The organism is Micrococcaceae bacterium Sec5.1 (assembly GCA_039636795.1).
Lineage (GTDB): Bacteria > Actinomycetota > Actinomycetes > Actinomycetales > Micrococcaceae > Arthrobacter.
Map to the genome: position 1 here is coordinate 340,463 of CP143430.1, position 112,377 is coordinate 452,839.

Here is a 112,377-nt window from a genome sequence, read left to right on the forward strand (position 1 = left end):
CCCGGAAAACGTTGATGTTGCGATTATCGGTGCCGGTTTTACCGGGCTGTCAGCAGCCCTTGAATTCGCCAAGCAGGGCGCCAGCGTGGCCGTTTTCGAACGCCACACCGTTGGCTGGGGTGCTTCGGGCCGTAACGGGGGAATGGCTACGACCGGTTTGGCCATTGGCTTCAGCACGGCAGTCAAGCGCTACGGGGCTCCGCGTGCGGTTGAGATGTTCCGCGAATACAACGACGCGATCGAAACCATCGAGAAACTGGTGCACGACAACGGCATCGACTGCGACTTCAAGCGCTTCGGCAAGCTCTCCCTAGCGTTCCACAAGTCCCACTACGACGGCTTCCTGAAGTCCCAGGAACTGCTCGCCAACCTGGTCGACCACCACGTAAAGGTCATCCCCAAGTCCGAGATCCACAGCGAAATCGGCACGGACTTCTACCAGGGTGCCATGATGGATCCGCTGGGTGCCGGGCTCCACGTAGGGAAGTTCGTGCACGGCCTGGCGAAGGTGGCAATCGACAACGGCGCGGCCATCTGCGAGAACGCATCCGTCACCGAACTGAACAAGGTCTCCGGGACAGTGCACGATGTGCACACCACCCGTGGAATTACCCGGGCCAAGCAGGTCCTGGTCGCCACCAGCGGCTACACCGGCAACGTCACCCCGTGGCTGCAGCGTCGCGTGATCCCGGTGGGCAGCTTCATCATCTGCACGGAGCCTCTATCTGAAGAGGTAGTGAACCGTATCCTGCCCAACAGGCGCCAGGCCTCTGACAGCAAGATGCTGACCTACTACTTCCGGATCACGCCGGACAACAGGCTGCTGTTTGGTGGTAGGGCCCGATTCGCTTTGTCCAGCCCGGACTCGGACGTCAAGAGCGCCGAAATCCTGCACAAGGCCATGACTGAGCTCTTCCCGTACCTCTCCAAGGCCAAGGTGGACTACATCTGGGGTGGCCTGGTGGATCTCTCCATGGACCAGATGGTCCATGCCGGCCAGCATGACGGCCTCTTCTACTCCCTCTGCTACAGCGGCCATGGTGTTCAGATGGCGGCCCACATGGGTAAGCGGATGGCCCACTACATGGCTGGCGACAAGTCGGCAAATGTGTGGGAAGACCTGAAGAACCCGCCGGTGCCCGGCCACTTCGGCCCGCCATGGTTCCTGCCGTTCATTGGCGGAGCCGCGAAGATCATCGACCGTATCAAGTAGACATTCCGCTAGCCAGGCAAGGTAAAGGTTCCCATGAGTTCATCAACAACCGTCACTGGAGCGCGCCCAAAAACAGCTGAGGAAACGGCCTACAGGCGGGCAAGCGTTGCGGCGCTTCCCGGTGGTGCGTTCCTCGAAGGCCTGTGGGAGACCGCTGACAGGATCCTGGAAGTCCGGGACCCTGAAGACGGCCTGCTGCTGGGCACTGTGTGTTCTTCAACCCCGCAGGATGTCCGTCGGGCGGTTGCCCATATTCACCGCCACCTCCTGGATGATGAATGGCCTCTGCGGGAACGCCGAGAGGCCTTGGAAAGGGCCGCGGTGCTCGTGGCTGAGCAGTCGGTCCGCTTCTCGGAGATTATTGCCGCGGAGAGCAGCAAGACCATCAACGAGGCCGAGCGTGAAGTGCGCCGGTGCATCGAGACGTTGCGGCTTTCGGCGGCAGCGTCGAGTGAACTCGTGGGGGAGACTCTCGGCTTTGAGGACAGCATGGCCGGAGCCAACAAGATCGGCTGGTACAGCCGGAAACCCGTTGGCATCATCGCCGCCATCACGCCCTTCAACGATCCGCTGAACCTCGTGGCACACAAGCTGGGCCCGGCGCTGATCGGAGGCAACGGCGTCGTGCTTAAACCCTCAGGCCGCACACCGCTGACCGGGCTGGCTTTTGTCCAGCTGTTGCTTGAGGCCGGTGTTCCGACTGGTCGCATTGCCGCGATCGTGTCCGGACCGGGGGTGTCCGAAGCGATCGTGACCGACCCCCAGGTGGACCTCATCTCCTTCACCGGCGGGCCAGCGACGGCGGACCGGATTGCTGCCGCTGCTGGCGCCAAGAAGATCCTTTCGGAGCTGGGCGGCAACAACGCTACGATCGTCTGCGCCGACGCCGAACCGGCAACCGCTGCTGAGGCGATCGTCGCCGGGGCGTTCGGTGTGGCCGGCCAGAATTGCCTGTCCGTCCAGCGCGTTTACGTCCACATTTCGCTGTTCGACGAAGTCGTTGAAAAGGTACTCACGGGGACCCGCGCGATCCGCGTCGGAGCAAAGATGGACCGCAGCACCGACGTCGGTCCGCTCATCACCGAAGCGGAGGCCCGCCGGGTGGAGGCCTGGGTGGAGGAAGCCAAAGCGGCGGGCGCCACCGTTCGTGTGGGCGGTCAGCGCCACGGCGCCTTCTACCAACCAACCGTGCTCACCGATGTGCCGGCAGACGCCCGCGTCATCGTTGAAGAAGTGTTTGGCCCCGTGGTCAGCATCATGCCCTTCATCCAGATCTCTGACGCCATCCACGCGGCGAATGCCTCCGAATACGGGCTCCAGGCCGGTGTCTTCACCGAATCCATTGACCTGGCCCTGACGATCGCGGACAAGCTGCACGTGGGGGCTGTGGTCATCAACGAGACCAGCGATGTCCGGATCGACTCCATGCCCTTTGGCGGGTTCAAGAAGTCCGGCGTGGGCCGTGAAGGCGTCAAGCACGCCGTCCGCGAAATGACCGAGCCCAAGAGCACCATTATCAAACTGGCGGAGCCCGCCACCCGCTGGCAGCAGCTGACGGGCACCTCAGAACGGAACGCATCATGACTACCCACAAAATCGCGGTCATCGCCGGCGACGGTATCGGCAAGGAAGTGGTCCCCGCGGCCATCGAAACCCTGGAACGAATCGCTGAAATCCACTCCATCAACCTGAAGTTCACGCACTTCGACTGGGGATCTGACTACTACGCCCAGCACGGACGCATGATGCCGGTGGACGGCCTGGAGCAGCTGGCGCAGCATGACGCCATTTTCCTGGGTGCCGTGGGCTCCCCGGAGGTGTCCGATGCTGAATCGCTGTGGGGGTTGTTGATTCCCATCCGCCGCGAATTCCAGCAGTACATCAACCTGCGTCCGGTAAAAACGCTCGACGGCGTGAAGTCGCCGCTGGCGAACAAGGAACCGATCGATATCCTCATCGTGCGTGAAAACAACGAAGGGGAATACTCGGAGGTCGGCGGACGCATGTACCGCGGGCTGCCCCACGAAACCGCGGTCCAGGAAACCATCTTCACCCGCCTGGGAGTATCACGGGCCGCGCACTACGCCGCCTCGCTCGCGTCCTCCCGCAGGGGCCACCTCACCTCGGCCACCAAGAGCAACGGCATCATCCACACCATGCCTTTCTGGGACGAGGTCGTGGAAGAAACCACCCGCCTCTACCCTGACGTGACGCTCACCAGCGAACTGGTGGACGCCTTGGCTGCGCACCTGGTCCTCAAACCCTGGACCCTGGACGTCATTGTCGCCTCGAACCTGCTGGGCGACATCCTCTCGGACCTGGGCAGCTCCGTCACCGGCTCCATCGGTGTGGCTCCCAGCGCGAACCTGAACCCCGAAGGCGATTTCCCGTCTCTCTTTGAGCCCGTGCATGGCTCTGCTCCGGACATCGCAGGCAAGGGACTGGCCAATCCGGTGGGCCAGATGTGGTCGGGTGCGATGATGCTGCAGCACCTAGGCCACCCGGAGGCTGCTGAACACCTGCAGCTGGCCTTCGAGTCCGCACTGCGCGAGGGCCTCGGGACCCGCGACGTAGGAGGCCCTTCGTCGACGTCGGAGTTCACTGCCGCTGTTATGGCCGCGATCGATGTCATTGATGTCGTGGGCTCAATCCTGGACGGCACGGCAGCCAAGTCTGCGGGAGCACCGGCGTCGTCATGACGGTTTCCGATGAACGCAAGAGGCCTGTTGTCGCGGCACTATACCGGGAGGCTTTACCGCCCCGGTTGGAGGAGATCGAAGCCCTGGCCGAGGTCCGACTGACCAAGGCCGATGGACTGGCTGAAGCGATGGACGGTGCCGATGTCCTGTACCAGTGGCATTCGTTTTCCCCTGCCTTGCGGGAGAACTGGGACGCGGCGTCGTCTCTGAAATGGGTCCATGTAACGGCAGCGGGCGTTAGCCAGCTCCTGTTCGACCAGCTCATCCAGAGCGATGTGGTCTACACGAACTCCCGCGGAGTGCTGAGCCGTGCAATTGCCGAATTCGCGCTGGGCTTCGTCCTGGATATTGCGAAAGACTCGCAGGGCTCGTTCAAGCTTCAACAGCAGCAGCGCTGGCAGCACAGGGTCACCCGTAAGATCCAGGGCCAACGCGCTTTGGTGGTGGGCACTGGTTCCATCGGGCGGGAAATCGCGTCCCTGTTCCGTGCCGTGGGTCTGCAGGTCAGCGGTGCCGGACGAAGCAGCCGTCCAGGGGATGAATTGTTCGACCACATCCATTCTTCCCGGGACCTGGCCGGGATCGTCGGCGACGTCGACTACCTGGTGCTGGCGGCGCCACTGACCAAGGACACCAAGGGCCTTGTGGACGCTGACGTACTTTCCGCCATGAAATCCACGGCACACCTCATCAATGTGGGCCGTGGGGAGCTGGTACGGACGGACGCGCTGATGGATGCGCTGACCTCCGGATCCATTGCCGGGGCCGCACTGGACGTGGTCCATCCCGAGCCGCTGCCCGCGGGACATCCTCTGTGGAGCATGGAGAACGTCATCATCACACCCCACATGAGCGGTGACACTGAGGACTACCTCGACGATCTGGGGCAATTGTTCGTGGACAACCTGCGACGGTTCAGCCAGGGCGAACCCCTGCAGAACATCGTGGACAAAACTCTTGGGTTCGTCCCGGTCTCCTGATCCTGTTTCCTGTTTCCCGAAAGAAGAAATGCCGTGCCAAGTACCGTGAAGGCCTATGTAGCCACTTCTCCCACCTCGGACCTCGCGCCGGGCACTGTGGAACGGCGGGATCCCGGCGATTTCGATGTGCAGATTTCCATCAGGTACACCGGAATCTGCCACTCGGACATCCATGCTGCACGTGGAGACTGGGCCAGCAACTACCCCTTGGTGGTTGGCCACGAAATCGTCGGAGTGGTGGAAGCCATCGGTTCCAGAGTCACCCGGCACTCGGTGGGGGACCGCGTGGGAGTGGGCTGCTTCGTTGATTCCTGCAGGGAATGCGTCAATTGCCGTGCAGGCGAGGAGCAGTACTGCCTGCAAGGTGCAACCAGCACCTACAACTCGTTCGGCCGTGACGGTCTGCCCACTGCCGGTGGTTACAGCACAAGCATCGTGGTGGATGAGAACTACGTCCTCAGAATCCCCGACGGCATAGACCTCCAGGAGGCGGCCCCACTGCTGTGCGCGGGAATCACCATGTACGCACCGTTGCGTAACTGGAAAGCCGGGCCAGGCAAGCGCGTGGCCATCATCGGTATGGGCGGCCTGGGCCATATGGGCGTGAAGATCGCTGCGGCCTTGGGAGCCGAAGTCACGGTGCTCAGCCAATCGCTGAAGAAGCAGGAGGACGCCGTCCGGCTCGGCGCCCACAGCTACTACGCAACATCTGAACCGGCAACCTTCGAATATCTGAAGGGTCAGCTGGACCTGATCATCAACACTGTCTCCGCGGACGTCGATGTGGATGCGTACCTGTCCTTGCTTGCCTTGGATGGCACCATGGTCCTCGTGGGCCTGCCCTCAAAACCCCTGAGCCAGCGCGCGTGGTCGCTGGTGGAATTCCGACGCAACCTCAGTGGCTCAAGGATGGGCGGAATCCGGCAAACCCAGGAAATGCTGGACTTCTGTGCTGCCCACAGACTGGGGGCAGACGTGGAAGTCATTCAAGCAAGCCAGATCAACGAAGCATTCGAACGGGTGCTCGCCAGCGATGTCCGCTACCGCTTCGTCATCGACGCAAGTACATTCTGATTAAGCACACCCAACCGTCATCCCGAGTACAGCCTCATCAGTAACTCCACGATCCGGCCGCGCTTCTGCGGCGGATCCTTCGTGGACCACGCGAGGTACACAGATACTGGCGGGGCGTCGCGCACCGGACGGTAGATGATGCCCCGACGCCGATACTGGTGAGCCGTCGACCCGGCAGTCATGCCCCGCGCCGCCCCGCTGCCAATTGTCGTCAACCAATCATCCACATCGTTAATGGGCACGATGTCCGGCCGGCCCTCCGCCGGCCACAGCTCAAGAGTCGTGCTTCCCGTCCGCAGATCCATAGCGACCGGCCGCTCGGCCACCTGTGCCATGGTCACCGAACGTCGCGATGCCAGGGGATCGTCCGAGGACATGGCGCAGTACCGCTTCTCCTCGCCAATCCGGACATGCTCGACGCCGGGCGCATCCGGAAGGCGTCGAAGGATGGCCAAGTCGGTGGTTCCGTCGGCAAGGCCACCGGTAGGGGAGTTGGAGTGCACGAGTTGCAGCTCCACGCCCGGTATTGCGACCGCCCATCGGCGTTGGAACTCCATGGTGTGCTCGCCTAAAGCGGACCACGCGTAGCCCATCCGGATCTTTCCGGTACCGGACTGGGCCTCCCTCTCGAGGTCCCCCAGAAGTGAGAGGACGCGACGTGCCTTGGCGACGACGCGCTCGCCGGAGGGAGTCAGGCCAACGCTGCGGGTGGTCCGTTCCAGGAGCCGTACCCCGAGAATCTGTTCCAGCCCGGCGATGTTGCGTGAAACGGCCGCTTGGGACATTCCCAGTTCAATGGCGGCATCTGTGAACGTGCCTTCCTCGACTACAGCCAGGAGGCACCGTAATTGCCTCACCTCGACGTCCATGCGGTCCATCCTATTCATGCATCCACCGCATAAATAGCCTCGTCCATGCATTTAGCGGATACACGGCCCAGGCGCAGAATTTCAGCATGATCGATACGAGGGCAGTTGGAGTAAGGCCGTCCCGGAAGGCCGGGGGCGCGGCGACCCTCCTGGCCAGCGCACTTTCCAACCAACTTGGCGCCGCCACGGCATCCTTCGCCTTTCCGGTCATGGGACCAATAGGTGTGGTGGCGGTGCGCCAGCTCGTGGCGGCGGCTGTTCTCTTGCCGATCGTCCGGCCCCGGCTGAGGGAACTGAGCTGGCGGCAATGGTGGCCTGTCCTTCTCCTCGCCGTTTCGTTCGGCACCATGAATCTCGGCCTGTATGCGTCCATCCAACGGATCGGCCTTGGGCTTGCCGTCACCCTCGAGTTCCTTGGGCCCTTGGCCGTGGCTTTGATCAGCTCGCGACGAAAGAGCAGTGCGCTCTGCGCTGTGGTCGCTGCATTCGGCGTTCTGGCCATCACTCGGCCTGAAGCATCCATGGATCTCGTAGGGATCGGCTTGGGGCTGATCGCCGCTTGCAGTTGGGCCGCCTATATCCTCCTGAACCGGACCGTGGGCCAAAGAGTGCAGGGTATCCAGGGCACAGCAGCCGCAACAGGAGTGTCGGCGACGCTGTTCCTGCCTGTCGCCGTCGTGGTTTTCATCAGCCAACCTGTGGACGGCTTGGCTGTTCTCTGCGCTGTGGCGGCCGGAATCTTCGCCTCCGTGTTGCCTTACGTGGCCGATCTAATCGCGCTGCGACGGGTCCCCGCGAACATGTTCGGCGTGCTCATGAGCATCAACCCTGTGTTTGCTGCAGTCATCGGTGCCGTAATCCTGCATCAGGACCTGGCGGCGGGGCAGTGGGTGGGGATCGGACTGATCGTCGCGGCCAATGCCGGGGTGTTGCTGCTGCGGGAGCGCGGACAGGGCGCGGCCAGTATTAGCCCTAAGCTGGAGCCTGCCCGCTCGACCCCCGGACCTGGAGTTGGGACGGCACCAAGTGCAGCCGCGCAGGGAGATTGGGAGTTGTGAGCCGCTCCAGGATGAACTTGCCGGCCTCGACGCCGACGGCGAGATTTCCGTTGTCCACGGATGTCAGCGACAAGTGCCGGATTTTGGCCAGGTAAGTGTTGTCGTAACCCACCAGTGAGAGGTCGTCGGGCACGGAAAGTCCGAGGTCGTCTGCAGCCGAAAGCGCGCCGATGCAGGCGACGTCGTTGTACGCGAAAATGGCAGTGGGCCTCGCCGGGCCGGCGAGCAACCTGCTTGCTGTGCTGTAGGCGCTCTCTTCGCTCATGCCGCCGCCCGGCACCGCAAGAGGTTCCAGCCCGGCGTCGAGCATGCTGCGTTCGAATGAGACCCGCCGCAGCTTCCCCACTTCACCTGGCCCCTGAAGGTGCGCAATGCGCTGGTGACCCAGCGCGATGAGATGCTCGGTCGCCTGACGCGCACCGGCGTCGTCATCATTGACCACGATGTCGACGCCGGCAAGTACCGGTTCGCGGGTCCCGGCGAGGACTACGGGGATGCTTTGGGCAGCCTTCTCGATCGCGGCAGATTCGTTGGTGGTTCCCACTACCACTAGGCCATCCACTCGTTGCTCCAGGAGCGTCTCCACCGAACTCCGGCCCACCCGCTGGTCAGTGTATGAATCGGCGAGAACCGGTGAAACGCCCGCCGAATGCAGCGCCGCCGTGAGTCCCTCAAGAAGTTCCACGAACCACGGATTCCGGATGTCGTTGAGCATGACGCCGATGGTTCCGCTGCGCGGCCCGGAGAGTCGCTGGGCCAGTCGGTTGGGCCTGTAACCCAGGTTTTCCATGGCTTCCATGACGGCACGACGGCGGCTCTCACTGACGTTGGCAGAGCCCTGCAGGACGAGGGAGACCAAGGACTTGGAAACACCCGCGGCGCTTGCGACATCGCGAATCGTTGGCTTGGTTCCCGGCGCGCCGGTCGGGGATGGTGCATCAGGCATGGGGGTCTCGTTCCGGTCTGTCAGGTTCGTTCCAAGCTTAGAGGGCTTGACGCCGCCCCTTCTCAGACTCCATTATGGACCGGTCCAAGTAAATTCCAAAACATCAAAGAGGATCTCCATGAGTGCACCCAATACACGCCGTCTGATCGCCGGCATGGTCGGAGGAGGCGTTGGCGCGGACATCGGCAAGACGCACCGCTACGCCATGCGCTTGGATGACCATTTCGAGCTGCAGGCAGGAGTCTTTGGGCGGGATGCCAGCGCTTCGCGGGCGATCGCCGTCGAGCTCGGGGTTCCCGAAGACCGAAACTATGCGGACTACCCGCAAATGGCCGCGGCAGAGTCGGCGCGCGAAGACGGTGTGGACGTGGTTGTGGTGGCGACGCCCAACGACAGCCATTTCGACATCGCCAGCACCTTTCTCGAAGCGGGCATCTCGGTGGTGTGCGAGAAGCCGCTGACCAGGGATTCAGCCACAGCCGCCGCACTGGTTCGGATCGCTGCGGAAAACGAAGCCATTCTCGCCGTTCCGCACTGCTACTCGGCCTACGCCATGGTTCGCCAAGCTGCCCGCATGGTCCGCAATGGTGAACTGGGCGCCATCCGGTTTGCCGACGTCGAGCATGCCTCCGGCTGGGCGGCCACGCCCCTGGAGGAGTCTGGCCATAAGCAGGCCCTCTGGCGTACCAATCCTGACATCGCGGGGTTCCCGAGCGTCGTCGGAGACCTTGGCACTCATGCCTTCCACCTGCTTCGCTACATCACCGGGCTGGAAGCAGAGCGCCTCGCCGGGCGCCTGAAAACGCTGGTTCCAGGACGTCGGGTATTCGACCACGCCACGGTGGAGTTGGAGATGTCCGGGGGTGTCCCGGCGCGCGTTTGGGCCAGCATGGCTGCCACCGGCCACAATCACGGGCTACGCATCCGTGTTTACGGCGATAAAGGCAGCCTTGAGTGGCAGCACGAGGACCCGCATCATCTCAAAGTTCAGGACCTGGCGGGGGCTACGACCATCCTCACGCAAGGCCTCAGCACCTTGCACGACGACGCGTCCCGGCTCACGCGGGTCGGTCTTGGCCACCCGGAGGGCTTCCTTGAAGCTTTCGCCAATTTCTATTCCGACCTCGCCGAGGTCCTGCGCGCCCGTCGCGACGGCTTGGCCCTTCCCGACCGTGAGTTGTCCTTCCCCACCGGCATCGATGGTCTGATCGGCGTCCAGTTCGTGGAGGCCGTGGCCGCATCGCATCATGAGGACTCGGCTTGGAAAGTGCCGGCCTTCGCAGGGACGGCCGCCACTCTCACGGAGAAACCCGCCCTCACAGAGAAAGCAGCAGTGTGATGAAGCTCCGTTTCGCGCTCATCGGGGCCGGCTTCATTGGCTCCGTCCACGCCACAAACCTCGCCGCCCATCCCGGCATCGATTTTCGCCTCGTCTACGACGTCGACCAGCAACGCGCGCAGTCCCTGGCCGCCGCGCACGGGGCTGCTGTAGCCGCGGCCTTAGACGAAGTTTTCGATGCTTCGGCGATTGACGCCGTCTTCATCGCCTCCTCCACGGACACGCACGCCGGGCACCTCCGCCGCGCTGCCGCCGCCGGCATCGCAGTGCTCTGCGAGAAGCCGATCGACCTGGACCTCGCCCACGCCCGCGATGTCGCTTCGTTCGCGCAGGAGACTGGCGTTCCGGTGATGGTCGACTTCAATCGCCGGTTCGATCGCGATTACGCCGAGCTCAAGCGCGTGGTGGATTCAGGCCGGATCGGCAAAGTGGAGCTGATCCAGCTGACATCGCGTGGCCCCTCCATGCCTCCCTTGTCCTATATCGCCACCTCAGGCGGCCAGATGCGTGACCAGACCGTGCACTTCTTCGATCTCGCGCGCTGGCTCAGCGGTCTTGACCCGGTAGAGGTCTTCGCCACGGGTTCGGCTTTGGCGGAGCCCGGCATCGTGAAGTACGACGACGTCGACACGTCCGCGGTCACGTTGCGGCTGCCCGGAGGTGCTTTGGTGCAGATCGATTCTGTGCGCCGGACTGGATATGGATACGACGAACGCATTGAAATCATGGGCTCAACCGGGATGGTGGAGGCCCGTCGTCACAGGAACGGTGCAGTTTCCCGGTACAGCGGTGGCTCCGTAGTGGACGATGGGCTGCATCCCGGGTGGTTCGAACGGGTGCAACCGACGTATGCCGCGGCACTCGCCGCTTTCGTCTCTTCCTTGCAGGGAGGATCGGATTCCATGCCGTCGCTGGAAGATGGACTCAAGGCCCAGGCCATAGCCGAAGCTGCGGTTATCTCCCTTCGCAGCGGCCGCATGGAACCGATCAAGTACTGACCCAAGTAGGGGACAGCACATGTCGCTATGGGCAGCCGTAGCGACGTGTGCTGTCCCTCAGTTGGGTGAGAACGACGCGCGGAAGGCTGCCAACGCTGCGTCGCCCGCCTGGATGCCCTGACCACCGATTGCACTGGCCTCCATGCCAATCACTCCCGTGTACCCGGCGTCGCGCAGTGCTTTGGCGATGGCCGGGTAGTTGATCTCGCCGGTCCCTGGTTCAAAGCGGCCCGGCACGTCGGCAATCTGGATCTCGCCCGTATAAGGCTGGGCTGAGCGCACGAGCTCAATAAGGTTCCCCTCGCCGATCTGTGCGTGGTAGAGATCCAGCATCATCTTCACGTTGGGGTGGTTCACAGCTGTGACCAGCGCCAGTGTGTCCTTTGCGCGCGCCAAGGGAATGCCGGGGTGGTCCAGGATTGTGTTCAGATTTTCCAGCGCAAACACGATGCCGTGCTTTTGGCCCAGTTCAGCCAGCTGTTCCAAGGTTCGGAGGCCCGTCAACCACATCTCGCCGGTGGACCGGTGGAGCGGACGAACAGCCCGCCCGCCTTCACCGAGTTCGCCAGGATGAACCACCATGCGTTCGACGCCGAGCTCCAGTGCCGTGGGGATCAGCTTCTCAGCGGAGGCCAGAACTTCATGCGCAGTGCTGGGATCAATGACGCTGCCGCAGAAGTAGCCACTCATGGAGGAGAACTTGGCGCCGGTTGCTGCGAGGGCTGCGATGTCCCGGCCGCGGGTGTCCCAGAGCTCCACTTCGAAACCTTGATCGTGAATGCGGCGCACACGATCGATCAAAGGCAAATCGCCGTAAACCATCTCCGCGCAGACGGCCAAACGGAAGCTCATGCTCCCTGCCCTGCGGCCTGAAGCTGTGCTGTTGAATGCGTTTCGGCTGGACGAAGGTCCGCGATCGAGGACACCTCGACGGGAAGCCCCGTCTGGGCTGACTTGAAAGCGGCCAAGGCAACCGCCAGGGCGTTGCGGGCGTCCACGCCACCGGGAGCAGCGACAACGGCGGCAGGGGTTCCCGCCGTCGTGCGTTGATTGACCTTGCCGCGGCGTGCGGCGACGTCGTCCGCGAAGTGGGCCAGCTCTGCCGTGTAGGCGTCATGGAAGAGGTCGATGTTCAGGCGGGCGGTGTCTGACCCGATGCCGGCGGCTGTGTAGCTCGTGGCGTTGGTGGCCTGTGGGCTACCGGCCGTGACCATGCCGGCAGAGCCGAACACTTCGCCGCGGACGTCGTAACCGTAGAGGGCGTTGAAGTTGGCTTCCGCTACAGCAATGGCGCCGTTGCTGTACGTGACAGTGACGACCGCGGTGTCCAGCAGGCCACCGGCCTTCGCATCGGGGGCAACCAAGGCATCCGCGACTGCATGGACTTTCACGGGGACCGCCCCGGGATTCAGCCAGTTCAGGGTGTCGAAATCGTGGATGAGGGTTTCCAGGAAGATGGTGCCGGGGGCGATCCTCTCCGGGTTGCTGATGCCTGCTTCCGTGCCGGGATCGCGCGTGAGGGAGCGGAGCAGCTGCGGAACTCCGACCATGCCGTCGTCGATCAGCTTCCGGGCGGCCGAGAAATCCGTTGAGTAGCGGCGGTTGAAACCAAAACGGAGCACGACGCCGGCACTCGCCGCCGCTTCGACGGCGGAGTCGAGTTCGGCGATGCTCCGCCCGCCAGGCTTTTCGCAGAACACGTCCTTCCCGGCTTTGGCCGCAGCGGCGATCAGCTCGGAATGGAAGCGCAGGGGAGTGGCGATAAGTACTGCGTCCACGTCCGGATCGGCAAGGACGTCGGCAACATCGGTGCTGATTTTGGTAACGCCGAGGCGGCTCGCGAGGGCTTCCACGGCAGGCAGGACTGGATCAGCGATGGCTTCCAACCGTGCGTTCGGGATCCTCAGGGCGATGGATTCGGCGTGGAATGCGCCGATCCATCCGGCGCCGATCACGGCGATGCGGACAGGCCGGTCCTCGATGACCGGGTGCTGAAGGTACGTCATTGTTGTTCCTCGATTCAGGCATCTAGAACGTTCTAGTTCGACCATGCTCGCATGCTTGGACGGGTGGTGTCTAGATCGTTCTAGCTGCCTCTTGCTGTACTCCGGCTAAGCGGCATCGTTCCGGCCGGCACGTCCCTGAGGAAGATGACGCCCGAACGCCAGCCTGATGAGCGGGGTCAGCAACAGGAGCAGCAGGACGCTGCCAAAGCCAACAACGCCCGCAAGGAAAACCAGGCTGGCCATGAACAGGAGGTGGATGTCAGGCGCATCGGCAAGCGGTAGGGCGGCCGATATTGCCGATACCTGGTTGAAGGTGTTCATATGTGGCTCCTGCCGCGCGCATCAGTTGCTCGTTCCAACACCTGTTAAGTGCGCTGCGGAGGAAAAAGATGTCGCCGTTGCGGCAACACTTTCCGGGGCGCAGGATCACGACGCGCGCAGGGGCATATCCTGGGCCGGTTTCACCACAATCTTCTTGTCGTTGCCAGGGTCCAACGGGTCGTACCAGAGCGTAGTCCCCTGACCATCAACCACCGGCTCGGTGGCGTTGATCAAGAGGGATTCAGTGCAGGTCGCCGGGACGCCAGGTCCGAGTCGTGCTCGCCGCCTGACCCATCGACGAGACTGCCTCGTCAGGATATCCTGACAATATGGGTGCGCAGCGGGATCCGTGGAGTGAAGGCCTGACAATGTGGGAGCGCCTGCGCTCATGGTTCGGAGATGCCCGCGATGCTCCGCCGGGCAACCCAGAAGCCTTGGGTGCGCTCAGTGATGTCCGGCAGTTGCGGTATCTGCTGGATCAAGCGGAGCTCGCGGCTGTTCATGCGGCACGTGGCCGCGGCTCGTCGTGGGCGGAAATCGCCGCCCGATTGGGGATCGCCCGGCAATCGGCGTGGGAACGCTGGCGAGATTTTGACGATGTCGTTCCAACCGGATCCGTCCTGCCTGCCTCTGCCGCGCCGGCGTCTCGCGCGGTGGAGGCCGCTGCGGCCGCCGGGTTGGTCGGCGAGGCAGCCGGACGAGGGGGAAGGCAGTCAAACGTCACGGTACCGAATGTCGTCGGTTTGTCCCTCGAATCAGCAAGGGCCATCCTGGTGGACAGTAAACTCGTTGCGGTCGGCCCCGATCCAGACGGCCTGCCTCTGGAGGGGTTCGGTTGGCCTAGCGGCGTCGTCACCGGCCAGAGTCCGGAATCGGGGGCGAAGGTGCCCATAGGATCGCGGGTGATCCTGTGGTTGGGCAGAGGCGGCTCGGCGGGTGACCGCGAGCCGCGGCGACCGTCTCCAGGGCCCCGGAGCCTGCGGGCAATGCGGGAAGAACCGGCCGACGACGCGACAAGCTGACCATAAAAGTGCACTACGAGCAGCAGTTGGAAGGACTTTCTACCCTTGTCGTCTCCATCCAAAGGATATAGAAGTCGGCTGGTGTTTGGTGCAAGGACCTGCCAATAGCACCGAAACACGCGTGCCAGATGTCGCACCTGACGGGCTGGAGAGGGAGCGGGTTCTTTGGGTCCCCGCCTGTGGATTTACCGAGAGTTCCAGCGGAACCAGCGGACGCCTATCGTGGCGCATACGGCGACATAACCGATGCATGCCAGGAGGGAGTTGGTGTCTTGGCCGCTCCATGAGGAAGCGTTCAATGTATCGGCGAAGAGTGTCATGAGTGCGCCGACGGGTGACCAGGCTGCGATCGATTTCATCGTGTCGCCGAGGATACCGGTTCCGCCCAGGAGGCCGAGGAGGAGCAGGAGGATCATGAGTACGCGCGTGATCGCGTTGATGGCGCTGGTGGATTGGACCAATCCGACGACGGCTTGCCCGATGGAGAGGAACACTGCGGCGCCGAGGATGGCGACCGCAATGACCAGAAGGTACTGCCCCGGGTTGAGTGTCAGCGCGTAGGCGATCACACCGACGATGACGACGATGACGGAGGCGAGGAGGTTGGTGGCCACTTGGACGAGGACGCGGCTGGTCATGATCATCCAGGTTGGCGCAGGCGTGACCCGCAGCCGTTGGAGCACCCCGACATCGCGGTCATGGGCCAGCGCGAGCGTGTATCCGAACAGGCCTGAGGTGAGCAGGCCCAACGTCAGGGCCAGGCCGATGACCAGGCTGGATCCGCCGAGCCGGCTTTGGCCCTTGCCAACCGTGTTGGCAACCAGGACCACTATGGGCAGGAGGATGCTCAGGAAGAGCGATGTCTTACCGTTGAGCAGCACCAGGAAATCGGCGCGAAGCAGCGACCGGAAGGCCAGGCCAAGCGGCGGGCGCGCGGTGTTGACACCGATGTTAGTCACGGATCTCACTTCCTGTCAGTCCGATGAAGACGTCTTCCAGTGTCGGCGCTCCATGCGCGACCGAAAGCACCCTGGGGTCGTCCTTATGCTTGTTGATCAGCTCCGACGGTCTTCCCTCGGTGAGCAGTTTTCCGTGGTCGATGATCGCCACCCGGTCACAGACTGCCTGGGCCTCCTCCATCGAGTGGGTAGTGAGCAGGATGCTGTTGCCTTCCGCGCGGAGCTCCTCGATGCGTCGCCATAGTCCGCGGCGTGATTGGGGTCCAACCCGGCGGTCGGTTCGTCGAGTAAGAGCAGGAGGGGGTTATGGACGGTGGCGATAAACAGTGCGAGGCGTTGCTGTTGCCCGCCCGATAACTGTTTGAATTTTTTGCCTAGTCCGTCGGCGAGACCGACAGTGCGCAGGCTCTCGCGGACCTGCTCAGGGGAGAATTTCACACCATAGAGTCCGGCATAGAGTTTTGTAATCTCTTGAATGTTCAGTTCGGCTTGGAAACTGGATGATTGCAGTTGCACTCCAAGGAGTGCTTTGACCGCCAGGGGCTGCTGTTGGACATCGATACCGTCTACCAGCAGGGTGCCTGACGTTGGCGTAACCAGCCCCTCGATGGCGCTGAGGGTACTGGTTTTCCCTGCACCGTTCGGGCCAAGCAGGCCGAAGATCTCGCCGCGCTGAATCCGGAAGCTGACCTCGTCGACCACTGTCCGGCCACCGTAGGCGACTCTCAGTTGGTGGATATCCAGGACTGGTGCTGATCCCGGCTTGTTGGCTTCACTTGGCACGTTCCGTCCCCTCAAAACCGGAGCAACCCGGACCGTGGGCAGTTCCTCGTGTGAGTCTAGTTCGATAAGACCGGGAAAATGACTACGTTCCGCGGCCTCCTGCCTGTGAGTAACCCATGAATTTAATCGGTAACAGAACACGGTGCCGCCCGTTTGATGGTGGGAACGGACGATCCTGGCGGACCAGACAGTCTTTCGCCCTGGACAGCCACAGGGGAACTGCCAAGAATAAGCGAGCAGGTGTCATTGGCGCCTCCGCCGGGTCTCCTTTAGCCCGACTGAGCTAATCACTCGAGGCGCAGCGGCTCCGCGCTCCGATGGGTACATGAAGGATTTCTTTGGTTTCGCCGGAATACAGCGAGGGAATGTTGCCCAGAGAACGCTGATCGGGGAATGCTGAAGATTATTCCAAAAGCCCGCGTCACGTTTCCGCAGGTCAACGCACATATCCAGTGCCCAAGTCGTTGTACCGCGTAGTGTGCCGTTGCCCTTTTCGGCGCATGTCCGCGGACAACGCTGAGTTGGCAGTGATGGATGTGGTGGGTTCTGGGGCCCACCCGGGGCGCCGTCACTGCGATACCGGGCTAGTGCGGTCGGTCGTCTGAGTCGCGGCCGGCCGCACGTCTGGGCAGGACTCCTTTGAGCCGTTCGCGTCTTAGATCGTTCTATAGACTGACTGCGGGCAGAGGAGGGCCATGATGGGAAAACGTCCCACGTTGATGGATGTGGCTGAAGCGGCCGGGGTTTCCCGCGCCCTCGTTTCCATCGTGATGCGGGACGCCCCTGGAGCCTCTGAAGCCACGCGCCTCAAAGTCCAGCAAGCGGCGAACGAACTCGGCTACCGTCCCGATAGCCGTGCACGGCTTCTCCGCAGCAGCCGGACGAGGCTACTGGGCGTCAGCTTTTCCACGTCCCACCCGTTCCACGCCGAAATTGTCGATGCCGCCTACGCTGGCGCGACTTTGCGCGGCTACGATATCGCGCTGAGCGCCGTCGCCAACGGCCGCCCGGAATCGCGGGCCGTCGAATCTCTCCTGGATCTCGGCTGTGAAGCCCTGATCATGATTTCTCCAACGCTGGGGGAGGACGAGTTAGCCGGTTATGCCGCAAGGCTCCCAGTGGTCAGCCTGCTCCGCGACGACGTCGGTGAATCCCTGGACTCGGTCAGCAGCGATGACGACGCCGGTATCCGCATCGCGCTGGAATATCTCACCTCGCTGGGGCATCAGAGAATTGCCCACGTAGACGGTGGGGACGCTGTCTCGAGTCCACAGCGGCGCGAAGCATTCCGGGCAGAGATGGCTGGCCGGGGGCTCGAATCCCGGGTGATTCCCGGCGGCGCCACAGAAGAAGACGGCCTCCGGGCTGGTGGAGAGCTTCTGGAGGACCTGCCCACGGCCGTGGTTGCCTTCAACGATCGCTGCGCACTGGGCATCTGGGAGAGCTTCCGGGCAGCTGGGCTCAGGGTCCCTGAGGATGTGTCCGTCCTGGGTTACGACGATAGCCAGTTCGCCCGCCTTAGCTACGTCCAGTTGTCCTCCGTCAGCCAGGACGCCCCGCTCCTGGCGCGGGCCGCCGTCGACCGTGCCATCGATCGTCTGGAAGGCCCGACGCCGCCCGCGCACCTTGTGCGGACACCGCATCTGGTCATCCGCAACACGACAGGACCTGTAAGTCAGGAGTTATGAAGCGCCCGACGGCGGGGCGTCGGCGTCGTCGATGTCCGGACCTTCGGCAGGATCCTGGCTGTGGATGCCGGTATCGTGCGAAACCCAGCCTTCCGTTTCTCCCTCTGCAGGAGCGTCGGTGTGGTGCCGGATGATGTGTTCTGGCTTGTTGTTTGCGTTCATGACGGATACTCCCTGTCCTTGCTTGGACTGCTTCCGCGAGTGCACCCAAGTCTACGCCGGGTAGGGAGTATTGGGAGGTCAGTGGCATAGGCTGAACGCAGTAGTTCTCCGCGAAACGACTAGCTGCCATGCAGAGGTGAAGATGCCCAAGCGACCCAACCCGGCGGTGAAAATCGCCCAAGAGACCGCCCATAACGCAGTATTCGATGCCCAAGGCAACACCAAGCCGGGCGTTCACAATGTCTTGCTGCGCGCCGTCGAAATCCAGCGGCCACTTGTCCTGGCAAACCTGCGCAGAATGCAGCGCAGGCATCCAAAGGCAACGCCCGCGCAGCTTGCGGCGAAACTGGAGCGGGACTACCTGGCCGCCATCACCGGCGGGGGAGCCGCAGTGGGGGCAACCGCCGTCGTGCCTGGGATCGGAACCGCAGCTTCGCTGGGTCTCTCAGCCCTTGCGACCGTCGGGTTCCTGGAGACGACCGCGCTGTACGCATCGACGCTGGCCGAACTCCACGGCATCAGGCTGACCGACCCGGAACGCGCGCGGACAATGGTCATGGCCATCATGCTCGGCGAGGAAGGCACTTCTCTGCTGGGTGCCTTGAGTGGCCAGTCCCTGGGACGAGGCAAGGGCGTGACCAATGCCTGGGGCACCACACTCACCAAGAAGATTCCCGGCAGCGGCTTTGGCGTCATTCGGGATGCCATCCAGCGCGCGTTCCTGAAGAACCTCCTGAAGCGGCAAGGTTCCGCGTTTCTCGGACGGGCCCTGCCTTTCGGAGTGGGCGCCGTGGTGGGTGGTGCCGGCAACCTGATGATGGGTCGCGCCGTAGTTGCGACTGCCAAGGAAGCCTTTGGGCCGCTGCCGGATACGATCCCCGGCGAACTGCTCGCAGGCGCGAACACCAACGAAACCAACAACAACCTGACGCTGGAAGGCGGTAACAGTGGACCTCAACGCTGATCTGGGGGAGTCGTTCGGCTCCTGGACCATGGGCGACGACGCCTCGATGTTCCGCATCGTGAGCAGCGCCAACGTGGCCTGCGGTTTCCACGCGGGAGACCCCCTGACCATGCTGGACAGCTGCCGTGCCGCGTTCGAACTGGACGTTCGCGTCGGCGCGCATGTGGGGTACCGGGACTTGGCCGGCTTTGGACGGCGCTCGCTGGACATGACCTTCGATGAACTGTTCGGCGATGTCCTCTACCAACTCGGCGCCCTGGACGGGATGGCCCATGCAGTGGGGGCTTCCGTGGACTACGTCAAACCACACGGCGCGCTGTACAACAGGATCGTCCACGACCCCGACCAGGCCGAGGCTGTGGTTGCTGCCGTCCATGCCTACGATCCCGGACTGCCGGTGCTGGGATTGCCCGGCTCGGCGTGGCTGAAGCTGGCCGAGGAATCCGGACACCCCGTCTTCCGGGAAGCATTCGTGGACCGGGCCTACTTACCTGACGGCACACTTGTCCCGCGCTCCGAGGAAGGCGCCGTGCTGCACGATCCCGCCGCGGTAGTTGCCCAGGCTGTTCGCCTCGCGACGCGGAAAGAAGTGGTAGCCGTGGACGGAACGGTTGTCCCGGTCAGTGCCGATTCCCTGTGCATCCATGGTGATACTCCGGGCGCTGTGAACATGGCCGCGGCCGTTCGGGCAGGCTTGGAGGAGGCAGGGGTGGAGATTGAAGCGTTCGCCTAGTTTGGTCTGGAAAGCACGTTGAAGAGGAGCTCTTAATGGGTGCCGTTGTTGTTGATCCGGGCCCCTCGACCCTGGCCCTTGCACGTGACCAGGTCTTGGACAGGGCTTCCCTGCACCTTGCCAACGCGCTGCTGGGCAACCCTGACTCCGCGGGCGGCCTGGAGATACTTTTGGGTGGTCTCCGGCTTCGGTTCGTCACGGCCTCGGCACTCGCGATTACCGGCGCGGAAGGCGTGGTCAAGCTCAACGGCTCCGAGCTGCCTTTTAACAAGGCTGTTCGCGTCAGCCCAGGGGCGGTGTTGGAGTTTGGGCCGGCGCTGTTCGGGATCCGGTACTACCTGGCCGTTCAGGGTGGTATCGAACCCCAGGCAGAACCCCTTCGCGCTGGCGGCACCCTGACTTTCGGGCGCCCCCACGCCCACAATATTCCTGTCGAGAACCACGCCCCGCGTCGGGCCCTGGACCCCGAACGTCCGGTGGTCGCCCGGGTGGAACGGGGTCCGCAAGCCCAAAATTACGACGCCGGTACATGGCTTCGGCTGACAAGCGAACCATGGATCCTCTCACCGGAATCGGACCGGGTGGGTGCCCGGTTGGTGGGGCGCCCACTTGAACCAGCGGGGGTGGCGCGTGCCGCTGGGCTGCCTGGTGCGACTGTGCCGGCCACGACTCCAGCACCCCAGGCACAGGCGTTGCTGTCAGGCTCGGTCCTGCTGCCGCCGTCGGGCTTTCCTGTCATTGCGCTGGCCGGGCACCCGCCGACGAGCAAGTCCCCTGTGATCGCAGTTGTTCGGGACGAAGATCTGGACCTGCTGGGCCAAGCGCGTCCGGGACAGATGGTTCATTTGCTGGGGTGAAAAGATCACGGGCAGATTTTCTCACTGATGCTCGGTAGTGAGAAATGAATGCCGCGATTTTCTCATAAATGGCGAATCGTGAGAAAATCGACTATCGATCTTCTCAAGGAGAATCATGAGTAATGTGCTTGCCTGGCCCTCAGTCAGCTACGAAGAGCATCCTTGGGCCGCAGATGCAGAACCGGGAACCTCGAGGCGTCAACGGCTCCTGGCCCGCGGCCCCTACGAGGCTGCTATCCCGGCAGAAATTGCTCGCATCAATCCTGAGGTTGATTCCCGGACCCAGTCGCTTGTTGAGGCAGCCACTGTGGAAATGGTCCGGTTCGATGCCGAGTTGGGACAGGACTCTGCACCGTTCGCGGCCCTGCTGCTCCGAAGTGAATCGGCATCGAGTTCCCAGATCGAGAACCTTACGGCCGGTGCGCGGAAGATTGTGCTGGCGCAATTGGGTGATCGCTCGAGCCCTAACGCCGCACTGATCGCGTCCAACGTGCGTGCCATGGAGGCTGCGATTGCCTTGTCTGAAGACCTGAGCGTCGAGAATATCGGCACCATGCATCACACCCTGGCCTCCTCCGACCAAGTCATAGCTGGGGAATACCGGGACAGGCAGGTCTGGATCCGAGGCAATTCACCCCACTCAGCGGAGTTCGTGCCGCCGCATCACGGACGCGTGATGGTAGCCATGGAAGACCTGGTCGAGTTCATGCGCCGGGACGACATCCCGGCCCTGACTCAAGCCGCCTTGGCACACGCACAGTTCGAAAGCATCCACCCCTTTGCGGACGGCAACGGCCGAACGGGAAGGGCAATCGTTAGCGCCCTGCTCCGTGCCAAGGGGGTAACTGAAAAGGTAACCATCCCTGTTTCTTCAGGGCTGCTGACCAATACCCGCCTCTACTTCGACGCCCTGGGTGACTACCGTCAGGGGAACATCCTGCCCATCATTGAGCGCTTTGCCGAGTCTGCCATGCTCGCCGTGGAAAACGGCCGGTTGCTGGTGGAGGACATCCGGGCTGCACAAAAGGAGTTCCGTGAAAAGCTCGGATCTGCTCAGGAATCCGTGCTTAAAGTCCTTGAGCTGCTGCCTCGCGAACCCGCAATCACCGCCGAGATGGCAGCCGATTACGCCAGGATCTCGCAGGCAACGGCGTACAGGGCAGTGCAACGGCTGGAGGCGGCTGGCGTCCTTACTCCTGCCGGGAAAGTACGGGGCACCAGCGTCTGGCTCGCAAGGGACATCATCACAGCGTTGGACGACTTCGCCGCACGATCTGGCCGCCGCGTGCGCCCCTAACGCCCCTAGCCAAACAGCAGGTGCGCCACCGTGAAGATCGCGAGCCCGGCCAAGGCACCCACAACGGTTCCGTTGATGCGAATGTACTGGAGGTCCTTGCCCACTTGCAGTTCGATCTTCTGGGACGTTTCTTCAGCATCCCAACGCGCCACGGTGTCCGAGATGACGCCTGCAATGTCCGATCGGTAGGTGTTCACGAGGTAGCCCGCGGCGTCCCCGATCCACGCGTTGATCTTCCCGGCGAGTTCGTCGTCGTTGACAAGACGGGAACCGAAATCGCGGACAGCGCTCTTGAACCGCTGGCTGAGTTCGCTGTCCGGATCGTCGACGGCGGTGAGCAGCGCGTTCTTGACCGTTCCCCAGGTTCGGGAGGCCAGTTCCCGGACCTCCGGATCGCCAAGGATCTGGGCCTTGATGGTCTCGGCGCGCTCGATCATGGCGGGATCATGCTGTAGGTCCTGCGCCAGGTCGGTCAGGTAGGTATCGATGGATTTCCGCACCTGATGGTTCTGATCATTTTGGACCGCGCGTACGAACTTCAGGAGTTCGACGTATACCTTGTCGCTCACCAGCCCGTCCACGAACGTCGGCACCCACACCGGCGACCGGTCGGAAACCAGCCGGTTCACCGTTCTATGGTTCGCGTCCACCCAATCGGCGGCACGATCAACCAAGAGGTCCACCAACTTGTGATGATGCCCGTCCGCGAAGATCCGTTCCGCCATCCGCCCCACGGGCGGTCCCCACGGCGGGGTGAGTAGATGCTTTCTGACCAGGCCCTCGATGACTGCCTGCACGTCGTCGTCCTTCAGAACGGTGAACGCGCCGCGGATCATTGCGCCGCCTTCCTTGGCCACGCGTTCGGCCCCGCCCGGTGCGGATAGCCAACGGCCGGCCTTACGGGCAATATCAATGCTCGCCAACTTGTCCTGCACAACCTCCTGGGACAGGAAGTTGCTCTCCACGAACTCACTTAGCGATTCGCCGATTTGGTCCTTCCGGCGCGGAATGATGGCTGTGTGCGGGATCTTCAAGCCCATGGGGTACTTGAACAGTGCCGTGACCGCGAACCAGTCGGCCAAAGCGCCAACCATGCCACCCTCGGCCGCAGCCCTCACATATTCAAGCCACGGGTACTGCTTCTGGAATGCGAACGCCACCATGAACACAATGGCCATGCCTATCAACAGCGCCAGGGCCAGCCGTTTCATGCGGCGCAGTGCGGCTACCTTTTCCTCGTCTCCGGCAGAACGGCCGACGACGCCGGACCCGGGTTTAGTGGCTCCCGAGGCTGCCGCTTGGGCTGAGTGGGCGTGAGTGGTGACGTCTTCGGCTGGGATTTGTTCAGAGTTCACCTGCATTAGCCCAGCGTAGCCCCGTGCGTGCAGCCGCGTGGGCTACCGTGGCTCCATGACTAGCGACGATTTGGCCCCTCGCCGGCCCAAGGTCTACGCCCACCGCGGTGCCAGTGCCGCGTTCGCCGAGCACACCCGTGCGGCATACCTCAAGGCGATCGCGGACGGTGCCGATGGAGTTGAGTGCGATGTCCACTTGACCCGGGACCAGCACGTCGTCTTGCTGCATGATGCCAACCTGGACCGTACTTCCACCGGCACCGGACCGGTTTCGGAGAAGACGCTCGAGGAACTCCGGGCCCTGGACTTTTCCTCTTGGAAGGGCGCCCGCATACCGGATGCGTACGGCGGGATCGCTGATCAATTCCTTACGTTGCCCGAACTGCTGGACATCCTGCGTGGCGCCGGGCGCGAGATTGGTTTGGCGATCGAACTCAAGCACCCCAGCCCCTACCAACTCAATCTCGAGAACCGGGTTCTGGAAGTGCTTCTTAGTGAGGGATGGACGCCTGGGGAGTCCCGGCTGGAGAACATTCAGGTCTCCTTCATGAGCTTCGATTCCGATTCGATCCAACACCTGCTGAAGACGGTCCCAGCCCAGCACATTTGCCAGTTGGTGGACAATTTCTCGGTGCAGGAGTTGCGGCAAGAGCTGGGACTCGGGCCGATCACGGCGGGTGCTGTGGCAAATGTCATGAAGGCAACCCAGTTGGAGGCTGAACGCATCCTGGATCACGGTGAGGTAGGAATTGCCGGACCTGGTATCGATTATGTGAGGGAACACGCACGCAACGTCCAACGGTGGTTGGAATCCGGCAGGGTGTTCAGGGTCTGGACGGTGGATTCGGAGAAGGACGTAGCCCTCTGCCAGGGGCTGGGCATCCACGAGATCACCACCAACAAACCCGCGCAGGTGTTGGCCCAGCTTCAGGTCCCAACCAGGTAGCAGATGAGCGCGTTTTGGGCCCTCAAAACGCGCTCATCTGCGATCCAGTTGGGTGCAGTTTAGGGTGGCCCACCGGGCTTGTGATTGAGTTGTCTCATGTCATTCCGCTGGTCAGCCCGTGCCACCCAAACCACCTCTGCCATCGGTCTGAGCGCACTTCTCCTGGCCAGTGCCATGAAGCATTTCCGCAGCCCGGGGTTCTACTACCCGGTTGTACCTGACTACTTGTGCCGCAGGGACGAACCCGGAAGCCAGCCGAATGGGCCACTGGCTCTTATGTCCCGTGAGGAATGGGTCGCTGCCAGCGGCCTGCTCGAGGCGACTGCCGCCGTCGGCCTTCTCATCCCAGCCACCCGCAAAGTGGCTGCGGACGCTACGACAGCCATGTTTACCGTATTCCTTGCAGGGCATATTGATGCCCTCCGCCGTGCGTATGGTCCCAACGGCACGCCCGGCCAGCGGCGCGCCCACACCCTTAGGCTGCCTCTTCAGGTTCCCCTTGTCCTGTGGTCCTGGAGCCTGCGAAAGTGAGCAAAGGTCCAGCAGCTCCCTTGAAACTCAGGGAGTCGCCAGCTTTCAAGATTGCCTTGTCGCTGAGCATCGCCACAGGCCTTTACGGCGTGTCCTTTGGCGCACTTTCTGTGGCGTCGGGCTTCGATTTCTGGCAAACAATGGTGCTGAGTCTTTTGCTGTTCAGCGGGGGCTCGCAGTTCGCTTTCATCGGAGTAGTGGCTGGTGGTGGATCTGGCGTCGCAGCCATGACGGCCAGCGCTTTGCTGGGTCTGCGCAACGGCATCTACGGCATGCAAATCAACGCCATGCTGCGTCCACGTGGATGGCGGCGCTACATCTCAGCCCATGTCACCATCGATGAGTCAACGGCGACGGCGTCCGGCCAGTCGGACCCCGATGAGCAACGCCGCGGGTTTTGGACTGCCGGGATCGGAATATTCATTCTCTGGAATATCTTCACGGCCATCGGCGCCCTGGCCGGCGATGCGATGGGCGACCCCAAGCAGTGGGGCTTGGACGGGGCTGCAGTTGCTGCGTTCCTCGCTTTGCTGTGGCCAAGGCTGAAGGGGCGCGAACCCTGGGCCATTGCGGCCGCTTGCGCCCTTGCGACCATTCTCGCCGTGCCGTTCGTTCCCTCGGGAGTCCCAATTCTGGTGGCTGCGCTGGTGGCCGGTGTGATCGGCTGGTTCAGCCATGCACGCATGGATGAAGGACTGGAGCCGGACCTGGACCCCTACGAAAAGCGCGAGCACGGGCATGGACACCACCGCGGCGGGGAAAGGGGACCCGAGTGAACCTCTGGCTCTGGATCCTCATTGCCTGCGCGCTTGCGTACCTCACCAAGTTGGTTGGCTACTTTGTCCCGGCCAAGCTGCTTCAGAGCCCCAGGATCATGCACATCGCAGGCACCATGACGATTGGTTTGCTGGCGTCCCTGACCGTGGTGAATGCCCTCGCGTCAGGACAGGGTTTGGTATTGGACGCGCGCATTGGCGCACTGGCGGCGGCCGCCGTCGCTCTTTGGCTTCGCGCGCCATTCCTGGTGGTGGTTATTTCCGGTGCTGCCGCAGCGGCGCTGCTGAGGCTGCTCGGCTGGGGCTAACCGGTTTTAGGTGAGACTCGCTAGCAAGCCGGCGCAGGCGGCTTCGCAGCGGCGGCAGGCTTCCGCGCAGATCCGGCAATGTTCGTGCATCTGTGCGTGTTGTTCGCATTCCTCAGCGCACACTCCGCAGGCGGTTTGGCATGCCTTGAGGACTGCGCTCACCATGGCGGAGTTGGTTCCGGTTTGCCGCGTCAGAACGGTCCCGGTCGCAGCACAAATATCAGCGCAGTCCAGATCGGTCAGGATGCATGCGGTCAGCTGGGCCACCATATCCTCGCCCAGACAGGCGTCGGCACAGGCTGTACAGGTTTGGGCGCATTCAAAGCAGGCCGCAATGCATTCGGCCAGCTTCTCCTTGTCCAGCACACCGGTTCCCTTTGGATGAGCGTCGATCATCGCGCTGATGTGGTGGGTCATGGCCGGCTCCTGTCGGGTTCGAGTTCGACGGACGACCGGCCAACCCGGCCGCCATTCCCACCCTAGACCTGGTAGTGGCAGGCCTCCAGAGGCTGGAGCAAGGGCCGTCGACTAGACGTCGTCCGTGAGCGTCACACCGGGGATGGGTGATTGTTCCGGGAGCGGGCGGGATGGACGTTCGGTCCGGATGGCGTCTTCAATGAGCGCCACAGGACGCTTCCAGGCTTCGGAGCCGGGTTCCATGGTGTCTACGGCGCCGATCAGCATGGCAAGGAGCCGGACCATGTCCTCGATGGTGATATCGCGGCGCAGCGAACCCTGACCCTGACCGCGCTCCAAGAGCGTGGCCATGGAGCCGATGAGGCCGCCGGTTATGCCCATGAGGAGTCCGCGTCGGCCTGCGACGGCGTCAAGCAGGTTGGCGTCTTCGCTCGCCACCTGCATCACAGCGTCGATGACATTGATGAGACCCTCCGCGGCATCCATGCCTTCGAGGGATGCGTCGGCAACAGGATCCACATGCTGGCGGAGTTGGCGGGACAGGGCCGCAAGTACCAATTGTTCTTTATCGGAGAAGTTGCGGAACAGCGTTGCCGGACCCACTCCTGCCGTGGCGGCGATGGTCTGCAGGGGAACTTCGGGACCATGTTCCCGGAAGCACTGCCGGGCTGCGGTGATGATTTTGTCCACATTTCGTGCAGCGTCGGCCCTGAGGGGCTTGCGTTCAGAGGGCTGTTCCATGCTTGTCAGGGTAGCAACGGACCGGGGTTGACCCGTTGTTACGCAGGAGTAGGCCGTTATGTGACAAACCAGTACGTGAAACACTGGATTTCATGTTGCTTGCATTCTCAGTCGCCCCTTCAGGCCAGCCCGCATCCGCCACCAACGGCGGACCCACCCCCGACGCCTCCGTGCACGACGCCGTCGCGGCTGCGGTTAAGATCGTCCGGGAGTCCGGATTGCCGAACCAGACGGACTCCATGTTCACCACTATCGAAGGCGAATGGGACGAAGTCTTTGACGTCGTCAAACGGGCCACGGAGGCTGTTGGCCGCTTCGGCAGCCGCGTGTCCTTGGTGATCAAAGCGGACATCCGGCCCGGTTACAGCGGGGAGCTGACCGGCAAGGTGGAGCGTCTGGAAGAGGCAATTTCCACCACGGACTAGCTCTTTCCACTGTCAGTGACCAGTGCAAGACTGGGGGCCATGATTGAACACGTGGCTGAACCCGGTTGGATTGACGTCGAGCATTACCTGACTGACGTCGTCGTGCGTCCTGATCCTGCCCATAAGCGCGCCCTGACATCTGCAGTCGAGGCGGGCATGCCACAGATCGAAGTGGCGCCGAACGCCGGCAAGCTACTCAAGATGCTCGTGCAGCTGTCCGGAGCAAGGCACGTCCTGGAGATTGGCACCTTGGCCGGTTTCAGCAGTATTTGGATGGCCCAGGGACTTCCCGACGACGGCAGGCTGGTGACCTGCGAGTACCTTCAAAAGCATGCTGACGTCGCGCGGGCGAATGTGGATGCGGCAGGGGTGGGGCACAAGGTGGACATCAGGGTGGGTGCCGCGTTGGACACGCTTCCCACACTGGTAGGCGAGGAATCGTTCGATTTTGTGTTCATCGACGCCGACAAGGAGAACGACCCCAACTACCTTGATTGGGCCATCCGTCTTGGCCACCCGGGCACTGTAATCGTGATCGACAACGTGATCTGGGACGGCTCCATCCTGGAGCCTGCGCGGGACGAGGTAAACGCGCCGGGCATCGTCAAAGCCTTGGAAATGCTGGGCCAGGACCCGCGACTTGATGCCACCGCAATCCAAACTGTCGGCAGCAAGGGCTGGGACGGCTTCGCTATCGCCAGAGTGCGGTAGCCGATGGATTTCACGCTGCGCACGGCAACGGTTGACGACGCCGAAGCCATGACCGTCATGCATGTCCAGTCCTGGCGGGAGAGTTATGGGCATTTGCTGCCGCCGGAATTCTTCGCGAAGCAGGAAGCTGCCCTGCCGGACAGGATCGAGCGGTACAGGGCGTCGATCGCGGCAGGCCATCCGCGGATGCTGGCCCATGATCCCGACGGCGAATTGGTAGGAATTGCGGCTTCAGGACCGGGAAGGGACGAGGACAGCCCCTGCGAGGTGGAGCTGTTCATGCTGTACACCCTTCAGCGGATTCATGGCCGCGGTGTAGGTCAGGCGCTGGTGGATGCGCTCCTCGGTGACGGCCCGGCTTACCTGTGGGTCCTCGACGACAACCCGCGGGCCCAAGCCTTCTACCGCCGCAATGGTTTTGTGCCCGACGGTAAGCGACAGCTTTGCGACCCCTCGTGGTACTCACTTCCTGAACACCGGATGGTGCGGCCCGCCGTCGGGCTTCCTAGGGCACAATTGAAGCGCGTGGAAGTTTGACCGTGGCTTTGAGGCCACCGTCCGGTCCACCGGCCAATTCGAGTGTTCCGCCGTGCGTTTGAACTACCGCGGCGACGATGGAGAGTCCAAGCCCGACGCCGGCGCGTTCACCGCCCTTCTGCGCGGTCCGTTCGGTTCGCAGGAATGGTTCGATCAAGTTGGGCAGTACCGCCGGATCGATGTCATCACCGGGATTCTCGACCACCAAGAGACTGTGCCCAGGAGTGTCGAAAGTCCGGACCGATACACTTGTCCGGCCATGCACAATGGCGTTGTGCACGAGGTTGGCAACTACCCTCTCCAGGAGGGCCGCGTCCCCCCGGACAGCAGTGCGCATTAAATTGGCTTCAATGGCGACCCCTGCACGTTCGGCGGCCGGAATGAGGTCCTCCAGCGCCTGTTCCGCTACCAAAGACATATCCATGTGGCAGAGGGTGATTTGACCTGATTCCACACTGGACAGGAGCAGGAGCGACTCAACCATGTCTGAAGCCCGGGTGTTGACTTCTCCAAGCCGGCGCAGCAGTTCGGTCACGTCCGTACCCGGGTTCAGGCTACCTACCTCTGCGAGGTTGCCCATGATCGCAAGCGGGGTCCGCAGCTCGTGTGAGGCGTTGGCGGCGAAGCGGCGTTGTTGCTCGGCGTGGCGCTCTATCCGTTCCATCATTTGATCGAAAACGTCGGCAAGGCGCCGGAACTCGTCATTCCGCCCGCTCATGTGGACGCGGGCGGACATGGACCCGTTGGAAACTTGCTGCGCTACCTCGCCGATCTGCCTGAGGGGACGAAGTACCCGCCCAGCCAGGAACCAGCCCCCCACGAGGCCCGCGATGATGATGAACACCAAGCCTGCGGACGCTGGGGGAAGGAATGCGCGGATAAGGTCACCTTGGTTTGGTGCGGTATTTCCATATTCTGTTTGCAGGTTCCCCCGAGGGACGTAGCGCAATAGGAATACGTATGTGACGCTGAGCAGGAAGATACCTGTGGCCGCGGCGATGGCGGCATATGTCAGTGTCAGCTTCCATTGGGCCGACAGCCCCGGTGGGCGCCGCTTTATGAGCCCGGGGGAAGTGCTCACGTCCGAGCCATTCGGTACCCGACGCCAGGAACGGTTTCGATGAGCCAAGGCTCCCCGAGCCGCTTGCGCAATCCTGAAATTGTCACGCGGACAACGCTTGTGAAGGCATCGATGTTCTCGTCCCAAGCCTTTTCAAGGAGCTGCTCTGCACTGACAAAGCCGCCCTCCGCTTCCATGAGCACCTGAAGAACGGCAAACTGCTTCCTGGTCAGGGTTACCTCGGTTTGGTCCCGATGGACTTTTCGGCGGAACGGGTCCAAACGTACCCCAACGAACTCGAGAACCGGTGGTTTCGCAACGTTCGGGCGGCGGGCGATCGCGCGAAGGCGAACCACAAGTTCCCTCATCGCGAACGGTTTGGTCAGGTAATCGTCCGCGCCAAGTTCAAACCCGGAGACTTTGTCACCTATCCGGTTGGCCGCCGTGAGCATCAGAATCCGGGTGGTGCAGCCGGAGGCCATTATGGACCGGGCGATGTCGTCGCCCGAGGGGCCGGGGATGTCCCGATCCAAGACCGCGATGTCATAACGGTTGACCGCCAGGAGCTCCAGAGCCGCTGAACCGTCCAAGGCGATGTCGGCTGAGATGGCTTCCAAACGAAGGCCATCCCTTATCGACTCAGCCAGATATGGCTCATCTTCCACAAGGAGAACACGCATGCCTGGACTTTATCCCACCGGCAAGTGGCCTACGTCCAGGGCGTTTACGCTGCCTTAACGCCCTGCAGGCTCTCATTGTCTGTATGAAGTCTTCAGTCCCTCAACGTTTCATCCGGCGCGTCCGTAGCTTCCCATGGGTTCTGTCAGTCGTGGCACTGGCTCTGTTGCTGCTCAATCTCGGCATGTTGACGGGAGCCGCCACGATTTTCGAAAGCAGTTTTCCCCGCCAACCAATGTTGGGGCCGCAACCAACGGTAAGGCCGCAACCAACGGTGGGGCCGCCATTTGGCACCGCACCCAAAAGACCCACAGCTATATCACCCGGGGACTCTTCATCGGTCCTGGATGAACTGCGTCTACGCGATGATCACATCGACGCGTTGGACAACAACCATCCAGCGGTGAGGAATCTGAAGCCTCAGCTGAGGACAGCGGTTCAACGGGCCGCAGAAGCAGCCAAAAGTTCAGGCCAGGAACAGTTCTGGTTAACCTCTGGATGGCGTTCGGTCAGCTATCAACAGGAATTGTTGGACGCCGCTGTCAGCACGCACGGATCGCGCGAAGAAGCAGCCAAGTGGGTGAGCGCTCCGGAGAAGTCCAAGCACGTAACCGGAGAAGCCATCGATATCGGTCCCACCAACGCAGCAGATTGGGTGAACCGCCACAGCGATGCGTTGGGCCTGTGCCAGACCTACGCAAACGAAATGTGGCACTTCGAATTCAGGCCGGAAGGTACCAGCCATTGCCCGGCACCTCTTGAAAACGCTGCCGGATAGCCGGGTGGACGCCTCGAGCGGGACCACCGCACCCCCTTTCGACCTTGACCGAGGACTTACGATGACTGACCTATTTACCCCACCAACACTCTCTACCGTCGCTGTTGGTGTTCAGGCGAACGTCGCCGCTGTCCGGAGCCGATGCCGGTCAGAGCTGATGGCAGTGGTGAAGGCCGACGGGTACGGGCTGGGCGCCGAAGATGTTGCCCGGGCGGCGTTGGGCGCCGGATGCACTTGGTTGGGAACCACTGGCGTTTCAGAAGCTGCCCAATTGAGGCGGGCTGGATTCGATACCGGGATCCTTGCTTGGCTGCATCCAGCGGGAATGGACGTTGAATCGGCGGAGGCCCACAACGTGGATATCGCCATTGGCTCGCTTGAACAACTCATGCATGCCTTTCGCTGTGCCCGCGGAAACCTGAGAATCCACTTGCATGTGGACACCGGCATGACACGGGGTGGACTGCCCGCCTATGACTGGCCTGATGCCATGCACTTGGCTGCGGCCGGCCAAGCCGACAAGCTCTTCCGTGTGGTGGGCCTCATGGGGCATCTGCCCAACGCGGACTCCGCGAAGCCTGCGGCCAACGACGCCGGGCTGCGTTCCTTTGAGTCTGCTCACAGGATGGCACGGAGGGCTGGGCTCGCCGTCGACGTCCGCCATGTGGCCACCACATCGGCAACGCTCACCGATCCGAGGACGCATTATGACCTGGTTCGTATCGGTGCCGGGTTGGTAGGCATCGATCCGTCCGGTTCCACCACGTTGAGTCCCACAGTCAGCTTGACCTGCCCGGTAGTGCATACCAGGGCGGTGAAGGCGGGAACGTCTGTTGGGTACGGCGGCATCGGCCTGGCCGGGGAGTCGGGGTTCGTGAGCGTCCTGGGGATCGGTTACGCGGACGGGCTTCCCCAACACCTCGACGCCGGCGCACACGTCATGATCCACGGCCGCCGCTGCCCCATCGTGGGGCCGGTGAACATGGACCAGATCGTCGTGGAAACCGGCAACTGGCCGGCCTCCCCTGGAACCGAAGCAACCATCATTGGCGTCAACCCTGGAGAGCCCACAGTGCAGCTGTGGGCCCAATGGGGAAACACCTCACCGCACAACGTCATCACCGGATTCGGACAGCGACTCCAACGCAGCCTACTGATAAAGGAAATTGTATGAGCACCGTTCTTGTCATTGGCGGCGGAACAAGCCCCGAACATGCCGTGTCCTTGGCTTCAGCCGCTACCATCAGCGCTACATTGGCCGAAGCCGGGCACGAGGTCCGCCCGTGGACAATACTGCCCGACGGTTCATGGATCAACGCCTCACCCGCCAAATCCCATCCGTCATCCCCTTTCCAGGTACTCGGCGCAGCCGAAGGGGCGGAGGCCTTCCTCGCTGATGCAGCCTCCGGATCGGTCCCTGCCGTGGTTTATCCCACCTTGCATGGGGCCCCGGGAGAGGACGGTGCGGTGGCGGGTCTCTGCGCGCTCGCAGGGCTTCGACTGGCTGCATCGCCTCTTGCTGCCTCTGCAGCGGCGATGGACAAATGGGTCACCAAGCAGGTTGCTGCGAGCGCCGACGTCGCGACAGTACCCTTCGCGCTCTTGGGACCCGGCGCTGCAGCTTCTCCTGTAGCGCATCCTGTGGTGGTGAAACCCGCGACTGCCGGTTCGTCCCATGGAGTTGCCCTGGTTCGGGATGACCAGGAAATGAGCCGCGCTCTGGCGGAGGCCAGGGCGCATTCCGCCCGGGTCCTAGTGGAGCCACTGGTCCGGTCGCGGGAAGTTGACATCGCTCTTTTTGACGACGGGACCGGCCACCTTGTTGTCCTGCCTCCCCTGGAGATCCACACGGCGGGGCTGTTCGACACCTCCACGAAATACGACGGAACCGCCCAGTTCACCGTTCCCGCCAAGCTGTCGCCACACATCACCGAAGAACTCTGCCGTGGGGCGGAGCGGATGTATCGGGCACTGGGGTGTTGGGGCATTGCCAGGATGGACTTCTTTGTCACGGACAATGAGGTCGTTCTAAACGAAGTGAACACGGCCCCGGGAATGTCGGACCAGTCGCAAGTGCCGCAAATGGCCGCGGCCCATGGGTGGAAAATGACTCAACTACTTGACAACCTCGTAGCCGCAGCCCGCGTACCTGTCTGGCAGTCTCCCTTCCTGGAAGTTGGGCCATGACTTGGCCAGCCACTCGGGACCGAGTTCCAGTCCAGTGGGCCCGGAGGCAAACCGCCAACCGCGCGTGGCTTCTGGCGGCGCCACTCCTGGGCGCACTTATTGGCGCAGCCTTCGGAGTTTTGTGTATTTTTCTTCGGGCCGAGGGCTCTCCCACATGGGCAGCATTGGGCGATGCTGGGTGGCCGTGGGCCCTGCTTTTAGGTGCCGCAGCGCTTGCTACACGTTCGGCCTGGGCCAATGTGCTGACCGTCCTGGCGACGGGTTTGTTGGGTTTGGCCGCCTACTACGTGCTCAAAGCGGGCCTCGCCCTGGGCTACCCCTCCGGCGCATATCGCGGCTTCGACGTCTATTTTCAGCAAGCGAACGTCCTCAGGTGGTCCGCAGCTGTGGTAGCAGCAGCAGTACCCGCAGGCCTTGCTGGAGCCTGGATCAGGCGGCTGCGCTGTTAAAGCAGAGTTGGCGGGCGGCAACTCACGCTTCCGAATCGTCCCGCTGGTCCATGGCCATCAATGGCCCGTCGAGGGGTGAGCCATCCAGGGGCTCCTCCAGGAGGCTCGGCGGTTTGGGCACCCGGGCAATCAGTAGGCAGACCACGGTCAGCCAGGCGAACGCGACCGTAAACACCTCCACCCAAACCGCTCCCAAAGCTTCCATGAACAGATCTTATGGCCCAATGCTGCCAAATGGTAAGTATCCTTAGTAAGCGCTCCTGTGGAACGCGACCATGCGCTCCTCTACTAGGCTGGAGCTATGACTCAGGCAGGACGGTTTTAGTGGCCAAGCCCGGTAAATCCAGCAAAGCAAGCAAGTCCGGCCGGGCGGGAAGGTCGACGGCGGGAGTCATCGAGGTGCCCCACGGCACCCGGCCTGACGGTCCGGTAGCAGGCGTCTATTACATCGACACCGGCGACTGCGAACTGCTTCCCGATCCTGACAACAACAATGGCTGGCTCCTGAAGATCAACGGCGTGCTGAGCTCGCACATTGACCTCGCCGATCCACTGTTCCTTGACTTCGAATACATGCGCTGGATTGCTGCGCTGGTGGAATCGAGATGGCCGCGGGAGTCCAAGCCAAAGCTCCGTGCCCTGCACCTGGGTGGGGGAGCCTGTTCCATGGCCCGATACTTCAATGCGGCGTATCCGGATGCGCGGCAAGTGGTGGTGGAGCTCGATGGGAAGCTCGCCGATTACGTCCGTGGTTGGTTCGAACTCCCCAAGGCGCCGCTGCTGCGGATCCGCGTGGGTGAAGCGCGGGCAGTGACCGAGTCCCTGACCCCTGATACGCGGGACCTCATCATCCGGGACGTCTTCGCCGGAGCCTTCACCCCCCGCGCCCTCACCACCCGCGAATTCAACGCCCACGCCGACGCCGTCCTGGCTCCCGATGGCCTGTACGTGGTCAACTCGGGTGACGCTCCGGACCTGAAGAACGCCCGCGCTGACGCCGCCACCATCGCGGACACCTTCGAGCACACGATGATCATCGCGGACCCCGCCATGCTCAAGGGCCGCCGCTACGGAAATATGATCATGGCCGGCAGCCACGTGCCATTCGGCGACGACCCAACCCTGGCCCGCAAGCTCCTGGGCGGCGCCGTCCCTGCACACATCTGGAACGACGCCCAAGTGCGGGCCTTCGCCGCCGGAACGCCCGTTCGGCACGATCCGCCGGCGGCTGCACCGCTAATGGATTGACCTTTTTGTGATGCTAGAGGCCGGTCTGGCTCACTCCGAACTCAGCCTGTTCCGGCGTGAACCCCTCAAAAAGCAATTGGTCGATGAGCCCGGAGCGGGAGAATGAAGTGAACTCCAAGTAGCTCTTGGCCTTCTTAGCCGCCTGCTCGTTCCAATCAACCTTCACTCGGTCGACTGCCCACGTGGCGTCTTCTGTTGAGTATTTCTCGAACTCCAATTGTTTGATGAGGCCGGGGTACGAGAAGGCGGTGAATTGGAGGTAACTACCAGCCTTCCGTAGAGCGTTCTGCTGACTTACCGTCCCCGCGGCTGCCTTGGCGGCGGCGTCAGCAGCCGCCTTCGCAGCAGCATCTGCATCGGCCTTCGCCTTCGCGGCGGCGTCAGCCTCTGCTTTGGCGGCAGCGTCAGCGGCAGATTTGGCGGCCGCATCGGCGTCGGCCTTTGCCTTGGCTTGAGCGTCAGCCGCAGCTTTTGCCGCCGCATCAGCATCTGATTTCGCTTTAGCGGACGCGTCCGCCTCGGCCTTTGCGGAGTTATCTGCACTGGCTGCTGGAGCAGATGCGGACGCAGAAGTCTTCGACGTGGCCACGACTGGAACTGACCTGGAACTGGAGGCCGCAAGGGCAACGTTTGCAAAAATGCCTAGAAGCACGAAGACCCCGGTGACAATCAGGGCTACTTTCTTGTGCCTGTCATAGCCCTCCAGCGGAAATCCACGCTTATCGCGCGTATGGTTCGTCAGCACCAGAATCAGGTCGATGAGAGCCCAAATGCCGAGACCACCAAAAGTGAGCAATTTGAGGATTCCGGTTCCTACCTTGCCGAGGTAGAACCGATCAATGCCCCAGACGCCGACGAGGAGGGAAAGCAACCAAGTCACGAGGAAAGATTTGGCGATTTGTTGTGGCTGTCCATAACCGGGGGATGGGGGATAAGGCGCGAGATTAGGGTTTTGACTCATGATTGTCCTTCCATAGGACACGTGACCGGCGTGCAACGCAAAGCGTGCGGAGCGGGTGGGGTGAAGGGGCGCCGGGCGAGGGAAAGGCGCCCATCCCAAAAGCGGTGAGCGTTGCACCGTCATTTACGAATGACATGATCACTTCCCCCAAAGCGTCGCGGGCATCAGTAGCCCGTACACGGATGCTACACCGTGTTGGCGATGCGGAATCCAACTATTTTTAAAATTCGCATTTCTCCTGCAGGAAATGTCTGCAAACCTCCATCTCACCCAGCGCCCAAGAGCTCCTCCCGCCGCCTCTCCGTCTCCTCGCGCAGGGCCTGCACGAGGGCGGCTACCGCTGGGCGGCGCATCGAGTCGGGACGGAGGACCATCCAGTAGGGGAGCAGCTCGGCGAAGTCGGATGGCAGGAGCCGGACCAAATCTGTGTGGCGATCGGCCATGAAACACGGCAGGAATCCCACGCCCGCGCCTGCCCTCGTCGCCTCCACATGCACGAACACGTTGGTGGAGCTCAGGCCGTCGCGCATAGTTGGGACGAGCCTCCTTGGTGCGTCCAGATCATCCACCTGGAGCATGGAATCCACGAAGTAGACCAACTGATGCTGCGTCAGTTCCTCGATGGTGCCCGGCGTGCCATTGTCTGCGAGGTAGGCGCGCGAGGCGTACATTCCCAGTCGATACTCGCCCAAGCGGATTGCCTCTGCCCGATGGACCTGTGGCGTCCCAACCACTACCTCGATGTCCAAGCCCGAGCGTTGCTGAAGCGCCCGCCGCGTCACGGTGACAATCTCTACGCTGAGCCCAGGGTGCTCGCGTCTCAGCGTCGCCACGGCAGGCGCAGCTATATAGGCGCTGAAACCATCGGTTGCGGTCATGCGTACGACGCCGGTAATGGGGTCAGGTGCGCCATCGCTGGGTCCCAGCGCGCCCACCGCAGCTTCGACACGTTCAGCGACAAGGACGGCCTCTGCCCCCAACTCCGTGACTTCCCAGCCTCCGGCGGCGCGCGCCAGGACCCGGCCACCCAGGGCCTTTTCCAGCGCCGCTATCCTGCGCGAAACGGTGGTGTGGTTCAGGCCCAAGGCTTGCGCCGCCGTCGTGAATTTTCCTGAGCGTGAGACGGCGAGGAGGATGAGGAGATCGTCCGGATTGGGATTCATATCTGCAATTCTGCACACACTTGGTGCCGGATTGGTCATTGAGGAGGGCTGAATCTGCAGTAATACTCAGTGGAGCATTTCGTGTTGTGGATCACAGCACGTCAAAAGGGTCAACGAGGACACTGAGGAGATGGATATGAGCGTAGAGCAGCGCTCCACATCAAAGGCCGGGAACCAATCCGGCAAGGGCTCCGGCCTTAAGAAGATCGTCGCTGCGTCCATGGTGGGCACAGTGGTGGAGTGGTACGAGTTCTTCCTGTACGCCACCGCAGCAACGCTGGTTTTCGGCAAATACTTCTTCCCGAGCACCGGCAACGAATTGGACGGCATCATCCAGGCCTTCCTGACCTACGCGGTTGGCTTCGTAGCCCGCCCGCTCGGCGGAATCGTCTTCGGCCAGATCGGCGACAAACTGGGCCGCAAGCCCACGCTCCAGCTGACCATTGTCATCGTGGGCGTCTCGACGTTCCTCATGGGCTGCCTCCCCGGCTTCGCCGATCTCGGTTACTGGGCGCCGGCCATGCTGGTGGCGCTTCGCTTCATCCAGGGCTTCGCGTTGGGTGGCGAGTGGGGAGGTGCCGTGCTCCTGGTCGCTGAACACAGCCCCAACAAGTCGCGCGGTTTCTGGTCATCCTGGCCGCAGGCAGCAGTGCCGGTGGGCAATCTTCTGGCCACCGCAGTTCTGTTCACCATGTCCACCACACTGAGCAGCGAGGCATTCCTGGGCTGGGGCTGGCGCGTAGCATTCTGGCTCTCCGCCGTGATCGTGTTCGTCGGCTACTACATCCGCACCCACGTCACCGAGGCGCCTATCTTCCTTGAGGCCAAGGCGCAGGTGGAGGAATCGAAGGCCATCAGCTACGGCGTTGGCGAAGTCATCCGCAAATATCCCAAGGGCATCCTGCAGGCCATGGGCCTCCGCTTCGCCGAGAACATCATGTACTACCTGGTGGTCAGCTTCGCGATCGTCTACCTCAAGAGCGTCCACAAGTACGACACGTCATCGCTGCTTCTGGCATTGCTTATTGCGCACGTGATCCACTTCCTTGTCATCCCGCAGGTTGGGCGTCTTGTTGACGCCTGGGGTCGCAAGCCCGTGTACCTCGTGGGAGCCATCACGGGCGCAACTTGGCCGTTCTTCGCGTTCCCCATGTTCGACACCAAAAACGCCGTGGTCATCGTGTTGGCCGTGACCATCGGGCTGTGCCTGCACGCGTTCATGTACGCAGGACAGCCGGCAATCATGTCCGAGCTCTTCCCCACCCGTATGCGCTACTCCGGGGTCTCGCTCGGCTCACAGGTTACGTCGATCTTCGCAGGGTCACTCGCTCCGCTGCTGGCAACACAGTGGCTCAAGGACACCGGCTCGTGGCTCCCCACCGCGATCTACCTCGTCATCGCCTGCGCGATCACCGTCGTCGCCGTTGTGTCGTTGAAGGAAACCAAGGGCATCGCGCTGCAGGACGTGGACGAAGCCGACGCCGTGCGCCATGGACTGACCCCGGCTTCTACCTCGAAAGGCTAGTTCCGTGGACAACTCCTTGAACGGACGCAAAGCCCTGGTCACCGGCGGTGCGAGCGGAATCGGGGCAGCCTGCGCCCGCGCGCTCGCCGCCCGCGGGGCGAAAGTTGTAGTGGCCGACGTCGATGCCTCCGGAGCTGCGGCCCTCGCCGACGAGCTGGGCGGCACTGCCTGGACTGTGGACCTGTTGGACGTCGACGCCCTGGCCGCCCTCAGCCTTGACTGCGACATCCTGGTCAACAACGCCGGCATCCAGAAAGTAGCGCCGATCGAGGAGTTCGAACCTGCTGAATTCAGGCGGATACTCGCCCTGATGCTGGAGGCACCGTTCCTCCTTATCCGGGCCGCGCTCCCACACATGTACGCCAATGGGTTCGGCCGGATTATCAACATCTCCTCGGTTCACGGACTCCGGGCTTCGGCCTACAAGAGTGCTTACGTCTCCGCGAAGCATGGCCTCGAAGGGCTCAGCAAAGTCACTGCCTTGGAGGGCGGCGAGCACGGAGTGACGTCCAACTGCATCAACCCCGGGTACGTCCGGACGCCGCTTGTTGAGAAGCAAATTTCTGATCAGGCGCGACTCCACGGCATCCCCGAGGCAGAGGTCCTGGCCAAGGTGATGCTGACGGAATCGGCTGTGAAGCGGCTGGTGGAGGTTGAGGAAGTCGCGTCGTTGGCAGCCTGGATGGCCTCGGACGACGCCGGTATGGTCACCGGCGCGAGCTACACGATGGACGGCGGGTGGTCGGCCCGGTAGTTCTCCGCGAGATGACAGTTAATGCCAATGTTCGACGCGAACATTGGCATTAACTGTAGTTTCGGCGCGGAGATCCGGGCTAACTCTGGCCGCCGATGATTGCCTCGGCATTATCAAAGGCCCAGGTCACCAGGGGTATAAGCAGTGCCGTGAGCTCGCGGCCGCGTTCAGTCAGGCTGTAGTCCACGCGCGGCGGGATGACGGGTTGTGCATCGCGGCGTACCAGCCCGTCCCGTTCGAGCGTTTTCAGGGTTTGGGCCAGCATTTTTTCGCTGACGCCCTCAGCACGTCTGCGCAGTTCGCTCCATCGCTGATCGCCTTCGGAAAGCGAAAGCAGGATCAGCACTCCCCATTTGCTGGTTATGTGGTCCAGTACTGTCCGGCTGGGGCAGCCGGCAGGGAAGACGCCGTCAGCGACGGCGGCCGGGAGGGTACTTACTTTCATGTCAGTACCTTACCTTAAAGTGCGTACTCTCTTTCGGGAAGTTATCTGCCGAAGCGTTGGTTGTGATCGGTGACCGTCCCATTAATTTCCTTGAAAGGAACCAGTCATGAGCATCGTCATTACCGGAGCAACAGGCCAGCTGGGCCGTCACGTCATAGAGGCCCTCCTTGAACGCAATGTATCCGCTGACAGCATTGTCGCCACCGGGCGCTCCATCGAAAAGCTGTCCAATTTCGTTGCGCGCGGCGTTCGCGCCGTTGCAATGGACTACGACGACGCTGCGTCGGTCGCCCAGGCGCTTAAGGGTGCCACCAAGGTCCTTCTCATATCGGGAAGCGCCGTCGGCCAGCGGGTAGAGCAGCACCGCACAGTTATCGAGGCGGCAAAAACCGAGGGTGTGGAGCTTCTCGCCTACACCAGCATTGCCAACGCAGACACCACCCGCATGAAGCTGGCTACAGAGCACCAGGCCACGGAATCCATCCTCAAAGAGTCCGGCGTCCCCTTCGTCCTCCTTCGCAACAGCTGGTACATCGAGAACTACACCGACCAGTTGCCGGGAACCCTTGCGCAGGGCGCGCTTGCGGGCAGTGCCGGAAACGGCAAGGTTAGCGGTGCCTCCCGCGCAGACTACGCGCAAGCTGCGGCCGCGGTTCTGGTTGCGGAGCACCAGGCCGGCAAGATCTACGAGTTGGGCGGTGACGATGCATTTACCTTGGACGAGCTGGCCGCCGAAATTAGCGCTGCATCAGGCAAGTCCATCGAATACCGAGACCTCCCGGCAGACCAATACGCCGATCTCCTGACGGGCGCAGGGGTGCCGGAAGGCTTCGCGCAGATCCTGGCCGACACCGATCTGGGCATTGGCCGCGGCGATCTTTTGGTGACCACCGGTGATCTCAGGAAACTGATCGGGCGCCCGGCAACTGCCTTGTCCGTGGCCGTCCGCTCCGCTGCTGCTGCCATCTGAGCCGAGCCCCCTCACGAGCTGACAGTTAATGCCAATGTTCCGCCCGAACATTGGCATTAACTGCAGTTTCGGCGCGGGTAATCAGGCTGTCTCGTCCACGAGCTCTGCACGACGCAGGCCACCACCGCGGACCCATAGCTTGTAAGCCACGAACAGCAGGATCAGCCATGTGCCGCCGACATAGAGTGCAACGCGGGTGTCCTCGAAGACCCCGAGGATCACGATCACCATGGCCATGAACGCCATGGTCAGAATGGATGCTGCCGGCCACAAGGGTGAACCGAATTCCGACGCCGGAAGGCCCTTGCGCTTGATCTCCCGCCTCATGGCAACGTGCGAAGCAAGGATCATCACCCACACCCATACGGTGGCAAACGTGGCGATCGATGCGATCAGTACAAATACGTCCTCAGGAATAACCGCGTTCAGCACGACGCCCACAAGCAGGATTCCTCCCATCATTACCACGGTCATCCAGGGGACGCCGTGCCTGGAGATCTTGCCGAAGCTCTTCGGAGCATGGCCCTGCTGGGCAAGTCCGAACAGGATGCGGCCAGCTCCAAAAATGTCGCTGTTGATAGCGGACAGGGCCGCGGTGATGACCACGGCATTGAGGATGTGCGGCGCAGCCGGGATGCCCAGGCCGTCGAAGATCTGCACAAACGGGCTGCCGCTGCTGCCGATTTCGTTCCACGGGAAGATGCTCATCAACACGCCCAGGGTCAGGACGTAGAACAGCAGGACACGGACCGGCACGGTGTTGACTGCCTGCGGGATGACCTTTTTGGGATCGGCGGCTTCGCCAGCGGTAATGCCGATCGTTTCGATCCCACCGAAAGCAAACATCACGACGGCGAACGCGGCCAGGAGCCCTTCGAAGCCGTTCGGGAACAAACCGCCGTGGTTAACCAGGTTCCCCAACCCCGGTGCCACCCCGCCGCCGTCGCCCGTTTGGAAGCCGAAGACGACGATTGCTGCGCCTCCGACGATCATGGCGATGATGGCCACCACCTTGATCAGCGAGAACCAGAACTCCAGTTCACCGAACACCTTCACGCTCAACAGGTTCATGGCGCCCAGGAAGAGGATGATCGCGAGGACCCAGATCCAGCGGTCAACCTGTGGGAACCAGAAGCCCATGTAGATGCTGAAGGCGGTGACGTCGGCGATGGCCACGATCGCCATCTCAAACACGTAGGTCCAGCCGGTCACGAAGCCTGCGAACGGTCCAAGGTACTTGCTCGCGTATTGGCCGAATGAGCCGGAAACAGGGTGTCGGACGGCCATTTCACCTAGTGCGCGCATGACCATGAAGACGGCTGCACCGCCGATGATGTAGGCCAAAAGTACGGCGGGGCCGGCTTTCTGTATGGCGGACGCAGAACCGTAAAACAGTCCCGTACCGATCGCGGATCCGAGTGCCATGAAGCGAATGTGACGGACGTTGAGGCCACGGCTCAGTGCCGTACCGGCAGCTTGGAGGACGGTGTCCTTCGAAGCCAGCGTGGTTTGTTGCATGGTAAAACCTTCTCGTCTTTGGGAGGGGATCGCTATCCAGCAGATCACTTTTGGCCGCCTTGTGATTGGCCTGACGGGGGTTTGGTGTCTTTGATCGCAGACAGTGCGACAAGAGTCACAGTCGAATCTCAGATACGATGTCCGCGGACAGCTAGTCACCCCGGTTAGGCACCTCGCTCATGCGTCATCGTCGCTGGATGGCTCGGACGCTGTCATCGCATCTTTCTTGGGGGACTCTTGATGTCTGCTTTCCGTGTTGCTTCCATCCGTGCTGCCCGCCGTCGTTGGGCCGCGGCCGTTGTTGCCTTGATCGCGGGGGCATCCCTGCTCTTCGCCGCCCCCGCCCGTGCATATGACATTCCTGAGTTTGAGATTCCCCTCGCCTCGCAGGCTCCCGTTCCTTTTGTGAAGCGCGCTGTTGATGCGGCCGGCGTCCTTGATCTGTGGAGGACAGGTGGCCCGGCGACGCGCGCGGCAGCCCAGCTTGCCTTGGTGGGCGGTCCGGAGGCCGTCCAGGCATTCCTCGACGGCGGACAGGATGTTGCGCTGGCAGCGGACCGCAAGGAGCTGGTCACCGAGTTGACGAAGCGGGGGAGTCTGCATGTACGGTCCTCCGCGAAAGCAGCCCTCATTTCCGACGCCGCAACAGTTGCCTTCTTGTCCGAGGGCTGGGCGAGCACCTGGAAGGGCGATCTTCGGACGACGGCCACATATTTCACCAGCACTAAGAACACTCAAATCAGTGCTGCCGCTTCCAAGAGCCTGGACTCCGGCGAGGAAGCCATTGAGCAGTTCGTGCTTGAGGGGTGGCTGAAGATCGCGCAAGGCCAGGATCGGGAAGCGGTTTACTACCTGACGAATTCCGCCGTGCCTGAGGTAACTCTCGGAGCTCAAGCTGCCCTCGACACCTCCAGCCCGGATTCCGTTGCTGATTTTCTTCGCTACGGGCAGCTCGTCGCCTCAGACCATCACGCTGAAACCGGGGCAGTGGCTGCGCTGCTGCAGCAGGTCAAGGCAGACGTCGCAGCCAACCCCAACGCGGCCGCCGCCGTGGCGGAGAGGGCGAGGACCGCCGTCGAGCAGGCCCGAAGAAGGGCCACTGCTGCCAGGTCAGCGGACTCATCGCGTCTCGTCGCGGACAGGGACTTCCTTTCATCGTTGGCTTCGCCTCGTCAGGCCACGGATACTGCGCTGCTGACATCCGAGGAGCCAGCCAAGGCTGCCTTCGCGAAGGCGGCTCGCGAAACTCCGGAGCTACTGGCAGCCATTACCGCACCGGGAACCGATCTCGATGCCCGCATCAAGGAAGCCCGGCAGGCCACACTGGATCTGGCGCTTACCGGCACGCCGGAGGTGAAGAAGGCCGCTGAAGCTGCCCTCCTGGCAGGAGACTCCGGGATCAAGGCCTTCATCACCAATGGCTACGCGGCTTCGATCAAATTGGATGGCTCCGCTTTGAGCGCGGACCGGCAGCGCGTTTACCAGCTACTCCACCTTGGTGGCGGGCACGTTAACGCAGCCGCCGACGCCGCTCTAAGTTCCGCCAATCATGCAGATGTCCGGTACTTCCTGGAATACGGATTTGATCAAGCGTTGGCCTTGGATAACCGCGTCCAGACGACCTTCGCCTTGGATTCAACACCCGAGGTGCGGGCAGCTGCCAGTGTCGCCCTCGATGGCAGTCGGGCCGACCTTCAAGCGTTCATGACCAGCGGAAAAACCGCCGCTGCCGAGCGTGATAAGGCCACCGCAGGCCACGTGGCCTCGATCGACGCGATGATCGCCGAACTCGCCGGACTGGCAGACAAGGCAACGCTCGACGCCGGGACGGCGGCCGACGCTGCCAAGTCGGCTGAGGCGGCACGCCAGGCTGAAGCGGCGCGGCAGGCAGAATCGGCGCGGCAGGCCGGAGCAGTCAAGACCGCTGAGGCTGCTATCCAGCTTGGTGGGTTGCCGCTGGTTGACGGCCACCAGTTCATCGGAGCAGCCCCTGCGGTGGTCCCGTGGCAATCGGCACCCGCCGTCGTGATCCCCGCAACGGGCGAGACGGGTGCGTCAGCCGCTGGCCTACCCGCGCTTCCGCCTCCTCCGGCTGGCACTGCAAATCCGGGTGACATCGTGTCTGTGGAGCCGGAAACCCAGGAAGCCGCCACGGCTGCCAGCACGTCACAGGGGTTGAACGCTTGGACCATCGGGCTGATTGCGTTGCTGGTCGCCGCGGCGGCCGGTGGAATAACGCTGCTGCTACGCCGGAAAACGCCGGCGAAGGCAGCGGCGGAGACGGCGATCAAGGCACAGCCTTAGCCGGCGCCCTGGGCATACCTAGGAGCGGGGATTCTTTCGCAGGTATTCCCGAAGCCCAGGGATAGCAAAGACAACCTTGCCGTGACCGGCTGTTTCTATGAGGCCGGCCGCCAGAAGTCGAATGCGATACTTGCCTGCCAGTGCGGACCCCGCTCCGATCCTGGAGGCGATGTCAGCCATCGTTGAAGTTTCATCGTCCATCGACATGGCGTGAAGGAACTCCCTGTCCTTTGCAGATGCCGTAGCGAGTGCAGCTTCGATGACCACGCGTTCGTTGCGACGAGTCGCTGCGGATATAGCTCTGTCAACGCCATCGGAGGAAAGAGATCCATCATGATTTTCGGCTTCCCTCCATAGGAAGTAACCCACGAGTTGAATTAGGAAAGGATAGCCCCCAGTGGCAACGGCCGCCCGATGGATGTTCTCTGGGATGACGCTGATTCCGGCGGCAGTGAACGTATCGGCAAATGATGACTCCACGTCCCGTATCGCGGCGGCATGAAGGTCGATTTTGTCGGCTCGCCGAAGAAACGTTGCCACACCCTCGTTCAGGAGATCGGAGACGGCGGATGGCAAACCAGCAAATATCAGTCCTATGGGCAGGCCGTCTTGGATAAAGTGTTGGACGTTGGCCGCTAGTTGGGACAGTTCTGTCCGATCGGCAGCGTGGATCTCATCCACTGTAATGAGGAGCCCGGTTGCCCGCTGGTCGAGGAGACGGAGGAGAGTCTCACCGAGTTCGCGCCAATCCACCTGCCGCTCCGGGGACAACTGCGTGGTGACGCCAAATCCAGCAACTGTGACTGCCGTGACGCGTCGTCGCGGGTCGGGCCCATCCCCCAATTCGTGGGTAAGTCGACGCATCTTTTCACCTATGCGCCCCATGAATGTTCCGGTAGCCGTCTCCGCAATCACAGCCCAACCATGTTCCTTGGCTAGGTCGTGGGCCGCGCCGAGCATAACGGTCTTGCCGATGCCGCGGGCGCCGGTAAAGATGGACAGCAAGCCAGGTGCCCCGGAACCTAGTCTGAGGCCATATTCAAACTCGTCCAGAAGCCCCGATCTGCCGATAATCTCCGGGGGCGTAGCCCCTGCCGTAGGGCGAAAGGGATTCTCTGTCGTGAGCATAGAGCGATTCTATGGGTTAAGTCTGGTTAATTTGGTTAATTTGGATAATCGGGTGAATTTGGTGAACATCCCACTGGGCCCAACGCCAGTTCTGAGGCATCTTTGCCAAGGCGGCTCAGCCCCGCACCAGGTACTTCGCTACGCCCTCCGGGTTTGCCAAGGCCAGCAGGTGGCCGCCTGCGATGACGTCGGGCGTGAGTCCTAACCGTTCCCTGGCCACTCTGCGCTGGAATTCCACGGGAAAGAACCGGTCTTCCCTTCCGGTGAGTACCCGGGTTGGGATGCTGGGCCACTCCGTGAAGTCGCAGGCTGATTCGAAGACCGCGTTGGCTTCCGCCCGCTGATACGGTTCGCCCGTGGCAGCGACGTCCGCTGGAACGTCGTGCAGGAAATATGTGGCGACGTCGAACTCGGGACTATACCCGTGGGCCGCAGCAGCGCTCTCCCTTGCGGCGTCCCAACCTGTGTTTGCCCACCAGTCGCCGGGGGTTTCGCCCGGCACCGGGATCATTGCGTTGACGAGGACGAGCTCGCGGACCGACGCACGGTCGCAGACCAAGGGGGCGGTAAAACCGCCCAGTGATTGGGCCACGAGCACGACGTCGGTACTGGCGCCGATGGCTTCCAAGACCAGTCGCGTGTACTCGGGCAGGCCAGCATTTTCGTCGTCCCCTGGGAGGTCGACGGCAACGGCCTCGTGTCCGGCACGCTCCAGCAGCGGAACCACCCGGCTCCAATACCAGGCCGTGCCGCCCGCTCCTGGGATCAGGACGAACGTACTCATTGCAGTTCTGGCCGTACGCAGCGGCGTGGATGCAAGTCGATGGATTTCATCTCCCTATTGTCTTCCTTCACAGGGGCGCCGATCCTGCGTAACGTCGGCTCCATGGACCCTGTCATCCAGACCGTCGATCTTCATAAGAATTTCGGCCGGGTCAAGGCACTGGACGGCCTCGACCTCGAAGTCCCTGAGGGGCAAGTCCACGGCTTCCTCGGCCCGAACGGAGCAGGGAAGTCCACCACCCTGCGTATCCTGCTGGGCCTGGCACGGGCCTCGTCCGGCAGTGCGAGAGTCCTTGGATTGCACCCATGGGCCGACGCCGTTGAACTCCACCGGCGTGTTGCCAGCGTCCCCGGCGATGTCAGCATCTGGCCGAATCTATCAGGGGGAGAGGCCATTGATTTCCTCTCGCGGCTTCGAGATGGCGGGGCAGATCGCGCTGGGTATCGACGCAGCAAGGAGCGTTTGTGCCAGCTCTTCGACTTTGACCCCACCAAGAAGGGCCGTGCCTACTCAAAGGGAAATCGCCAGAAAGTTGCGCTCATCGCAGCCCTCGTTGCCGACGCCGAGGTCTACCTTCTGGACGAGCCGACAAGCGGTCTGGATCCCCTCATGGAGGCAGTCTTTACTCGCGAGATCCGGAGGCTCGTCAGCGAGAAAGGGGCCACCGTCCTTCTTTCCAGCCACATTCTCTCCGAGGTGGAACAGCTGGCCGACAGTGTAAGCATCATCCGCGCAGGGCGGATCGTCGACGGCGGGACGCTCGAATCCCTGCGCCACCTGACCCGCACAGGGATCTCTTTCGCGCAGGACCAGGTGGACCTCGAAGCCCTCCAAGGCCTTTCCCAAGTCCACGACCTCACCTTGGCCGCAGGTCGGATCAAGTTCAGTGCCGATTCGGACCGTGTCCACGAGGTCCTTCCGATCCTTGGCAGCCTTGGCGTGCAAGGACTCCTGGTCGCTCCGCCGTCGCTGGAAGAGTTGTTCCTCCGCCACTACGGGGTTGCCCTTCCGCCCCAGTCAGAGGAAGTGAAGTCCGACGGCGGCGCTCACCACCGGCGGCGCCGCCCGGGCCGCCAGGACGGGCCCTTGAGATGAGCCGATTCCTTGACCTGTATTGGCAGCGACTCCGCCGCGACCGGTGGCAACTCCTGAGCTGGGTTGCTTCCATCGGTGCGCTCGCCTTTTTCGCCACAACAGCAGTGGCTTCGGCGTACGGCGACGATGCTTCCCGCGCCGAAATCCTGCATGTTGCCACGGCGACACCCGCTATTTTGATTCTCCGCGGGCTGGTCAGGGGCCCTGCTCTGGACGCATTTACGTTTTTCCAGATCTTCGCCTTTATCGGTGTCCTTGCCGGCCTGATGAACACCTTCCTGGCAGTACGGCATACGCGCGCCGAGGAGGAAGCCGGCCGGGCTGAGCTGGTCGCGTCCACGGCAGCGGGCCGGTGGATGCCGTTGACGGCGACAGTGACCCATGGGCTCATAGGAAACGTGCTGGTGGCCGCGGCAGTCACGATCGGCTTTATCTCTGGCGGGCTCGATGCCGCGGGCTCGCTGATTGCCGGTCTTGCGGCCGGAGCTATTGGCTTGGCGTTTCTCACCGTCGGATTGCTCGCGTCCGAGTTCATGAGTACTTCGCGTGGGGCAAACGGAGCGGCGGCAGGGCTGGTGGTCGCCGCCTATCTTCTGCGCGGTTTCGGGGACGCGACCGGCAAGGTCAGCCAGGACGGCCTTACGGTAACGGCAGCATGGCCTAGCTGGGCTTCGCCCATCGGTTGGGGACAGCAGACGTTTGCCTACACGGGAAATCGCCTGTGGCCCCTGCTGCTTCCGCTGGGCCTTGGAATCGTATGCGTCTCACTGACCGCCGTCATCATGTCGAGGCGGGATGTTGGCGCGAGCGTGCTCGCCGGACGGAGAGGCCCGACGGACGCCCGCCCCTCGCTCCGCGGGCCGTTCGCCCTGGCACTCCGACTCCAGCAGGGCGCCATCGTCAGCTGGTGCATTGGCGGGTTTATCGCGGGTCTGCTCACCGGCGCCCTCGGCGCTGCCATTCAGCAGGTGAGCATCTCGAATTCCTCCGTGACCGCGATCCTCAGGGCCATGATCGAGGCGCAAGGAACATCCATGACGCAGTTGGTCATTGCTGTCTTGTTTGAAATCGGTGGCATCCTGGCGGCGGCCTGCGGACTCCAGGCCGTTCTGCGATTGAGGCAGGAAGAAGTGGCGGGCACGGCAGAACTGGTGCTCTCGCAACCGCTCGGACGCATTCGTTGGTTTGGCAGCTTTCTCGGCCTCGGGGCAGCCTCGGTGGTTCTCGTCATGGTGTTCGCGGCCTTCGGTGCCTGGTATTCCTTGGTGGTCTCCGGTGAATCAGCCATTGAAGTGGGCAGCGTATGGGAGACTGCCGGGGCTCAAATCCCGGCTGCGCTGCTATACCTTGCCTTGCCCGCCGCGGTTTTTGTTACCTTTCCCCGTGCTACTGTCCCAATCGGCTGGGCGTTGCTGGCACTGGGCATCGTGCTGGGTGTCTACGGCGGGATGCTGGGCTTCGACAAGACACTCAGGGACCTCTCGCCATTCACGCACACGCCCGTCGTCACCAACACCGGAACAGATTGGAGTGGCGGCTTTTGGATGCTCGGGATTGGAGCGGCTCTCGCGGTGTTCGCGTTTACCGCCGTGCGGCGTCGGGAGGTTGGCACGGTCTGAGCCACTCTCAAACACGAGACACTACTTAAGTCTGGTATTTCAGACACTGCATGGAGAGAGTGGTCTGGCGTTGCCCCGTGTAACAAGGCACGCTTGAGTACGGGATACCGGACACATCACCGCGAGCAAGGCTGGACGGTGTCTCCTTCAGCAGTCTTGAGCAGTGAGGAACCATGACAACCACGCCACTGGCACCAGGCAAGGCCACGTCCAAGGTCCCTGCCGCCGAAAATACGCTGCGCATCCTCAAACTCTTGGCCTCGCGCCGGGGGCCGATGGCGGCGTCGAACATTGCGACGGCACTCGGCTTGCCGCGCTCCAGCGTGTACCACCTCCTGGGCGTGATGGAGGCCAACGGCTTCGTCCTGCATCTGCACGAAGAGCAGCGCTACGGCCTCGGCATCAGCGCCTTCGAGCTCAGTTCGGCCTATTCGCGGCAGGAGCCCTTGTCGCGTCTCGGGCGGCCCATGTTGGCCTCGCTGGTGGACGTGATCGGCGAAAGCGCGCACCTTGCCGTGCTTCACGGCCGCGACGTCCTTTACATCGTGGAGGAACGCGCCAAGAACCGCCCAAGCCTGGTGACCGACGTCGGAGTCCGCCTGCCCAGCCACCTCACCGCCTCGGGCCGCGCGATCCTGGCCGCCTTGCCAAAGTCGCAGGTTCGGGCTCTTTACCCGAACGCCGCCGCCTTCACGTCGCGCCACGAAGTGGAATTCCCGATCATGAAGTACTCCGCCCTGTCCTCCCACCTGGACCAGGTGCGGCAGCGCGGCTACGCCACGGAAAATGGCGAGATTACGCCTGGATTCGGTTCCATCGCCGCCGCTGTGACTGACCACGTGGGATGGCCGACGGCGGCAGTCGCCGTCACGTTCTTGGAGGACAAAGTTCCGGCTGAGCAATGGCCGGTACTGGCTGCGCGCATCCGCAAGGCTGCCGACGAATTGTCGGTACGCATTCACGGACGACCCGCTGGCTAGGCCGTTCGCATCCTATTCGCCACGCGGCTTCGGTTCGCCCGGCTTCGCTTCACCGGGCTCAGGTTGGCCCGGCTTCAGCCTGGCCGACTCCGCGGCTTCGCGCTCAACGAGTCTGCGGAAGGTCTCCAGCTCACCCCGGAAGCTGCCCCGGTAGGACCCCATGGCGAAAATCCGCCCAAAGATCGCCGAGATGAATCCACGGGTCACGAACTCCTGCTGGATGCGCGTGCCGCCTCCCTCGGCGGCAAACCTCACATCTGACTCACCCTTCAGGATCGCGTTGCCGAACCGTGTGCGGATGTGCCAGGGGCGTTCGACGGCGAGGATCTCCGTGGGGCTTGCCATTCGTCCGAACTTCACCGTGTAGCGGCTTCCGGCCTGGTCGATCGAGCCAACCCGATCGGTCACGCCGGTGACTCCGCCGATCCATTCCGGGAACCGGTCCAAGTCCGTCCAAGTCGCGAAAGCGCGCTCCGGCGGAGCCGCAACGAGGGTAGTCACTCGGAACGTTGCCATGGGTCCAGCATGCGCTCATTGTTGTGCGAAGGCGAGGGGCTGCGTTACCTCGGAACGACGTTTGGGCGGAGGATTGCAGAAGGGCGGCGTGCGTCTGTAATCCCGGACAGCACCCACCAAAAAGCCATTCCTGAGGCCTCGTAAAGGGGCTTTAGTAGAAGCAGAAGAACTTTCCACTACACACTTCCCAAAGACGAAGGAGTCATCATGGCACCCGCCGATTTCACTATTGGTGCCCGTCCGGTTAAGGCCGCGCGGGGTACTGAGCTTACTGCCAAGTCGTGGCAGACCGAAGCGCCGTTGCGCATGTTGATGAACAACCTGGATCCGGAGGTCGCTGAGCGTCCTGATGATTTGGTGGTTTACGGTGGCACGGGCCGTGCTGTGCGGTCGTGGGCTGCGTTTGATGCGATCACCCGGACCCTGGAGACGATGGAGAAGGACGAGACGCTGCTGGTGCAGTCGGGCAAGCCGGTGGGTGTGTTCCGGACCCATGAGTGGGCGCCGCGGGTGTTGTTGGCGAACTCGAATCTGGTGGGGGATTGGGCGACGTGGCCGGAGTTCCGCCGTCTGGAGGCCGAGGGTTTGATGATGTATGGGCAGATGACGGCCGGTTCCTGGATTTACATCGGTACGCAGGGCATCCTGCAGGGCACGTATGAGACGTTCGCCGCCGTCGGGAATAAGCTCGCTGCGGAGGGTCGCCACCCGGCGCCTGCTGCTGCTGGTTCGTCCGAGGGACCCCTCGCTGGCACCCTGACGCTGACCGGTGGGTGTGGCGGGATGGGCGGTGCGCAGCCGCTGGCCGTGACCCTGAATGATGGTGCGTGCCTGATCGTGGACGTGGACGAGACCCGTCTTCGCCGTAGGGCGGGCAAGCGGTACCTGGATGAGGTCGAGACGGATCTGGATGCCGCGATCGCGAAGGTCCAGAAAGCCAAGGCCGAACGCCGTGGCTGGTCCGTGGGCTATGTGGGCAACGCCGCGGAAGTGTTCCCGGAGCTGCTGCGCCGTCACAAGGCCGGCGAGGTGACCTTTGATGTGGTCACGGACCAGACGTCCGCGCACGATCCGTTGTCGTATTTGCCGGAGGGCATCACGGTGGCGGAGTGGCACACGGAGGCTGCTGCGGATCCTGAAGGGTTCACGAAGAAGGCCCAGGCCTCGATGGCCCGTCAGGTGCAGGCGATGGTGGAGTTCCAGGACGCCGGCGCCGAGGTGTTCGATTACGGCAACTCGATCCGGGATGAGGCACGCAAGGGCGGCTACGACCGGGCGTTTGAGTTCCCCGGTTTCGTTCCGGCGTATATCCGTCCGTTGTTCTGCGAGGGCCTGGGCCCGTTCCGCTGGGTTGCCCTGTCGGGGGATCCGGAAGACATCGCCGTGACGGACAAGGCGATCAAGGAACTGTTCCCGGAGAACACGCACCTGCACAAGTGGCTTGACGCTGCGGCGGACCGGGTGGAGTTCGAGGGCCTGCCGGCACGGATTTGCTGGCTCGGGTACGGCGAACGTGCCAAGGCCGGGCTGTTGTTCAACCAGCTGGTGAAGGAGGGCAAGGTCAAGGCCCCGATCGTGATCGGCCGTGACCACCTGGACTCCGGCTCGGTGGCGTCCCCGTACCGGGAGACCGAGGCCATGGCCGACGGCTCGGACGCTATTGCTGACTGGCCGTTGCTGAACGCCCTGCTGAACACCTCCTCCGGTGCCACGTGGGTGTCGATCCACCACGGCGGCGGTGTCGGCATTGGCCGGTCCCTGCACGCCGGGCAGGTTTCCGTCGCCGACGGAACGGACCTGGCCGCGGAGAAGCTCGAACGGCTCCTGACCAACGACCCCGGCATGGGCGTCATCCGCCACGTCGACGCCGGCTACGACCGCGCCGTCGAAGTCGCCAACGAACGCGGCGTCCGCATCCCCATGAACGAAGGCAAATAAGTGACTATCCTCCCCACGAACTCCCTAACCTCGCAAGCTCGGCCAGGGAACCCTGTCCGCGTGGCCCCATCCAACGAACAACTCACCGTCACCCTCGGCTCCAGCGGCGTGACTCCGGAAGACGTCGTCGCCGTCGCACGCCACGATGCCAAGGTGACCATCTCCCAGGAAGCCCTGGATAACGTTGCCAAGGTCCGCGCGCACATCGACAGCCTCGCCACCAGCGACGTCCCCGCCTACGGTATTTCCACGGGCTTCGGCGCCCTGGCCAACCGCCACATCCCCAACGACCTCCGCACGCAGTTGCAGAAGTCCCTGATCCGCAGCCACGCAGCGGGTATGGGCCCGGCGGTTGAACGCGAAGTGGTCCGCGGCATCATGTTCCTCCGCGCCAAGACCCTCGCCTCCGGTCGCACGGGTGTCCGTCCCGTGGTCCTGCAGACCATGGTGGACGTCCTCAACGCAGGCATCACGCCGCTGGTCCGCGAGTTCGGTTCCCTGGGCTGCTCCGGCGACCTCGCCCCCCTGTCCCACTGCGCGCTGGTGCTGATGGGCGAAGGCGAAGCAACCGGTCCCGACGGCGAACTGTACGGAACCGCTGGCAAGCCGCCTGTCGCTGAGCTGCTCGCGCAGCACGGCATCGAGCCGGTCACTCTCGCGGAGAAGGAGGGCCTGGCCCTCGTCAACGGCACGGAAGGCATGCTCGGCATGCTGCTGATGGCCATCGCTGACATCCGTTTGTTGCTCGCGACGGCGGACGTCACCGCCGCGCTCAGCGTCGAGGCGTTGCTGGGTACCGACCAAGTGTTCCTGCCGGAGCTTCACGCCGCGCTCAGGCCGCATCCAGGTCAGGCTGCCAGCGCGGATAACATGCTGCGCGTGCTGTCCAACTCGCCGATCGTCGCCTCCCACCGCGTCAACGACACAAAGGTCCAGGACGCTTACTCCCTGCGTTGCGCCCCTCAGGTCGCCGGCGCTGTCCGCGACACCGTGGACCACGCCGCACTGGTGGCTTCCCGCGAACTCGCCGCTGCAATCGACAACCCGGTGGTCCTGCCCGACGGTCGCGTCACGTCCAACGGCAACTTCCACGGTGCGCCAGTGGCCTACGTCCTGGACTTCCTGGCAATCGCCGTCGCGGACCTCAGCTCCATCGCCGAGCGTCGCACGGACCGCATGCTGGACCCGGCCCGCTCGCATGGTCTCCCGGCCTTCCTGGCTGCGGACCCTGGCGTCGATTCCGGCCTCATGATCGCGCAGTACACACAGGCCGGCCTGGTTTCGGACAACAAGCGCCTGGCCGTGCCGGCATCGGTGGACTCCATCCCGAGCTCTGCCATGCAGGAAGACCACGTGTCCATGGGCTGGCACGCTGCCCGCAAGCTCCGCAAGGCCGTGGAGAACCTCCGCCGCGTCCTGGCCGTGGAGCTGGTCACCAGCGCCCGCGCTATCGACATGCGCACGCAGATGTCCGACGGCCAACTCACCCCGGGCCCGGCCGGTACAGCTGTGCTCGAGGTGCTTCGCGAAGTGGTCCAGGGACCGGGAACCGATCGGTTCCTGTCGCCCGAACTCGAAGCGGCTGACCGTCTGGTTGGCTCCGGCGCGGTCCGTGCGGCCGCCGAATCCGCCGTCGGGATCTTGGCCTGACGTCGAATAAAACGCTCATTTGATGGGCAAATTTGTCACGTCCCGGAAATTGTTCGCAACGCAATCTCCGGGGCGTGACAAATGTAGTAGAACTTATGGTGTACGTCACGTCCACGCCAACGGTGTCGTGGGCTTGACGGTCAACCGTTACAACTCAATACACAACAGCGAACATCCACAAAGGGGTAGAAGTTCAATGAAGGCACGTGGAGCAGTCCTCTCCAGACGAAACGCACACTCGGATACGGTTTCGGACTGGAGGCAACTCAAGGTTGGCGAGCGCGTGGAGGTAGTCAAGTACGCGCACGTGATCGCGGCAGGGCTGATCGAGGAAGTCTCCGGCAGCGGAAATGTGGTGTGGCTGGAGCACTCAGGCCCGGGCGTCACGGAGGAAGGCAAAGAATTGTTCATGAAGTCCGACGGCGTGACTCTCCGCCGGGCGTAGCGACAAAAAGCCGGGGCCAAGGCCCCGGCTTTTTGGTTCGCAACTGCAACTACTACTACGCAGCGAGCACTTCGTGGGTCTGGCCGAAGGGAACGGATTCGTCCAGTGCCACTGTGTAGGTGCCGGGCTCGTGCCGGGTCACCAGGATGCCGCAGTTGGCATCTGCTGCTGCGTTCTTGATCAAAGCATCCACGGCGCGTTCAAGTCCGTCGTGGATCTCGTCTGCCTTTGAAAAAGACAGGCGAATTTCGCGTTCTGCAGTGATTGCAGCGGTCATTTCGGGGCCTCCTATTATTTGCCGCATGCGAGGGCGACCCATCAATCATAGGACGTTTGGCCCAAAATATGTAAGATGACCGGCAGTATCAGGGTCCGACGCCTCATCTCCGGACCATGGCGCGAAGCAGCTTTACCGCTACGGAGAGCGCTGCAATGTCCACCGGACCTGGCTTGATAGCCTCTTTGATGGTCTCTTGGACACGGGCCAGTTGTTCGATGTTTCCGCGTTCCCAGTCCATGATTCGCTCCACTGGGTCTGACGCCGCAGCGGTCACCGCACCAGAGATCCGGGGCGTGTGCCGCACTACCGCTTTGGTCATGTCCGCGAGTACCAGGTACATGTCATCGCGCAAGGCCGCCCGTGCCAGCGACTCCCAGTGGGTGTCCCGGGGGAGCAGGGTGATGTGTTCCAGCAAGGGGATTGCCGAGATCCGTTCGAAGACTGCGAAGTACACCTCGGCCACTGCTTCCACCTGCTCCTGCAGCTCCTCCGCGATAACGGAAATGTCCAGCAATCCGTAGCTGACCAGAAGTTCGGATGCCCTGATGCCCAGATCATGGGGCAGGCCCACCGAGTCTGTATGGGCCAGGCGTTTCTGGGAGTGGGCAGGGTTGACTCCATGAAGGAGGCTCGTGAGGTTCGCCCGCATCAAGGACATCGGCCGCTCAAGCCTGGCAAAGGCATCGGCAATGGGCTTGTCCCGGAAGTCATGGGTGACGTACCAGCGGACGGAACGGTCCAGCAGCCGCCGCAGGTCCAGGGCAACGGCTGCTCCATGCTCACGGGGAGTGGTGGGCGGCACTTGGGCGATGCTGCCGGCGAGGGCGTCAAAGTCCCAGATCTGCCGCATCACCACGAACGCCCGGGCCACTGCGGAGGCAGAAACCGTGGTCTCCTCCATCGCGCGGAAAGCGAAGGCTATGCCTCCCACGTTGATCATGTCGTTGGCCACCACCGTGGCTACGATCTCCCGCCGCAGGGGATGCGTGGAGAGTTGTTCACCGAACCGCTCTGAGACTTGCTGGGGGAAATAGCCTCGAAGGGTTTGAGAAAACCAGGGATCATCGGACAAACCGCCCTCGGTGAGTTCGCGGGCGAGTTCGATCTTGGCGTAGGCCGCCAACACGGCGAGTTCGGGAGTGGTTAGTCCCTTGCCAGTCAGGATCCGTGCCTGAAGCTCGGCGTTGCTGGGAAGGCATTCGAGCTCCCTGTCCAGATCGGTGACTGACTCGAGCCAATCCATGGTCCGTTCAAAGCTGGGACTCCATTCCAGCACCAATTGCTTGTCATTGAGGAGCAGGACGTTCTGGTCATCGTTGGTTTTCAGGACGAGCCGTCCAACCTCGTCTTGGAGCGAGTGCAGGAATCCAGTTCTTTCTGCCACGGACATCCTGCCAGCGGAGATCATCCGGTCCAGGAAGATCTTGATGTTCACTTCATGGTCCGAGCAATCCACGCCCGCCGAATTGTCGATCGCATCGGTATTGACCAGGATGCCTGCCAAAGCTGCTTCGATCCGGCCGCGCTGGGTGACTCCCAGGTTGCCGCCCTCGGCAATGATGTGGGCGCGCAGATCCTTGGCGTTGACCCGGATGGCGTCGTTTGATTTGTCTCCCACATCGGCATGGGTCTCTGTGGATGCCTTGATGTAGGTGCCGATTCCGCCGTTGTACAGCAGGTCCACCGGGGCAGTAAGGATTGCGCGGAGAAGCTCAGGCGGGCTCATCGCCAACTGGCGGTCGTCGGTGCCATCATCCAACCCCAAAGCGAGCCTGACTTGTTCCGTCAGCAGGATGGATTTTTCCGTCCGTGCAAAGATTCCGCCGCCTTCGCTCACCTTGGTGCGATCGTAATCGGCCCAGGAGGAGCGGGGCAGTTTGAAGAGCCGTTCCCGCTCGGCGTAGGAGACCTCGGGGTCCGGCGTAGGGTCCAGGAAAATGTGCCGGTGATCGAATGCGGCCACGAGTTTGATGTGGTGGGAGAGGAGCATGCCGTTGCCAAAGACGTCTCCGCTCATGTCTCCGATACCAACAACCGTGAAATCCTCGGTCCGGCAATCGATCAGGAGTTCACTGAAATGGTGCCGCACGGATTCCCAGGCGCCCCGGGCCGTGATGCCCATCTGCTTGTGGTCGTAACCCACTGAGCCTCCGGAAGCGAAGGCGTCACCCAGCCAGAAGCCGTACTCTGCGGCAAGGGCATTGGCGATGTCCGAGAAGGTTGCAGTTCCCTTGTCGGCGGCCACCACGAGGTAGTAGTCGTCGCCGTCGTGCCGTACCACCCGTGCCGGCGCGAGCACCCGGCCGCTGCTGCCGCCGTCGGGATCCGGTACCAGGTTGTCCGTGATATCCAGCAACCCGCGGATGAATGTCCGGTAGCTCTCCTGTCCTTCCGCGAGCCAGGCCGCCCGGTCCTCGGCCGGGTCCGGGAGACGCTTGGGGAAGAATCCTCCCTTGGCTCCGGTGGGAACAATCACGGCGTTCTTGACCGTCTGGGCTTTCACGAGTCCCAGGATTTCCGTGCGGAAGTCTTCCCGCCTGTCCGACCACCGAAGGCCACCGCGGGCTATCGGACCGAAACGCAAATGGACGCCTTCAACGCGCGGCGAATAGACCCAGATCTCGAATTTCGGGCGGGGTGCAGGGGCAGCGGGGATGCTGGCGGGGTTGAGTTTGAAGCTGATGAAGGGCTTGTTGAGGTAGAAGTTCGTGCGTAGCGTGGCGTCCACCAAGCTCGCCAGGGACCGCAGCAACCTGTCGGCGTCCAGGACAGGGACGGCGTCGATGGCTTCCGTCAGGTTCGTTCGGGCTCCATGAACGGCCTGCGTCCTGTGGCTCAGTTCGCTGCTTCCCTCTTCGAACCGATCGCCCTTGACCAGCCCCGGATCACCGTGACCGGAATTGACGAGTTCCGGATCGAACAAGTCCGGAGCGAAGCGGTCAGGATTGAACTTCGCCTCGAACAATTCCAACAGCGCACGCGTGGCCATGGCGTTTCCGCGGAGTGTGTCCGCGATGAAGCCATAGGAGTTGGTGCTCCCCAGTTGCCGGAGATACTTGGCATACGCGCGCAGGATGGCAACCCGGCGCCAGTCGATGCCCTCCTTGATGACCAAGGCGTCCAACGCGTCTGACTCAGCGTCACCACCCATCGCGGCACAGAACGCCCCGGCCAGCAGATCGCCCGTGCTCACAGGGTCAACCCCGCGCGGATACTTCAGGCCGAGGTCGTACAGGAAGAACTGCCGCCCGTCGGCACGCTGAACGTCGAAGGGCCGCTGGTCCAGGACCTTCAAGCCCAGGTTATGGAAGAAAGGGAGGATCTCGGTCAGGCTCTGCGGGCGCGTTAAGTAAAGACGGATCCGGGCGTCCTCACTGAGGACTGCGGTGCCGGGACGTTGGTAAACGGTGAGGAGGGGATCCGCTTCGCCCATGGAACCACGCTCTGCCGGGAAGCTTTCGAACTTGGCAATGTCCTCAACTGCGTCCTCCACCTCGTAGTCAGCCTTGTAGCTGGCCGGAAACGCGGTTGCCCACTGCTTGGACAACCGGGCCGCCTCCTCCCGCGGATACCTCGTTTGGAGGGCCTCGTCCAGGCCTTGCGCCCAGGACCTCGTAGCGGCGATGATCCTCTGCTCAAGGGCTGCTGCGTCCATCACCGCCGGAGCGCCGCCGTGCGATGAGTCGTGCCGTGAGGGGTCCTGTGGCAAAAGGATCCGGAAGAACACGCGAGCCATCGCGGATTCGCCCAACCGAAGCTCGAACTCTATGGCGTCGGAGCCAAACGCCTCGCGCAACTCTCGCTCGATATTGAGCCTGACGGCTGTGCTGTACCTGTACCTGGGGAGGAAAACCAGTGCTGTCATGAACCGGCCGAAGGAGTCCGGACGAAGAAAGAGCCGGGTGCTATGGCGTTCCTGAAGCCTCAGAATCTCGCGCGCACGGATGGCCAGCTGTTCCGCATCGATGTGGAACAGTTCGTCCCGCGGATACGCCTCCAACACTGCAAGAAGCTCCTTGCCATGATGCGACGGTGCTGGATAGCCGAAGGCCCCAAGCACTTCCTCCACTGTGTCCCGGATGACTGGGATCTGCTGGGCCGAACGAGCTGTTGAACTTGGTGAGAAGAGGCCAACGAAGGTGCACCCTGTAGCGTTCGTGCCGTTCACGTTCACTGTGCCAAGGCTGATCTCGTCGAGGTAGGAACGTCGGAGGACCGTTGAGCGAAGCGCCGATTTGGTGAGGGTAAGGACGGGCGGCTTGCCGGGAGCATCACCTGGCGCCGCCGGACCGGCCGCATCACGGAGGAGGCCCAGCCCGCGGCGCCCGCGAAAGCCCAGGAACACGAAGTTCCCGTCATCCAGCCACCGCAGCAGCTCCTGTGCTTCCCGCGCCGTACGGTCTTTTGCGCCGAGCCCGTTCAGCACACGGATTTCGTGAATCAGTTCCTCGTGGATGGCCTCAGCGTCCTCGGCCGCGGCCCGGACGTCACCCAAGACCTTGTTCAGCCGGCCCACCAGCAGCTCGGCGCTCGCGTTGTCCGGAACGCGGGGGATCTCGATCGCTATCCACGCCTCGGTGAGCGGTCCGGCGTCGTGCTCGTCCGGCGAAGGGAGCGGATCCGAAAAAGCCGTCGCCGCTCGCGCCTCCTCGGAACGTTCGACGCCGGTGGGCAGCCCCGCGCGGTGAGGTCCCCTGTGGATATCTATCAGGCGGTGGGTGGCCGGGTCCCGCGTGACGCTGAAAGTGGGGTGCACCAGAAGCCGGATGGAAGCGGTGTCACGAGCGATCTCCGCTGTTACGGAGGGAACGAGGTAAGGCATGTCATCCGAGACAATCGCCACCAAGCTGGTATCAGTTTCGTTCAGGACCCCGATGACTGCTTGTCCAGGTTCACGGCGTTCTGCCAACGAGCGGTGATAGCGTGCCCGTTCCAACAAGGTTTCGGGCGTGTAGTTGCGGACGTCGTCGTCCGTGACGTGCTCGTAATAGTCGGTTAGGAATCCGTCCGCCGGCTCCGTAGTTGGTGCCATGTCGCTGCGCCTCCGCTGCGCAAAGGAGCGGCCGTGCTGCTGCGGTCGGCAAAGTCCATGCGCCTCATTTCATGATCGCTGGCGCGGGGCCGAGGGTAAAGCCCCTTTAGTCACCGCCCAACGGACAATTCACCCACGCATGCGGGGGTGAATTGTCCATCGGAGGGTGACGAGCGAACTAGCGCTTCACAGCGTCCAGCTTGAGCATCTTGGCGATGACACCGTCCAGCTCGGAGTCGTCGAAGATTTTCTTCCAGTCGTCCTTGATGATGGTGTCCTTGCCGTACTGAATGGCGATTTCGCAGGCTTCGGAGAACGGGTTGGATCCACGCAGGGCGTTGGTCAGCGCGATTTGTACGTGGCCGAACAGCATGGCCTTGGCCGCTTCCTCGGGGACGCCGGCGGTGTGGACGGTCTCGTGGAGCGCTTCGTTGAGCAGGGTGCCGATCATGCAGGCCACGGTTTCCACAAGGGTTGGTTCCAGGATGGCGAGCTGCTTGACGGTGACCCAGTGGACGTCGATCACGGGTGCGTAGATGGTGCGGATAACTGCTTCGGCTACGTCGCGGGTGGCTGCGGGGGCGTCCTCATCGATCGCGGAAACAACGTTCTGCGGGGCGCCCTGGCCGCCGAAGGTATCGGCCCATTCTTCCTTGGTGGTGCGCTCCAGGAACACCGACGGGTGGCACGGGTGCGCAACGGCCTGGACTACGTCGTCGCGCTTGGCCAGCAGGCCGGCGTAGGCGGCGGCCGGGTCAAGCGTGAGGAGGATCGCGCCGGACTTCATCTGCGGTACCACGCCCTCGGAGACGATGCCAAGAACGGTGTCCGGGACGGCGAGGATCACCACGTCGGCGGTCTTAACGGCGTCGTCGGTGCTGGTGATGTCGCGGCCTTCGGCGCGGACGCGTTCCTGGCCGGCGGGGGAGTTCTCGCTGTAGAAGACGTTGTGGCTGGACTTCTGGAGGTTCCGGGAAACGCGCATCCCCATCTTGCCACCGGCTCCGACAACGGCGACCGTCAATTGTTCTGCTGACATTTCACTTGCTCCTTAGGAAATCGAGGCTTTGTTCGGTCCACTGGTTTTCGAGGCGGATCGTTTCCGCTTCGGAGTCCTGCCACGGCAGCCAGTGTTCGACGATCTGGTTGATGTTTCTTTCTTTGGGCCGGATCTTCTTGACCATGTAGTCGTAGTCCAGGAGACCCTCGCCCAGGGGTGCGCCCGAGTACGTGAACCCGACCCATCCCTGCTTGCGACTGAACGCAAAGTCTTTGATGTGCATATTCAGGACGTAAGGCTCGACGGCGTCAATCACCTCGCGCGGCATCTCCAGCGCCGCGACGGTATTGGCGGGGTCGCTGCAGATACCGAGGTACGGGCTGTCGACACGCCGGACGACGTCCAGGATCCGTTCGGTGGGGACCTGTTCATAGGTCTCGATCGCGATCCGTACCCCGGCTGCTTGGACTTCGGGCAGGACTTCGGTGAAGATCGCCGTTGCTTCCTCCGCCGTGGGGGTGTGGCCGGGAACATTGAACATGGTCCGCAGCAGGTCTGAGCCCAGGATGCCTGCGATGTGCAGGAACTTCCGCAGGTGCTCCGGGCGGATGCCCTTGGTCCCGACTTCCAATGTGATCCCGAGCTCGTCTGCCGTGCGGCGGACGGCGGCGAGGTCGCCGTCGTTCAAGTCTTCCAGAGGTGCGTAATCGCAGATCTGGAACAGGTCCACGCCGAGGTCTGCGGCTTTCCGCAGCGCATCATGGATGCTCAGGGGTTCGCTGACCTGGTCTGAGAGCTGCCAGAAGAACGCGTAGCTGCTTAAACCGATCCTGCTCTGGCCGATCTTGCTCATGCCGCCACCGCCTTCTGGGCGGTAAGGCGGGCCGCCGTCTCGTCCAGGATGGTCTTGAGCGCTTGAGGATCGTGGGCAAAGCGGCCCAGGAACAAGCCCGCGACGGCGGTGTCCAGTTCGGTGATCAGGCCCGGTCCGGCGCTGCCGCCGTAGATGACCCGGCTGTCTTCCTGGCCCGGCAGTGAACGCAGGTGCTCGTCCAAACCACGGACCACTGCACTGATGTAGCCGGGCGTGGCAGGTTGCGGTGCGCCGATGGCCCATTGCGGCTCGTAGGCCACGATGGTCCTGGTGGCACGGCCCAGGGACCCGGCGCGATTGAGGGCTGCATCGACTTCCGCGGTGCACTGGGCGATGGCTTCCTCCGGCGATCCTGCATTCAGTTCGCCAACACAGAGCACAGGGGTCAGTCCGTTGCGGTAGGCTGCGGCGGTTTTGAGGCCGATGACCCGATCGTCTTCGCCGAAGATCCGCCGACGTTCGGCGTGGCCTACCTCGACGTACCGGCCGCCGATCTCAGCAACGGTCTTGCCGCCGACTTCGCCGGTGTAGGCACCTTCATCTTCCCAGAAGATGTCCTGCGCGCCGGTGCCAACGCCAGCCGCGCCCAGGATCCGGGCGCCCTCAGGTAACGCCGGCAGGCCCGGCAGCACGAACACCTCGATGTCCCCGCTGACCACCGCCGCGTGCTTGAACGCAATGGTGGCAACGTCCCGGCAGTAGTCGATGGAGCGCTGATAGCCGAAGTACATCTTCAGGCTCACGCCGATGACTGCCCTCGGACGATCGGAAGAGGGCTTAGCAGGAAGTGACACCTTCGTAGTCCTTAATCAGGGTGACTTTTTCGGCCGAGGCGGAAGCTTCGTCAAAGGTGTAGGTGAGCCATTCCTTGGCCAGTCGGCGGGCCAGTTCCAGCCCGACCACGCGCTGGCCGAAGGTCAGGACCTGGGCGTTGTTGGACAGCACCGAGCGTTCCACGGAGAAGGAATCGTGGGCGGTGACCGCCCGGATGCCGGGCACCTTGTTCGCAGCGATCGCGACGCCGAGGCCGGTGCCGCAAACCAACAGTGCGCGGTCCGCGTTGCCGGCGGCGATCAGTTCAGCCGCAGCGATGGCCACCGACGGATAGGGAGTGTGGCTTGTAGCGTCCACTCCGACGTCGGTGACGGACTCCACCAGTTCATTGGCCTCAAGGTCGGCCTTCAGGGCTTCCTTGTACTCGAATCCGGCGTCGTCCGATCCGATGACCAGGCGCAGTCTGGCGCTCATGCGTTCTCCTTAACTGGGGTGTTCTCTGCGGTTTTGGTGTCCGCGAAAGTCTTGTGGATGGCCCGGACGATCAGGGCCAGGGAAACGGCTCCGGCGTCGGGGGTTCCGAGGCTCTTTTCTGCATGTGGGCGGGCGCGGCCCATCAGAGGCAGCAGTTGCGCGGTGGCCTCGGCTGCTTGCTGGGCCGTGGCTGCGGCGGTTCCCCATGCCTCTGGGAGGGAGCTTCCGCCCTCGACGCCGGCAGACAGTGAGTCGCGGAACGGTACCAGGACGTCAACCATGGTTTTGTCGCCCACTTTGGCTTTGCCGAAGTTCATGATCGCGGCGGCGGCATCGGTCACACCGGTGGCGACAGCACCGGCGTCGGGCGCGTTGACGTCACCCAAGGCATCCCCGACGGACCGCAGCGCCATGCCCCAGAGGGCTCCGGACGTACCGCCGGCCTTGTCGGCCCAGGCATCACCGGCCAGGTTCAGAACCGTCCCGGCACCCGCACCGCGTTCGACGGCGTCTGCCGCGGCCTCGACGGCGGCGCGGACTCCGCGTTCCATGCCGATGCCGTGATCGCCGTCGCCTGCGATCGCATCGATCCTTCCCAGTTCATCCACGTTCGAGTCAATGACGGTCTTCGCGGCGCCAAGTGCCGCAAGGACACGGGCTGCCGCAACACGGGACTCCTCGGAGGCAACTGGGATGGAACGCTCCGCCACATCGTTACCGGCGGTGAGTTCATCGGCGTTGAGCGCTTGGGCACTCACTGCACCACGGCGGAAGGCCGGGGCGTCAGCGGGAGCGAGCCAGAGTTCCTCCAGCTCGGAATCCAGCCAGAAGAGCGTCAGGGAGGTTCCGGCCATGTCGAAACTCGTAACGAGTTCGCCAACCTGCGGGTCCACTGCTTCGATGCCTGCTTCGGCGAGTAGTTGGGCCACGCGACGGTAGACCACGAAGAGTTCCTCGTATTTAACGCTGCCGAGTCCGTTGAGGATCGGCACCACCCGTGCGCCCTGCACGGTGAGGCCGTCGGGGATCTCGGTGAGGAGGTCCTTGACCAGTAGCTCGGCGAGTTCATCCGCCGTCGGGATGTCTGTTTCGCCGATGCCGGGTTCGCCATGGATACCCATGCCTACTGCCATGCGTCCTTCCGGGACGGTGAAGAGCGGGTGGTCCGCGCCAGGCAACGTGCAGCCCGTGAACGCGACGCCGAACGAGCGGGTGCGGTCATTGGCGCGCCCGGCGATCTCCAGGACGCGGTCCATGTCGTAACCGGCCTCAGCTGCTGCGGCGGCCACTTTGAAAACGGTGAGATCGCCGGCGATGCCGCGGCGCTTGTGCCGTTCCGCCAATGGGGCAGAAGAGATGTCGTCGGTGACGGCGATGCTGCGGCAGTCGATGCCTTCGGCGCGGAGTTTGTCCTGTGCCTGGGTGAAGTGGAGGACATCGCCGGCGTAGTTGCCGTAGCCCAGGAGCACGCCGCCGCCGTTGTCCGCGGCCTTGGCCACGTTGTAGACCTGCTGCGAAGACGGTGAAGCGAAAAGGTTTCCCATCGCGGCGCCGTGGGCCAGGCCTTGGCCAACCAGACCTGCAAACGCCGGGTAGTGGCCGGAGCCGCCCCCGATGACCAACGCGACGGTGCCGGGAGTGCTGCGGGTGCTGCGGGCGACGCCGCCGGAGACGCGCCGTACCCAACGGCCGTGCGAGGCGACGAATCCTTCGATCATCTCGTCGGCGAAGGCTGCGGGCTCATTGAACAAGCGGGTCATGCGGGGGCTCCTGGAGCTATGGATGGAAAGGGGAGGGTTACGGCTCGGCGTGGTGTCCGGCGCCCTGGGGATCCAGGGCCTCAGCGGGGATGCCTTCAGAAGCCTTACGCTGCCGGCTGAGGGTGACCATGAGGATCGAGGAGAGCAACATGAAGCCGCCGACGACGAACATGGGAACCGTGTAGCCGCCTGTCAGGTCCTTGAGCCAGCCCGTGATGTAGCCGGCGCTGAAGCCTGCCAGGTTGCCCACTGTGTTGATGAGTGCGATGCCCGCTGCAGCTGCTGCACCGGTGAGGAACTGGGTTGGCACGGTCCAGAAGTTGGGCAGCGCTGCAAAGATCGACATGGCGGTGATCGTGATGACGGCGATGGTTGCAGCCGGGGACCCAGCGAACAGTGCCAGCGGGATGCTGACGCCGCCAATGAGCGCAGGGAGTGCGATGTGCCAGGTCCGCACGCCGCGCTTGGTGGCGTCCTTGGACCAGAAGTACAGCGCGAAAGCAGCCGGCAGGTAGGGGATGGCCGTGATCAGGCCCTTTTGGAAGACATCGAACTTGGTGCCGTAGAGGCCTTCGAAGCCGGCGATGATGGTCGGCAGGAAGAAGCCCAGGGCGTAGAGGCCGTAGATGAAACCGAAGTAGATCAGGGAAAGCATCCAGACCCGACCGTTGCCGAACACGGTGCGGACGCTCACGTGCTTGTTGCTGGCCGTGGTTTCCTTCTTTTCCTTTTCAAGGGCGCCGGTCAGCCAGGTCTTTTCCTCGGACGTCAGCCACTTGGCCTTGGCGGGGGAGTCTGCCAGGTAGAACCAGGCGATGATGCCGATGAGGATCGCGGGGATGGCGACGCCGAAGAACATAAAGCGCCAGCCCTCAAGGCCGAAGAACACGCCGTGCTGCTGGATCAAGGCGCCTGCAAGCGGCGCGCCGATCACAGTGGTGAGGGGCTGGGCCAAGTAGAAGAGGGCAAGGATCTTGCTGCGGTGCTTGGAAGGAACCCAGAGGCTCAGGAAGAGGATGGCGCCCGGGAAGAATCCGGCTTCTGCCACGCCCAGGATGAAGCGCAGGATATAAAGCTGGTCCACGTTTCCTACCCAGGTGAAGAGGAGGGAAACGATGCCCCAGCTGACCATGATGCGGGCAAGCCAGCGGCGGGCACCGAACTTGTGAAGGGCCAGGTTACTGGGGACTTCAAGAAGGATGTAGCCGATAAAGAAGACGCCGGAGGCGAAGCCGAATTGGGCCGCTGAGAGAGCCAGATCGTTGTTCATGCCGTTGGGGCCGGCGAACGAGATGGCCGTGCGGTCCAGGTAGTTGATGAAGAACATCAGGGCGACGAACGGCACCAGCCGGATAGCCACCTTCTTGATTGCGGATTTTTCGACCACCGATTGTGTGGTGTCCACATTGACTCCTAGATGTTGGTATCCCTGCGGATCCTGCTTTGGATGCGCCGGGCTGACTCGTGTCCTTGCCGGGTATGGACCGGCGATGGCGAAGCTTGTGATTTAAACCATAGGACCGGATTCTAAATTGGTCAACCGGTTGACGAGTTAAACTTTTTGAAGTCATTTCGCCCCCGGGATCAATTGGTCATCCGGTTGCTACGCTGTGAAGGTGTCAGCGAACTCCGCCGCAGCAGCGGCCCATATGACGGCAGCCCTTGCCCCCATGGAGCAAGGCTCCGTTGTCTCCGAAGTAGCTGAGCGGCTGCTCGCCTACTTCACCAGCGGCGACATCGCGCCCGGTACGCGCCTGCCCGCCGAGCGCCAACTCGCTGCCTCCCTCGGCGTCGGCCGTTCAGCTGTGCGCGAGGCACTCGCCGCTCTGGAGATTCTGGGTATTGTGATAGTCCGTCCGGGGTCGGGAACGTACCTGCGCGACGGCGTCTCCGAACTCTTGCCTCGTACGCTCAGCTGGGGGCTCATGCTTGGCGAGCCCAGGACCCGCGAGCTGGTCGAATTGCGCAGCGGGCTGGAGGTTCAGGCTGTGGAACTAGCGGCGCTCCGAGTCACGGATGAGGCCTTGGGCCGCATGCGCGCCAACCTCGACGCCATGGAAAAGAACCTGGACAACCTCACAGCTTTCGTTGAGGCCGATGCCTTGTTCCACCGCGAAATCGCCCACGCCTCCGGGAACACGGTCCTCGAAGAGCTCCTGCAGAGCATCCGCTCGCTACTGCGGATCTGGGTCGACCGGGCGTTGACCGATGAAGGCCATGCTGAAGCGGCGCTGCGTGAGCACACCGCAATTCACGAAGCCCTCGTGGCCAGGGACGCTTCAGCGGTTTCCCTGTCCATGCGCTCGCACATGACGACCGCGTCGCGTCGACTCCTGGACGGGTTCGACGCAGCCCAGTAAGCTCTTTCGACCCCGCGAGATGGCACTTAAGCCCAATGTTTGGGGGCGGAATCATATGGTCAGTGCAACATTCCTGGTTTCGGTGGAGGTTGCGTTGGTTACAAGGTTTTCGTTTGGTCAGGTTGATCGTGATCGTTTCATAGCGTTGGTTTGCTCGGGCACTGCGTTGGCGGTTGCTGCCGGTGATGTGGGTGTGTCGAGGCGCGGTGGCACGAGGTGGTGGCATGAAGCTGGTGCCATGGAGCTGATAAAGGGAAAAGGCGGAGGCGGTATCGCGGGTCCGGGTCGGGCGGATAGCCCGTCCGGCCCGGGTCATCCGTTGAGCCTGGATGAACGGATAGAGATCCAGATCGGTCTGCGGGAACGTAAGAGCGTTGCCGGGATTGCCGCGACGCTGGGGCGTCACCGGAGTGTTGTTTGGCGGGAAATCCGCCGAAACAGCGGCCCGGACGGTCTCTACTATGCCGGGACTGCCAATGCCCGGGCCGCTGCCCGGGCATTGCGTCCCAAGCCGTTCAAGATCATCAGCTCCGGGTTGTCGACGTTCATCGCCGAGAACCTCGAAGAGGGGTGGAGTCCGAAGCTGATCTCCGATGTCCTGGCCAAGGAACACGGCCATGATGTATCCATGCAGATCAGCCACGAGACCATCTACAAGTGCCTTTACGTTCAGACCCGCGGCCAACTGCGCAAGGACCTCTCTCAGTACTTGAGCCTCAAACGCAAGGCCCGCGTGCCTCGTGAGAAGACCCAGGACGGCGAAACCCGGGGCCGGTTCAACGATGCTCTGAAGATCAGCGAACGACCGGCTGAAGTAGCCGACCGCGCCGTGCCAGGGCACTGGGAAGGTGATCTCATCATCGGAGCACGCGGCAAATCCGCCATTGGCACACTGGTCGAGCGCAGTACGCGGTTCACGATCCTCCTCCATTTACCCCTGGACCATGGCGCCGACGCCGTCACCGCGGCAATGATCGCCCAAATGAAGGACCTGCCCGAGCACCTGCGCCGGACCATCACCTGGGACCGCGGTTCGGAAATTGCCGGCTACGAACAAATCCGCATGGAACTGGACGCTCCGGTCTACCTCTGCGACCCCCACTCACCATGGCAGCGCGGAACCAACGAGAACACGAACCGCCTACTTCGCCACTGGTTCGAAAAAGGCACGGACCTGTCCGAATACACCGCCAAGGACCTCAAACGGATCCAGGACTCCTTGAACCGCAGACCACGGCCCACCCTGAACCTGGACACCCCGGCACAACGTCTCAACCAGCTACTCTTCGAACAGGCAGCCTAACCACGGCCGTGTTGCACGCACCCCTTGACATCGCCGGGCCAAACATTGTGCTTAAGTGCCATCTCGGCGGAGGGGTACCGGTGCTGGTGCGGCAGACCTGACCCCATCAGACGTGGTGGCGGGATTCGAACCCGCGTGCGCTGCTTTGCAGGCAGCTCCCTGGCCTCTCGGGTACACCACGTGAAAATGACACTAGGCGCCCGACCTCGGGACGATCAAAGTTCATTTCCCCGGCTTTCGCAGGGCTACGTTGGCTTTCGGGGGACTACGTTGCTTTTCCCAGGATTACCGAAAAGCTACGGAACGTTGCCCTTGGTGACGTCCCCGCCGGGCCAGCCTGGAAACTCCCGCGGCCACCAGCAGAGTGAGAATGGCGGCGGCTGCGTGGGTGTAAAGCATCAGGTCGGCAGCATGCACCTCGCCTGAACCCGGCTGACTGTCCGCAGGAACGGCCACGGGTTGCTGGGGCTGCCCGTGCAGATGGTCAAGGAATCCGACGCCGGAAAATGAGCCCCCTAAAGCTTCGAAGCCGAAGAACAGCAATTGCTGGGCCACGCCGGAGAGCAGCAGCAACAGGATGGGCCCATGGATCCAGCGGGAAATCAGTTGTGCGGCCAAGGCAGAGAGGGCAACGAAGGCCAGCAGGACGGGCATCGCAGGGGCACCGCCACCGGAAATGACGTGTGCGGCAAGACCGAGCGCGACAGCAACCGGCCCGGCCACCCAAGCCCACTTGTCCTGCAGAGGAGTTGCGCGCATCGCTGTCCTTCCCTTCCCCACAGGTTAAACCCAACAGGTTAAAGCAGGACAGGGACTGGGAACAGGCCCTACGCCAACAGCGTGTTTACAAGCCGTGCTGCCACTTTCGCGGTTCGTCCATCGATATCGAACTCCGGGTTCAATTCGGCAACGTCCAAGTGCAACAGGGTGCCGCTTGCGGCTACTTGGCGGCATATAGCACTAATCACGGGCAGCGGCACCCCGTACGCAGCAGGGGCACTGACTCCCGGCGCCACCGAAGCGGGCAGTACATCAAGGTCGATCGTCAGGTACAGCACATCGATTCCAGTCACGAAGTCGGCCACGAACGTCTCGACGCGCTCCGCGGAACAGTCCTCGTCCAGCAAGTACTTCACGCCCAGGCGGTCAGCGGTGTCAAAGAGCGTACGGGTGTTGTTGGGCTCCGAGATTCCGACGACGGCGTACTTCAGTTCGCGTCCGGCGGCGAGTTCTTCCTGGGCCATCTGGAGGAACGGGGTACCGGAGCTCGGAGTGGGCTCATCACGCAGGTCAAAGTGGGCATCCAGGTTCAGGACGCCCAAGCGCTTTCCGCTACCCACCGCATTGGATCCGGCCACGCCCAGGTAGCTGGCAAACGCCATCTCGTGGCCGCCGCCCAGCACCACGGTGAGGTTTCCGGCGTCGAGCAGTTCCGAGATGGCACGTCCGGCGCGCTGTTGTCCTTCTTCCAGTGAGTCGTCCTCCACAACTACGTCGCCGGCGTCGAACACGTCACGGTCCAGGTGGAACGCCAGCGGAGCCAGCGCCGAGCGGATGGCGGCCGGAGCGGCGGCGGCACCCACGCGGCCCTTGTTACGCCGCACGCCGGCGTCGCTGCAGAAACCCAGCACGACGGCGGGACGAGAGGCTTCAGGAGCGGCAGGGGAAGTAAGGGGTGCTATGGCCTGCCACCAGCGGCGATGTTCGTCGCCGTCGCCGTCAAAGCGGCCGGTCCATGGCGTGGGAAGGACGTCTACGGAGGGGCTGGTGCTGGTGTTTGGGGCCATGCCTTAAGCACACCCCACCTGCGTGCCAAAAAACAGCTTTAGCGTGCCCCAGTGTCTGAAATGCCGGACAACGCTACTTGACGCCCAACAACTCCTCCACAGTTCCGATGCCGAAGAACAGCAGGAAGGCGGCTGCCACTGCCCACATCAAGGGGTGGACTTCACGTGCACGGCCCTGGAAAGTGCGGATCAGGACGTAGGAGATGAAGCCTGCGCCGAGGCCATTGGCAATGGAGTACGTGAAGGGCATGAGGGCGATGGTCAGGAATGCGGGAATGCCCACGCCCCAGTCCTGCCAGTCGATCTTGCCCACCTGGGACACCATCATGAAGCCCACCACCACCAGCGCAGGTGCCACCGCTTCGAACGGGACCAGGTTGATGAGCGGCGTGAAGAACATGGCCACCAGGAAGAGCAGGCCCGTGACAATGGAGGCGAGACCGGTGCGGGCCCCCTCGCCAATGCCCGCGCCCGACTCAACGAAGATCTGGTTGGACGAAACGGACGCGCCGCCACCGACGATTGCGCCCAGTGCATCAACCTGCAGGACGCGGTCCACGTTGGGAATGTTGCCGTGCTCGTCCACGGTTCCGGCCTCGTTGGCCAGGCCCACCATGGTGCCCATGGCGTCGAAGAAGATGCTGAGGAGGATCACGAACGCCAGCAGCGCAGCAGCCACAAATCCGAGGTGTTCAAAGGCTCCAAAAGGGTTGGCTTTGCCGATAAGGGAGAGGTCCGGCGCGCCCCATTCGGACAGTGTGGGAGCTACCAGGGACCAGCCGCGCGGGTTGACGTTTTTACCGTCGAAGCTTGGACCAATGTGGAGCGTGAACTCGAGGATGGCGGCCAGGGCGGTGGACACTACGATGCCGATCAGGATTGCGCCGCGGACTTTGCGCACTACCAACGCGATGGTCAGGATCAGGCCGACGGCGAACACCAACGTCGGCCAACCCATCAACTTGCCCTCCACGCCCAGGCCGAGCGGGACAGTGGTGCCTGCGGCATCCGGAATTCGGCGGACAAAGCCGGCGTTCACAAGGCCGATCAAGGCGATGAAGAGGCCAATGCCCACTACGATTGCCGTCTTAAGGGCTTCCGGGACGGCCCTGAAAACGGCCGTGCGGAATCCGGTGAGTACCAGGATGAGCATGGTGACACCCGAAAGCACCACCAGCCCCATCATGTCCGGCCACGTCAGGCCCGGGTGGGAGGCGACGGTCACGGCCACGAACGCGTTCACTCCCAGACCGGTTGCCACCGCGAAGGGGTGCTTGGCCCAGGCGCCCATGAGGATGGTCAGGATGCCCGCCACGAACGCAGTGGTTGCCGCTACGGCCGTGAAGCCAAGGGACGCTCCGCTCGAGTCTGCCCCGGAGAGGATCAGCGGATTCAGTACCACGATGTAGCTCATGGCGAAGAAGGTCGCGAAGCCGCCACGTATTTCCCGCGAATATGTGGACCGGCGCTCGGAGATCTTGAAGTAGCGGTCGATTGCAGAACCTTGTTTCAGCATGAAGGTCTCCGGGGATCGGGGGAGTTTGCTCTCAAATCCTATGCCCGCCGATGTGGGGTGCCGGGACGATTCGCCTAGTCTGTAAGGAAGCCAACACTAGGAGAAACCGCCCCATGCGTACCATCCGACCGCTTCTGGCCGCCGTCGTAGCCGCTCTCGCTTTCGCTTCCGCGTTACTGCTGGGCGCCGCTCCGGCCTCCGCGCATGACGTCGCCGAATCAACGACTCCGGCCAATGGTGCGCGGGTAGCTGAAGTGCCGGCGTCGGTGTCGATCACGTTCAACAACCGGCCACTGGCCATCGGTTCGGGCGTAACTGTCACCGCTGGGGGCGAAAACTGGGCAGATGGCGCAGTGGAGATCATCGACAACATGGCTGTCCAGAAGCTGCGTCCGGGCGCTCCGGCTGGCGAATACACGGTGGTGTGGCGCGTGGTCAGCTCCGACTCCCACCCGATTGAGGGAACTTTCAAGTTCACTGTTTCCGGAACAAGCACGACGACGGCGAGCGGCTCAGCAGGCGCCTCCCCATCGGCTTCGGGAGCCGTTCCGACGGCGGGGACGGCAGCGCCCGGTACCGAAAATAGTGAGGCCTCTCCGGCAGTTTCCCAACCCTTCCCCTGGAGCATTGTTGGCCTCGCCGTCGTGGCAATCGGTCTCGTGATCTTCCTCGCTGTTACAGCCCGGAAGAAGCTGGCGGCTCCGAACGACCCGGATGACGAAAATTCCGCGGAATAACGGGGTTTTCTACATACTTGCGAAGATCTCGAAACGGTCACTGCGACACGCCAAAAACGAACTGCTCGTTACGTAAATGTGACTTTGAAGTGATCATCCCGTACGGTTGTACTTGTGCCTGTTCCACGTAACGGGCATTTCCGGGCTGATTGCCTAGCTCTGCCGCAGTCCGGAATCCGTTCGCAGACAAACCTACGGCAGAGACGGGGAACCCATTTTGGCCCGCTTTCAGAGCGCGCCTTGGGGTGAAGTCACGAAGCTTCCGCTGCACAGCGGGGGATAGTGGCCGGGTGACTCCCATCCGAATCCGACAGCTAACCTCGCAGGCATCGGGAGAGGCTCTTTCATGTCTTCACGCATTCTTCGCGGCCGTCGTAAGGCGGACAGCGTACGTCCTAATCCGTTCATTTCCATCTCCAAGGCTGTTGCCAGCAACGCATCCGGCGCAGGTCGCCAAGCCGCTGTCATCGCAGCAGCTTCAGGCCTCGTCCTGACAGGCTCCATTGCTGCCCACGCAGCAGAGACCCCTGTTCAGCGCGACTCCAGCCCTGCTACGGTCGCCGAGACCGTCACTGAGGGTCCCACCAAGGTTGTTACGGCCGCCTCCACGGCCACGATCAACTTCGAGCGCCCTGCGGTTGCTTCCGTTGCGGCTCCCGTTATTGAAAAGCCGGCACCCGTTGCTCCGGCTCCGGTTGCCAAGCAGGCCCCAGCAGCGGCCACGGTCAAGGCCGCCGCAACCACTACGGCTACCGCTCCGGTGGCAGCCGCGCCTGCTGCAGCAGCTCCGGCTGTTGGTGGCGTCAACGCCGCTATGGTTGCCTCGGCTTACGCCCAGATCGGCATCATGCAGGACTGCACGGCCATGGTCGAAAGGGCCCTCGGCTCTGCAGGCATCCCGGTTGGCGACCTCGCACCCATGCAGTTCCTGAACTACGGCAAGGTTGTCAGCGACCCCCAGCCGGGTGACATGATCGTCCAGTCCGGCCACGTAGCCATCTACATCGGCAACGGCCAGGCCATCAGTGGTGGCATCAACGGCAACCAGACGGGCATCCACCCGATCAGCTGGCTCACCGCAACCGGCCCCATCACGTACGTACGCGCCGGCGCCTAAGCTTTACGCTCCAACTCAGAAGGCCGGTGCCTTCGAGGACTAACGTCTTCGGAGGCACCGGCCTTCTGAGTTAACTTTTGTTCGTTTCTAAGCCAGGGCGATGCCCGGCGAAGCTGGTAGGGCCACCTTGGATGAGATTGCTTGCCCTACTGCCTTGGCTTGCCGGAGTACTTCCTTGGGCGTGGGTGTAATGAGTTCCCCCACGCCTACCAAGTGCATTCCCACGGCACGCATGGCTGCTGCGAGGTTCTGGCCTATGGCGATTCCCAAGTCCGTAAGCATTCGGCGCAGTTGGCTCTGGGCGCAGCGCGTCACCACGATGTGGTCGGCCAGAAGAACTCCAGTGGCTGTATGCACGGCCCATTGCCGTGGGGTGGATTCAAGCGGGCCGTAAACGCTCAGCCCAGCCCTCTGGCTGGCCGTGTTCAGGCTTGCTGCGAGTCCATATCCAAGCTGCTGGGACGAGTCGCCGCCCAGGAAGTCCAGACGAACAGCGCGTGTGGTGGTGCGGACATCCAGGTGATGGCTTGCGGCGTAGTTGCGCAGATGGCGCAGGATCTCGTTGCGTTCCTGCATTGCCGCGGGGTCCGCTGCGTCGCAGCGCTGGAGCATTCCCGTATGGACCGATGGTCCGGTGGTGGATAAAGTACCAAAGCCATCCAGCACGATGGAACCTACGCCATAGCGGCTGAGCTCGCTGGCAACAGCCAAGCCGGACAGGCCGGTACCGATCACCACGGTGGTAGTCCGTTCCGTGACGGAATCAGGAGTGAGTGACACTGCTTGGGTTCCTCCTTGACGTGTGTGCCTTTCGGCAGCGCGTGGGATCGCGTCCGTGTTCCCCAAGCGGCCGCAAATAAATGGCCGGGTTGTGTCCTGGGACACTTTTGCCGGCCATTCGGTGACTCGAACACTACCGAACTTTTTCTGCCATGGATAGCCTCGGCGGCAGCGTGTTTTGGATGTTCATCCGCAGCGCAACCTGGAGGGCGGTGAGCGTGCCGAAAACCGAGCCCGGACCGTTATCCACATAGCCCGTAGTCGCCTTGATTCGGCATTGCCAACCGAGAATAGTGGGCATTGGAAGGAGAAGCCCAGCGGGTTTCTTCGGCCCCGGCTATTGGTTGTACGCCAGCAAGGGAACACCGGTACGGAGAACCTCTGGCAGAATGGCCGGAACATCAAGCAGTAGGTGGAGAGGCGGGCCCCAATGGACCAGCACGGCAGACACGTTGAAGAACCACGGGACGGCGAGGAGCAGGCAGTGGCGCCTGGTGGAATCGTCGTCGGAGTGGACGGATCCGAGCATGGTCAATGCGCCCTTGTTTGGGCCGCGCGTGAGGCGGAACGGCGCCAACTTCCCCTGCATATAGTCACGGCTTATTCGGTGCCCATCTTCGCGGCATCCGGCCTCGACGGCGGATACGCCACTGTGGACGATTCCGTGATCCGCGAGGGCGCGGAAGCAATCGTCAAGCAGGCCATGGATAAGGTCTCGAAGTACAACCTCGACGTCGATGCTTCAGTGGAGAACGGCGATGCCGCAGGGGTCCTCCTGGACTTGTCTGCAAACGCCGCGCTCCTGGTGTTCGGCAGCCGTGGCCGTGGCGGCTTCGTTGGGCGTCTCCTGGGCTCGGTCAGCAGCGCCTTGCCGGCTCACGCAAAATGCCCCACCGTAACGGTCCCGCTCTACTGTGCGGACCGTTTGGGCGAGAACACCGAGGACAAGCACATTAAGGCTGAGCACGCCAAGGCCGGGCCACGCACGGTGGAAAACGTCGTCGCCGTCGGTGTGGACGGTTCAGAGCAGGCGCGCGTCGCTGTTCTTGAGGCAGCCGAACAAGCCCAGCGGATGGGGGCCAAGCTCCGCGTCATTTGTGCCGTGCCGCAATACAGCGGCTCCTTGGCCTGGGTGCCCGCACCTTTGGACCGCGATGCCCTGTTCGCGGACATCAAAGTCCAGCTGGATGCAGGCGTCGCCTGGCTCCGCAGCCATTTCCCGCAGTTGACTGTGGAAACCGACCTGAGGGACGGCTCACCTGTTGACGTCCTGGTTGAGGCCAGCCGGGGCGTGGAGCTGGTTGTCCTGGGTACACGGGGCCGTGGTGGTTTTGCAGGCATGCTCCTTGGTTCCACTTCCGACGGCGTCCTGCATCACGCCAAGGGACCGGTCCTCGTGGTTCCGGACCGGGAGGACCCACGGCTGGCAGACCGGCCCAAATTCGGACCCATGCTCGGTGCGGCTTAGGCCGCTGGCGCGCACCGTCCATGGATAACCGGGAGCCTGGGAAGCATAAGCAGGAAAACAGTGCGGGCGCGGATTTAACTGGCCCCGTCTTCATTCGGGACATTGCGGACATCCGGGCGGACATGCTCCCCGAGGTAGGTGGCAAGGCCGCCAACCTCGGCGAGTTGAGTGCCGCCCGCCTGCCGGTGCCGCCAGGCTTTTGCCTGACAACGTCCGCCTACCGGTACGCCCTTTCAGCGATTGGCATGGAGGACATCTTTGCGCTTCTGCAGGACGCCGAAGCTTCTGACCTTGACGAACTGAACAGGCTGGCCGCCCGGGCCAGGTCCTTGGTGCTCGACGCCGGAGTTCCCACCGACGTCGCAGAGGCGGTACGGGCGGCGTATCGGAAGTTGGGAGACGCTGCCCCCGTCGCAGTGAGGTCCTCAGCCACGGCTGAGGACCTTCCCTTCGCCAGTTTTGCCGGACAGCAGGACACTTTCCTGAACGTGGTCGGAGCAGACGCAGTCCTGGATGCCGTAAGCCGCTGTTGGGCATCGCTCTGGACGGACCGGGCCGTGAGCTATCGGACAACCAACGGGATAGATCATTCCACGGTGACGTTGGCGGTCGTTGTCCAGGAAATGGTGGATTCCGCGACGGCCGGGGTGATGTTCACGGCCAACCCTGTCACGGGGCGGCGCCGTGAAGCTGTGATCGATGCCAGCCCCGGTTTGGGCGAAGCCGTGGTGTCAGGCGCCGTTAATCCCGATCAGTACGTAGCTGATATGCAGAGCAACTCCATCCTGAAACGGACCCTCGGCGACCGACAGGTAGAGATCCGATCGCTGGCTGGCGGTGGCACTGAACGAATTGAGCGAGCGGGTGGTGCTGAAGCACTTGAAAACCACTCCGTGCAGCCGTGCCTGAGCGATGACCAGATCCGGGCGCTGGCCGATTTGGGCAGGCGCGTCGAGGCCCACTATGGAGCCCCGCAGGATACAGAATGGGCGATCGATTCCTCCGGAAAACTGTGGCTCACACAGGCAAGACCCATTACTACCCTCTATCCGTTGACCTCGCGAGTGCCGGCGACTCCCGGTGAGCACGCGTTCCTGAACTTCAGTCTCGCCCAAGGCCTCACCAGGCCTCTGACGCCCATGGGTCTGGCGGGTATCCGCCTGATAGCCTCCAGTGTTGCCCGCAGGGCTGCCTTCGATGTCCCAGATCCACGCTCAGGACCATCGCCCTACTATGAGGCCGGGCAGAGGATCTTCTTCGACTTCACATCCGTGCTTCGCAGCAAGGTGGGCCGGGCCATTGTGCCGCGCATCTTTGACATCATGGAGGCCCGTTCTGCGGCGGTGATTCGTGGCCTTTTCGATGACCCGCGGTTCGCCCTCACCATTAAAACTCCTTTAAGACTCATCCGGCACGTTGCGCCCGTTGCGGCTAAATACCGTGTTCCAGAGTCGGCGATCCGGGCTCTTTTCCGTCCCGATGCCGCAATGAAGCGCCAAGAGCAGCTGGAGGCAGAACTCCATCAGGCCCTTCAAGTGCCGGAGAGCATCACCGCCCATCAGCGAATCGCCCACGTACAGAGAATCCTGGGGGAGGAAGTATTCGCAACGGTTCCCCAAGTCCTGCCCCTTCCCGTTCTGGGCTTTGCGATGCTGGGACTCGTCCGGAAAATGCTGGGTAAGCAAGCCCCCTTGGACCAGCTGCAAACAGTGATTCGTGGGCTGCCCAACAATGTCACTACGGAGATGGACCTTGCACTGTGGCAGCTTGCAAAGGAAATCAGGGATGACCCGGAGGCCCTGGCCTTCCTGAGTTATCCCACACTTGAGGAACTCGTTCGGCAGTTCAAGGACAAGAAACTTCCAGCAGTTGCCCAAGCCGGGCTTGAAGCTTTCCTGCGCACCTATGGGCATAGAGCAGTGGCAGAGATCGACCTCGGCATGCCCCGATGGTCGGACGACCCCACCCACATACTCGGCGTCGTGGTCAACTATCTGCGGCTCGAGCACACTGCGGAAGCACCCGACCAGCAGTTCAGAAAAGCTGTTCGGGAGGCAGATGAACAGGTTGCCAGGTTGGTTGCGCGGGCAAGGGCCAAGAGTCCGCTCCACGCCAAGCTGGTGCGAACAGCCTTGGACCGCACACGCCGGTTTGCCGGCATGAGGGAACTCCCCAAATACAACCTCGTCCTCGGCTTGGCTTCGGCAAGGGAACAGCTGTTCCTGGTCGGAGCAGAACTGGCAGAGGCAGGGCGGATTGAACGCGCCGAGGATATTTTCTTCCTGGACCTCAACGAAGTAGAGACTGCCCTGGCAGGCAACAAGCTCCACCAACTCGTGGAAGATCGCCGCGCGGACTATGCGCAGGAACTGCGGCGTCGGCACATTCCGCGGGTATTGCTCTCAGACGGAACAGAACCCGAAGCCACCGCTACGGCTGGCGGAACCGCAGGTGCCCCGGGCACTCTTTCCGGCAGCCCGGCGTCGGCAGGCATCATCACAGCCCCTGCGCGGGTCATCCTGGACCCCGTTGGCGCCCATCTGGAACCAGGGGAAATCCTCGTAGCGCCCTCCACCGACCCCGGCTGGACACCCCTGTTCCTTACGGCTGGTGGTTTGGTCATGGAAATGGGCGGTCCCAACTCCCATGGCGCCGTGGTGGCCCGCGAATACGGCATACCGGCCGTCGTCGGCGTGCCCGACGCAACCCTGCGGATCAGCTCAGGCCAGATCATCACCGTGGATGGAGCAGCAGGAACGGTTACTACCACCCCAGGTGACGCGCCAAGCTAGGCGTGCTGGTGTGACTCGTGCTCGGAGTGGCTCACGGGCTCCAGCTGGAAGGTGCAGTGCTCGGTTTCGAAATGGCGCCCCAGGCAGGATCCAAGCTGGTCCAGGATGCTGTCTGCCCCGCTGGCGTTAAGGACCTCGTCTTCCACCACAACGTGGGCGGAGAACACGGGCACCCCGGAAGTGATGGTCCAGATATGGATGTCGTGGGCCTCCACGACGCCGTCCACGGCAAGGATGTGCTCGCGGATCATGTTCACGTCCACACCCTTGGGAGTGGCTTCCAGAAGCACGTCCACAACATCGCGGAGCAGGTGCCAGGCGCGGGGGATGATCATAAGGGCGATGAGCACCGAGGCAATGGGGTCAGCGGCAGTGAAGCCCGTCGTCATGATGACGATGGCCGCCACAATAACGGCGATCGAGCCGAGAAGATCGCCAAGGACCTCAAGATAGGCCCCGCGGACGTTGAGGCTCTCCTTTTGGGCCCCCTGCAGGATCATCAGGGAAATGAGGTTGGCTACGGCGCCCAGGATTGCCGCCCACAGCATGACGTCCGTATGGATTTCGGGCGACTCCCCAAAGCGGCGGATGGCCTCGATCATGATGACGACTGCGATGACGATGAGTACAAGGGCGTTGGCCAAGGCCGCCAGGACTTCGGCCCGTTGATATCCGTAGGTCCGTTGATCGCTCGCCGGGCGGGTAGCGATCCAGGCCGCCATCAAAGCGATGAATACGCCTGCCGCGTCGGAGAGCATGTGGCCTGCATCGGCCAGCAGCGCCAGCGATCCGGAGACGAGGGCGCCAACGACTTGGATGCCCACCACACCTAAGGTGATGGCCAGGACTGCAATAAGCCGATTGCGATGCTTGCCGGTTGCCGTTACTCCGTGGGAGTGGTTGTGATCATGCCCCATGCTTACAAGGCTAGCCCCACCCGAGCTCATGCAGGCGGTCGTCGTCAATTCCGAAGTGGTGGGCGATCTCGTGGATCACCGTGATGGCCACTTCATCGATGACTTCCTCGCGGGTGGCGCAGATGTCCAGGATGGGTTGGCGGAAAATTGTGATCCGATCCGGCAATGAGCCCGCTTCCCACCACGAGTCACGTTCGGTCAATGGCACGCCCTCGTACAAACCAAGTAATACGGTGTCCGGTTCTTCATCTGGGCGCGGGGTGTAGTCGTCCTCAATGAAGATTGCCACGTTGTCCATGGCACTTGCAGCTTTGGGTGGGATCAGCTGCAAAGCGTCGCTCACAGCTTCTTCGAACTCCTCCGGCGACATTTCGAAGGGGGCGCCCGGCGGAAAACGCAGCGGCGAGGACGGGAGATCGCCGTCGGGAATGATGGGCAGGCCGGGAGGGAGATTCGCGGGCATGATCCGACTCTAGTCCGCCCAGACATCATTGGCGCCGTGCGTGATGGGAGATACTGAAACTCAATCCTCCTTCGACAGACACAGGAACCGCATGACCGGCACCGCTTCCCTCGCCACTGAGCCCCTCGACGTCGTCGTTGTGGGTGAGGCATTGATCGACATCGTCCAGTCTTCGGACGGGCAGAAGGAGTATCCGGGCGGATCGCCGGCCAACGTCGCTTACGGCTTGGGCCTGTTGGACGTGAAAACGGGCCTACTGACTGCCATTGGCAGGGACGAGCGGGGCGATGCCATCGCCGCGCATCTGCAGCGCGCAGGTGTGGTCCTGCTGCCCGGATCCATGTCAGCAGGCAAGACCGCGACGGCGACCGCTCGGATAACTGCCGACGGTTCGGCCGATTACACCTTTGACATTGACTGGGCGCTGGCTCCACTTGCTCTGCCCTATGCGCCGAGGATCCTGCACACCGGCTCCATCGCGACCTTCCTGGAGCCCGGCGCAAGTGTTGTCAGGAGCTTACTGGAGCAGGCGCAGGGCGGATGCATGGTTACCTACGACCCCAATATCCGCCCCGACCTCCTCGGAAGTCACAGTGAGGCAGTCTCATTGTTCGAAGAGATAGTGCCGCTGACCGACGTCGTGAAAATGAGCGGCTCCGACGCCCGCTGGCTGTACCCCGGCAAGTCGTTGGAGGAAACTGCGAATCACCTCCTGGCTATGGGCACAGGCCTTGCTGTGGTGACTCAAGGGGTCAAGGGGGCGCTCATGGCAACCCGGGACATTCACATCAATGTCCCGGCCGTCCCCGCTACCGTGGCAGACACCATCGGCGCCGGTGATTCCTTTACCGCAGCACTCATTATGGGGCTGCTGTTGCGGGGCAGCGATGGCTTGGCGCCCACAGTGCTGGAACGGATCGGAACCATCGCCTCCATGGCGGCTTCCATCGCTGTTGGCCGCCCGGGTGCCAACCCTCCCACGCACCGTGAACTTCTGGTGGGAATGGCCCGCTAGCTCACTTTGCTGTACGCCGGGCAACCCTTGATGCCCGCTCGGTCCTTGGCGCCCCAACAGCCCTAGGCGTACGCCTGGTCAGGGCCACGCCGATCAAGCACACCACGCCGCCGATCAGTCCCCACATGGTTGGGACTTCCTGAAGTACTGCCCAGGAGATGAGGATCGTGGTGCCGGGGACCAGGTACGTGGTAGCGGCCAGTTTCCCTGCCGAGATCAAGGACAGTGCGTACGCCCACGTTGTGAAGGCGATGGCTGTGGGGAAGATGCCCAGATAGACCAAACCGAGTGTGGCCGGCAGCGGCGCTGACTGGACTTCCGCAATCAATTGTCCTGTCCATGGGAGGCAGCAGACAGCGCCCACCATAATGCCGAACCACGTGGCTTGCCCTGCCGCAAACTTCCGCAGGACCGGCTTCTGGAGGATCGCGCTGACAGAGGCGAGCACGGCGGCAAGCAAGCACAACAACACCCCGGCGACATCCGCCGTCGAACGCTGTCCGGAACCCAAGGCGATCATCGCCACGCCACCGAACGCAACGGCACTGCCAATCAGAAGCCACCGCGGGAAGCCTTCCTTGAGGACCACTCCGGCGAGAACTGCGATGAGGATCGGCGAGACGTTGATCAGCATGGCGCTGGTACCGGCGTCGAGCATGTGCTCCGCAGCGTTCAACGCCACGTTGTAACCGCCGAACCACATCACCCCGTACGCCACAATGGGCAACCATTCCTTGCCCCGCGGCCAGACTTTCAGCGTAGGCAGCACAACGATTCCAAGAACGACGGCGGCAACCGCCAACCGTCCGAGCGTCAAGGAACCGGGGGAGAAGCTCGGGCCCACAGCGCGGATGCCGACGAATGCTGAAGCCCATAGGACTACGGTGACGACAACGGCGGCGATGCCGAGTTTGCTGATGGGAGCTGCGGGCGCGGGGGTGTTGCGCGGTTGCATGCCCGGGGACGGCTGGCCGGGTTCGGCCGGGGTGGTGGTTGTCATAGAGCCAATCTAGTGCCGGGGAGACCGGCCGGGCTGGCGGTTTTCGGACGCGTCACGGCAAGAAACTGCCAATGTTTGCTCGATTGCCAGGTCGGCGACGTCCTTGAGCACGTCCCGTAGTCACTATTGGGGAGTCGTGCAGACCTCGATTTGGGAATATCGCCATCTATGCTCTAAAGTTTTAGAGTCCAGTTCGGACGGGTGAGAACCGAAAAGAACGCATAAAGTGTTGTTTTTCCTCGCATAATCCGAATTGAGTTCAGGCCCCCATCGTCTAGCGGCCTAGGACACCGCCCTTTCACGGCGGCGGCACGGGTTCGAATCCCGTTGGGGGTACGCAAGGCAAGTGGTAAATCGGATGAAAAATGTCTGGTAAGCTAGAAGCCTTGAAAAAAACGCGGTAGAGATACTGCAAACGCAAGGCCCTGTAGCGCAGTTGGTTAGCGCGCCGCCCTGTCACGGCGGAGGTCGCGGGTTCAAGTCCCGTCAGGGTCGCTCTGAGCACCGGAAGTAATTTCGGTTCTCAAGGTGACTTGTCACCTAGGCTCTGTAGCTCAGTTGGTAGAGCGTTCGACTGAAAATCGAAAGGTCACCGGATCGACGCCGGTCGGAGCCACCACTGGGAAGCATCAGTTCTTCGGAACTGGTGCTTTTCTTCTTTAACGCATCGCCAGGTGGCCCGGGTGGGGTTCGGGGTTAGGGTGCGAAGCGTAGGCCCCCCATGTGCGCCTACGCTTCGCCCCATGGCTAGGCTTTCAGCTTCGGCTTCACATCCTTGTTGTAAATGCCTTCCAGTGTTCCCTTCAACTCGGTCAGCGTTGCCTGCACATCGGCCTTTTCATTCATGATCCTGGTGGCTGCCTTGGCCAGCTCTTGGTCTCCGCCGGGGAGGAAGGTTCGGGCAAAGTCCTGCGTGCGTGTCACTTTGAGCTGGTCTACGACGGTTTGGAACTCCGGTGTCTGGGCAACAATCGCCGAGATATCTGCCGCCTCGGCTACGGGTAGGTATCCGGTTGCAGCAGACAAAGTAGACGTGCTCTGCGCATTCGTCATGAACGTGATGAACTTGGCCGCTGCAAGCTGCCGTTCCGGCGACGTTTTGCTGGCGATTACCAGGCCGGAACCGCCCGTGGGACAAACCTGTGAGGCCGCGGCAGAGCCACCCGGCAAGAACCCGACGCCGATCCTCATGTTGGCTTCCTTCGCCGCCTTAAGGGTGGCGGCGAGGTCGGCCGACGAGCTGATCGTGGCGCTGATGGCACCGGCTTGAAGGTCGGTAATGGCATTCTTGGAGGAGACTCCGGCCCAGCCATTCTTCACAATCGAGTCCTGCACCCACTGCATCGCGGCCACAGATTCGTTTGAATTTGCCGTAATCTCCCACTCCTTGGACCAGCCGCCGCCTTGGCCCCAGAGAACGTTTTGAAGGGTCCAGCCGGCGTAACCTGCAATCGCCGGGTACTGGTAGGCGTTCTGATATCCGGCAGCAGAAGCATTTGCCGACTTAATCCTGGGTGCCCACTCGGCAAACTCTTCCCAGGTTTTTGGCGCCTGCTCGGGAACTCCGGCAGCCTTGAAGTGGTCCTTATTGAAATAGAACAGCGGGGTTGAGCGGGCGTAAGGGACCGCCCACAGCTGATCAGAATGTTTGTAGTCGGCGATCAAACCGGACTTGTAGTCGGAGGAGCTCGCCTTGACTGCTTTGAGGAGGTCATCGATGGGGAGGATGGCACCCGAGACGGCGTATCGGAACCACCACACGTCTGATGCGACAACCACGTCCGGCACTTCGCTCCCGGCCTGGGAAGTCTGGAACTTTTGCGCAACTTCCTCATAGTTTGAGCCTCCGGTGATGAGGTTGACTTTGATATCCGGATTGGCGGCTTGGAAGGCCTCAATCAGCTTCTGTTCCGTTTCCCGGGACTTACCGGGATGGCTGGACATGAAACTGATGCTTGGAGCAGGTTTGATCTTGGACCAATCCTCTGGGGAGAGCGTCTTTGCTGCTGTGCCCCCGGTATCGGTGGAGGGACCACCGCAGGCTGCAATCGCGACGGCGGTGATTGAGGCTCCAGCCAAGCCGAGGAAATGCTTCCTGGAAAGTGATTTTGACATAGGGGAAGTGCCTTTCTAGTGATCGAGGTGCTTGAGCATCCCCGAAAGGTGGAGTTTTAGCCGGTAACCGAGCCCTGCGTGAGCCCGGAGACGATGTACCGCTGCAGAGCGGCAAAGATGAGCAAGATCGGTAGAAGGACGATCACCGCGCCGGCCATGAGCATGCCCCAGTTCTGGGTACTGCCATCGCTGTTGACCAGCTGGGTCAGGCCGACAGGAAGGGTCATCATGTCTGGATGGTCCGTGACGATCAGCGGCCAGATGTACTCGTTCCATTCAGAAACGATGGTCACCAAGGCAACGGTGGCGATGCTGGGCACGGACACCGGGACAACGATCTTCCAGAGCTTGCGCCAGTGGCCCGCACCGTCGATTTCCGCGGATTCCAGGATTGCCGGCGGCAGTGTGAGGAAATGCTGCCTTAGCAGGAAGGTGCCAAACGCCGTTCCCAAGCCGGGAAGGATAATTCCCCAATACGTGTTGAGCCCTCCCATGCCTGCGATCAAAACGTAATTGGGAAGCACGGAAACCTGTGGCGGAACCATCAGCGCAACCAGAATCAGCAGGAAGATGACCCTTTTAAAGGGAAAACGGACAAACACGAGTGCGTAGGCCGTAAAGACGGCAAGTACGCACTTGATGGTGGAGCCGATGACTGTGACGATCACGCTGTTGAGGAAGAATCGCGCGAACGGAACAGTAGATGCTGCGTCAGCGTAGTTCTGAAGGTTTGGCGTCTTCGGCAGCAGAGTCAGGTTTGTGGTCACGATTTCGCCAGGCGCTTTGAGGGAAGACAACATCATCCATAGGAGCGGCACGAAGACCACCAGAGTTGCCAGCAGGAGGGGGACGTAGCCCCCGGCAATCGTCTTGCCAAGGTTTTGCCAGGAGAACGGACGGTCACGGTGTGGTGTGGCTTCAACGGTGTTGGTGCTCATGAGTAGTGAACCTTTCGCTCCACGAAGCGCAACTGCACAGCTGTCATGACGAGCAATCCCGCGAACAGCACAACGGAGATGGCCGCGGAGTAGCCGGCCCGGTTGTAGGAGCCGAATGCCTGAAGGTAGGAGTCAAAGATCAGGGTGCTGGTTCCGTTGCCGGATGGAGTCATGATGCGGATGATGTCGAACGCCTGCAGGGAGCTCAGCAGTGAAGTGATCAGGAGGAAGAAGGTGGTGGGGGAAAGAAGGGGAAGCACCACCGACGTGAAGCGCCGCAGGCTACTGGCGCCATCCAACGCGGTAGCCTCCAAGAGCTGAGTCGGAATGGACTGCAGACCTGCCAGATACACCACGGCGCAATAGCCGAGGTTCTTCCACACGTACACGATGATGACCATGAGGAGCGCGAGCTTCGGATCGTTGACCCACTGGGGACTCGCCTGGCCAACTGTGCGGAGAATCCAGGAAAGGACGCCATACGTCGGATCGAAAATAAACAACCACACCAAGCCGACCCCCACGCCGGAAAGGACGTAGGGCGCGAAAACCACGGCACGGGCAAACGTTGTGCCCTTCAGTCTCTGGTTAAGAGCCAACGCCACCAGCAGGCCCAGGATCATCGCACCGCCAACGGTGGTGATCGTAAATATGGCTGTTACGCCCAGCACGCTTGAAGCGTCAGGGGAGGTAAAGAATTCCACATAGTTACCCAGCCCCACTGACGTTGCGGTGGCTGCCCCGAGCGTCCAGTCCAGGGTGGAATAGTAGAAGTTAGTGACGAGCGGACGGTAGGTAAAGAGGACGATGAGCAGGACATTGGGTGCCGCGAAAGCGGCAAAAACCCATGCGTCCCTGCGTGTTCTCCGATTCCACCGTCGGTTCTTCGGGGTGCTTATTGGCGGTCTGTGGACCGGTGCCCTGCTGGTTTGCGCATCACTTGTGTCTAATCTGCCCATGGAAAACCCTCACGTTGACCCCCTCGTCATCGCTGTCCGGGCGACTTAGCACTTGCAAAAAAGCATTTGTTTCACGTTTGACGTGACAACCTAACTTCAGGTCATGGTCAACCTACACATAAAGATGGCCGATCACAAGAGCCCATTCGCGGCGGCGGAAAATGGGATCTTTTTGCCGTGTGATCTGGCCTTACAGGCTTCAACGCCGCATTCAAATACCATGCTAGTACGTCCTAACAAAGCTGGATGTGAGGTTTGCACGAATGTGCAAGAGCGTTGACTGGAACGTTCTGGGACCTGAAGAATTAGCAGAGGACCGGCTCGCGTCGTTTCTACCTTGAGCTGTCTTTGCATGGAACATCCGTATCGGACTGGACCTTCCATGTTGGACGGAAGAAGGGGGTGATAACCGAATCGGAGCACTACGTGATCTTCAGCGCGGATACGCAATGGTGGCAGATGTGTCTGGCCTTGGCCGCAGCACTTGTCCTATCCACGGCCATAGGGTTTGAACGCCAGAGCAAGAACAAGTCTGCGGGCATGAGAACACATGCCATGGTTGGGTTGGGCGCCGCGCTGTTTATGGTCGTGAGCAAATACGGCTTTAGCGACGTATTGATGGTGGACCTGGTTCGGCTGGATCCCTCCCGGCTGGCGGCTCAAGTGGTCTCCGGCATTGGCTTCATAGGGGCGGGGCTCGTGTTCGTGCGGCGTAATCAAGTCCGCGGATTGACCACGGCAGCCTCCATCTGGGTTACAGCTGCAGTTGGGACGTCCGCCGGGGCCGGCCTCTTGCTGCCCGCGGTATTCGTCACCGCAGCCCACTTCGTCATCGTCTACGTCTATCCCGTGATGACTGCGAAGCTCCGCTTTGGATTGCCGAGCCAGTGGTTGTTGAAAGTTACGTACATGGATGGTGTGGGAGCGCTGAGGGATGTGCTCCGAACATGCACTGAGCAAGGATTCCGTGTTCAGGGCTTCGCAACGACGCGGGGTTCGGCCGAGCCCAAGGGCGTGATGGATCGGTTGATGACACGCACAGAAACGGCTGCCACCGCTGACCTCATTGAGATAGAGCTGGAAATCGAAGGCACCATGGCGGCATCCGACATCGTGGCCCAACTGTCTCAACTCACCACCGTTACTGAAGTCTCCCTCGTGGACGAATCGGAATAGGAAGAACGAATGATCGAGATTCAGGGCCACCGAGGCGTTCTGGCCACACGGCATGGGAATACATTGGCGAGCTTCGTCGAGGCACTTAGCCTGGGCGTGGATGCCATAGAAGTCGATGTTTGGCTCACGTCCGACATGCAACTGGTATTGAGACATGATGCCGTCATCGGAACCGCCGACATCAGGTTGGAGACCATGCTTCAGGCCGTGGTTGAGAAGCACCCAGCTACTACCACCGACGTCGATCCTGAAACACGTGCGCCGTCGCTGTCGGAGGCCCTTGCCCTGTTGCGCTTCGCCAATGCCACCGATGTTGTTCTGGACATTGAGGTCAAAACTGACGGCGAGGCCTGGGACTGGTACGGCCACGAAATAGTGACTGAATTGTCCAAAGTGCTGAAGGCCCATCAGGCCGAACAGGCCGTGCGCGTCCGCAGTTTTGATCCCCAAATTATCCGGGCAATGTCCGGAATGTTGCCGGGAGTTCCGTTGGTGGCTCTGAGCAGGGAGAGCCCCCTCCGGTCGGTAGGCCTCTATCCTTCCGACCCTAAAGAACTTGTCATCACTGCCTTGGCAACCGGGGCTTCCGCCGTTGCGCCCGCCTCTGGAATTCTCGACGCCGGATTGGTCGCCGAAGCTCATGGCGCCGGACTCAAGGTGTTCCCTTGGACCCTGGTGACAAGTGACGAAATCAGCGCGGCCATCGAACTCGGAGTCGATGGGATCTGCGTCAACGATGTAGCTCTGGCCCGGCAGGTCCTGGGCGGACTGGGTGAGCCTCTTGCCGCACCGCGTCCAATGACGTTGCCATTGCTGCATGCAGGTTCCCCGGCCTAGGCAGAGCAACCTGCCCTGCTTGTGCCTGCGACGGTTTGTGCCTGCCCCCACTCGGCTATCTTTTAGCGCCGGGGCAGCCCCAGGATTTGGGGTTTTCCTGGCAGGTGTCGGCGACGAGTGCTTTTTCTGTTTTCCAGACTTGGATGGTTTTGGGTGGTGTGGTGAGGTCCAGGGTTCCGTTGATGGGCAGTGGTGGGCCGTTGTTCACGGAGTAGGTTCCGATGAAGCTGGCGGTGATGGTGGCGGGGTAGTTCCCTGTTGCTGTGTAGATGTGGCTGGTGCGGGTGTCGTTGAGGAGCCAGTCGGCTTCGGGGATGGCGTAGCCGGCTACCGGGGTGGGGCCGAGGGTGGTGGCGTCGCCGAAGTTGTAGGTGAAGCTTGCCGGGGTTGCTGTCAGGTGGACTGCTTGGCCGAGGATGGTGACGTCGAAGGCTTGTTCGGTGGCGGTGGTGTAGAAGTTCGTTGGCCCGCCCTTGAGGGTGTGGGGGAAGGGTTGGGCTTCGAGGGTTCCGGGGTTGACGGGGAGTTGGCGGAAGTCGTTCAGGATGCGGGCTGCGATGTTGGCCAGGACGTTCTCGGGTTGGGCGGCGTACAGGCACGTGGGTCCGCTGACTGCCGGGTAGTCTGTCCACTGCGGGTTTGCGATTGATTTTGGTGCCTGCCTCCAGATCACGGGTGTTCCTTCTTCACCGCCGGGTGTTTTAGCAGGGCATTCCATCGCCAGGCATCCCCTGTCCGGAGTATCTGTTCCTCCCGAACGGCAGTGGATGTCCGCCATGTACTGATTGGGGTCGTCTGGCGTGGAGGCACCACCGGTGAGTTGCGGAACGATGGAGTCTCTCGCACTGTCAAGCACCAGCTTGCTGCCAACGTCCACGGTGCCGGTCTCGTTGTTTGCGCCAGTCCAGGCGTCTGCGTCTGCTTCGGCCGGCAGTGCACCGGCGAGCCCGGAAAGTCCTACCACAAGGAGTATGTGGGAAGCCGTTGTGCAAAAAGCAAGCGGACTAAACGATAAGGCCAAGATCTGTCACCGTCCATCCGGCAGGTCCAAAGGATGCAAATAGACCGAACGCCGAGTTCGTGGCCTCTTCGGGTGGCCGTCCCGTAGTGCCGTCAGCGTTGAAGTAGGTGGCCCGCTGCTGAATTACTTGCACTTTTGCCTGTTGTGTATCAGCCTTTTCCGTCCAGAGAAGCTCGATGACGGGCACGTTTAACTTTCCGCCAGCGAGCCACCGTCCTTTGATATTGCTGTCGTCGATGCCTTCTTGAATTCGGTTACACGCCCGACAATCACGAGCAGTGAGGCCTTTCCAATCTGAGCTGTCGCCTGTCTCTATCGCGTAGTTCTGCTGCGCGTACCAATACCTGATAAACGCCTCCAGCCCCTCCTTCGTGTTCTCCTTCGCCAACTCGGGCATGACGGGCACGGGAACGTTCTGCGCTTTGCCCTTCGCATCTGCGGGCTTATACACACCCGATGGAGCGGTGCTCGGAGAAGGACTTGAAGCAGCGCCTGAGCTGCTGGCACCCAAGGTGGGGGACGCCGTCGTCGAGCGTGTTTCTGAAGGTGGGCTACCCGGTGAACTGCCGCCCTGGCAACCGCTGAGAAGCAGCGAAATCCCGAACGCGACAGCCGCAATGCGGACGGTGAGAACAGTAAAAGAGGCGAACGAAAGGCGTGGCATGACAGGCTCCCCAGCGGCTGTTTGATGATGTGTCGGCCAGTCTAGGTGGGGTGGGCTCCAAGGGCCCTCTCGAAGTGAACTGCCTGTGGATAACTCAACCTCTGTTCACTGCGGCAAGCCGGGCGTAGTCTTGCCCTCGCCGGTTCGTCATCGCAGGCATTCCAACGGGGGACACCATGATCGAAACCATACGCTTCAGCACGTCCAGGCTTCTTGGCAGAAATCACAGGAAAGGTGCCGGCCGGCGAATTACGATCCCGCTGCTGCTCGGTTGTCTTCTCAGCGCAACATTGGCGCTCAGTGCCTGCTCCTTCCCGCTACCGGTTGCGCAGCCCACGCCCATAGCGTCGTCGAATGCCCCAAGCGCCAGCAACGCCCCAACATCCAGCACTGAGCCGACCGCGGAGATCAGTGCAAGCCCGGACGCGACTACAGGCACGGGCGGCGTCTACGGCGAATTCACGTCCTTGTCTGAAGCATGCGTCTCCGTGAGCGCCGCGATGTTGAGCGTGACCATCCTGCCGTTGGCGGCCGTGGTGGGCGGCGACCCGGAAGATATCAAGAAGGCCAAGGAGGAACTGTCCCGGATGCAGGACAAAGTGCCCGAGGAACTGAAGCCGAGCTTTGAAAAGCTGAGGGCCTATACGGAGTCGGCCGGCACGGATTTCCGCAAGTACGGGGAGCCCGAGTTCGAGCAACTTATGAAGCCGATCCAGGACTGGATGGATAAGAACTGCAAGTAGTCGCCGCGCGCGTTCCCTTCACTCCGGGCACCTCTCACAAAGCGTCGGAGCTAGACGCTAGGGTGGTACTCAAGAGAAGGGGAGTGCCCGATGTCAGACCAGAACTTGCAGATCGACCCCGTGCCTGAGGGCGAGGTCCTCGGTACCGGACGCACCATCATCTCCGAGGCGGCAGTGGCAAAAGTAGCCGGCATCGCTGCACGCGCGGTTCCAGGCGTCTACTCCCTGGGCTCAGGTCCATCCCGCGCGCTTGGCGCCATCCGTGACGCTGTGGGCAGTTCGGACCATGCCGCGGGCGTTCGCGCCGAAGTGGGGGAGACCCAAGTAGCTGTGGACATCAACCTTGTGGCTCTCTACGGGCATCCCTTACATAGCGTGGCCAACCAGGTCCGCGCTGCTGTTTATCGGGCTGTTGAGGAACTCGTCGGGCTCCAGGTCATCGAGGTCAACATCGAGATCAACGATGTCTATGTGGCCCCGCCTCCCAAGCCCAAAACCGTCGTGGTCGAAAAGGAGGCACTGCAATGAGCATGACCGTCGTGGGAATCGCGATCGGCGCCTTCGTGGCGTTCATGTCCTTCCAGTTCGGGCTGTGGGGCTTCCTTATCTCGCTGCTCTTTATGGGCATTGGCGCCCTTCTGGGCCGTGCAGCTGAAGGCAAGCTCGATCTCCGCAGCGTCCTGGACGCCATTACGGGCCGGCGCTCTTCGTCATGAGCGTGGCTGAGGCTGTGGAACCTACCACCAGCCTGGCCGGCCATAACCGGATCAGTACCCAGGCTTTGACATCGCTGGCACAGGCCGCGGCCGCCGAGGCTCTCGGCGTGGAACCCGGTGACATCCGCGCCGATTGGTCGGACGACGACGGTCTGCTGGCTTTGTCCATCGTGGCACCTATCAGCATCCCCGCTTTAAGTGAGGTGCTGCGTAATCCGCAGCGCGTCCAAGGCTTCGGCGGCTCCATCTGGGACCGTGCCGTGGCGGCAAAGGCAACAGTGTTGGAGCGTGTCACTCGGCTCAGCGGTTTTCGCATAAGCCGGGTGGACATCAGGATCAGTGGAGCCCACGTTTCAGAGGGAGGCCGTGTCCGTTGACGCAGGACCAGGAAACAGCCTTTGAACCTTCTGGCACCGACTCCGGAGCCACCCCCATCGCCGGCGAGGACCCGGCCATGAGCCGTATCCTGCGCAGGGAAACACACTCGTCCCGGGCAGGAGCAGCCACCATCGCTGCAGTGCTCGTGATAATTCTCTGTGTTCTCGCACTTCTGGAATCTGCCCTCCGGGCGATCGGGCAACCGCCGTGGCTTGTTGACCCAAGTACAGCAGCGGAGCGTATCATCGCCCTTCCGGCGGGCATCCAACCCCTTCTGCTCGGCGCAAGTGGTGCTGTCGTTGCGATGGTCGGGCTGTTCTTCCTCCTTCAAGCCGTATTACCCGGCAGGCGAGCCCGGCATTTGCTGAGGGACCCACGGACCGCCGTCGTGGTTGATGACGAAGTGCTGGCCTCGGCACTTGCGCGTCGCGCGCGGACTGCCGCCAACGTGACACCGGAACAGGTCATGGTGATTGTGTCCAGGCAATCAGTGGTGGTCAACGTCCGACCCACCTCAGGAAGCAGGGTCAGTGAAGAAGCCGTCCTTAAAGCAGTGCAGGCCGAGCTCGATGAAATGTCGCCCGTTCCCATGCCCACTGTTCGGGTGAACCTCTCTACCTCGGGGGTGGTGGGCGCGTGAACGGGACACCGCGTGCCCTTAACCGGGTCCTTCTCTTCATCGTTGGCGTAAAACTCCTGGCCGTGGGTCTACTGTTTCTGCTGCTGGCCACCGTTCAGGCTGTGGCCACGTGGTGGCATGGCTGGTCCGCGGACATGTGGGCTCGTGCGGAGGACGCTTTCCGGCAAACCCGGTTCCCCGGCCGTGAAGAAAGCTGGCTGTGGATCGTGGCCGGGGTGGTTTTGGTGGCCATTATTATTGCGATGGTCGCGTGGCTGGCGCAACAGGGTAAAGGCAGGGCCAACCTTCTGGTGGCCAGCGACGACGAGAGCCATGTGGAGGGTGAGGTCCAGATCGGTGGCGGAGTCGCAGAACAAGCGCTTCGGGCAGCCCTGGCAGATCGGCCGGACCTCGCGGGAGCGTCTGTGGCAACGTATGAGGTCAAAGGCCAGCCCGGATTGAGGCTGCGCATCCAGCCCCGGCAGGGAGTCGCACCGCACCTCCTAGCTGCCGAAATCTCGCGCCTGGTCGAAGCCTTGGACCTCGTGATTGGCAAGAAGACCCCCGTATTGGTCCATATGGCTTCCGGGGCCCGGGCAAAATTTACAAAAGCTGAACGGGTTCGGTGACTGTCCCCGCTAATTTTGCCGAATATTTCGCATAGGGTGTTTTGCGTTGCTTAACCGCTGCGTATGCCCATAGTTTGAAAGCAGAGGGGGAAAAACTCCCTGATGCGATTGATTGCTTTGCGGGACAAAGCCCCAAAAGCAATCGGCGTTCAAACCGTCACGAAGGAGAGCACCATGAGTGAAGAAACCACGGGATCAGAAGCAGCAGCGGGCGCCGCGGGCAACGCCAAGGATGTAGCTGGCGAGGCGCTTGAAAATGCGAAGGAATTTGCTGGCGAGGCCACGGAAAATGTCAAGGAGTTCGCGGGCGCGGCAGCAGAAAACGTCAAGGAATTCGCCGGAGATGCAGCGGAAAACGTCAAGGAATTCTTCTCCGGTGACGTCGGGGAAAACGCCAAGGAACTTGCTGGTGACGTTGCGGAGAAGTCCAAGGAATTCGCCGGAGATGTTACCGAAAACGTGAAGGGTCTCGGCTCCAAGATCGCAGGCCTGTTCAAGGGCGGGAAGTAGACTTTACGCCACATGGCGCGAGGATGGCAGATCAAGGAACGTGCGGACTTGCACTCCATGAGCTGCCATCCCGCTGTGGTTAAGCGGCGGATCCAGCGCGCGCGGGACCATCGCCTCCACGACGAGTAGGCTGAGCTTCACACGCGATGGACGGGAGGCTCCAGTGGCCGCGATAACTGCGACAGGTACAACTGCGACTGGTACAACTGCGACTGGTAGTGCCGCGACTGGGACGACGCTGGCTGAGGTGATGGCCGAGTTGGCTGCGCTGGAAGACCCGAGATGGCGCGAGGTGAACGAGAAGCACGGTGACGATCACAGTGTGAACCTCAGTAAGTTGCGCGCCATCGCGAAGCGTTTGAAGACACAGCAAGAGCTTTCACGTGAGCTCTGGGAGACGGACGACACCGCGGCGAAGCTGCTGGCGCTGCTGATCTGCCGGCCCAAGTCGTTCCGATCCGACGAGCTGGACACCATGCTGCGCGAGGCCCGCACACCCAAAGTCCACGACTGGCTGGTGAACTACGTGGTCAAGAAGAGACCGCATGCCGAAGAGCTGCGGGTCGCCTGGTTTGCGGACAAGGATCCTGTGGTGGCGAGTGCCGGTTGGGCGCTGACATCGGAGCGCGTCGTGAAGGATCCGGCAGGCCTTGACCTCATCGGGCTGCTGGACGCAATTGAGGCCGGGATGAAGGAAGCTCCTGACCGCCTGCAGTGGGCGATGAACACCTGTCTTGCCCAGATCGGCATCGAACACCCCGAGCATCGCGCCCGCGCCTTGAGTATTGGAGAGCGACTGGAGGTGCTGAAGGATTACCCAACTCCGCCCAATTGCACCTCTCCGTTCGCGCCTGTTTGGATCAACGAGATGGTTCGCCGGCAGCAACTGTCAGCAATCAGCTAGCCCCTGTTGCGGTGCATCATCCTGTAGGTCAGTTCGGCGAGCAGCTCCTCGTCTGAAAGATGCGAGGCGCGGGCGATAGGGGCTGCCGGTACCATGACGCGGGGCCCCGAAGACTGCCGTGAATCCTCGCCGCTGCGCATGTCGTCCGGCGTGATCTGGTCCGGAGCGAAACTGGATTTTCCTTTGAGTACTTCAGCCACCGAGCCAGCGCGCCAGCCGAGGGCGTGCTCAAGCTTGCGCTGATTGATTTCCTGGGTGCGCCGCGTACCGGATTCCAGCGTCCGGACAGTCTTGATCGCGGTTCCAGCCTGCTTGGCCAACTGCACCTGGCTCAGCCCCTGGGCCAAGCGCTCTTCTTTGATCAGGCGGCCAATGGTCTGGAGTGCTTCAAGTTCATCCACACTTCCCACTGTTGCATAGGCAACACTGGGCAACCAAATCTGATGACGTGCCTGCTCGGCCAATGTCTTCCTCGCGGCGCGGCAGGGGCTTCCTTTCGACGGCGAGTGGTTCCGGCCCCAGCCTGGTCGCTCCGTTACGATGCAAAGGTTACTTTGTATCGTTGTGGTTACGTTAGGTGTAAGCGCTTGCATTCCCACCTTGATCATGACTAGTGTGAGGCCCACCACATCAAATCGCGCCACGATTTTCTTGTACTCAGCGAGGAGTCTTCAGCATGAAAAAATCCAAGTACCTGCTCCCGGTCGCAGCGGCCGGCGTTCTGGCACTTACCATGTCCGCATGTAGCGGAAACAGCGGCGGCGGCGGAAGCACGGCGTCGAATGACTGTTCCGCCTACGACACCTACGGCAAGCACGACGGCAAGACCGTCTCGGTGTACTCCACTATTGTCGACGTCGAAGCGACAAACCTCGAGGAATCCTGGGCACAGTTCGAAAAGTGCACCGGCATTACGGTCAAGTACGAGGGCAGCAAGGAGTTCGAGACCCAGATCGGCGTCCGGGCCCAGTCCGGTACGGCCCCTGACGTCGCGATCTTCCCGCAGCCCGGTCTTCTGGCCACCCAGGCAAAGGCCGGCTACCTGAAGCCCGCTCCCAAGGCTGTGTCCGATCTTGTGGACAAGAACTGGTCCCCAGACTGGAAGAAGTACGGCACGGTGGATGGCACGTTCTACGCCGCCCCGATGCTTGCAAACGTCAAGGGATACGTCTGGTACTCGCCCAAGACCTTCAAGGACAAGGGTTGGACAGTCCCCAAGACGTGGGATGAAATGATGGACCTGACCAAGAAGATCGCGGACGACAAGACCATGAAGCCATGGTGTGCCGGATTTGAATCGGGCGAAGCCACTGGTTGGCCTGGTACCGACTGGATCGAGGACGTTGTCCTGCGTGCCGAAGGCCCGGAAGTCTATGACAAGTGGATCACGCACCAGATTCCGTTCAATGACCCCAAGATCGTCAACTCCTTCAACAAGGTTGGCGATATCCTCCTCAACCCGAATTACGTCAACGGTGGCTTCGGTGACCCCCGCTCGATCCTGAGCACCGCGTTTGCCCAGGCCGGTCAGCCCGTTCTGGACGGACAGTGCGCCATGCACCACCAGGCATCCTTCCAGGCAGCCAACTGGCCTGCCGGTACCAACGTGGCCGAGGACGGCGACGTCTGGGCATTCATGACTCCTCCGGTGGATGCATCCAAGGGCACAGCCATCACCGGTGGTGGCGAGTCGGTTGCTGCTTACAAGGACACCCCTGAGGTCCAGGCTTACCTGGCATTCATGGCTAGCGCGGACTTCGCCAACAACCGCGTGAAGCTCGGCGGTGCCATCAGTGCAAACAAGGGCCTTGACCCGAACAATGCACAGTCCGCCTTGGATAAGCAGTCCATCAAGCTCCTCCAGGATCCCAAGACCGTCTTCCGTTTTGACGGTTCGGACCTGATGCCGAGCGCCGTGGGTTCCAACTCGTTCTGGAAGGGCATCGTTGCTTGGATCAACGGCAGCTCTGCCCAGCAGGTAACTGACAGCATCGAGTCCAGCTGGCCCAAGGGCTAACTCCGAAGGCACTGCCTCCCTTGGCTGGTTTGCCCAGCCGGGGAGGCAGTGTGTTTCCCGGAACTTAGTGATTCACTCACGCCCCGGAGGTTGGGTATGGAATTTATCGGAGGAAAACTCCTTCAAGTAGTGATCGCCCTGGCGATTTTTGCCGCAATTATCGGCATCCTCATGCTCGTGGTGGATAGGGCACCAAAGTCGGTCAAGGACAAAGTTACGGTGGCCGGATTCCTGGCTCCTGCTGGAATCCTGATGCTGGTGGGCCTTGTGTATCCCGCTGTACGGACGTCAATGTTGGCCTTCACGGATGCCAGTGGCCAAGGCAACGGGTTCGATAACTTTGTTTGGATGTTCACGCAGCCTGAGGCTTTGACCACGCTGCGGAACACCATCATCTGGACCATCCTGGTTCCCCTGTTGTCGACCAGCTTTGGGCTGGCCTACGCCGTCTTCATCGATAAGGCCCGTGGAGAGCGGGTTCTGAAGTCCTTGGTCTTCATGCCGATGGCCATCTCCTTTGTAGGAGCCGGCATCATCTGGAAGCTCGTTTATGACTACCGCGGCCCCGGTATTGAACAGACGGGTGTCATCAACTTCATCCGCGACGCCATGGGAATGAACCCGAAGCAGTTCCTCCTGGACGCCCCGGAAAACACCATCTTCCTGATCATCGTGATGGTGTGGATCCAAACAGGCTTTGCCATGGTGATTCTTTCCGCGGCCATCAAGGGTGTGCCGGTGGAACTCATCGAGGCAGCCCGTTTGGATGGGGCCAACGCCTGGCAGCAGTTCCGCAACGTTACGGTCCCGGGTATCCGTGGGGCGCTGGTGGTGGTCCTGACTACTATCACGATCGCCACGCTGAAGGTCTTCGACATCGTCCGAACCATGACGGCCGGTAACTACGACACGTCGGTTGTGGCCAACGAAATGTACACGCAAGCCTTTCGCGCCGGCGAGCCAGGACGAGGTGCCGCTTTGGCCCTGATCCTGTTCCTCATGGTGCTGCCCATCGTCGTGTACAACGCTCGAGTCCTTCGCAAGCAAAGGGAGATCCATTGACAGCCACGCCAGCCCCGAAAGAGGCGTCCAAGGCCGCCACCCGGCAGCGTCCTGGATCGGACCCCGCGGAGGACGCCCAGCCGATGATGCGCAGGGTCAAGACCAAGCTCACTTCCAAGTGGGCAACAGCGGCAGCGATCATCATCGCCGTCGTGTGGTCTGTCCCGACGTTTGGACTCTTTGTTACCTCGTTCCGTCCTGCCCCGAAGCAGGTGGGCCCCCGCTCAAACGGTTGGTGGAATGCCTTCCTGGACTGGGACTTCACAGTCAAGAACTATACGGACGTCCTTACCCCGGCAGGCTCGCAATCTGCCAACCTGTCCCAGTACTTCGCCAACTCGGTAGCGATCGTCATCCCGGTCACCATCTTTGTTCTGGTGTTGGCATCCATGGCCGCCTACGTGTTCGCGTGGGGCAAGTTCAAGGGGCGCGACGCACTCTTCATTTTCGTGTTCGCCCTGCAGATCATTCCGCTCCAGATGGCGCTGATTCCGCTCCTGCAACTCTTTACGCAAACCCTGCATTTGCCGGCGGGTTCGTACGCGCAGCTGTGGATCGCGCACACGATGTTCGGGCTTCCCCTGGGTATTTTCCTCCTCCACAACTTCATCTCCGAGATCCCTGGTGAAGTTATCGAGGCGGCAAGGGTGGATGGTGCGGGACACAGCACTATTTTCTGGCGCATCATCCTGCCGCTTTCCGTTCCGGCGCTGGCTTCGCTGGCGATCTTCCAGTTCCTGTGGGTCTGGAACGACCTCCTGGTTGCGCTGGTGTTCTCCGGTGGAACGGCCGACGTAGCACCTATCACCCAGCGTCTGGCCGAGATTTCCGGTACGCGCGGTGCCAGGGACTACTTGAACCCGGCTGCGGCCTTCGTCTCGATCATCATTCCGCTTCTGGTGTTCTTCGGCCTGCAGCGGTACTTCGTCCGAGGCCTGCTGTCCGGCGGTCTCAAGGGCTAGACAATTGCAGCGTTGGTTACGCAGCGGATGACTCCGCTGCGTAACCAAGCCCTGCACAAAATAGACTGATTCTTCGCCGAAAGATAAGAAAACGGCGAAGTAAAGGCAGCCGGAGAGGGGGGCCTGTGACACGAACAACGGGTAGGTCCCAGCGCGGTGGTCATACAGGCGTCAGCATCGAGGACGTCGCAGCAGCAGCGGGAGTGTCTACGGCCACCGTGTCCAGGGCTGTCAGGGGGCTGCCCCGGGTTTCGCCTGCAACGCGTGAAAAGATCCTGGAAGTCGCGGCGTCGCTGGGCTATGTGGCGTCGTCGTCGGCGTCGGGACTGGCCACTGGGCGCACGCGCACTATCGGAGTCCTGGCGCCCTTCGTCAGCCGTTGGTTCTTCTCCAAAGCAATAGAAGGCGCGGACAGGGAACTGCACTCGCGCAAGTACAACCTCTCCCTGTTCAACCTCGGCGGCCATGGCAGCAATCGCGAGCGGCTCTTCAGCTCCACCATGGTCTACAAACAGATCGACGCGCTGCTGGTGCTGTGTATGGCGCTCAGCGAGGACGAACTGGAACACCTCCACAAGATCGACATCCCGCTGGTAGTGGTTGGCGGGCACGTTGAGGATTGCGCCTACATCGGTATTAACGATTACGACGCCGCGTCCACAGCCGTGCGGCATCTGCTGGACTTGGGACACAAGGACATCGCGCTGCTCCACGGCGACGACGAGACAGACCTGAACTTCGACGTTCCCCGTGTCCGAATCCGCGCCTTCCAGGAAGTCATGTCCGACGCCGGCTTGGAAGTCCGTCCTGAATGGGACGAATGGGGTGACTTCACAGTTGCCAGCGGGCAGCAGGCATTCCTTCGGCTCTGGAATCAACCCGGACGCAAGCCAACAGCTATTTTCTGTTCCTCTGATGAGATGGCCATGGGAGTCATCTTCGAAGCCACGCGTCACGGCGTTCGCGTGCCGGAGGACCTCTCAGTCATCGGCATCGACGATCACGACTTTTCCGAAGCATTGGGTCTCACAACCGTGGGTCAACGACCGGACGACCAAGCCGAACTGGGAACCAAGATGCTATTGGATGAACTCGATGGCATTGCCGGTGCCGTGCATTCAGAGGTAGCGCCGCACCAACTGATTGTCCGGGAGACAACGGCACCGCCATGCCGGTAAAGAAAGGCTACGAGGCCCGCGCCAACTGACGGATGGGGATCCAGCGTGAGGCCAGCCGGCGATAAGCTGCAGCCGCGCCCGTCATATCTCCCTCAGCCAGGCATTCGATCCCGAGGCGTACATCCATGGGGGATTCGTCCGGGTACACCTTGTCCGCCACAGCTCCGTAATCCAGTTCCACCATGGACTGGACGTGGAACAACTCCAGCCATTCGGTGAGCTGCGTGAGATCGTCCAGCATGTCCAGGTCCGGAGCTGCCAAGGCCAGGTGGGCTACAGCAAAGCGTGCCCGGTCCAGGGCCTCGGTCAACGGTGTCCACACCCGGACCGTGAGGATATGCCCGTCAGACTCCACCACATCCTTGCGGTCAGACTCAGCGAAAAGCGAGAACCAGCTAAACGGGATACCCCAGGTGGAAGCCCGAGTATGGACACGCTTGGCTTCTTCCCCGGCGTTGATGCGATCGATCCTGGCTTGATGCTTGTCCCGCTGCGAAACCGGAATCAGCAGATCAGCCAGCGGGCTGTGCACACCATCCATGAGGGCATTCGCTGCCAGCCCGGCCCGAATCACCAGTTGGCTGGGGCAGTAAAGCAGCCGTCCGGCGTCGTGGGCGTCCTTATCCTGCGGTGACGCGCCAGCGGTCGCGTCTGTGGCACTGTCCACTGCAGTGTGCCGCCCGCCGGGAACCCGCGTCATGCGCACCAAATCAGTCCGCCCCGTGGGGAAAGGGTCTCCGCCGGTCCGCGTGATGCGGCCCAGCGAGGCTTGGAGCTCCGCATTTTCGACGGCGGCGCGCGACCGTATCTTGCTGCTGTCCGCCACGAGTTGGCGCTGCTGCTCGGGAGGAAAAGCCTCAAGGGGCTCGTAAATGCGCAGGGACGAAGAGAACGGCAATCCTGCCTGGCCCCTATACAGGTTTCCAGTCATCTCCAGCCGGCCCCTTTCGTCCATCAGCGGTGATTAGTCTGCAAGCTCCACGATCACGGGAGCGTGGTCCGAGGCGCCCTTGCCCTTGCGTTCCTCGCGGTCGATGGAAGCACCGGTAACCCGGGCCGCCAAGGCCGGGGAAGCCAGGCAGAAGTCGATGCGCATGCCTTCCTTCTTCGGGAAGCGCAGCTGCGTGTAGTCCCAGTACGTGTAGACGCCGGGGCCGGGTGTGTACGGGCGGACGACGTCGGTGTAGCCGGCGGTTTCGAAGGCATGAAAAGCGGCGCGCTCCGGCTCGCTGACGTGCGTGTAGTTGTTGTTGCGGAACAGTTCGATGTCCCAGACGTCGTCATCGAACGGTGCAATGTTCCAGTCGCCCATGAGTGCGACCTGTGCTGCAGGTGCGGACTTGAGCCACTCTGCGGCGTTGCCCTGAAGGACGTCAAGCCACTTGAGCTTGTACGGCATGTGTTCGTCGTCCAGCGAGCGGCCATTCGGAACATACAGGCTCCAGATGCGGATGCCGCCGCAGGTTGCGGCGATGGCTCGGGCTTCCTGCGCGGGATCCTTGCCGGCCTTGCCGAACATCGGCTGATCCAGGAAGGTGCGCTCTACATCCTCCAGTCCAACACGCGAGGCGATGGCGACGCCGTTCCACTGGTTCACGCCGCAGTGCGCAACCTCGTAGCCCATGCGCTCAAAGAGCTCCCACGGGAAGTTATCGTCCTTGCACTTGGTCTCCTGGATGGCCAGGACATCACAGTCACTGCGCTCAAGCCACGCTTCGACGCGGTCGGCACGGGCACGGAGGGAGTTCACATTCCAGGTAGCTATCTTCACAGCCACTAACTTACCGAACTTGGCGCCCAGCGCATCCCCTCATGAAGGATTGCTGGGCTGCGGCACGTTTGCGGCACGCCTGCCGCGACACGGACGATCAGTGGGCGTACATGAACGAAGACGAGGCGCCCCTGCGCATCTTGACGCCGCAAACGATCAACAACAGCCCCGCAACTACGGAGAAGGCTGCCAGCAAACCCACCACGCCCAGGAACCCGAAGCCGGGGTTGATCAGGACAAACAGTCCAAAAAGCGCCGTCACAAGACCTGTCAGCAGCCAGACTCTCCAACCATTGACGGAGCTCCTTGCTGCAAACGCGAAGATGATTTCGGAAAGCCCCAGGACCAAGGCCCAGAGTCCAATCAGGATGCCAAAGGCTGCAGCTGTGATTCCCGGCCACGCGACCGCCACCAAACCGGCGGCGAGGGAGATGAAGCCTCCCACCATCGTCCAGCCGGAATGGCGTGAAGGGTCGTAAAAGTAGTGGGCCACGTTGGTGAGGCCGTCCACGATTGCGAAGACACCGAAAACGAAAACCAGTCCGAAGACCGTGGCTACTGGCAAAGATGCAACCAAGAGTCCAAAGAGCACGGCCAGGATTCCCCGGAACAGCAGGGCGGTTCCGGAATGTTTGAACATCTTGCGCTCGGAAGCGGCGGACATAGTGCCAGCTTAATGGAATGTTGCCGGTGGATATATAGGAACGAGCCCTGAATTGCGGGCGCGGCTGGCCTACGTCATGTGGCCGGTCTACCGCACGCGGCCGGCCTACCGCATGCCTTCGCGACGAATGGCGGTTGCGATAGCGGCCGCCCGCGTCTCCACGCCGAGCTTGGCATAGATGTGGGCCAGATGGGTTTTGACGGTTGCTTCGGAAATGAAGAGGCGTTTGCCCAGATCGCGGTTGCTGAGGCCCTCGGTCAGGAGGCTCAGGAGCTCTGCCTCCCTGGGCGTGAGGATTTCGTCCGGGTTCCGCAGCTGTTGGAAAAGCCGGGAAGCCACGGGCGCGCTCATCACGCTTTTGCCCTGCACAGCGCCTCTTACGGCTGCAAAGATCTCTTCCGGTGCGGCGTCCTTGAGCAGGTAACCCATGGCGCCGGCATCGACGGCACGGACGATGTCGGCGTCGGAATCGTAAGTGGTGAACACGATCACGGCCTGCTGTGGATTGCGCTGCCGCAACTGCTTGATGGCCTCGATGCCGTCGATTCCCGCACCCATTGCGAGGTCCATAAGAACCACTGCCGGTGAATGCTGCTGTGCCGCTTCCAGCGCTTCCTCACCTGATGATGCTTCACCGACGACGACGATATCGGCCTGGGTGCCCAACAGCGCCTTCAGCCCGCTCCGGACTACCGTGTGGTCGTCCACAAGCAGCACGGAAATGGTGGTCACAAGGACTCCTTCGATATGTCTGCGGGCGATGTAGCTTCAGGCGACCTGTCTTCAGGCGTACCTTCAGGTAGAGCCGGCAGCGGGATCTGGGCTGCGATGATGGTGCCCTCGCCCGGAGAGCTCTCCACGGACAATTCTCCGCCCAGCTGCTCAATGCGTTGTCGCATGGCGCGTAGACCGTATCCTCCCGCTTCCGACGGCGGAGGTACCGCTCCGGGATCAAAGCCGCGGCCGTCGTCGAACACGTCAAGGGTGATCGCGTCCGGAAGGTACCCAAGAGTCACGCTGGCGTTGTCCGCATGGGCATGAAGTTTGATGTTGGCCGCGGCGCTCTGGGTGACGCGGAGCAGGGCATGCCGAACCTCGGGCGGGATGGGACGGGTCTCGCCGGTGACCTGCACAAGGACGTGGTCCAGGTACTGCTGGGCCGCCCGCTCCAAGGCTTCGAGAAGGGGCGCAGTTTCGAGGCCAGGCACCGAGAGCTCGTGCACGAGGCTCCGGGTGTCGGCAAGGTTCCCGCGGAGGAGACTGGTTGCTTTGCTGACTTCGTGGTGTGCCTCAGGATTGGGCCAGGAACGTTGGGCTGCTTCAAGCAGGAGCAGGCCGCTCGCGAGGCCCTGGGTGATGGTGTCGTGGATTTCACGTGAAACACGCTCGCGTTCGGCCGCGATTCCTGCTGTTCGTTCACTCGCCGCCAGCTGTTCCTGCGCTTGGGCTACATCTTCGAAGAGCTTTCGCTGGAGTGCGCCGTCGCGCTCGATCTTGTCGTAAATCAACGTGAGCAAGGCACCTGCAGCGAGCGGTCCGAGCAGCATCGCGACGTCGGTCCAGCCGCTCATACGGAAAAGCCCGACGGCGGTGGCCGCCGCCGTCGCGCCGCCCGCCAGATACGCGGCCCACCCACGGAACGCGGTGCGGCTGAGGAAGAAAATCGCAAAGGAACACCATGCGAAGCTGGGCGCCGCGATCACCAGGGCAGCCCACGCGGCCACCAAGGCAAACATCCACAGCTTGCGGTTTTGGGTTTGTTGGCTCTGCATGGGTTTGCCGTGTTGGGTGAGCTGGCGGTGTTGGGCCAGCAACGCTGTCACGACGTACAGGGCACATACGCTGACAGCCAAGGCCACAGTCCAGAGGTTGTCCGCGGGGGAGTGGCGCATGACGTACCGGACAGCAGAGGAGACCATCAGCACGGCGAACCCCAAATGCACCACGGCGTCAATGCGGGTATCGATCCGGCCGCTTGGATCCGCACGGCTGCTGGGATCCGGCCGTTGAGGGGCTGCTGGCATCGGGGAGTTTCCTGTTTCCGTCTCTGTCGGTGGTAGGCGCTCTTTCCATGCTAGATCCCGCATGATTGCTGGTCTCTCCACCTTTTGGCTGATGCGGCTGGCGGAAAGGCTGAGCTTGGAACCGGCACACGGCCGATGTGCCCCTGGGGTTGCTCCCGGAACCATGGAGATGTACCCGAAATTGCCTGCCACGAGGAGAACTCCGTGAAGAAGTCCAACAAGATGATTGCCGCCGCTGCTGCCGGAGCACTGTTGCTCACTGGTGGGGTTACCGCCGTAGCCAATGCCGTAGCCCCCGGCGCCGCGCCTGTTAACGTACCCGCTGCGCCAGTCAGTGCCGAGGTCCAGCCGGCACCTGAGAATGTGGTTTCCCAGAATCGAATCACCGTGGGTGCTTCCAGCAAGGCCGTGAATGCCGCGCTTGCCAAGTGCCAGGCAGACAAGCTTCCGTTCGTGACTGTGGCCCTCGTGGATCGCTTCGGCACTGTCCAGGCCCTACTCCGCGGTGACAACGCCGCCGAGCACACCATCGAGGCCGCCAAGCAGAAGGCCTACACCGCGGCTGCCTTCGGTGCCCCCACCAGCGAACTGGCCAAGCGCATCAACGGCACCGGCCCGTCCATCGCGGACCTTCCCGGCACGCTTTTCCTGGCTGGTGGTGTTCCGCTGAAGGTCAACGGCGTATCCGTGGCTGGCATCGGCGTCGGCGGTGCTCCCGACGGCGCCTTGGACGAGGCGTGCGCGACTGCTGGTGCCGAAGCCCTGACCACGGCTGCAAAGTAGCCCAAGTAAGTCGCAGCTGAGCGCGTTTTCAGCCCTCAAAACGCGCAGTGCTGCGACTTACTTGGGTTAGATCGCCTCCAGCACGCTGACGTAATTCGCGATGCCCACGCCTCCCATGTTCTGGACGGCGCCTCGCCGGGCATTGGGAAGCTGCATGTCGCCGGCGGTCCCCGTGAGCTGCATCGCCGCAATGACATGCTGCGACACTCCGGTGGCCCCCACGGGATGCCCCTTGGCCTTCAGGCCGCCGGACACGTTGACGGGAAGTTTGCCGTCCTTATACACCCAGCCTTCTTGGACAGCGCGCGAACCTTCGCCGCGTGGAGTCAGGCCCATGGCCTCGTACATGACGAGCTCGGCGATGGTGAAGCAGTCGTGGACTTCGGCGAAGTCCAGTCCGTCGATGCCCACGCCTGCCATGCCCAGCGCCCGCTCCCAAGAGACACGGGTAGCGGCGAACTCGGTGGGATCGCGCTTTTCCGCGGGGAAGAAATCGTTCGCGTGACCGAAGCCCGCCAAGCGCACAGGTGCGGTTGCGCCGCCGGTAGCCGACGTTGAAATCACGACGGCGGCCGCACCGTCCGAGACCGGCGAACAGTCCGTACGGCGCAAGGGGTCCGCGACCATGGGGTTTTTGTCCGAGATGGTGCGGCAGAATTCCTCGCCAAAATCCCGGTGCATCTGGGCGTAGGGATTATCCATGCCGTTGTGGTGGTTCTTGGCTGCAATGGAACCGAGGACATCGCCCAGGCCTCCGGGGTAGGTGGCCGCGTCTATGCCCGTGCCGTAGCGCTTCCCGTAGTGCTTCGCCACCTCCGCGAACAACCCTGTGAACCCTGTGGTGGACGCCTTACCCGCCATTTCGTACGACGCACCAAGCAAGGCTGCCCCCACTACGTCCGCTCCGGCGTCGGTCATCTTCTCCGCGCCGATCACCAAAACATTGCGGGCAGTTCCGGCGAGCACAGCCTTCACGCCTTGCTGGAACGCGGCGGAACCGGAAGCGCAAGCGTTCTCCGTGCGCGTCGCCGGGACGTTGGCGAGGTCTGCCGAGAGTTGCAGTGCCAGCGACGACGTGAATCCCAGCGGCTGCATGCCTGAGTTGAACTGGCCGAGATAGACCTCGTCGATGTCCTTGGGCTCAAGCCCGGAATTGCGGATTGCTTCACCGGCTACTTGGACAATCAATGACTCGAGGGTGTGGTCCGTGAGTTTGCCGAACTTGCTGTGTCCCCACCCGGTGAGCAGGATGTCCTTGCCGAACTGGTCTTTCAAGCTCATGCGCTTGCTCCTTCAAGTGTGTGTTCTTCAGACGTGAGCGCTACCGTGAACTCCGCCTCTGTCTTGCTGTGGATCTCTTCCACCGTGACACCTGGGGCGAGGCGGGTGAGCAGGAGGCTCGTGCCGCCGTCGTGCTTTTCCGCGTCGGCCTCGATGTCGAAGACCGCGAGGTCCGTGATGATCCGGTCAACGCACCTCAGCCCGGTGAGCGGCAGCGTGCATTCCGTGACGATTTTGGCCGAGCCGTCCTTGGCATTGTGCTCGGTGAGGACCACTACCCGCGGTGTCCCGGCCACCAAATCCATGGCGCCGCCCATGCCCTTGACCATCTTTCCCGGGATGGTCCAATTGGCGAGGTCGCCGCTGCCGGAGACCTGCATGGCGCCCAGAATCGCCACCTTCACATGGCCGCCCCGGATCATGCCGAAGGACGTGGCGGAATCGAAAATGCTTCCACCCGATGTGATAGTGACGGTCTGCTTACCCGCATTGATCAGGTCCGCGTCCTCCTCGCCCTCATAAGGGAACGGGCCCATGCCGAGCAGGCCATTCTCGCTTTGGAGAACCACCCGCACGCCGTCGGGCAGGTTGTTGGCCACCAAGGTGGGGATGCCGATGCCGAGGTTGACGTAGTCGCCGTCGTTCAATTCTTCAGCCGCAATGGCGGCCATCTGGTCTCGTGTCCAAGCCATGATGTGTGCTCCCTATTCTCTTAGACCGTTAGCGCTTCTCTTAGACCGTTAGCGCTTCTCTAGACCGTGAGCGCTTCGCGCCGCGGGCGGACTGTGCGCTGTTCGATGTCCTTAACCCGCGCGCTGGCCTGCACCAGCCTTTGGACGAAGACGCCGGGCGTGACAATGTGATTGGGGTCGAGCTCGCCCGGTTGCACAATGATCTCCGCCTCAGCGATGGTGACGGCGCCGGCTGTTGCCACCACAGGGTTGAAGTTCCTCGCTGTGTAGCGGTAGATCAGGTTTCCATCCGTGTCGGCGGTGTGGGCGTGTACAAGCGCGACGTCGGCGGTGATGGCGCGCTCGCGGACGTACGTCACGCCGTCGAACTCTTCCAACGCCTTTCCTTCGGCAACCAGGGTGCCCACGCCAGTCCGCGTGTAGAAGGCAGGGATGCCGGCACCGCCAGCGCGGAGCCGCTCGGCGAGGGTGCCTTGCGGAGTGAATTCGACGTCGAGCTTGCCGGCCAGATACTGCTCGGCAAACAGCTTGTTCTCGCCGACGTACGAGGCGATGACTTTCCTCACCTGGCCTGCCTCGATCAGCACGCCAAGCCCCTTGCCATCCACGCCCATGTTGTTGGAGACGATGGTGAGATCCTTGGCGCCGGACTCCCGGACGGCGTCGATCAGGTCGGCCGGGATGCCACTGAGGCCAAAACCCCCGACGGCGATGGTCAGGCCGTCTGCCATCAGGTCATGGAGCGCTTCGGTTGCGCTGGCGTGCATCTTCGACATTGGAACTCCTCTTTGAGTCTTTGTTGTGGAAGTATCCACGTTGTGGACTGGTTATCTGTAAAGGAGCCTAGGAGTGATCCTTGCTGTGGTCAACGGCTTCAGGGCTTGGCTACTCACGCTGTGGACTGTAGGCTCAATCGTGTCCATATTGTGGACGAAATCTTCAGGAGGCTTTGTGACCGAACAGAAATCCACGCAAAACCCGGTGCAGGGTGCCCAGGTTGTGGGCCGTGTTGCCCTGCTGCTGAGGCTGGTGGGACGCAAACCCGAGGGGACGTCGTTGGCCGGATTGGTTCGTGAATCAGGGCTGACACGGCCAACCGTGCACCGGCTGCTGACGTCGCTGGCTGCGGAGGGATTGCTGGAACACGATTCAGCCGCGGGGAAGTGGGTTCTTGGTCCGGAAATCTTCCTCCTGGGATCCGTAGCGGCGGCACGCTTCCCCATGGAGGACATTGCCCGGCCCAGCCTGCGCCGCCTCGCCGCCGAAACTGGCGAGAGCGCGTTCTTCTCCATCCGACGCGGCAACGAAACTGTCTGCGTGTTGCGCGAGGAAGGCTCGTTCCCGGTGAGGTCCTTCGTGCTGCATGAAGGCGTACGTTTTCCTTTGGGAGTTGCCTCGGCAGGAACGGCCATCATGGCCTTCCTGCCCACCGACGAGCAGGAAACCCTGCTTGAGGATTGGTCTGCGCACGCTGGCGACTTTGCCGTGGGGCATCCATCTGACGTGGTCCGGGATAACCTTGAGCGCACGCGGCTGGCGGGCTACTCCGTGAACCCGGGGCTGATCCTTGAAGGAAGCTGGGGGATGGGCGCGGCCGTTTTTGACCAACAGGGGCGTCCGGCATGGGCCCTTTCCTTGACGGGGATCGAACCACGGTTCCGTCCTGATCGACAGGAATTCCTCGGCAAATTGCTGCTCGAGGAAGCCCATCGCATGACCGCAAAACTGCAGGGATCCTGACCCAAGTAGGGGACAGCACATGCTCCAATGAGAGCCCAGTGGACCGTTTGCTGTCCCCTAGTTGGGTGAGCGCAGGTCCAGACGCATCAGCACCCTCGGGAATCCGTTGAGGACGGACGTCGTTTCGGCGACCTTGGTGAAGCCGGCCTGCTCGAACAGCCTGCGGGTACCCACGTACGCCATGGTCAGATCCACCCTGTTGCCCTTGTTGTCCACGGGGTAGCCCTCAATGGCTGGCGCGCCATGGCTCTTTGCGAAGTCAATTGCACCCTTTAGCAGCTTGTGCGAAATGCCCTTGCCGCGATGCCCGGGCCGCACCCTGATGCACCAGACAGACCACACATCGGCTTTGTCCGCGTGGGGGATCTTTCGGCTAGTCGCAAAGCTGGTGTCGGCCCGGGGGTGCACGGCAGCCCACCCGACTACTTCGCCGCCGTCGTAAGCGAGAACGCCTGGCGGCGGATCCTCCGCTACCAGCCTTTCCACGAACTTTCCCCGCTCCTCCCGCTGGAGCTCAAGGTTCTGCTTCGAGGGAATCCGGTAACTCAGGCACCAGCACACATTGGCATCCGGACGTTTGGGGCCGACGATGGTTTTCACGTCCTCGAACACCGTTGCCGGACGAACCTCGATTCCCATGCCGCCCATCCTGTCACCGCCGCCCAACTCTTCGCTAGACTGGCGGACGTGATGACCGGATCGGGCACCTGCCCTGCACGGATTGGCTACCCGGCCGAGTTCTGACGGGTGCTGGCGCCGTGACATGTGCCAGCGCTGCGCGCGCTCCTCCCCGTGGATTGATGACCCTGAAACCCATCGAACGAAATCCACACAACTAGGAGTCATGCATGCCCGCCCTTTTTAACCACACCATCATCGCGTCCACCGATCGCGTCGCTTCCGCCGAGTTCTACCGGTCCATCCTCCAAGCGGACGAAGCACCCAGCTGGGGGCCCTTCACCAACCTGACGTTGGCTGCCGGCGTGATGCTCCAATTCGCCGAGCCTCCGGTTGAGATCCAGATGCAGCACTACGCCTTCCTGGTTGACGATCAGCATTTTGACCGGGCCTATCAGCGGCTGGTGAGTGCCGGCGTCGAGCATTGGGCGGATCCGCAGATGACCCGTCCAGGCGAGACCAACACGGAGCACGGTGGCCGGGGCGTCTACTTCAAGGACCCCTCGGGCCACGCGCTGGAGCTGATCACGAAGCCGTATGTCTAAGCCTTCGCCATTGTGTCCGAGCCATTTGGAGTTCTTCAAACGGCGAAATAATGTTCGACCGATCGCTTGGTCCAGCTCGCCCCACTTTTTGGAGAACCATGACCACCACCCGTCAGTATGTAGTTGGCCCTGAAGAAGACCTCATCCTGGGGACTAAATACCGCAAGAACTCGATCATTTTTGGCATCATCGGCCTGTTCATTTTCGGCGTGGGCTTTGGAGCCATGGCATTCCTCACCGCCCGCAAGGCCGAAGGATACGGAGTAAAGGCTACGGCCGGGAAGGTTTTGGGAATCCTGGCTTTCATCAGTGGTGCCATCTTCCTTGCCGTGTACTTCGCCAACAAATAGGCTCTCCACGCCACGAGCTTGCTCTTGTTCGTTTCCCCCGCCGTACAAGGGTGAGGAGAGCGAACAAGAGTGGGCCCGGCCAACCCAGCTTCCAGCAGCGCACCCTATCCGAATGTGAAGGAGTACGCTTGGATGCCCTGTGGGATCTTGACTTCCAGCTTGCCCTCGTGGACCCCGGAGTCGTCCACGATCTGATAGAGCGTCGGCGTCCCTGAGACCGCTACGGACGTGGTCTTCCCATCCCGGACAACGTCGATCATGCCTTCACCGCTGACCACGATGTACACCTGCTTGGCGTGGTAATTCAGGGCAATGGAAGAACCGGCGCTGGCAGGGGTGATGGATTGCGTTCCGAGATCCCACGAACCCTTCAAGGAAAAGCTGTCACCGGGCTGGTCGGCCGGCGTTGAATACAGTCCCACCCCGGCTTTATAGGGTTCCGTGCCCGCATAGTTGACCTTCTTGGTGGTGCCCAAGTACGTCTCCGGAGTGGTGGCACCTGCTACCGGGGCGTCGTCGGACGCTTCAATGGGCGCGGGGAGCGCCGCTGAAGGGTTGGCCTCTTGCAGGAGTTCGCGGATCAGCTTCTCCATGGTCTGGTAGCCGCCCTCGCCGAACTTGATGTGACGGACTGTTCCCTCGGAATCGATCAGGTAGTGGGCCGGCCAGTAGCGGTTGCGGTAGTTGGTCCAGGTGGAGAGGGTGTTGTCGATGGCAACGGGGTAGGTGATGCCCAGGTCCTGCGCGCCGGAAATGACGTTGCGGGTCTCTTTCTCGAACGCGTACTCGGGGGAGTGGATGCCGATGATTTCCAGGCCGGAGTCCTTGTACCTGCTGTACCAATCGGTCAGGTGCGGAACGGAGCGCTGGCAGTTGATGCAGGAATAGGCCCAGAAATCCACCAGGACCACCTTGCCTTTGAGGTCCTTCAAGTTCACGGCCTGACCGCCGGGGGTGTTGAACCACTCCTGGATGCCCTTGACATCCGGCGCCGTCCCGCACGATTCCAGATCCGTGGAGCCGTTGCTGCACTTGTCCAGCTCGCGGTTTTGGTCATTTACCAGGCCACCAAGATCCAGGGCTTTCTTCACGGCCTCGTTGTCCTGGACCTGCTCCTGGAGTGTGGAGGTGTAGTCGGGCACGAGCTTCTGCAGCAGCTGGGGAAGGTTGAACACCAACCCGATTGCCAAGGCGATCATCATGACGCCACCGGCGATGCGGATCTTGCGCTGGTTCTTCCGGAAGGCCTTGACGCGCTCTGCGACGCGGCGCCCAGCCAGCGCGAACACCAGCAGCGGAACGGCTGCGCCGAGGGCAAACGTCAACGTGAGGACTATGGTTTCGGGGCCCACCTGGCCGGTGGCGCCGGCCACGGCAATGGCGGCAAGCACCGGTCCTGCACAGGGGACATAGACGACGCCGAGCGCCAGTCCCAGCACCAGCCCGCCGTTTTCGGTGCCCACTTTGCGTTGCGGGATCCAGGAGAACGGCTTCTCCAGGATGTGCTGGAAACGATCGAAAATGAGGCCACAACCAATGAGCACCAGTACCACCAGCCCGATCCATCGAAGCAGGTCCTGCGGCAGGTTCACCAACGTCAGCAGGAACGAGCCAACCAGCGTGAAGGTGCTGAAGCTGATCACCAGGCCAAGGATCACCAGGTACGGGCGCCAGCTAGTTACAGTGCCTTTGCGCGCACCCTGCACACCTCCGGAAAGAAAGATGACCGGCAAGACGGGCAGGATGCAGGGCGAAATACCTGTAATCAGCCCACCCAGCAGGCCGATAAGTGCTAATTGCAGCATTGCGTCTCCCAACGTCGCCGGACCGGCCGTGAAGGGTGCCGGCTCCGGATATCTGTAAGCAGTTCGGAGCCGAAGCCGCGATGGCTTGGTTTGAAAACTTTTTCAATCCGCACCCATCCACGCCGGTGCGACCTCCGAATAGCTGGTGAGGCACAAACCGCCGGCGACGCAGAAGCAGCGCCGGGCAGCCAGTGCCCACACCCAATGGACCCAATGCCCTGGTTCCACGAACAAGGAGAATGACATGTTGTCCACAA

Annotated in this window: 114 protein-coding genes, 4 tRNA genes and 1 riboswitch (2 of these 119 only partly in view); of the genes, 65 read left to right on the plus strand and 53 right to left on the minus strand. The window is 62.2% G+C overall.

Translation table 11 applies throughout. The annotated features are described in order from the left end of the window. The 5 genes in view from VUN82_01705 to VUN82_01725 are tightly spaced (at most 33 nt apart) and all read left to right on the plus strand, a layout consistent with a single transcriptional unit that may run on beyond the window. On the plus strand, positions 1–1,213 hold the 3' portion of the coding sequence (locus tag VUN82_01705; protein XAS72601.1) for an FAD-binding oxidoreductase. It extends 65 nt beyond the left edge of the window; the window shows 1,213 of its 1,278 coding nt (coding positions 66–1,278); its start codon lies off the left edge, out of view; it ends in the stop codon at positions 1,211–1,213. Between the two features lie 33 nt (positions 1,214–1,246). After that, positions 1,247–2,797 (plus strand): aldehyde dehydrogenase family protein, encoded by a 1,551-nt coding sequence (locus tag VUN82_01710; GenBank protein XAS72602.1) that lies wholly within the window; start codon positions 1,247–1,249, stop codon positions 2,795–2,797. Further along, positions 2,794–3,912 (plus strand): tartrate dehydrogenase, encoded by a 1,119-nt coding sequence (locus VUN82_01715; GenBank protein ID XAS72603.1) that lies wholly within the window; start codon positions 2,794–2,796, stop codon positions 3,910–3,912. The genes VUN82_01710 and VUN82_01715 overlap by 4 nt, the downstream gene beginning before the upstream one ends. After that, positions 3,909–4,892 (plus strand): D-2-hydroxyacid dehydrogenase, encoded by a 984-nt coding sequence (locus tag VUN82_01720; GenBank protein ID XAS72604.1) that lies wholly within the window; start codon positions 3,909–3,911, stop codon positions 4,890–4,892. Before VUN82_01715 ends, VUN82_01720 begins: the two co-directional genes overlap by 4 nt. Positions 4,893–4,925: 33 nt before the next feature. Then, entirely contained in the window at positions 4,926–5,966 is a 1,041-nt protein-coding gene (locus tag VUN82_01725) for an NAD(P)-dependent alcohol dehydrogenase (GenBank protein XAS72605.1), read from the plus strand. Positions 5,967–5,983: 17 nt separating this feature from the next. Here VUN82_01725 and VUN82_01730 read toward each other — a convergent pair whose 3' ends face one another. Further along, positions 5,984–6,835: a LysR family transcriptional regulator gene (locus tag VUN82_01730; protein ID XAS72606.1), complete on the minus strand. Its 852-nt coding sequence runs from the start codon at positions 6,833–6,835 to the stop codon at positions 5,984–5,986. An 86-nt stretch (positions 6,836–6,921) separates the two neighbouring features. On the opposite strand from VUN82_01730, the gene VUN82_01735 reads away from it, so the two are divergent. After that, positions 6,922–7,893, plus strand: coding sequence for an EamA family transporter (locus VUN82_01735; protein ID XAS72607.1), 972 nt, complete (start codon positions 6,922–6,924; stop codon positions 7,891–7,893). Here the strand turns inward: VUN82_01735 and VUN82_01740 are convergent. Continuing rightward, entirely contained in the window at positions 7,808–8,839 is a 1,032-nt protein-coding gene (locus VUN82_01740) for a LacI family DNA-binding transcriptional regulator (GenBank protein XAS72608.1), read from the minus strand. The genes VUN82_01735 and VUN82_01740 overlap by 86 nt on opposite strands. Before the next feature lie 118 nt (positions 8,840–8,957). Here VUN82_01740 and VUN82_01745 point away from each other — a divergent pair, with 118 nt between their 5' ends. Then, positions 8,958–10,178 (plus strand): Gfo/Idh/MocA family oxidoreductase, encoded by a 1,221-nt coding sequence (locus VUN82_01745; protein XAS72609.1) that lies wholly within the window; start codon positions 8,958–8,960, stop codon positions 10,176–10,178. Further along, the gene (locus VUN82_01750; protein XAS72610.1) at positions 10,178–11,176 is read left to right on the plus strand and encodes a Gfo/Idh/MocA family oxidoreductase; all 999 of its coding nucleotides are present in this window, start codon (positions 10,178–10,180) and stop codon (positions 11,174–11,176) included. Before VUN82_01745 ends, VUN82_01750 begins: the two co-directional genes overlap by 1 nt. Positions 11,177–11,233: 57 nt before the next feature. Here VUN82_01750 and VUN82_01755 read toward each other — a convergent pair whose 3' ends face one another. From VUN82_01755 to VUN82_01765, 3 genes are all read right to left on the minus strand, one after another. Continuing rightward, positions 11,234–12,028: a TIM barrel protein gene (locus tag VUN82_01755; GenBank protein XAS72611.1), complete on the minus strand. Its 795-nt coding sequence runs from the start codon at positions 12,026–12,028 to the stop codon at positions 11,234–11,236. Next, positions 12,025–13,182 carry a Gfo/Idh/MocA family oxidoreductase gene (locus VUN82_01760; protein XAS72612.1) on the minus strand — a complete coding sequence of 386 codons (1,158 nt, stop codon included), beginning with the start codon at positions 13,180–13,182 and terminating at the stop codon, positions 12,025–12,027. Before VUN82_01760 ends, VUN82_01755 begins: the two co-directional genes overlap by 4 nt. Positions 13,183–13,287: 105 nt before the next feature. Then, the gene (locus tag VUN82_01765; protein ID XAS72613.1) at positions 13,288–13,503 is read right to left on the minus strand and encodes a hypothetical protein; all 216 of its coding nucleotides are present in this window, start codon (positions 13,501–13,503) and stop codon (positions 13,288–13,290) included. A gap of 329 nt (positions 13,504–13,832) precedes the next feature. On the opposite strand from VUN82_01765, the gene VUN82_01770 reads away from it, so the two are divergent. Beyond that, a complete protein-coding gene (locus VUN82_01770) occupies positions 13,833–14,525 on the plus strand; it encodes a PASTA domain-containing protein (protein ID XAS72614.1) in 693 nt (230 codons plus the stop codon). Positions 14,526–14,710: 185 nt separating this feature from the next. Here the strand turns inward: VUN82_01770 and VUN82_01775 are convergent, their stop codons facing one another. Both VUN82_01775 and VUN82_01780 read right to left on the minus strand, forming a co-directional pair. Continuing rightward, entirely contained in the window at positions 14,711–15,484 is a 774-nt protein-coding gene (locus VUN82_01775; protein XAS72615.1) for an ABC transporter permease, read from the minus strand. 96 nt (positions 15,485–15,580) lie between these two features. Next, complete coding sequence (locus tag VUN82_01780) at positions 15,581–16,267, minus strand: ABC transporter ATP-binding protein (protein ID XAS72616.1); 687 nt, start codon at positions 16,265–16,267, stop codon at positions 15,581–15,583. Between the two features lie 695 nt (positions 16,268–16,962). Here VUN82_01780 and VUN82_01785 point away from each other — a divergent pair. Next, positions 16,963–17,955 carry a LacI family DNA-binding transcriptional regulator gene (locus VUN82_01785; protein XAS72617.1) on the plus strand — a complete coding sequence of 331 codons (993 nt, stop codon included), beginning with the start codon at positions 16,963–16,965 and terminating at the stop codon, positions 17,953–17,955. On the opposite strand, the gene VUN82_01790 is transcribed toward VUN82_01785, so the two are convergent. Continuing rightward, the gene (locus VUN82_01790; protein XAS72618.1) at positions 17,950–18,117 is read right to left on the minus strand and encodes a hypothetical protein; all 168 of its coding nucleotides are present in this window, start codon (positions 18,115–18,117) and stop codon (positions 17,950–17,952) included. The genes VUN82_01785 and VUN82_01790 overlap by 6 nt on opposite strands. A gap of 142 nt (positions 18,118–18,259) precedes the next feature. Here VUN82_01790 and VUN82_01795 point away from each other — a divergent pair, with 142 nt between their 5' ends. From VUN82_01795 to VUN82_01810, 4 genes are all read left to right on the plus strand, one after another. Beyond that, a complete protein-coding gene (locus tag VUN82_01795) occupies positions 18,260–19,081 on the plus strand; it encodes a hypothetical protein (protein ID XAS72619.1) in 822 nt (273 codons plus the stop codon). After that, complete coding sequence (locus tag VUN82_01800; GenBank protein XAS72620.1) at positions 19,065–19,814, plus strand: 5-oxoprolinase subunit PxpA; 750 nt, start codon at positions 19,065–19,067, stop codon at positions 19,812–19,814. Before VUN82_01795 ends, VUN82_01800 begins: the two co-directional genes overlap by 17 nt. Positions 19,815–19,849: 35 nt before the next feature. Next, entirely contained in the window at positions 19,850–20,671 is an 822-nt protein-coding gene (locus VUN82_01805) for an allophanate hydrolase (protein XAS72621.1), read from the plus strand. A 115-nt stretch (positions 20,672–20,786) separates the two neighbouring features. Next, positions 20,787–21,968, plus strand: a complete 1,182-nt coding sequence (locus VUN82_01810; protein ID XAS72622.1) for a Fic family protein — start codon at positions 20,787–20,789, stop codon at positions 21,966–21,968. Between the two features lie 5 nt (positions 21,969–21,973). On the opposite strand, the gene VUN82_01815 is transcribed toward VUN82_01810, so the two are convergent. Further along, positions 21,974–23,329: a DUF445 family protein gene (locus VUN82_01815; protein ID XAS72623.1), complete on the minus strand. Its 1,356-nt coding sequence runs from the start codon at positions 23,327–23,329 to the stop codon at positions 21,974–21,976. Positions 23,330–23,378: 49 nt separating this feature from the next. Between VUN82_01815 and VUN82_01820 the strand changes: the two genes are divergently transcribed. From VUN82_01820 to VUN82_01835, 4 genes are all read left to right on the plus strand, one after another. Then, positions 23,379–24,269 (plus strand): glycerophosphodiester phosphodiesterase family protein, encoded by an 891-nt coding sequence (locus tag VUN82_01820; GenBank protein ID XAS72624.1) that lies wholly within the window; start codon positions 23,379–23,381, stop codon positions 24,267–24,269. A 96-nt stretch (positions 24,270–24,365) separates the two neighbouring features. Next, complete coding sequence (locus tag VUN82_01825) at positions 24,366–24,800, plus strand: hypothetical protein (GenBank protein XAS72625.1); 435 nt, start codon at positions 24,366–24,368, stop codon at positions 24,798–24,800. Further along, on the plus strand, positions 24,797–25,576 hold the full coding sequence (locus VUN82_01830; protein ID XAS72626.1) for an AzlC family ABC transporter permease: 780 nt from the start codon (positions 24,797–24,799) through the stop codon (positions 25,574–25,576). Before VUN82_01825 ends, VUN82_01830 begins: the two co-directional genes overlap by 4 nt. Continuing rightward, a complete protein-coding gene (locus VUN82_01835; protein XAS72627.1) occupies positions 25,573–25,884 on the plus strand; it encodes an AzlD domain-containing protein in 312 nt (103 codons plus the stop codon). Before VUN82_01830 ends, VUN82_01835 begins: the two co-directional genes overlap by 4 nt. Before the next feature lie 6 nt (positions 25,885–25,890). Here the strand turns inward: VUN82_01835 and VUN82_01840 are convergent, their stop codons facing one another. Then, positions 25,891–26,301, minus strand: a complete 411-nt coding sequence (locus VUN82_01840; GenBank protein ID XAS72628.1) for a four-helix bundle copper-binding protein — start codon at positions 26,299–26,301, stop codon at positions 25,891–25,893. A gap of 111 nt (positions 26,302–26,412) precedes the next feature. Further along, entirely contained in the window at positions 26,413–27,042 is a 630-nt protein-coding gene (locus tag VUN82_01845) for a helix-turn-helix domain-containing protein (GenBank protein ID XAS72629.1), read from the minus strand. Positions 27,043–27,134: 92 nt separating this feature from the next. Between VUN82_01845 and VUN82_01850 the strand changes: the two genes are divergently transcribed. From VUN82_01850 to VUN82_01860, 3 genes are read left to right on the plus strand one after another with little or no spacing between them, the layout of a single operon-like run. Next, complete coding sequence (locus tag VUN82_01850; GenBank protein XAS72630.1) at positions 27,135–27,467, plus strand: thiamine-binding protein; 333 nt, start codon at positions 27,135–27,137, stop codon at positions 27,465–27,467. A gap of 39 nt (positions 27,468–27,506) precedes the next feature. After that, positions 27,507–28,178, plus strand: coding sequence for an O-methyltransferase (locus VUN82_01855; protein XAS72631.1), 672 nt, complete (start codon positions 27,507–27,509; stop codon positions 28,176–28,178). A gap of 3 nt (positions 28,179–28,181) precedes the next feature. Further along, positions 28,182–28,715 carry a GNAT family N-acetyltransferase gene (locus VUN82_01860; GenBank protein XAS72632.1) on the plus strand — a complete coding sequence of 178 codons (534 nt, stop codon included), beginning with the start codon at positions 28,182–28,184 and terminating at the stop codon, positions 28,713–28,715. Here the strand turns inward: VUN82_01860 and VUN82_01865 are convergent. Both VUN82_01865 and VUN82_01870 read right to left on the minus strand, forming a co-directional pair. Next, positions 28,684–29,796 carry a HAMP domain-containing sensor histidine kinase gene (locus tag VUN82_01865; protein XAS72633.1) on the minus strand — a complete coding sequence of 371 codons (1,113 nt, stop codon included), beginning with the start codon at positions 29,794–29,796 and terminating at the stop codon, positions 28,684–28,686. The two genes, VUN82_01860 and VUN82_01865, sit on opposite strands and share 32 nt — an antisense overlap. Continuing rightward, positions 29,793–30,455 (minus strand): response regulator transcription factor, encoded by a 663-nt coding sequence (locus VUN82_01870; GenBank protein ID XAS72634.1) that lies wholly within the window; start codon positions 30,453–30,455, stop codon positions 29,793–29,795. The genes VUN82_01865 and VUN82_01870 overlap by 4 nt, the downstream gene beginning before the upstream one ends. A 401-nt stretch (positions 30,456–30,856) precedes the next feature. On the opposite strand from VUN82_01870, the gene VUN82_01875 reads away from it, so the two are divergent. The 4 genes from VUN82_01875 to VUN82_01890 all read left to right on the plus strand — a co-directional run bounded on the left by VUN82_01875 (position 30,857) and on the right by VUN82_01890 (position 33,867). Beyond that, on the plus strand, positions 30,857–31,231 hold the full coding sequence (locus tag VUN82_01875) for a M15 family metallopeptidase (GenBank protein ID XAS72635.1): 375 nt from the start codon (positions 30,857–30,859) through the stop codon (positions 31,229–31,231). Positions 31,232–31,292: 61 nt separating this feature from the next. After that, positions 31,293–32,405, plus strand: a complete 1,113-nt coding sequence (gene alr / locus VUN82_01880) for an alanine racemase (GenBank protein ID XAS72636.1) — start codon at positions 31,293–31,295, stop codon at positions 32,403–32,405. Next, on the plus strand, positions 32,402–33,418 hold the full coding sequence (locus tag VUN82_01885) for an ATP-grasp domain-containing protein (GenBank protein ID XAS72637.1): 1,017 nt from the start codon (positions 32,402–32,404) through the stop codon (positions 33,416–33,418). The genes alr and VUN82_01885 overlap by 4 nt, the downstream gene beginning before the upstream one ends. After that, complete coding sequence (locus VUN82_01890; GenBank protein XAS72638.1) at positions 33,415–33,867, plus strand: hypothetical protein; 453 nt, start codon at positions 33,415–33,417, stop codon at positions 33,865–33,867. The genes VUN82_01885 and VUN82_01890 overlap by 4 nt, the downstream gene beginning before the upstream one ends. Positions 33,868–33,889: 22 nt before the next feature. On the opposite strand, the gene VUN82_01895 is transcribed toward VUN82_01890, so the two are convergent. Continuing rightward, positions 33,890–34,072, minus strand: coding sequence for a hypothetical protein (locus VUN82_01895; GenBank protein ID XAS72639.1), 183 nt, complete (start codon positions 34,070–34,072; stop codon positions 33,890–33,892). 194 nt (positions 34,073–34,266) lie between these two features. Between VUN82_01895 and VUN82_01900 the strand changes: the two genes are divergently transcribed. Continuing rightward, positions 34,267–35,115: a fused MFS/spermidine synthase gene (locus VUN82_01900; GenBank protein ID XAS74579.1), complete on the plus strand. Its 849-nt coding sequence runs from the start codon at positions 34,267–34,269 to the stop codon at positions 35,113–35,115. A gap of 13 nt (positions 35,116–35,128) precedes the next feature. Here the strand turns inward: VUN82_01900 and VUN82_01905 are convergent, their stop codons facing one another. Next, positions 35,129–35,995, minus strand: a complete 867-nt coding sequence (locus VUN82_01905; protein ID XAS72640.1) for an Ltp family lipoprotein — start codon at positions 35,993–35,995, stop codon at positions 35,129–35,131. Positions 35,996–36,342: 347 nt separating this feature from the next. Further along, positions 36,343–37,239, minus strand: a complete 897-nt coding sequence (locus VUN82_01910; protein XAS72641.1) for a LysR family transcriptional regulator — start codon at positions 37,237–37,239, stop codon at positions 36,343–36,345. 136 nt (positions 37,240–37,375) lie between these two features. On the opposite strand from VUN82_01910, the gene VUN82_01915 reads away from it, so the two are divergent. Together VUN82_01915 and VUN82_01920 are read left to right on the plus strand one after the other, a co-directional pair. Then, positions 37,376–38,764: an MFS transporter gene (locus VUN82_01915; GenBank protein ID XAS72642.1), complete on the plus strand. Its 1,389-nt coding sequence runs from the start codon at positions 37,376–37,378 to the stop codon at positions 38,762–38,764. A 4-nt stretch (positions 38,765–38,768) separates the two neighbouring features. Continuing rightward, positions 38,769–39,518: a 3-hydroxybutyrate dehydrogenase gene (locus tag VUN82_01920; GenBank protein ID XAS72643.1), complete on the plus strand. Its 750-nt coding sequence runs from the start codon at positions 38,769–38,771 to the stop codon at positions 39,516–39,518. A 79-nt stretch (positions 39,519–39,597) separates the two neighbouring features. On the opposite strand, the gene VUN82_01925 is transcribed toward VUN82_01920, so the two are convergent. Beyond that, the gene (locus tag VUN82_01925; GenBank protein ID XAS72644.1) at positions 39,598–39,963 is read right to left on the minus strand and encodes a helix-turn-helix domain-containing protein; all 366 of its coding nucleotides are present in this window, start codon (positions 39,961–39,963) and stop codon (positions 39,598–39,600) included. Between the two features lie 106 nt (positions 39,964–40,069). Here VUN82_01925 and VUN82_01930 point away from each other — a divergent pair, with 106 nt between their 5' ends. Continuing rightward, the gene (locus VUN82_01930; GenBank protein XAS72645.1) at positions 40,070–40,933 is read left to right on the plus strand and encodes an SDR family oxidoreductase; all 864 of its coding nucleotides are present in this window, start codon (positions 40,070–40,072) and stop codon (positions 40,931–40,933) included. 81 nt (positions 40,934–41,014) lie between these two features. Here VUN82_01930 and VUN82_01935 read toward each other — a convergent pair whose 3' ends face one another. Further along, positions 41,015–42,451 (minus strand): amino acid permease, encoded by a 1,437-nt coding sequence (locus tag VUN82_01935; protein ID XAS72646.1) that lies wholly within the window; start codon positions 42,449–42,451, stop codon positions 41,015–41,017. A 240-nt stretch (positions 42,452–42,691) separates the two neighbouring features. Here VUN82_01935 and VUN82_01940 point away from each other — a divergent pair, with 240 nt between their 5' ends. After that, positions 42,692–44,755 (plus strand): ALF repeat-containing protein, encoded by a 2,064-nt coding sequence (locus VUN82_01940; GenBank protein XAS72647.1) that lies wholly within the window; start codon positions 42,692–42,694, stop codon positions 44,753–44,755. 18 nt (positions 44,756–44,773) lie between these two features. Here the strand turns inward: VUN82_01940 and VUN82_01945 are convergent, their stop codons facing one another. Together VUN82_01945 and VUN82_01950 are read right to left on the minus strand one after the other, a co-directional pair. Further along, positions 44,774–45,883 (minus strand): ATP-binding protein, encoded by a 1,110-nt coding sequence (locus VUN82_01945; protein XAS72648.1) that lies wholly within the window; start codon positions 45,881–45,883, stop codon positions 44,774–44,776. Positions 45,884–45,998: 115 nt separating this feature from the next. Continuing rightward, positions 45,999–46,667: an alpha/beta hydrolase gene (locus tag VUN82_01950; GenBank protein XAS72649.1), complete on the minus strand. Its 669-nt coding sequence runs from the start codon at positions 46,665–46,667 to the stop codon at positions 45,999–46,001. Positions 46,668–46,769: 102 nt separating this feature from the next. On the opposite strand from VUN82_01950, the gene VUN82_01955 reads away from it, so the two are divergent. From VUN82_01955 to VUN82_01965, 3 genes are all read left to right on the plus strand, one after another. Continuing rightward, complete coding sequence (locus VUN82_01955; GenBank protein XAS74580.1) at positions 46,770–47,762, plus strand: ABC transporter ATP-binding protein; 993 nt, start codon at positions 46,770–46,772, stop codon at positions 47,760–47,762. Then, a complete protein-coding gene (locus VUN82_01960; protein ID XAS72650.1) occupies positions 47,759–49,381 on the plus strand; it encodes a hypothetical protein in 1,623 nt (540 codons plus the stop codon). The genes VUN82_01955 and VUN82_01960 overlap by 4 nt, the downstream gene beginning before the upstream one ends. A gap of 173 nt (positions 49,382–49,554) precedes the next feature. Further along, positions 49,555–50,361 carry an IclR family transcriptional regulator gene (locus VUN82_01965; GenBank protein XAS72651.1) on the plus strand — a complete coding sequence of 269 codons (807 nt, stop codon included), beginning with the start codon at positions 49,555–49,557 and terminating at the stop codon, positions 50,359–50,361. A 12-nt stretch (positions 50,362–50,373) separates the two neighbouring features. Here VUN82_01965 and VUN82_01970 read toward each other — a convergent pair whose 3' ends face one another. After that, entirely contained in the window at positions 50,374–50,877 is a 504-nt protein-coding gene (locus VUN82_01970) for an SRPBCC domain-containing protein (protein XAS72652.1), read from the minus strand. A gap of 207 nt (positions 50,878–51,084) precedes the next feature. Here VUN82_01970 and VUN82_01975 point away from each other — a divergent pair, with 207 nt between their 5' ends. The 3 genes from VUN82_01975 (at position 51,085) to VUN82_01985 (ending at position 54,910) form a co-directional block, all read left to right on the plus strand. Next, positions 51,085–52,815, plus strand: coding sequence for a urocanate hydratase (locus tag VUN82_01975; protein ID XAS72653.1), 1,731 nt, complete (start codon positions 51,085–51,087; stop codon positions 52,813–52,815). 60 nt (positions 52,816–52,875) lie between these two features. Continuing rightward, complete coding sequence (gene hutH, locus VUN82_01980; protein XAS72654.1) at positions 52,876–54,465, plus strand: histidine ammonia-lyase; 1,590 nt, start codon at positions 52,876–52,878, stop codon at positions 54,463–54,465. Between the two features lie 196 nt (positions 54,466–54,661). Beyond that, on the plus strand, positions 54,662–54,910 hold the full coding sequence (locus VUN82_01985) for a hypothetical protein (GenBank protein XAS72655.1): 249 nt from the start codon (positions 54,662–54,664) through the stop codon (positions 54,908–54,910). A gap of 55 nt (positions 54,911–54,965) precedes the next feature. On the opposite strand, the gene VUN82_01990 is transcribed toward VUN82_01985, so the two are convergent. From VUN82_01990 to VUN82_02025, 8 genes are all read right to left on the minus strand, one after another. Continuing rightward, the gene (locus tag VUN82_01990; GenBank protein XAS72656.1) at positions 54,966–55,187 is read right to left on the minus strand and encodes a hypothetical protein; all 222 of its coding nucleotides are present in this window, start codon (positions 55,185–55,187) and stop codon (positions 54,966–54,968) included. Between the two features lie 103 nt (positions 55,188–55,290). Beyond that, entirely contained in the window at positions 55,291–60,222 is a 4,932-nt protein-coding gene (locus tag VUN82_01995) for an NAD-glutamate dehydrogenase (protein XAS72657.1), read from the minus strand. 178 nt (positions 60,223–60,400) lie between these two features. After that, positions 60,401–61,261, minus strand: a complete 861-nt coding sequence (locus VUN82_02000) for a phosphogluconate dehydrogenase C-terminal domain-containing protein (protein ID XAS72658.1) — start codon at positions 61,259–61,261, stop codon at positions 60,401–60,403. A 1-nt stretch (position 61,262) separates the two neighbouring features. Further along, positions 61,263–62,075 (minus strand): sugar phosphate isomerase/epimerase family protein, encoded by an 813-nt coding sequence (locus VUN82_02005; GenBank protein ID XAS72659.1) that lies wholly within the window; start codon positions 62,073–62,075, stop codon positions 61,263–61,265. Continuing rightward, positions 62,072–62,890, minus strand: coding sequence for a triose-phosphate isomerase family protein (locus VUN82_02010; protein ID XAS72660.1), 819 nt, complete (start codon positions 62,888–62,890; stop codon positions 62,072–62,074). The genes VUN82_02005 and VUN82_02010 overlap by 4 nt, the downstream gene beginning before the upstream one ends. Continuing rightward, positions 62,874–63,344 carry a ribose-5-phosphate isomerase gene (locus VUN82_02015; GenBank protein XAS72661.1) on the minus strand — a complete coding sequence of 157 codons (471 nt, stop codon included), beginning with the start codon at positions 63,342–63,344 and terminating at the stop codon, positions 62,874–62,876. Before VUN82_02015 ends, VUN82_02010 begins: the two co-directional genes overlap by 17 nt. Then, a complete protein-coding gene (locus tag VUN82_02020; protein XAS72662.1) occupies positions 63,341–65,104 on the minus strand; it encodes a dihydroxyacetone kinase family protein in 1,764 nt (587 codons plus the stop codon). Before VUN82_02020 ends, VUN82_02015 begins: the two co-directional genes overlap by 4 nt. A gap of 37 nt (positions 65,105–65,141) precedes the next feature. After that, positions 65,142–66,509 carry an MFS transporter gene (locus VUN82_02025; GenBank protein ID XAS72663.1) on the minus strand — a complete coding sequence of 456 codons (1,368 nt, stop codon included), beginning with the start codon at positions 66,507–66,509 and terminating at the stop codon, positions 65,142–65,144. Positions 66,510–66,720: 211 nt separating this feature from the next. Between VUN82_02025 and VUN82_02030 the strand changes: the two genes are divergently transcribed. Both VUN82_02030 and VUN82_02035 read left to right on the plus strand, forming a co-directional pair. Then, on the plus strand, positions 66,721–67,464 hold the full coding sequence (locus VUN82_02030; protein ID XAS72664.1) for a FadR/GntR family transcriptional regulator: 744 nt from the start codon (positions 66,721–66,723) through the stop codon (positions 67,462–67,464). A gap of 94 nt (positions 67,465–67,558) precedes the next feature. Further along, positions 67,559–68,767: an IS30 family transposase gene (locus VUN82_02035; GenBank protein ID XAS74581.1), complete on the plus strand. Its 1,209-nt coding sequence runs from the start codon at positions 67,559–67,561 to the stop codon at positions 68,765–68,767. 110 nt (positions 68,768–68,877) lie between these two features. Here VUN82_02035 and VUN82_02040 read toward each other — a convergent pair. The 4 genes from VUN82_02040 to VUN82_02055 all read right to left on the minus strand — a co-directional run bounded on the left by VUN82_02040 (position 68,878) and on the right by VUN82_02055 (position 72,070). Next, positions 68,878–68,948, minus strand: a tRNA-Cys gene (locus VUN82_02040). 104 nt (positions 68,949–69,052) lie between these two features. Beyond that, positions 69,053–69,526: a hypothetical protein gene (locus VUN82_02045; protein ID XAS72665.1), complete on the minus strand. Its 474-nt coding sequence runs from the start codon at positions 69,524–69,526 to the stop codon at positions 69,053–69,055. A gap of 68 nt (positions 69,527–69,594) precedes the next feature. Continuing rightward, positions 69,595–70,554: a formimidoylglutamase gene (gene hutG / locus VUN82_02050; GenBank protein XAS72666.1), complete on the minus strand. Its 960-nt coding sequence runs from the start codon at positions 70,552–70,554 to the stop codon at positions 69,595–69,597. 73 nt (positions 70,555–70,627) lie between these two features. Further along, the gene (locus tag VUN82_02055) at positions 70,628–72,070 is read right to left on the minus strand and encodes an NCS2 family permease (protein XAS72667.1); all 1,443 of its coding nucleotides are present in this window, start codon (positions 72,068–72,070) and stop codon (positions 70,628–70,630) included. A 113-nt stretch (positions 72,071–72,183) separates the two neighbouring features. Between VUN82_02055 and VUN82_02060 the strand changes: the two genes are divergently transcribed. Further along, positions 72,184–72,807 (plus strand): copper resistance CopC family protein, encoded by a 624-nt coding sequence (locus tag VUN82_02060; protein XAS72668.1) that lies wholly within the window; start codon positions 72,184–72,186, stop codon positions 72,805–72,807. Between the two features lie 150 nt (positions 72,808–72,957). Beyond that, positions 72,958–73,150, plus strand: a riboswitch (cyclic di-AMP (ydaO/yuaA leader). A gap of 3 nt (positions 73,151–73,153) precedes the next feature. Next, positions 73,154–73,924 (plus strand): NlpC/P60 family protein, encoded by a 771-nt coding sequence (locus VUN82_02065; GenBank protein ID XAS72669.1) that lies wholly within the window; start codon positions 73,154–73,156, stop codon positions 73,922–73,924. An 87-nt stretch (positions 73,925–74,011) separates the two neighbouring features. Here VUN82_02065 and VUN82_02070 read toward each other — a convergent pair whose 3' ends face one another. Beyond that, positions 74,012–74,704: an FAD-binding protein gene (locus VUN82_02070; GenBank protein XAS72670.1), complete on the minus strand. Its 693-nt coding sequence runs from the start codon at positions 74,702–74,704 to the stop codon at positions 74,012–74,014. 430 nt (positions 74,705–75,134) lie between these two features. On the opposite strand from VUN82_02070, the gene VUN82_02075 reads away from it, so the two are divergent. Next, positions 75,135–76,172 carry a universal stress protein gene (locus VUN82_02075; protein ID XAS72671.1) on the plus strand — a complete coding sequence of 346 codons (1,038 nt, stop codon included), beginning with the start codon at positions 75,135–75,137 and terminating at the stop codon, positions 76,170–76,172. Positions 76,173–76,294: 122 nt separating this feature from the next. Further along, a complete protein-coding gene (locus VUN82_02080; protein ID XAS72672.1) occupies positions 76,295–78,964 on the plus strand; it encodes a PEP/pyruvate-binding domain-containing protein in 2,670 nt (889 codons plus the stop codon). On the opposite strand, the gene VUN82_02085 is transcribed toward VUN82_02080, so the two are convergent. Together VUN82_02085 and VUN82_02090 are read right to left on the minus strand one after the other, a co-directional pair. Further along, positions 78,961–79,881, minus strand: a complete 921-nt coding sequence (locus VUN82_02085; protein XAS72673.1) for a cation diffusion facilitator family transporter — start codon at positions 79,879–79,881, stop codon at positions 78,961–78,963. The two genes, VUN82_02080 and VUN82_02085, sit on opposite strands and share 4 nt — an antisense overlap. A 10-nt stretch (positions 79,882–79,891) precedes the next feature. Continuing rightward, positions 79,892–80,344 (minus strand): metallopeptidase family protein, encoded by a 453-nt coding sequence (locus VUN82_02090; GenBank protein ID XAS72674.1) that lies wholly within the window; start codon positions 80,342–80,344, stop codon positions 79,892–79,894. Positions 80,345–80,435: 91 nt separating this feature from the next. On the opposite strand from VUN82_02090, the gene VUN82_02095 reads away from it, so the two are divergent. Further along, on the plus strand, positions 80,436–81,359 hold the full coding sequence (locus VUN82_02095) for a carbohydrate kinase (protein XAS72675.1): 924 nt from the start codon (positions 80,436–80,438) through the stop codon (positions 81,357–81,359). A 1-nt stretch (position 81,360) separates the two neighbouring features. Here VUN82_02095 and VUN82_02100 read toward each other — a convergent pair whose 3' ends face one another. Continuing rightward, positions 81,361–82,359, minus strand: a complete 999-nt coding sequence (locus VUN82_02100) for a DMT family transporter (protein ID XAS72676.1) — start codon at positions 82,357–82,359, stop codon at positions 81,361–81,363. A 263-nt stretch (positions 82,360–82,622) separates the two neighbouring features. On the opposite strand from VUN82_02100, the gene VUN82_02105 reads away from it, so the two are divergent. From VUN82_02105 to VUN82_02115, 3 genes are all read left to right on the plus strand, one after another. Then, positions 82,623–82,695, plus strand: a tRNA-Glu gene (locus tag VUN82_02105). An 85-nt stretch (positions 82,696–82,780) separates the two neighbouring features. Further along, a tRNA-Asp gene (locus tag VUN82_02110) sits at positions 82,781–82,854 on the plus strand. A gap of 48 nt (positions 82,855–82,902) precedes the next feature. Further along, positions 82,903–82,978, plus strand: a tRNA-Phe gene (locus VUN82_02115). 128 nt (positions 82,979–83,106) lie between these two features. Here the strand turns inward: VUN82_02115 and VUN82_02120 are convergent. From VUN82_02120 to VUN82_02130, 3 genes are read right to left on the minus strand one after another with little or no spacing between them, the layout of a single operon-like run. Continuing rightward, entirely contained in the window at positions 83,107–84,474 is a 1,368-nt protein-coding gene (locus tag VUN82_02120; protein ID XAS72677.1) for an ABC transporter substrate-binding protein, read from the minus strand. A 56-nt stretch (positions 84,475–84,530) separates the two neighbouring features. Then, positions 84,531–85,412 carry a carbohydrate ABC transporter permease gene (locus VUN82_02125; protein XAS72678.1) on the minus strand — a complete coding sequence of 294 codons (882 nt, stop codon included), beginning with the start codon at positions 85,410–85,412 and terminating at the stop codon, positions 84,531–84,533. Continuing rightward, positions 85,409–86,371 (minus strand): sugar ABC transporter permease, encoded by a 963-nt coding sequence (locus VUN82_02130; protein XAS72679.1) that lies wholly within the window; start codon positions 86,369–86,371, stop codon positions 85,409–85,411. The genes VUN82_02125 and VUN82_02130 overlap by 4 nt, the downstream gene beginning before the upstream one ends. A gap of 402 nt (positions 86,372–86,773) precedes the next feature. Here VUN82_02130 and VUN82_02135 point away from each other — a divergent pair, with 402 nt between their 5' ends. Then, positions 86,774–87,547, plus strand: a complete 774-nt coding sequence (locus VUN82_02135) for an MgtC/SapB family protein (GenBank protein XAS72680.1) — start codon at positions 86,774–86,776, stop codon at positions 87,545–87,547. A gap of 9 nt (positions 87,548–87,556) precedes the next feature. Further along, positions 87,557–88,384, plus strand: a complete 828-nt coding sequence (locus VUN82_02140; protein XAS72681.1) for a glycerophosphodiester phosphodiesterase — start codon at positions 87,557–87,559, stop codon at positions 88,382–88,384. A gap of 55 nt (positions 88,385–88,439) precedes the next feature. On the opposite strand, the gene VUN82_02145 is transcribed toward VUN82_02140, so the two are convergent. Both VUN82_02145 and VUN82_02150 read right to left on the minus strand, forming a co-directional pair. Then, positions 88,440–89,348 carry a hypothetical protein gene (locus VUN82_02145; protein XAS72682.1) on the minus strand — a complete coding sequence of 303 codons (909 nt, stop codon included), beginning with the start codon at positions 89,346–89,348 and terminating at the stop codon, positions 88,440–88,442. A 40-nt stretch (positions 89,349–89,388) separates the two neighbouring features. Further along, a complete protein-coding gene (locus VUN82_02150) occupies positions 89,389–90,069 on the minus strand; it encodes a DUF6318 family protein (GenBank protein XAS72683.1) in 681 nt (226 codons plus the stop codon). A gap of 176 nt (positions 90,070–90,245) precedes the next feature. Between VUN82_02150 and VUN82_02155 the strand changes: the two genes are divergently transcribed. From VUN82_02155 to VUN82_02190, 8 genes are all read left to right on the plus strand, one after another. After that, positions 90,246–90,812 carry a hypothetical protein gene (locus tag VUN82_02155; protein XAS72684.1) on the plus strand — a complete coding sequence of 189 codons (567 nt, stop codon included), beginning with the start codon at positions 90,246–90,248 and terminating at the stop codon, positions 90,810–90,812. Between the two features lie 90 nt (positions 90,813–90,902). Next, on the plus strand, positions 90,903–91,340 hold the full coding sequence (locus VUN82_02160) for an Asp23/Gls24 family envelope stress response protein (protein XAS72685.1): 438 nt from the start codon (positions 90,903–90,905) through the stop codon (positions 91,338–91,340). After that, on the plus strand, positions 91,337–91,528 hold the full coding sequence (locus VUN82_02165) for a hypothetical protein (GenBank protein ID XAS72686.1): 192 nt from the start codon (positions 91,337–91,339) through the stop codon (positions 91,526–91,528). The genes VUN82_02160 and VUN82_02165 overlap by 4 nt, the downstream gene beginning before the upstream one ends. Next, entirely contained in the window at positions 91,525–91,905 is a 381-nt protein-coding gene (locus tag VUN82_02170; GenBank protein ID XAS72687.1) for a hypothetical protein, read from the plus strand. Before VUN82_02165 ends, VUN82_02170 begins: the two co-directional genes overlap by 4 nt. Continuing rightward, on the plus strand, positions 91,902–92,546 hold the full coding sequence (locus VUN82_02175) for a DUF6286 domain-containing protein (GenBank protein ID XAS72688.1): 645 nt from the start codon (positions 91,902–91,904) through the stop codon (positions 92,544–92,546). Before VUN82_02170 ends, VUN82_02175 begins: the two co-directional genes overlap by 4 nt. Then, the gene (locus VUN82_02180; GenBank protein ID XAS72689.1) at positions 92,543–93,154 is read left to right on the plus strand and encodes a hypothetical protein; all 612 of its coding nucleotides are present in this window, start codon (positions 92,543–92,545) and stop codon (positions 93,152–93,154) included. The genes VUN82_02175 and VUN82_02180 overlap by 4 nt, the downstream gene beginning before the upstream one ends. A gap of 174 nt (positions 93,155–93,328) precedes the next feature. Next, positions 93,329–93,664 carry a hypothetical protein gene (locus VUN82_02185; protein ID XAS72690.1) on the plus strand — a complete coding sequence of 112 codons (336 nt, stop codon included), beginning with the start codon at positions 93,329–93,331 and terminating at the stop codon, positions 93,662–93,664. 250 nt (positions 93,665–93,914) lie between these two features. Further along, on the plus strand, positions 93,915–94,568 hold the full coding sequence (locus tag VUN82_02190; GenBank protein ID XAS74582.1) for a DNA alkylation repair protein: 654 nt from the start codon (positions 93,915–93,917) through the stop codon (positions 94,566–94,568). On the opposite strand, the gene VUN82_02195 is transcribed toward VUN82_02190, so the two are convergent. After that, on the minus strand, positions 94,565–94,969 hold the full coding sequence (locus tag VUN82_02195) for a helix-turn-helix transcriptional regulator (GenBank protein ID XAS72691.1): 405 nt from the start codon (positions 94,967–94,969) through the stop codon (positions 94,565–94,567). The genes VUN82_02190 and VUN82_02195 overlap by 4 nt on opposite strands. Before the next feature lie 275 nt (positions 94,970–95,244). Here VUN82_02195 and VUN82_02200 point away from each other — a divergent pair, with 275 nt between their 5' ends. The 4 genes from VUN82_02200 (at position 95,245) to VUN82_02215 (ending at position 99,787) form a co-directional block, all read left to right on the plus strand. Beyond that, a complete protein-coding gene (locus VUN82_02200) occupies positions 95,245–96,585 on the plus strand; it encodes an extracellular solute-binding protein (GenBank protein XAS72692.1) in 1,341 nt (446 codons plus the stop codon). Between the two features lie 96 nt (positions 96,586–96,681). Then, positions 96,682–97,647, plus strand: a complete 966-nt coding sequence (locus tag VUN82_02205; protein ID XAS72693.1) for a sugar ABC transporter permease — start codon at positions 96,682–96,684, stop codon at positions 97,645–97,647. After that, a complete protein-coding gene (locus tag VUN82_02210; protein XAS72694.1) occupies positions 97,644–98,609 on the plus strand; it encodes a carbohydrate ABC transporter permease in 966 nt (321 codons plus the stop codon). Before VUN82_02205 ends, VUN82_02210 begins: the two co-directional genes overlap by 4 nt. Positions 98,610–98,734: 125 nt before the next feature. Next, a complete protein-coding gene (locus VUN82_02215; GenBank protein XAS72695.1) occupies positions 98,735–99,787 on the plus strand; it encodes a LacI family DNA-binding transcriptional regulator in 1,053 nt (350 codons plus the stop codon). 7 nt (positions 99,788–99,794) lie between these two features. On the opposite strand, the gene VUN82_02220 is transcribed toward VUN82_02215, so the two are convergent. The 5 genes from VUN82_02220 to VUN82_02240 form a co-directional block, all read right to left on the minus strand. Next, positions 99,795–100,718: a hypothetical protein gene (locus tag VUN82_02220; protein ID XAS72696.1), complete on the minus strand. Its 924-nt coding sequence runs from the start codon at positions 100,716–100,718 to the stop codon at positions 99,795–99,797. A gap of 33 nt (positions 100,719–100,751) precedes the next feature. Then, a complete protein-coding gene (locus VUN82_02225; protein XAS72697.1) occupies positions 100,752–101,558 on the minus strand; it encodes an exodeoxyribonuclease III in 807 nt (268 codons plus the stop codon). A gap of 97 nt (positions 101,559–101,655) precedes the next feature. Next, positions 101,656–102,222, minus strand: coding sequence for a DUF308 domain-containing protein (locus VUN82_02230; protein XAS72698.1), 567 nt, complete (start codon positions 102,220–102,222; stop codon positions 101,656–101,658). A 105-nt stretch (positions 102,223–102,327) separates the two neighbouring features. After that, on the minus strand, positions 102,328–102,954 hold the full coding sequence (locus tag VUN82_02235; protein ID XAS72699.1) for a response regulator transcription factor: 627 nt from the start codon (positions 102,952–102,954) through the stop codon (positions 102,328–102,330). Then, the gene (locus VUN82_02240; protein ID XAS72700.1) at positions 102,951–104,246 is read right to left on the minus strand and encodes a sensor histidine kinase; all 1,296 of its coding nucleotides are present in this window, start codon (positions 104,244–104,246) and stop codon (positions 102,951–102,953) included. The genes VUN82_02235 and VUN82_02240 overlap by 4 nt, the downstream gene beginning before the upstream one ends. Positions 104,247–104,450: 204 nt before the next feature. Here VUN82_02240 and VUN82_02245 point away from each other — a divergent pair, with 204 nt between their 5' ends. Further along, complete coding sequence (locus VUN82_02245) at positions 104,451–105,029, plus strand: heme-binding protein (protein ID XAS72701.1); 579 nt, start codon at positions 104,451–104,453, stop codon at positions 105,027–105,029. Positions 105,030–105,095: 66 nt separating this feature from the next. Here the strand turns inward: VUN82_02245 and VUN82_02250 are convergent, their stop codons facing one another. The 3 genes from VUN82_02250 to VUN82_02260 are packed head-to-tail and all read right to left on the minus strand — an operon-like array spanning position 105,096 to position 107,778. After that, on the minus strand, positions 105,096–106,310 hold the full coding sequence (locus VUN82_02250) for an acetyl-CoA acetyltransferase (protein XAS72702.1): 1,215 nt from the start codon (positions 106,308–106,310) through the stop codon (positions 105,096–105,098). Then, positions 106,307–107,002 carry a CoA transferase subunit B gene (locus VUN82_02255; GenBank protein ID XAS72703.1) on the minus strand — a complete coding sequence of 232 codons (696 nt, stop codon included), beginning with the start codon at positions 107,000–107,002 and terminating at the stop codon, positions 106,307–106,309. The genes VUN82_02250 and VUN82_02255 overlap by 4 nt, the downstream gene beginning before the upstream one ends. 59 nt (positions 107,003–107,061) lie before the next feature. Further along, entirely contained in the window at positions 107,062–107,778 is a 717-nt protein-coding gene (locus VUN82_02260; GenBank protein XAS72704.1) for a CoA transferase subunit A, read from the minus strand. Positions 107,779–107,953: 175 nt separating this feature from the next. Between VUN82_02260 and VUN82_02265 the strand changes: the two genes are divergently transcribed. Next, positions 107,954–108,742 carry an IclR family transcriptional regulator gene (locus tag VUN82_02265; GenBank protein ID XAS72705.1) on the plus strand — a complete coding sequence of 263 codons (789 nt, stop codon included), beginning with the start codon at positions 107,954–107,956 and terminating at the stop codon, positions 108,740–108,742. A gap of 57 nt (positions 108,743–108,799) precedes the next feature. Here VUN82_02265 and VUN82_02270 read toward each other — a convergent pair whose 3' ends face one another. Next, positions 108,800–109,381 carry a GNAT family N-acetyltransferase gene (locus VUN82_02270; GenBank protein ID XAS72706.1) on the minus strand — a complete coding sequence of 194 codons (582 nt, stop codon included), beginning with the start codon at positions 109,379–109,381 and terminating at the stop codon, positions 108,800–108,802. Positions 109,382–109,590: 209 nt separating this feature from the next. Here VUN82_02270 and VUN82_02275 point away from each other — a divergent pair, with 209 nt between their 5' ends. Next, on the plus strand, positions 109,591–109,965 hold the full coding sequence (locus VUN82_02275; GenBank protein ID XAS72707.1) for a VOC family protein: 375 nt from the start codon (positions 109,591–109,593) through the stop codon (positions 109,963–109,965). 98 nt (positions 109,966–110,063) lie between these two features. Next, positions 110,064–110,315 carry a hypothetical protein gene (locus tag VUN82_02280; GenBank protein ID XAS72708.1) on the plus strand — a complete coding sequence of 84 codons (252 nt, stop codon included), beginning with the start codon at positions 110,064–110,066 and terminating at the stop codon, positions 110,313–110,315. Positions 110,316–110,419: 104 nt separating this feature from the next. On the opposite strand, the gene VUN82_02285 is transcribed toward VUN82_02280, so the two are convergent. Further along, complete coding sequence (locus VUN82_02285; GenBank protein ID XAS72709.1) at positions 110,420–112,120, minus strand: cytochrome c biogenesis protein DipZ; 1,701 nt, start codon at positions 112,118–112,120, stop codon at positions 110,420–110,422. A 244-nt stretch (positions 112,121–112,364) separates the two neighbouring features. On the opposite strand from VUN82_02285, the gene VUN82_02290 reads away from it, so the two are divergent. Next, on the plus strand, positions 112,365–112,377 hold the beginning of the coding sequence (locus VUN82_02290; GenBank protein XAS72710.1) for a fasciclin domain-containing protein. Its footprint extends 674 nt past the window's final position; only the first 13 of its 687 coding nucleotides appear in the window; its start codon is at positions 112,365–112,367; the stop codon falls past the right edge of the window.

Bases quoted from the DNA above. Each gene is read 5' to 3' on its own strand.
- VUN82_01710 (XAS72602.1), top strand. From the start codon at position 1,247: ATGAGTTCATCAACAACCGTCACTGGAGCGCGCCCAAAAACAGCTGAG.
- VUN82_01715 (XAS72603.1), top strand. From the start codon at position 2,794: ATGACTACCCACAAAATCGCGGTCATCGCCGGCGACGGTATCGGCAAG.
- VUN82_01720 (XAS72604.1), top strand. From the start codon at position 3,909: ATGACGGTTTCCGATGAACGCAAGAGGCCTGTTGTCGCGGCACTATAC.
- VUN82_01730 (XAS72606.1), bottom strand. From the start codon at position 6,835: ATGGACGTCGAGGTGAGGCAATTACGGTGCCTCCTGGCTGTAGTCGAG.
- VUN82_01735 (XAS72607.1), top strand. From the start codon at position 6,922: ATGATCGATACGAGGGCAGTTGGAGTAAGGCCGTCCCGGAAGGCCGGG.
- VUN82_01740 (XAS72608.1), bottom strand. From the start codon at position 8,839: ATGCCTGATGCACCATCCCCGACCGGCGCGCCGGGAACCAAGCCAACG.
- VUN82_01745 (XAS72609.1), top strand. From the start codon at position 8,958: ATGAGTGCACCCAATACACGCCGTCTGATCGCCGGCATGGTCGGAGGA.
- VUN82_01750 (XAS72610.1), top strand. From the start codon at position 10,178: ATGAAGCTCCGTTTCGCGCTCATCGGGGCCGGCTTCATTGGCTCCGTC.
- VUN82_01755 (XAS72611.1), bottom strand. From the start codon at position 12,028: ATGAGCTTCCGTTTGGCCGTCTGCGCGGAGATGGTTTACGGCGATTTG.
- VUN82_01760 (XAS72612.1), bottom strand. From the start codon at position 13,182: ATGACGTACCTTCAGCACCCGGTCATCGAGGACCGGCCTGTCCGCATC.
- VUN82_01765 (XAS72613.1), bottom strand. From the start codon at position 13,503: ATGAACACCTTCAACCAGGTATCGGCAATATCGGCCGCCCTACCGCTT.
- VUN82_01770 (XAS72614.1), top strand. From the start codon at position 13,833: ATGGGTGCGCAGCGGGATCCGTGGAGTGAAGGCCTGACAATGTGGGAG.
- VUN82_01785 (XAS72617.1), top strand. From the start codon at position 16,963: ATGATGGGAAAACGTCCCACGTTGATGGATGTGGCTGAAGCGGCCGGG.
- VUN82_01790 (XAS72618.1), bottom strand. From the start codon at position 18,117: ATGAACGCAAACAACAAGCCAGAACACATCATCCGGCACCACACCGAC.
- VUN82_01795 (XAS72619.1), top strand. From the start codon at position 18,260: ATGCCCAAGCGACCCAACCCGGCGGTGAAAATCGCCCAAGAGACCGCC.
- VUN82_01805 (XAS72621.1), top strand. From the start codon at position 19,850: ATGGGTGCCGTTGTTGTTGATCCGGGCCCCTCGACCCTGGCCCTTGCA.
- VUN82_01810 (XAS72622.1), top strand. From the start codon at position 20,787: ATGAGTAATGTGCTTGCCTGGCCCTCAGTCAGCTACGAAGAGCATCCT.
- VUN82_01815 (XAS72623.1), bottom strand. From the start codon at position 23,329: ATGCAGGTGAACTCTGAACAAATCCCAGCCGAAGACGTCACCACTCAC.
- VUN82_01820 (XAS72624.1), top strand. From the start codon at position 23,379: ATGACTAGCGACGATTTGGCCCCTCGCCGGCCCAAGGTCTACGCCCAC.
- VUN82_01825 (XAS72625.1), top strand. From the start codon at position 24,366: ATGTCATTCCGCTGGTCAGCCCGTGCCACCCAAACCACCTCTGCCATC.
- VUN82_01840 (XAS72628.1), bottom strand. From the start codon at position 26,301: ATGACCCACCACATCAGCGCGATGATCGACGCTCATCCAAAGGGAACC.
- VUN82_01845 (XAS72629.1), bottom strand. From the start codon at position 27,042: ATGGAACAGCCCTCTGAACGCAAGCCCCTCAGGGCCGACGCTGCACGA.
- VUN82_01850 (XAS72630.1), top strand. From the start codon at position 27,135: ATGTTGCTTGCATTCTCAGTCGCCCCTTCAGGCCAGCCCGCATCCGCC.
- VUN82_01855 (XAS72631.1), top strand. From the start codon at position 27,507: ATGATTGAACACGTGGCTGAACCCGGTTGGATTGACGTCGAGCATTAC.
- VUN82_01860 (XAS72632.1), top strand. From the start codon at position 28,182: ATGGATTTCACGCTGCGCACGGCAACGGTTGACGACGCCGAAGCCATG.
- VUN82_01870 (XAS72634.1), bottom strand. From the start codon at position 30,455: ATGCGTGTTCTCCTTGTGGAAGATGAGCCATATCTGGCTGAGTCGATA.
- alr (XAS72636.1), top strand. From the start codon at position 31,293: ATGACTGACCTATTTACCCCACCAACACTCTCTACCGTCGCTGTTGGT.
- VUN82_01885 (XAS72637.1), top strand. From the start codon at position 32,402: ATGAGCACCGTTCTTGTCATTGGCGGCGGAACAAGCCCCGAACATGCC.
- VUN82_01890 (XAS72638.1), top strand. From the start codon at position 33,415: ATGACTTGGCCAGCCACTCGGGACCGAGTTCCAGTCCAGTGGGCCCGG.
- VUN82_01895 (XAS72639.1), bottom strand. From the start codon at position 34,072: ATGGAAGCTTTGGGAGCGGTTTGGGTGGAGGTGTTTACGGTCGCGTTC.
- VUN82_01910 (XAS72641.1), bottom strand. From the start codon at position 37,239: ATGAATCCCAATCCGGACGATCTCCTCATCCTCCTCGCCGTCTCACGC.
- VUN82_01915 (XAS72642.1), top strand. From the start codon at position 37,376: ATGAGCGTAGAGCAGCGCTCCACATCAAAGGCCGGGAACCAATCCGGC.
- VUN82_01925 (XAS72644.1), bottom strand. From the start codon at position 39,963: ATGAAAGTAAGTACCCTCCCGGCCGCCGTCGCTGACGGCGTCTTCCCT.
- VUN82_01930 (XAS72645.1), top strand. From the start codon at position 40,070: ATGAGCATCGTCATTACCGGAGCAACAGGCCAGCTGGGCCGTCACGTC.
- VUN82_01935 (XAS72646.1), bottom strand. From the start codon at position 42,451: ATGCAACAAACCACGCTGGCTTCGAAGGACACCGTCCTCCAAGCTGCC.
- VUN82_01940 (XAS72647.1), top strand. From the start codon at position 42,692: ATGTCTGCTTTCCGTGTTGCTTCCATCCGTGCTGCCCGCCGTCGTTGG.
- VUN82_01945 (XAS72648.1), bottom strand. From the start codon at position 45,883: ATGCTCACGACAGAGAATCCCTTTCGCCCTACGGCAGGGGCTACGCCC.
- VUN82_01950 (XAS72649.1), bottom strand. From the start codon at position 46,667: ATGAGTACGTTCGTCCTGATCCCAGGAGCGGGCGGCACGGCCTGGTAT.
- VUN82_01955 (XAS74580.1), top strand. From the start codon at position 46,770: ATGGACCCTGTCATCCAGACCGTCGATCTTCATAAGAATTTCGGCCGG.
- VUN82_01960 (XAS72650.1), top strand. From the start codon at position 47,759: ATGAGCCGATTCCTTGACCTGTATTGGCAGCGACTCCGCCGCGACCGG.
- VUN82_01965 (XAS72651.1), top strand. From the start codon at position 49,555: ATGACAACCACGCCACTGGCACCAGGCAAGGCCACGTCCAAGGTCCCT.
- VUN82_01970 (XAS72652.1), bottom strand. From the start codon at position 50,877: ATGGCAACGTTCCGAGTGACTACCCTCGTTGCGGCTCCGCCGGAGCGC.
- VUN82_01975 (XAS72653.1), top strand. From the start codon at position 51,085: ATGGCACCCGCCGATTTCACTATTGGTGCCCGTCCGGTTAAGGCCGCG.
- VUN82_01985 (XAS72655.1), top strand. From the start codon at position 54,662: ATGAAGGCACGTGGAGCAGTCCTCTCCAGACGAAACGCACACTCGGAT.
- VUN82_01990 (XAS72656.1), bottom strand. From the start codon at position 55,187: ATGACCGCTGCAATCACTGCAGAACGCGAAATTCGCCTGTCTTTTTCA.
- VUN82_01995 (XAS72657.1), bottom strand. From the start codon at position 60,222: ATGGCACCAACTACGGAGCCGGCGGACGGATTCCTAACCGACTATTAC.
- VUN82_02000 (XAS72658.1), bottom strand. From the start codon at position 61,261: ATGTCAGCAGAACAATTGACGGTCGCCGTTGTCGGAGCCGGTGGCAAG.
- VUN82_02005 (XAS72659.1), bottom strand. From the start codon at position 62,075: ATGAGCAAGATCGGCCAGAGCAGGATCGGTTTAAGCAGCTACGCGTTC.
- VUN82_02015 (XAS72661.1), bottom strand. From the start codon at position 63,344: ATGAGCGCCAGACTGCGCCTGGTCATCGGATCGGACGACGCCGGATTC.
- VUN82_02020 (XAS72662.1), bottom strand. From the start codon at position 65,104: ATGACCCGCTTGTTCAATGAGCCCGCAGCCTTCGCCGACGAGATGATC.
- VUN82_02045 (XAS72665.1), bottom strand. From the start codon at position 69,526: ATGCGCGCAACTCCTCTGCAGGACAAGTGGGCTTGGGTGGCCGGGCCG.
- hutG (XAS72666.1), bottom strand. From the start codon at position 70,554: ATGGCCCCAAACACCAGCACCAGCCCCTCCGTAGACGTCCTTCCCACG.
- VUN82_02055 (XAS72667.1), bottom strand. From the start codon at position 72,070: ATGCTGAAACAAGGTTCTGCAATCGACCGCTACTTCAAGATCTCCGAG.
- VUN82_02060 (XAS72668.1), top strand. From the start codon at position 72,184: ATGCGTACCATCCGACCGCTTCTGGCCGCCGTCGTAGCCGCTCTCGCT.
- VUN82_02065 (XAS72669.1), top strand. From the start codon at position 73,154: ATGTCTTCACGCATTCTTCGCGGCCGTCGTAAGGCGGACAGCGTACGT.
- VUN82_02075 (XAS72671.1), top strand. From the start codon at position 75,135: ATGGACCAGCACGGCAGACACGTTGAAGAACCACGGGACGGCGAGGAG.
- VUN82_02080 (XAS72672.1), top strand. From the start codon at position 76,295: ATGCTCCCCGAGGTAGGTGGCAAGGCCGCCAACCTCGGCGAGTTGAGT.
- VUN82_02085 (XAS72673.1), bottom strand. From the start codon at position 79,881: ATGGGGCATGATCACAACCACTCCCACGGAGTAACGGCAACCGGCAAG.
- VUN82_02090 (XAS72674.1), bottom strand. From the start codon at position 80,344: ATGCCCGCGAATCTCCCTCCCGGCCTGCCCATCATTCCCGACGGCGAT.
- VUN82_02095 (XAS72675.1), top strand. From the start codon at position 80,436: ATGACCGGCACCGCTTCCCTCGCCACTGAGCCCCTCGACGTCGTCGTT.
- VUN82_02100 (XAS72676.1), bottom strand. From the start codon at position 82,359: ATGACAACCACCACCCCGGCCGAACCCGGCCAGCCGTCCCCGGGCATG.
- VUN82_02120 (XAS72677.1), bottom strand. From the start codon at position 84,474: ATGTCAAAATCACTTTCCAGGAAGCATTTCCTCGGCTTGGCTGGAGCC.
- VUN82_02125 (XAS72678.1), bottom strand. From the start codon at position 85,412: ATGAGCACCAACACCGTTGAAGCCACACCACACCGTGACCGTCCGTTC.
- VUN82_02130 (XAS72679.1), bottom strand. From the start codon at position 86,371: ATGGGCAGATTAGACACAAGTGATGCGCAAACCAGCAGGGCACCGGTC.
- VUN82_02140 (XAS72681.1), top strand. From the start codon at position 87,557: ATGATCGAGATTCAGGGCCACCGAGGCGTTCTGGCCACACGGCATGGG.
- VUN82_02150 (XAS72683.1), bottom strand. From the start codon at position 90,069: ATGCCACGCCTTTCGTTCGCCTCTTTTACTGTTCTCACCGTCCGCATT.
- VUN82_02155 (XAS72684.1), top strand. From the start codon at position 90,246: ATGATCGAAACCATACGCTTCAGCACGTCCAGGCTTCTTGGCAGAAAT.
- VUN82_02160 (XAS72685.1), top strand. From the start codon at position 90,903: ATGTCAGACCAGAACTTGCAGATCGACCCCGTGCCTGAGGGCGAGGTC.
- VUN82_02165 (XAS72686.1), top strand. From the start codon at position 91,337: ATGAGCATGACCGTCGTGGGAATCGCGATCGGCGCCTTCGTGGCGTTC.
- VUN82_02170 (XAS72687.1), top strand. From the start codon at position 91,525: ATGAGCGTGGCTGAGGCTGTGGAACCTACCACCAGCCTGGCCGGCCAT.
- VUN82_02185 (XAS72690.1), top strand. From the start codon at position 93,329: ATGAGTGAAGAAACCACGGGATCAGAAGCAGCAGCGGGCGCCGCGGGC.
- VUN82_02190 (XAS74582.1), top strand. From the start codon at position 93,915: ATGGCCGAGTTGGCTGCGCTGGAAGACCCGAGATGGCGCGAGGTGAAC.
- VUN82_02200 (XAS72692.1), top strand. From the start codon at position 95,245: ATGAAAAAATCCAAGTACCTGCTCCCGGTCGCAGCGGCCGGCGTTCTG.
- VUN82_02205 (XAS72693.1), top strand. From the start codon at position 96,682: ATGGAATTTATCGGAGGAAAACTCCTTCAAGTAGTGATCGCCCTGGCG.
- VUN82_02220 (XAS72696.1), bottom strand. From the start codon at position 100,718: ATGACTGGAAACCTGTATAGGGGCCAGGCAGGATTGCCGTTCTCTTCG.
- VUN82_02230 (XAS72698.1), bottom strand. From the start codon at position 102,222: ATGTCCGCCGCTTCCGAGCGCAAGATGTTCAAACATTCCGGAACCGCC.
- VUN82_02240 (XAS72700.1), bottom strand. From the start codon at position 104,246: ATGCCAGCAGCCCCTCAACGGCCGGATCCCAGCAGCCGTGCGGATCCA.
- VUN82_02250 (XAS72702.1), bottom strand. From the start codon at position 106,310: ATGAGCTTGAAAGACCAGTTCGGCAAGGACATCCTGCTCACCGGGTGG.
- VUN82_02255 (XAS72703.1), bottom strand. From the start codon at position 107,002: ATGGCTTGGACACGAGACCAGATGGCCGCCATTGCGGCTGAAGAATTG.
- VUN82_02260 (XAS72704.1), bottom strand. From the start codon at position 107,778: ATGTCGAAGATGCACGCCAGCGCAACCGAAGCGCTCCATGACCTGATG.
- VUN82_02270 (XAS72706.1), bottom strand. From the start codon at position 109,381: ATGGGAATCGAGGTTCGTCCGGCAACGGTGTTCGAGGACGTGAAAACC.
- VUN82_02275 (XAS72707.1), top strand. From the start codon at position 109,591: ATGCCCGCCCTTTTTAACCACACCATCATCGCGTCCACCGATCGCGTC.
- VUN82_02280 (XAS72708.1), top strand. From the start codon at position 110,064: ATGACCACCACCCGTCAGTATGTAGTTGGCCCTGAAGAAGACCTCATC.
- VUN82_02285 (XAS72709.1), bottom strand. From the start codon at position 112,120: ATGCTGCAATTAGCACTTATCGGCCTGCTGGGTGGGCTGATTACAGGT.